The organism is Adlercreutzia mucosicola DSM 19490, from assembly GCF_000422625.1.
GTDB lineage: Bacteria > Actinomycetota > Coriobacteriia > Coriobacteriales > Eggerthellaceae > Adlercreutzia > Adlercreutzia mucosicola.
Map to the genome: position 1 here is coordinate 1 of NZ_AUGK01000011.1, position 115343 is coordinate 115343.

The following is a 115343-nucleotide window of genomic DNA, read 5'->3' on the forward strand; positions in this document are numbered from 1 at the left end:
TCTCCACTCCGACCAAGGCTGGCAGTACCAGCAGCTTGCCTATCAGAGGCGTCTTGAGGAGATGGGCATCACGCAGAGCATGTCGAGAAAGGCGACCTGCCTGGACAACGCCTGCATGGAAGGGTTCTTCGGGCACTTGAAAGACGAGTTCTACCGCGGCCGGGAGTTCGATTCCTTCGACTCCTTCAAAGACCAGCTAAACGACTACATCGTCTATTGGAACACGCGACGCTACCAAGCCCGATTGAAAGGAATGGCCCCGGTGCAGTACCGGAGCCATTCGATGAGGGCCGCTTGAGAGCTTTATTTAACCGTCCCACTTTTGGGGTCTAGTTCACGCAGCAGGCCCCTTTGCTTCCGAGTTGAAATCGCGGGTACGATTTAGATGGTCCAGAGGTAATCCGGATCCTCGGCAGCCTTGGCGTACTCCTTGAGGATGCCACGGCCGGAGATGTGCACCATGATCTCCACGGTACCGCCGCCGATCTGGAAGCCACGGCAGTCGAGCATGAGGCGGGACACGCGGGTCTCGTCGGTGAAGCCGAGGCCGCCCATGAGCTGCAGGGCGCGAGAGCACACGTCGGTGAGCGCCGGGGCGCCGTAGCGCTTCAGCATGGCGGCGTCGTTGTTCACCGGAATGCCGTTGTCCATCTTCCAGCAGGTGCGGTACAGGAAGTTACGGGTGTTGGTCAGAGCGATCTGCATCTCAACGATGTGCTCCTGCACGAGCTGGAAGGTCTTGATGCCCTTGCCGAACTGCTGACGCTCGTTAACCCACGCGCAGGCGTCGTCCATGGCGGCCTGGGCCTCGCCGAGGAGCTCGGCCAGAAGCACGCAGCGCTCCCACTCGAAGTTCTTCATCAGCTGCAGGAAGCCCTTGCCCTTGATGCCGAGCAGCGCGCTCTCCTCCACCACCACGTCGTCGAAGATGATCTTCGAGAAGGGCATGATCTGCATGCCGATCTTGTTCAGCGGCTCGATGGTGACGCCCTTGGCGTTGGCGGGCACCAGGTACATGGACATCTCCTTGTTCTCAGCGGAGGGGTCCTCGTCCTTGCACACCACGATGAAGCCGTCGGAGTTCTCGCCGGAGGTCACCCAGGTCTTGGTGCCGTTGATGTGGATCTTACCGTCGGCGTCCTTGGTGGCGGTGGTGGTCATCCACTGGTTGGCGGAGCCGGCCTCGGGCTCGGAGATGGCCAGGCAGTACGGCGGGTAGCCGTTCTCCTTGTAGTAGTCGATGGCGTACTGGATCTGCTCGGGGGTGCCGAACTCGACCATGTCGAACATGATGAGCAGGTTGGGAGCCATGGGGATGTTGCCGCCGCAGTGGTTCAGCTCCTCGATGATCATGGCCATGGTCTGGTGGTCAACGGGCTTTCCACCGTACTCCTCGGGCAGGCCGTACATTCCCCAACCGTCGTCAACCCAAGCCTTGGCCACCTCGGGGGCGATGCCGCGGTTCTTGTAGCCGGCGGCGATGACTTCCTCGGTCAGGTGCTTCTTGCCCCACTCGCGGATGCCGCGCTTGATCTCGAGCTGCTGCTGGGAATAGCTGAAATCCATTTCTTCCTCCTTAAAGGCTTTGACTTTATTCAAAACGCTGCTGCGTTTGAACCGAAATTGGAAAGCGGGGCGCCGCGCCGGCGAGGTGCGGCGCCCGGGTTATCGGGGTTAAGGCCCGATTTAGATGGCCATCGAGGCCTCGTAGCCGCCCTTGACGGCCTCGAGGGTGCGGTACACCTTGCCGTCGGGGGTGGTGGCATCGCCGATGAGCTTGGCATGCGGCCACACCTTCACGACCTCGTCGTAGAGCTTCGTGTTGGCCTCGACACCCACCGAGGTGAGCACGGTATCGCACTCGAGCAGCTGCTCCTCGCCGGTCTCCACGTTCTTCACCTTGGCGCCCTTCTTGGTCACCTCGATGAGCTCGGTGAGCGGCATGAGCTTCACGCCCTTCTTCTTGAGCAGGTTAATGGTGGGGTTCTTGTCGATGATGCCGATGCCGTTGCCCAGCTTCTTGGCGGGGTCGATAACGGTGATCTCGCGGTTGTCGCACATGGCCTCGGCCACTTCCAGACCGGCGAAGCCGCCGCCCACGACCACGACGCGCTTGCCCACGATAGCGGTGGGACCGGACGCCATGTTCAGGCCCATGCGCATGAACCCGACCGTGCCGCCCTGGGCCTTGATGGCGGCCACCGCGGCCTTCCACAGCATGCCCTTGCCCTCGGGCACCACGCCGTTGCACATGGCCTTGATGTCCTCGGACTTCACGACGTTCTTGCCGTCGATGCCGGGCACGTCGATGGGGATGATGCCGCCGCCGGGCGAGAGGATCACCTGGTCGGCATTGAGGGACTTCAGGTAGTCGACGTCGACGTCCTGCTTGAGCACCACCTTGATGTTGTCGTGCAGGCCGGACTCCTCCTGCCAGTAGCTCACCAGAGGCTCGATGTTGGCATTCAGCACCTGGGCCATGTTCAGCAGGCCGCCCACGCGATCGGAGTGGTCCACCACGGTCACCTTGTGGCCGCGGATGGCCGCGACGCGAGCCGCTTCCATGCCGCCGGGGCCGGCGCCCACGACGACCACGTGCTGCAGCTCGGTGGCCGGATGATCCTCGGGCAGACCCACTTCCACGCCCTGCCACACGTTCGCGTTCACGGAGCACTGGCACGGCTTGCCGATGAAGATGTTGTCCAGGCAGCGCGAGCACACGATGCAGGGACGCACCTGCTCGGGATGACCCGCGGCCACCTTGGCGGCCGTGGCCGGGTCGGCGATGAACTGACGGGCCATGCCCACCGCGTCGCCGTAGCCCTCGTTGACCACCTTGTCGCACATGTCCAGGGTGTTGATGCGGGTGCCGGGGAACACGGGCTTGCTCGTCACGGTCTTGCACTGCTTGGCCAGGTCGATGAACTCGCCCTCGGGGACGATCTGGTTGGCCACGGGGCGCGGAGCCTCGTGGAAGCCGGCCTGGATGGACCAGGCGTCAACGCCGTGGGCCTCGATGATCGGGATGAGCTCGAGGGTGTCCTCGATGCGGTTGCCGTCGGGCATGAGGTCGTCGGCGGAGATGCGCACCAGGATCGGCATGTCGTCGCCGCAGGTCTTGTGGATCTCGTCGATGATCTCGGTCAGCAGGCGGGCGCGGTTCTCCGGGCTTCCGCCGTACTCGTCGGTGCGGTGGTTGGAGTACTTCGACAGGAAGCGCATCACCATGTAGCCGATGCCGGCGTGGATCTCGACGATGTCGATGCCGGCGTCCTTGCAGCGACGGGCAGCCTCGCCGTACTGCTTCACGACCTGGGCGATCTCCTCTTTGGTGTACTCGCGCTCGGGCATGCCCACGAACGGGCCGGAGGGCACGTCGGCCGACGGCGCGTAGGACAGCAGCGGGTCATCGCCGGAGGCGCGCCACTCGTAGCACAGCTGCAGCTGAGCGGCAACCTTGGCGCCATGGGGGTGGCACACATCGGCGATGCGCTTGAAGCCCGGGATGAACTCGTCGTCCCAGCAGCCGCAGGCGCCGGTGGTCGTATGGTACTTGGGCTCGGTGCCGAAGCAGTCGCACACATAGCAGGAACCGATCTCGATCAGGCCCACGCCACCCTTGGCGCGCTGCTCGTAGAAGTCGACCAAATCGTCGGTGACGTGGTAGTTATCCACCTTCTCGATGGTCATCGGGAGCATGACGAAACGGTTCTTCAGCTCCACATTGCCGATCTTGAGCGGCTCCAGCAATTTCTGGTACTTTGCCACAGCGTAACTCCTTTCTTCCTTACTTCCCCGTAGAACGTAAAGGATATCGGGCAGTTTTACCGTCCTGCGTAGCCTGGACCCTCATGTTCGCGATCCTGTCCCACGCGATGGAACATTCGCCACCCAATGCGACCCGTCTTGACCGGTATTGCGAGCAACCCTGTCATCCCAAGTCTCCTCTTGCTCTTTATTCTACGGACTTCAGTCGTATTTACGATGGACAGATATCTATATTTGTGTATTCAAGTATCGGCAATTCTTTTCAGATCATAGGTAAATCATTGACAATTCCTTTCTTTTGACCCTCAAAACGCGCATATTTAGTGGTCTATTATCAAGATAATTTGCCCACTATCGGAAAAATGACCGCTTTTCGGCCCCAAAACCCTCTTATAATAGATGCATCGTTGAACGCCGGGGTCGTGCCCCGGCCAGGCTTACCGGTTACACGAGGAGGGGCCCGCATGAATGCCCTCAACACCATGCTCTTGATCTCGGACGCCTTCGTCGAGCTATGCGACGAGATGCCGCTGCGGAAAGTGTCCATCAGCGACATCGTGGCGAAGACGGGCAAGAACCGCAAGACGTTCTACTACCACTTTGAGAACAAGGACAAGCTCATCATCTGGATCTTCCGCTACGATCTGGGCCAGGTGCTCAAGCAGCACTTTTCTGAGTCGGTGCTGCTCTACGAGGAGCCGAGCGACGATCCCGTGTCGCGCTTCCCCTATTACATCACCCAGAAATCCGGCGTGCGCTCGCTCGACCACGCCGAGTTCTTCCAGTGCTTCGCTGAGGTGCTGCAGGGACGGCGCAACTTCTACCGCCAGGCGCTGGTGGACAATGGCCCCTACTCGCTGCGCAACTACCTGTACGCGCTGTACCTGGCCGCCATGAAGCGCGACATCGATATCATCCTGTCGAACCGCTACCTGCCCCGCGAGAACATCGACTTCCTCGCCGAGTTCTACACCTGCGCGTTCCTGTACTACTATATCCGCCGCTGCGACCAGAACGGCGTGGAGATGCTGGCCGCTGATTGCGGGCCTTTCGCCAACATCATCCACAGCTCGCTGGAAAACGAGATCAAGGAAGCCCAGATGCGCCGAAACCTGTAGCGTCGCGCGGCGATGAAGCCTGTTTCAGCGCCCGTCCTCCCGCTATAGTTTCTGTCTATTTGCCATTGAAAATTTGCGGACGGTTCCTATTGGACTTCCCGTTCGCGGCGCTGTCAAACTGGTCATCAGGGAATAGACGCGCATGCGCACGATCAGTTAGGAGGATTCATGGGTAAGCTTTCAGAGGAAGAGTTCCGCGAGTTCCTGAAGCAGGTCCGCGAGCTGGCCGAGGGCCCGTTCGAGGAGATGCAGAAGGAGGTGGAGGTCACCAATAAGTTCCCGCAGGAGTTTATTGACATGGCCATCGCCAACAACCTGTACCGCTACGCTCTGCCCGAGGAGTACGGCGGATGGGGCTTCAACGAGAAGCAGATTCTGCAGGTCCAGGAAGAGTTCTCTCGCGGCCCGGGCGGCATGCGCATGCACCTGCACTACGCTGCCGACCTGAACTGGCGCATCCTCGACGACTTCGGCTGCGACGAGCTGAAGGCCGAGTTCATGCCGCAGTTCGCCGACAAGTCCGTGTTCACCGTGTTCGCCCTGACCGAGCAGACCGGCGGTACCGGCGCCGACCTGCACACCACCGCCGTGAAGGATGAGAACGGCAACTGGATGCTCAACGGCGAGAAGTGGCTGATCTCCCACACCGACGTGGCCCAGTACGCCTACGTCATCGCCGTGACCGACCCCGAGAAGAGCGGCGACGAGCGCTTGTCCGCCTTCTGGGTGCCCATGGACGCCGAGGGCTTCGAGCTGGTGCCCATGCCCCACATGATGGGCTGCCGCGGTGCGGGTCACGCCGGCTTCAAGATGACCAACGTGACGCTGCCCCCGAAGTGCCTGCTCGGCGCCGAAGGCGAGGGCATGAAGGTGGCCATGCACTCTCTCGCCATCTCCCGCGTGCACATCGCTGACTCCAACCTTGGCATGTGCCAGCGCATGCTGGAGATCTCCATCGCCCGCGCCCGTGACCGCGTGACCTTCGGCAAGCCGATCATGCAGCGTCAGGCCATCAAGATGAAGCTCGCCAACATGGCCACCATGATCCACGCCCTGCGTTGCATGGTCATCGACTTCGCCGAGGAGTACGAGAAGGACCCCATGGGCGAGTACATCGCCGAGAAGGCCGCCATGTGCAAGCTGTTCTCCATCGACTGCACCCGCCTGGTGTCCGACGAGATGCTGGAGATCTTCGGCGGCGACGGCTACTTCGAGGATAGCCCCTACGGCCCGACCGAGCGCCTGTACCGCGACTGCCGCGCCATGTGGCTGGAGGAGGGCGCTCCCACCGTGCAGCGCATCACCATCGCCCGCGAGCTCGACAAGCACAACGGCGTGCTGGAGTACCCCGAATCCGACTGGATCGCCGGCACCAACCTGTAGCCTAGGCTGCTCGTTCCCTGTAGCTGAAGGACCCCGCCCGTGCGGGGTCCTTTTCTGTGCCCCGCGGCACAGTCCCGAGTGCAAGAACGCCCCGCGGCCACGCCGCGGGGCGTTCTTGTATGCGCAGCGTGGATGTTGCGAGGTGCCCCGTATGCGCGTCTTCTCACCGGGGCGGCTGAAGCCGCCCCCTACAGAGCCGTCGTCAACGAGTGCTCTCCCGTGGGGGCGTCGGCGCCCCCTACCCGAAGCGGTACTCCACGCCCATGGTGGGCTGGGGCATGTCCCACTTGGCGATGATGGTGTCGCCGCAGGCGATGCGGCAGGTGCCGCACTCCAGGCAGCCGGCGTAGTCGAAGGAGGTGTTGCCCTCCTCGTCGATCTTGTACAGGGCCGCCGGGCATACGCGCACGAGCTTCCTGAACTCCTCCATGTCGGGGTCCTCGACCAGCTCGATATGGGCGTTCTCCTCGTCGACCTCGTACTTGTTCGCGCTCAGGTACTCGTCGACGTTCACGGTAATGGTCGCGATCTCGCTCACAGTGCGCTCACCGCCTTCTTCATCTTCATGGCGGTCTTGATGAGGCCGCGCTTCTTCACGATGGGCATAATGCGCTTGCGCAGGGGCTGCTGGGGCTGCCCGTCCACGCTGAACATGGCGTTGAACACCTCTTTCACCATGACCGGGTAGTCGGTGAACATGGTGTCCCACTCCTCCATGACGTGGGGCCACTTGCTGAACGTGCGCAGGTCCTGGATGACGAAGGAGTCCTCCATGCGGCGCTGATAGCCCGCGAGGCCCGCGGCGCTGGTGTCGCCGGAATCCAGCGCCTCCACCGCCGCCTCGGCGGCCATGCGGCCCGAGGCCACGGCGAAGTCCATGCCGCGCACCATGTAGCCGAGGTTCATGCAGAGCATGGCGGCGTCGCCCGCCACCAGCGCCCCGTCGAAGGTGTAGGTGGGGATCATGTTGTAGCCGCCCTCGGACACCATGTGGCCGGAGTGCTCGACCATCTTGGCGCCGCGGATGATGGGGGCCACGGCCGGGTGGTTCTTGAAGTCCTCCAGCATCTGGTAGACCGGCACGGGGTTCGCGCCGTCGGCCGCCGTGGAGACGGTGGCCACCAGGCCCAGCGAGATGGAGTCCTTGTTGGTGTACAAAAAGCCGCCGCCGACCTGGCCCTTGGTGCAGTCGCCCACGAACAGCATCGCTGCGCCCTCGCCCTCGGGCACGAGGAACCGGTCCTCGATGCGGTCAGCGGGAAGCCCGAACACCTCCTTCACGCCCACGGCCATCTCGTGCGGCTTCGGGCGGGGGTTGCCGAGCGAGCGCTCGGACAGGAGGGCGTTGGCGCCCTCGGCCACAATGACCACCTCGGCGGTGATTTCGTCCTCGCCGGCGCGCACGCCGCACACCTTGCCCGCCCCGTCGCGGATCAGCTCCTCCACGGCGATGCCGCAGATGTACTCGGCGCCGGCGGCCTCGGCCTTCTCGGCGAGCCACTGGTCGAAGGGGCCGCGCAGGACGCTGTAGGAGTCCTTGCCCTCCTCGGCGAGCTCCGCGGAGGTGAAGTCGATGGTCATCTCCGAGTCGGGGCTCAGCATGGCGATGCGCTCGTGGGTGATCTTGCGCTCGAGCGGGGCTTCCTCCTCGAAGTTCGGGAAGACCTGCTTCAGCGCGTGCGAGTAGATGCGTCCGCCGGTCATGTTCTTCGCCCCGGCGTAGTTGCCGCGCTCCACCACGAGCACGCTCTTGCCGGCCTCGGCCGCCACGTAGGCCGCCACGGCGCCGGCGCAACCCGACCCGACGACGATGATGTCGAAATCTGCGTCAGACACTCTTCTCTCCTTTCACATTTCGGTTCGGCGGCGAGGGCCGCGAGGGCGCGACGACCATGGCATGCGCCGCGCCCTCGCGGCCTCTCCCCCTCGAACAGGCTTACAGGGCCGCTGCCACCGCAGGCAGCACGTCCTTCAGATCGCCCACCAGCCCGAAGTCGCACTGCTTGAAGATGGGGGCGTTCTTGTCCTTGTTGATAGCAAATACCATGCCAGAACGATTGCAGCCGACCATGTGCTGCATCTGGCCGGAGATGCCGCAGGCCACGTAGGCCTTGGGGGCGAGCGCGAGACCGGAAACGCCCACGTAGGTGCCCGACGGCATCCAGTCCACGCCCTCGGTCAGCGGACGAGAGCAGGCCAGGCCGCCGTCGATCTTCTCGCACAGGGCCCGGGCCAAATCCAGCTCGCTCTCCTCGGCGAAGCCGCGGCCGGCGGCTACCACGGCGTTGGCCTTGAACAGGTCGGCGCCGCCCTTCTCGCGCTCGCGGGAAGACTTCAGGGTCAGCGGCACGGCGGGAGCCACCCACGCGACCTCTTCCACCACGCCGGCGCCGGAGGGCACGGCGCCCTCGAAGGTGCCGGGGGCCACGGTGTAGAAGGCCACGCCGCCGGCGGCCTTGCGCACGCGCTCGCCCACGCCGCCGAAGTACAGGCTCTTCGCGCCCGCATCGCCCATCTCCACCACGTCGGTGATGACCGAGGCGCCCGCGGCGGTGGCCAGGCGACCAGCCACGCTCTTCACATGGCGGCGCGGCTCAGCGAGCACCACCGATGGGGCCTCGGCGTCGTAAATGGCCTGCACGGTGGCGTAGGCGTCGTCAGCCACGGCGCCGGCGGGCACATTCACCACGATAGTCTTGTCGGATACGCCCTCGGGAGTCTGCCCGAAGGTGACGAGGACGACCTCGTCGGCCAGGGTGCGGGCGCCGGCGGAAAGCTCGCGGGCGGCGTCGGCGGTCTCGGCAATGACCAGTGCTTTCATGAAATGTTCTCCTTTACTCGAAGAAGTCGGTGAAATTCGGGAAAGGCCGGGGCTACAGGGCGGCCTTCAGAGCGGCGGCGAACTGCTCGATGGCGCCGTCGGCCGAGGCCTCCGCCACGTGGCAGGCGCGCTCGGCGGCCTCGGGCGCGGCACAGGACACCACGTCGATGGTGGCAGCGGGAACGCACGGGGCGGCCTTCACGTCCATGGGCTTCTTGCCGGCGGCCAGGATGTCCTTCATGCCGGGGATGCGCGGCACAGCCACATCGGGCGACACGGCCACCACGGCGGGCAGCGGCACGGCCACCTCTTCCACCACGTCCTCCAGCGTGCGCTCCACGACAAGCCCATCGCCTTCCACGGCCAGCTTGGTCACGGCGCTCACGGAGGGCAGCCCCAGGCGGGCGGCCAGCTGCACGTCCACCTGCTGGGCGTAATCGTCAGCCGAGCCGTCGCCGCACAGGACGACGTCGTAGCCACCGTCAGCCAGCATTGCGGCCAGCACCTCGGCGGTAGCGGCGGCATCCATGCCGGCCAGCGCGTCATCGGCCGCCATGATCAGATCGTCGACGCCGCGAGCGAGCACGTTCTTCTTCAGCTTGGAATCGTCGATAGAGGCGGGGCCGGCGGTCACGGCGGTCACCGTGGAGCCCGGATGGGCGGCGGCCAGCTGGGCCGCGGCCTCGATGGCGTTCAGATCGTAGGCGGACACAATGCCCTTGGCCTTCGAGAAGTCCAGCGACCGATCCCCCGCGATCTGAATATCCTGATCGTCGGGAACCACCTTGAATGCAACGACAATGTTCACTTCAGCACACTCCCTTCTTATGAGCAATCCTCGTGCTTGGGCCTTCCGCGGCACGCGCTCCTTTTATGTTGAGCGCCCCGCTTCGATGAGCCGCATTATTCGCGTTTCCGACGGCGCCCCGCATCGCTTAAACCCCGTGAAAGCATCGTTACTCAAAAGTTAGCGATAGGCCATATTCGGGGTATTCCCCATATACCGAGCCCCTTGCGATGCGCCGCCTCGGCCGCGCGGCCTACCATCGTCCATGGATGCGCAAGGCATCCGACACCTTACATTCCAACTTGAGGAGGAACCCATGGCAGACTACTTTGGCACCGACACCGTCGTCTCCGAGCTGCGCGAGGACGGCCTGCTGATCATCCGCATCAACCGCCCCGAGGTGGCCAATGCCCTGAATGGCGTCACATCGGCCGCCATGGAGAACATCATGAACCACGCGGAAACCGACAAGAGCGTGCGCGCCATCGTGGTCACCGGCACCGGCAAGGTGTTCTGCGCCGGCGAGGACCTCTCGGAGCTGTCCGAGGGCGGCGAATGCCAGACGGTCACCGAGCACGGCTTCGGCGGCCTGACCGCGCGCCTGTGCTCCAAGCCCGTCATCTGCGCCTGCAACGGCTCGGCCGCTGGCGGCGGCATGGAGATCGCCCTGTCCTGCGACATGGTGGTGGCCGCCGAGAACGCCAAGTTCGGCTGCACCGAGGTGGGCCTGGGCATCATCGCCTCCACCGGCGGCATCGTGCGCCTGGCCCGCGACATCAACCGCAAGGATTGTATGGAGCTGCTGCTCACCGGCAAGAAAATCAAGGCCCCCGAGGCCCGTGCCCTCGGCCTCATCAACTACGTGGTACCCGCCGAGGAGGTGCTCGACCGCGCCATCGAGCTGGCCGAAGAGTGCCTGAAAAACGCTCCGCTGGCCCTGAAGTGGACGAAGTACATCGTGCATGCCGCCGACCAGATGTCCGAAGAGGACGCCATGCGCTTCTCCGATGCCGCCTACCGCTTCCTTGAGAAGACCGAGGATGGCATCGAGGGGCCGGCGGCCTTCGTCGAGAAGCGTGCGCCCCAGTGGATCGGCCGCTAACCCCGCTTCTCTCCTCGTAACCGGAATGCTGCCTCGCATCCCAGCGAACTTTCCCCACGAGCCCGCCCCTCCGGCGGGCTCTTTCTCCTTAGTGAGGCGCCGCGCGATGTTCGATCTTTCCCGTTACGCGCAGATGCCGCAGCACGACCAGGGCCTCCAGCATGAAGTAGTAGCGCGCCATGGGCCTCGTCGCGTACCAGGACGTTGTCGAAAGGCCTGCGAGGGCACAGCGGGCCACCTCCTCGCCGTTCGCTCCTCTCCGATCGCACAGAAACGCGCGCACCGCCTTGGCGCGGGACTGTTTGCGGGCGATGAGGGTATCGACGCGACGAGCCAGAGCCGCACCGTCGCGTTCGGGATCGCCATGGCCGAACAGCCCAAGGCGAACAGGCAGGTCGCGCACGCGACGCAGATGGCGCAGATACAGACCGAAGCCGTCGACGCCATCGGGATGGGCGTCCACCGCAGGTGTCGCAGCGGGCAACACGTGGTCGCCCGCGAACAGAATGCCGCGATCGGGTTCGTACCAGCAGAGGTGATCGGGGGTATGGCCGGGCGTCTCCAGCACGCGAAACCGACAGCGTCCCACCGACACCTCATCGCCCTCGGCGACAAAACGGTAAGAGAAGCGCCCCAGAGGAAACGCGACGGTCTCGGCATTGCAGGCGCCGTAGGTGCACGCGTCTTCGAAGGAAGCGCCCAGAGCCCGCATCTCCCGCCGAAACTCCCCTTGGATGTGCCCGAGCCGGGCAGGCTCGCGGGCAACTACGGCGACGCGGCTCAGGCAAAGGGGCACCGATGCCGGCGATATCGAGGAAAGCACCCCCGCATGGTCGAAATGCCCATGGGTGAGCAGTACCTGGCACGCGCTGAAATCGACGCTCAGATCGCGCAGCGCCGTTTGCAATCGGCGCGCATTGCCCAGACCAGCCGCACCGGCATCCACGATCAACCATTGGCCGTCGTCGTGCAGCACATGGCAATTCGCCTCCCCCGCACCCAAGTTGGCAAAGGGAAGGCGAATACGGTAGATCGCGGGATCGTCGCACACCTGCTCAACCACGGGCGCTCTCCCGTCGTCAGCAGCGCGGGCGCACCGCGGGCACGCCTTCGATCTCCTGCAGCGCGCTCGTCTCGGCCAGCGACTTGCCACGCGTTTCCGGCGCCATAACAAAGGAAGTCGCCAACCCGCACAACACGAGCGCGGCCGCGGCCAACATCACCGGCCCCACGCCGCAGGAGCCGAGCAGCAGCGGAGTGGCGTAGGTGGCGGCGATGGTGCCGATGCGCGAGAAGGCGATGGCGATGCCCACAGCCGTAGCGCGCACCTCGGTGGGAAACAACTCGTTGGGATACAGCCACTGCAAGATGCCCGGGCCGCCGCTGAAGAAAGCGTACAGCCCGAAGGCGGCGATAACCACCGCGATGGGCGCCGTCGGCCACAGGCCCAGCACCAGCAAGCCGACGGCCATAAGCGCCAAGCTGACCAGCAGCAACGGTCGGCGCCCCATGGAGTTCAGCCAAAACATAGCGGGAATGCTGCCCACGAGGAAAAACAGGCTCACGGCGCTCTCGCCCAGAATGGCCTCATGACCCTCTCCCAGGCCGAAAGCCGCCATGATCTCGGGACCGAATGTGTAGATGGCGTACATAGGCACCACCTGGCACAGAATGAACACGCCCAAGAAGAACATGCGCTTCAGGTATCCGCCCCTAAGCAGCGTAGCCAGCGAGGTTTTCCGGGGAACCTCCTCGGGTTCCAACTCCACATCGGGACCGAACACGCGGGCTACCACGGCCGCCGCCTCGTCGGTGCGGCCCTTGCTCGCCAGCCACAAGGGCGACTCGGGAATATCGTGGCGCCCGATGAGCAATATCGCGCAGGGCACGACAGCGCTGCCGAGCATCCATTTCCAACCGTCCTCGACACCGTAGAGGGCATAGCCCACCACAGCGGCCACGGTGGCACCGAGATACCACGCCGCCGACACCAGGCCCATGGACACAGCTCGATGCTTCTTGGGCGTGAACTCGGCGATGAGCGAGGTGGCGATAGGATAGTCGGCGCCCACGAACACGCCGATGAGGAAGCGGGCCGCCACCAGCTGCCACGCCGTGGTAGCGAATACGCTTGCCAGCGAGAACACTGCGATGGCAATAATGTCGATAGTGAACATCTTCTTGCGCCCGACGATATCGGTGAGATAGCCCCCGAAAATGGTGCCGAAGAAGATGCCGAGCATGACCGATGCGCCGATAGCCGCGCTCTCGGCGGCCGTCAGGCTCATCATGGGCACGATCTGGGTGAGCGCCACCCCGATCAGCGAGAGCACATAGCCGTCGAGGAACGACCCGCCGCTAGAGAACAACGACACCTTGCGCAGAAACGGCGTCATCTGCACGTCGTCGATGCCCTTCTTGGCCGTGCGCCTCGTCTTGGCCGGAAGCTCGCGTAGCACCCGGCCCACCGAGCCGGCAGACCGCCTCAGCTGCTCTTCCCGGTAGGCGCGCTGAGAGCGCACATCGGGATTCACGTGCACGCACCGCACAGCGGCAGCCGGCGTCGCGAAACGCGCAGCAGGGGGACTCGTCACCTGGGTCTTGCCCTTAACCTCGCTCATCACAGCCCCTTTCCACCCTTAGTCCCACTCCAGCAGACAGGCGTTCAGAAACGGCTTGTCTGCGGGCGCATCGGCGTTCACCATGCGGAAACGCGCCTCGGTACCGGACACCTTCCACACCTGGGTGGCCAAACGCGTTCCGGGCAGCACCGGAGCCGTGAACCGGCATTTGAAGCGTCGCAGGCGCTCGGGCTGCCCCGGGAACAGCAGCACGATGGCATGGCGCATGGCGATGCCGGCCGTGCACACCCCGTGGTTGATGGGACGCGCAAGCCCGGTCTGCTCGGTGTAGCCCCAGTCGATATGCTGCTGGTGCCAATCTCCCATAAGCCGGTAGATCAGGGGCCACTGGTAACCGCACACCTCCTCGTACACCAAGTCGGGCGCGCGATCCGGGTAGTCCACCGCATCGGCCGGTGGCCGCTCGCCGCCGAAGCCGCCGTCGTAGATGCAGCAGTCGTAAGTCTCAACGGTGCACAGATGGGTGCCGTCCGCGGAGTAGGACTTCCCCACCTGCTTGGAAAGGGATCCGCGCCCCTCGCCGCGATCCCACAGAGCCTCTTGGGTCACATAGGTCTCTACATGGTCGCTCATCTTGAACGGCGCATGGAAGAAGGCGTCGATGCCGTAGTGCAGCGACCCCTCGTAGTTGAAGCCGTAGTCGAGCGTCGTGGTCATCTCCTCGTTCACCGTCAACGGCACGCCGAAGATGGGCAGTACCTTCAGTTGGGGCGCGGCCGCATCGTGCTCGTTCACATACTCCAGATCCGTCCTGCCATCCCATCCCGCCCCACAGCCGAGCGCGCAGATCTCCAAATCGCGGAACGTGTAATCGCGCACGAAGGGGCCGAAGGTGCGCCCGACGATCTCAGTGCTCACGGTCATGAGTCTCTCCTTTGAACAGATGCCCGGCCCCTCAGCCGAGCCGTTTCTTCTCCACCTTGCCCACGCTGGTATGGGGCAGGCTGTCCACTATCTCGACGATGGTGGGAACTTTGAAATCGGCCAAGCGACAAGAGCAGTAGGCCGTTATCTCCTCGACGGGTACCTCGCACCCTGTGATCGGCACCACGAAGGCCTTCACCGCCATATCGCGCACCGGATCGGGCACGCCGACGACGGCGGCTTCGGCCACTGCCGGATGGTCGGCCAGCACCTCCTCCACCTCGGAGGCCGAGATGTTCTCGCCGGCGCGTTTGATCATGTTGCCCTTGCGGTCCACGAAGTAGAACCAGCCGTCGCCGTCGCAATACCCCTTGTCGCCGGGGAGGTGCCAGCCCCCGTCGTCGAGAGCCGCGGCCGTGGCGGCCTCGTCGCGGTAGTAGCCCTTCATAAGGGATACGCCGGGAATACCGCGCACGGCGATATCCCCCACCTCGCCCGCCGCGGCGCGCTGTCCCTCCTCGTTCAGGATGGTCACCTCGTAACTGGGACCGGGCCGACCCACGCTGGGCCAGCGCCGCGGGCCGTTCACGCGGTCGGTCAGCACCCAGCACACCGTTTCGGTGGAGCCGTAGCAATTCTGCAGGCGCACGCCGAACCGCCTCTCGAAGGCCTCCTTCTCGCTATCGGCCATGGGCAGGTAGTACTGCACCGACCGCACGCAGTGGTCGCGGTCGGCCGGATCGGACGGCTGCATCATCATGGTGCGCGCCATCATGGCGACCAGCTGAATGGCCGTCGCGCGGTAGGCGCGTACCTGGGACCAGTACCGCCGCGCGCTGTACTTTTCAAGCATGACGAGGGTGGCGCCGGCGGTAAGCACGGGCATGAGCGCCGCGGTCTGGAAGTTGGAATGGAAGGCCGGCATCGTGGTGAGCAGGCGGTCGGTCGACACAAGACCGCACTGCCACTCACCGTAGCGGCCGGCGAAGATCAGGTTGGCATGGGTCAGCTCCACCCCCTTCGGGCACGAGGTGGTACCCGAGGTGAAGATGATCATGGCCGTGTCGAGGGGATCGAGCGAACGCGTCTCGCCCAGCTGATCGGAACAGGCCGCCACAGCGGCGTCGAAGTCGACGGCCTGGCCGAACAGCGGCGCACCCGACCCATGGGCGATGAGCACATGCTCCATGGCATAAGGCCGCACGCCCTCGCAAGAGCCCGCGCAGCTGCCCTCGGGCCGCGGCGCGTCGGCGCAGTAGCAGCACTGGCAATCGGGTTCGGCCACCACGGTGCGGATGTCGCATTTTTCGAACACGAAAGCCGTCTCTTCCAGTTTGTGCTGCATGTTGATGGGTACCGCCACCGCCCCTATCTTGGCCAGGGCGAAGGTGACGCTCACATACTCGGGCGAGTTGTACAACTGAATGGCCACGTTCTCGCCTTTGCGGATGCCCAAGGCCAGAAAGTAGTTCGCCGTCTGGTTGACGAGACGGTCGAATGCCTCGTAAGTGAACGTGCGCTCGGCGCCGAAACGGTCCTGGCTCACCAGGAAGAGACGATCGCCGCGACTGGCGGAAAGTTCGTTCCACAAGTCGCGGAGATTCTCGTTACCCCCGATAGCCATTGCCTGATCCTCCTTCGCATGCGCGCTTATCCTGGAGAGGAACCCGCCCAGGTGCGGGTTCCTCGCTGTCGTTTCCTTGAGGTCCGGGGCCCGCACCTAGTTCTCGCCGCGGCGAATGGCGCCTTCCTCCTCCAGAGCCGCCATTTGCTCCTCGGTGTAGCCGAGCTTGGAAAGCACGTCGGCCGTGTCGCCGCCCTTGGCAGGCATGGGACGCCAAATGCGACCGGGCGTCTGCTCGAAGCGGGGCATGGGCGACAGGCCCTTGAAGGTCTCGCCGTCGGCGGTTTCCCACTCCACGAAGTTGCCGCGGGCGGCCATGTGCGCATCGGCCACCATGTCCTCGAACTCGTAGACGCTCTGGGCGGCGATGGCCTGCTCGGCCAGGATGTCCTCGAGCTCCAGCTTGGTGCGCTCCTTCAGCCACGCCTCCAAACGACGTTCGAACTCCTCGGCGATGGGCATCGACAGCCACAGCGACGCGGTGTCGTCGGGCAGCTCGGGCGTACCCCAGGCCTCGCCCAAGCCCAGCGTCTCCAGCATCCACTTGTTTTGGCGGATGCCGAACAGGTTCAGCGCGATGAAGCCGTCGGCGCACTCGTAGACGCCGATGCCGCAGAGATTCTGGTTGCGGGCGCCCGCGCGAGGCCACTTAATGCCGTCGTTCAAGTAGTCCACCAGGTAGTACTGGCTCATGTACATAATGCCCTCGTACATGGCCCAGTCGATGGACTCGCCCTCACCCGTGCGCTCGGCCTTGCGCAGGGCCGCCAGCGATGCGGCGATCAGCAGGTAGGAATTGATGTAGTCACCGGAATAGGGCATGGTGATCATGGGCTGCTCGGGCGTGCCGTTCTGACAGGTGAAGCCAGCATACGGACCCACGGTGCCGTCGTAGGCCGGGCGCTTCACGCGATCCGGGTCGCCGAACTTGCCGTAGCCGGAGCAGTGCACGATGACGAGCTTCGGGTTCACGGCCCACATGTCCTCGTCGGTAAATCCCTTGCGCTCCCACGTGCCGCCCTTGGACGATTCGAAGAAGATGTCGGTGTCGCGCAGCATGTCCAGCAGCACCTGCTTGCCGCCGGGGGTGAACTGGTTCAGCTGCACCGAGCGGCAGTTGCGGCGCTCGGCCTGGGCAGCGTTCTTCGCATCGCGCACGGTGTCGCCGTAGCCGATGTTCTCCAGCCAGATAACATCGGCGCCCCAGTCGGCCATGATGTTGCAAGCACGCGGGATGGCCTCCTCCATGGCGGCGAAGACGATCCTCACGTCGTCCAGAACGCCGAAGGACGGTTTCTCGGTGGGAATGGCAGCCATTTCTCTCTCCTTTGCAAAAAGTAATCTGGTAATGTCCTCATGTCAGAGGTTCGCCCAAGGAAGCCCAAGGCGCTTTACTTACTGGCGGTACTTGATGGAAGCGCCCTTAGATGTGGCCAGGATCATCATCTCGTCGGTGCCGCCAGAGACGCGGTCCACGCGCAGGTCGCGCCAGATGCGGTTGATGCGGTGCTCGGATGCCACGGCGATGCCGCCCATCACCTGCATGGCGTCGTCGGTCACCTCGAACGAGGCGTTGGCGCAGTAGTACTTGCACATGGCCGCCATGGCCGGATCGAAGTCGCCGCCGTTGTTGTCGGCCATCCAGGCAGCCTCGTACAGCATGTTGCGCATGTTGGTCAGCTTGATGCACATCTCGGTGATCTTCAGCTGGTTCAGCTGGAAGCGGCTGATGGGCTTGCCGAAGGCCGTGCGGGTGTTGGCATGCTTCATGGCATCCTCGAAGGCGCAGATGGCCGTGCCGTAGTCGCAGGCGCCCACGAGCCAGCGCTCGAAGTTGAAGTCGGACACGCCGCGCATGAAGCCGTTGCCCTCCTTGCCGAAGATATCCGATTCCTCCAGCTCCACGTTGTCCAGGTACACCTCGCAGCAACTGTCCATGCGCAGGCCCAGCTTCGGCAGGGGCGACAGCTTCACGCCGGGCTTGGACATATCCACGAAGAACTCGGTGAATACCGACTCGTCATCGGCGTTCTTGGCCATGATGACCAGATACTTCACACCCGCCGACGAGGTGATGAAGGTCTTAGTGCCGTTCAGGTAGATCTTTCCGTTCTCGCGCTTGTAGGTGGTGGCCAGCGCGCTCACATCGCTGCCGGCGCCCGGCTCGGTGCAGGCGGAGTTCCAAATCTGCTCGCCGGAGCCCAGCGTGCTCATGACGGCGTCGATCTGCTCGGGCGTGCCCTCGCGGATGATGGTCTCGAAGCCGGGCAGCTGGTAGAGCACGTAGGTGGGCGCGCCGTAACGGCCGAGCACCTCGTAGACGGCCATCAGCGTCACGCAGGGCTGCTCAAGCCCTAAGCCGCCGTGGGACTCGGGCAGCATGATCTGGTCGAAGCCGAGCTCGCACAGGCCGGCCACCCAGCGCAGGGGGTACTCGTGCTTCTCGTCGCACTCGTGAAAGTAGGTCTCCCAGTTCTCGCTTTCCATGTATTCGCGGTAGCTGTCGACGATCAGCTCCTGCTCGTCGGTGAGTTTGAAGTCCATGGCTTTCGTTTCTCCTTTCGAAATGGTGGGCATGACGGGGCCTAGAGCCCGAGCGTCTCGCGGTAGAACGTGGCCGCATGTTCCAAGGCGTCGTTCGCCGCATCCAGCATCTTGGTGTAGTGCAGGAAGGCGTGGATGACGCCTTCGAACATCTCGTAACGGCACGGAATGCCGTACTGCTCGCAGATGGCCGCCAGGCAGGCCGAGTCGTCGCGCAGCGGATCGAACTCGGCGGCCGCGATGTAGCAGGCGGGCATATCGCGGGTCAAATCGTTGATGAATAGGTTCGCATAGGGCTCCCGCGCCAGCGTTTCCGGATCCTCGGCATACAGCCCCATATAGAACTGCCAGTCCTCCTCGGCCAGGCCGTCCCACGGGCCGCCCAGAAGCCGCATGGAGGCGGAATCGGTCAGCCCGAACCAGCCGTAGAACAACAGCAGGCACCGCACGAAACCGGCTCCGCCGCACTCCTCGCGCAGATACAGCGTGGCAGCCAGCCCCAAGTGTGCGCCACCCGAGTCGCCGGCGAAGGCCAGACGGCCGCCGTCGATGCCCCAACCTGCCCCCTCCCGGTGCAGGAAGGAGGCCACGGCAGCCGTCTCGCGCACGGCGCTGGGGTAGCGCGCCTCGGGCGAGAGCCGGTAGTCCGCGGCCACCACGGGCACGCCCGTCCGCTCGGCCAGGATGCGGCAGATGCGGTCATGGGTGTCCAGGTTGCCCAGCACAAACCCTCCGCCGTGCACGTACACAATGGCCGGCGACAGCTCCCCCGCCGCCAGCGGACGCGGATAGTAGCGGCGCACGGCAATGATGCCCGAGGGTCCCTCCACTGCATCGTCGACCACCTGAGCCAGCTTCGGCGCCCCCTCGTTCCACCAGGCCCGCCCGGCCACGTAGTTCTCGCGCATCTGAGCGAAGCCGGCGCTCGTGTCGTTCGCATCCCCCGCCAGGGCGTCCTCCTGGGCCAGCACGGCGCTCATCTGGGGGCTGATGCGGGACAGCACATCGATCTTATTCGGCATGGCGCGCTTCCTTTCCTAGAGCGGACGGGTGCTATACCGTGGCCTCGCCGCCGGCGATCTGCTGGGCCTCGGCTTCCTCGGCGGCGTCCACCGTCTCGGCACCGAAGTGCTTCTTGATGGAGCGCAGCAGCATGATCAGGCAGAGGCAGCCGATGACGCCGAACATGATCTCGAAACCGAAGATGCTGTTGTAGGCCGCGATACCCTGGGCGTCGATCAGGCCGCCGTACCAGGTGTGGATGAACACGTCGGGCAGAAAGCCGATGACGGAGAGCAGACCGGCGGCAGTGCCGAAGATGCGCATGGGGATCTTGATCTCCGAGAGCGGCGAGGAGCCGATGGAGAAGGCGCCGTAGGTGGTGAAGCCGAACACCACGACCAGCACGGCGGCCACCAGGGAGCTGCCCGGATCATGCGGGAACAGGATGAAGCCCACCAGCACGGCCATGGACAGGATGAAGGCGCCCAGGATGACCTTGGAGGGGCTCTTCAGCTTCGTGGCCAAAAAGCCCACCACCGGGCCGGCGATAAGGCCGATGCCGTAGGTGCGGATAAGACCCACCACATTCACCAGGTTGCCGTCGGCGTCGAAGCACTGGGTGAGGTAGGGCGTGGTGTAGGTGGCACCCTGGTACACAGCGTACACGCAGAAGTAGGCGACGCAGGCCCAGATGACGCCCGGGTGCTTGATGGCCTCTAAAGCCTCCTTCACGCTGAACAGCTTGGCATCCTTGTTGATCTCGCCCGCAAAATCGGGAATGAGAAAGATGGAGGCCACGCCGAGCACGGCGATCATCACGGCCAGGAAGACGAGCATCACCTGAACGCCGGCCACCACGTTGGAGATGGCGGCGATGATGCCAGCGTTGATGAGACCAATCACCAGGCCGGTCACGCCGTAGATGGAATAGCTGATACCGATCTTGGAGGCATACTCGTCCTCCTCGCAGCACAGGCGAATCACCTTGAAGCGGGTGCCCCACCACACGAGAATGGAGGTAACGCCCATGAGCACGAACAACACGAGGCAGATCTGCACCGAGGGCAGCAGGGCGTACACGCCCACGAGCACAGCCGTGGCGAGGAAACCGCCCACGGCCAGGGTGCGCATGCGGAACTTATCGGCCACGATACCCGAGGGCAGGTAGCAGATCATGGCTGCGATGCCGTAGGCCGACACCATCAGGCCCAAATCGGCGTTGCTGCACCCCAGGGCCTGCATCAGCGGATCGTAGAACACGTTCTTCAGGTACATGGGCGCGTAGATGATAGACGAGCCCATGGAGATGAGCACGACGAGTGCCCACTTGTGAAGCGACGTCAGATCCTTGTACGTCACTTCCCCCTTGCTCTTTGCAAGCAACGACATGGTGGTGCTTCCTTTCTCTTGCGTCAGGCCCGGCACCCCCGCCGAGCGGCCCCACAGGACCCCGCGAATCCTTTTCGCGTACCTGACCGATCTGCTGAGCATTGTGGAATCGCAACCGCGTCACGCCATCGCTCGAAGACCATGAAAGCGTCGTTACCTAGTTTTTTGCGAGGCGCGCGAAAAGATCGCAAAGTCGGCTTTTCCATCGCAAAACCCCGATGAGATAGGGAATACTCAAAATGTAGTGATGCCCTTCCGCGATGGTGATTCATATACTCAAAAGCCGACGCAGCAGGTTTGAGAGAGTACCCAGGGAGCCGATGCGGAAACACGCTGTGCTATAGTGGGACAGCGCCGCGCGACCCTCGACGAGACGAGACAGGAAGGCCCGCCCATGGATGCCACGCGCCCCGAAACCGACTCAAACGCGGAAAAGCACCGCCAGGCGATCGCCGTTTTCCTTGATCGCCCCCTTATGAAATATGTCGGCTTCGCGCTTCTGCTCGTATGGCATTACACCCTGTGGTTCATTCCCGATTTCTTCTTCGACGTGCAGCTGCTGGACGATCGCGTTACCGTCAGTTGGATTGTCAGCCTTTTGGGTTCCTCGCTGTTCTTGTTTCTCATAGCGGCCCTGCTGGGACGCAAGCGCCGTCTCAGCGATTGCCGCATGGCACTGCCCGTCGCCACCGCTGTTGCCGTTGCCGGAACCCTGGCCCTTGGCTTTCTCCCCTTCCAGCTCGCGGCGGCGCCTGCCTACTTCGCCATCGCCCTCGTGATCAGCGCAGCCGAGGCCGTGCTGTGGATCCTCTGGGGCGAGCGGTATGCCTGCATCGATGCGAGTTTCACCATCAACCGCATCGGCACAGTGTTCGGCCTCACGCTGTTCTTCTGTGTTCTTATCGCCTATCTGCTGCCCTCGCTGCTCACTGCCCCCTTTGCCGCCCTGCTGCCCCTTGTTTCCGGCCTCGCTCTCGGCGTCACCCGCACCGACGGTCGCGACACGTTCCCCGCGCTGCTGCCACGCAGCGCCACCAAGAGCGGTTTCAAGAACATGCTCGGCGTCAGCTTCGTCACCCTGTTCGCGTGCGCCGCCTGCTACTTTCTCAGCTGCATCATCCCCTGGGAGCAGCTGCCCACCTCCGATGACTCGTTCTCCTTCGGCATCCTGGGCGGCGCCCTGTTCATCCTGGTCATCGTTGGCATCTACACCTTGTCGCGCAACCACCTGAACATCTTCAAGATATATCCGGCCCTGCTGGTTGCGCTCATGGTGGGATTCGCGCTGTTCCTCTCGACACCCCTGTTGTGGCTTGCCGCGTTCGTCATCGGCATCGGCATCCAAGCATTGTTCGAGGTGCTGCTCATCATGTACTTCGGCATTCTGACCACCAAAGGCTACGCCACCCCGGCTCTCACCTTCGCCATGGCCGGAGGCTTTGTACGCCTCGGCTTGGCGGCGGGAAATTCGCTGGCACTGTGGTACGAGAGCATGCCGCTTGCCACAAGCAACCTCATCACTCCCCCCACCTGTCTTGGCTTCATGTGCTTGCTGGCCATCGTGCTCATACCTCTCGTGCGCATGGAGTTCAGCATCGTGGCGCTCACTGCCGCCCCTCCAACGAAAAACGAGGTGGAGGAAATCTGTGCCGAGGTGGCCGCCGAGTTCGCCCTGTCGGCCCGCGAAAGCGAGATATTGCTGCTCATCGCCCGCGGCCACACCACCAGCTCCATGGCCGACAAGCTGGTCATCTCCCCCTACACCGTGAACACCCACATCCGCCACATCTACGACAAGATGCAGATCCACAAGCGCAGCGAGCTTTTGAACTACCTGAATATGCAGCGCTCCGACTTCTAGGACAGCCGGCGCGCGAAGGTACGCGCCCCTCAGCTGAGACTTCGCATCGAATGACGTGCGCTCCCCGCATCCGTACTGTGCGACAAGAGCGACCGCATGGCTTGTCGCTCTGTTGCAACCCTTGGAACCGTGCTGGTATTTCCGAGAGAGCGGCACAACTCGCTCGGGCGGCTCACGCGGTGCAACAAACAGGAGCTGATAGACCTGGTGAGAGCAACTGCCGAGACCATCCCCGACCCCGAACCCGCCTGTGACAATTTTCGCGATTTTCAGAACCGCGAGCACAACAGAGAGGGCATTTTGTTCTGATAACCGTCATTTCAGTGCTTGTTTTGCCTCTTTTTGCTGCTGCGAGTTCTGATAATCGCAAAAAAATGCCAGCGCCCCCGTCTCCTCTGTGCGAGCAATTTCCGTAGGGGCGGACTTCGGCCCGATTGTCGGCCTTAGTTGATTGGGCGGGGCAAGCGCTGCCCCTACGGAGGCAATCCCCCGACACCCCCCAACATCAAGCGAGGGGCACCGGCTTTGCTGCGGGCGCCCCTCGTCGGCTTTCTGGATGGCACTACCCTACTGGCCGGACTTCACCAGCTCCTCTGCCATTTCGCGCAGCTTGAACTTCTGCACCTTCATGGAAGGGGTCATGGGGAAATCGTCCACGAAGAACACGCGCTTGGGCACCTTGTAGCGGGCGATGCGCGGGATGGCGTACTCGCGCACATCGTCTTCGGTCATGGCCTCGAAACCGGGGCGCACGCGAATGAAGGCGCCGACGATCTCGCCGAGACGTGCATCGGGGATGCCCACCACCTGGGCATCCAGCACGCCGGGCATGGTGAGCAGGAAGTTCTCCACCTCAAGGGGGTAGATGTTCTCTCCGCCGCGGATGATCATGTCCTTGATGCGGCCCGTGACGCGGAAATACCCGTCCGCATCCACCGTGCCCATGTCGCCGGAGTGCAGAAAGCCGTTCGCATCGATGGCCTTGGCCGTCTCCTCGGGCATCTTGTAGTAGCCCTTCATGACGTTGTAGCCCTTGCAGCACAGCTCGCCGTGCTCGCCGGGGGCGCAGATGTGCCCATCGTTCACGTCGAGCACGCGTACCTCCACCGGCGGGTGCGCCCGGCCCACGGTCTCGCACTTGTGGGGAATGTCGTCGTCCACCGAGGTCTGGGTGAACACGGGACTCGTCTCGGTGAGGCCGTAGCAGATGGTCACATCCCGCATGTTCATGCGCTCCATCACCTCGCGCATGGTCTCGGGCGGACAGGGGCTGCCGGCCATGATGCCCGTGCGCAGATGGGACAGGTCGAAGGAGTCGAAATCCGGGTGGTTCAGCTCGGCGATGAACATGGTGGGCACGCCGTAGACCGCCGTGGCGCGCTCCTTGTGCAGGGCCTGCAGCACCAGCTCGGCGTTGAAGTCCTCCACGATGATCATGGTGCAGCGGTGGGTGAGCGAGGCCATGACCCCGAGCACGCAGCCGAAGCAGTGGAAGAAGGGCACCGGCAGGCACACGCGGTCGCACGCACCCAGCTTCTGTCCCTCGCCGATGTAGAAGCCGTTGTTTAGGATGTTGCGGTGGGTGAGCATGACGCCCTTGGGGAAGCCCGTGGTGCCGCTCGTGTACTGCATCATGACCACGTCGTTGTTGTCGAACTGGCCCTGGGCCCACTCCAGGGAGCTGTCGGGCTTGTGCTGGCCGAGCAGCAGAAGCTCCGGCACGCTGTAGAAGCCGCGGTGCTTCTCGGGTCCCATGTAGATGAGGTTCTCCAGGAAGGGATACTCCTCCGAGCGCAGGAATCCGCGCTGCACACCCAGCGATTCGGGCACCAGATCGCGGATGATCTTCAGGTAGTCCACGTCGCGATAGGCGTCGATGACGCACAGCGCCTTCATGTCCGACTGCTTCAGCACGTAGTCCAGCTCGTGGGACTTGTACACCGGGTTCACCGTCACCATGACCACGCCGATCTTGGCGGAAGCGTACATGAAGGTGAGCCAGTCGGGGATGTTGCGCGCCCACACGCCCAAGTGATCGCCCGGCTTCATGCCGATGGCCAAAAGACCCTTGGCCAGGTTGTCGGTGCGCTCGTCGAAGTCGCGGTAGGTCCAGCGCAGGTCGCGGTCGGGATACACCACGAACTCGTGGTCGGGGTCTTTCGCCACCTGCTCTTTCAGGTAGGCGCCAAGGGTCAGCTCCGAGTGCAGCGGGTAATCCGGAGACCCGGGCACCGGCGCGGCGTCAATCTTATTCTCTTCCGTCATCGCGCCTCCTAAAAGGGGGTATATACACAAGCAAGGAACTTCGCGTTCTGGCCCGCGTGGGCGCGCACCTGGTGGGGCACGATGGAGTCGTAGTAGATGGACTCGCCGGGGCCGAGCACGTAGGTCTCGCTGCCGTACTCGATCTCGATGGAGCCCTCCATGCCGTAGAGCCACTCCTCCCCCTCATGGGAGTCCAGCTTGTGCGTGGCCTCGCCGGTGGGGGTCACCGTGATGATGAAGGGGTCCATATGGCGGGACGGACGGCCCGCGGCCAAGCTGAAATAGGCCAGGTCGCCGGCATCCTTGGCAGTCTGGAGCGATTTCACGCGCTCCACCTCGGCCATGGCCTCGGCGCTGATATAGGCCGGCCCGAAGTCCTCGTCGTCATCCATCAGGGTACCCAGGCGCACCCCGAGGGCGCGAGTCAGCTTGATGAGGGGCGCGAGCGACGCGGGCACTTCCCCGCCTTCCAGCTGCTCGATGAGTGCCACGTCGCAGCCGCAGCGATCGGCCAGATCCTGGGCCGACAGGTGGTGCGCCTCGCGCAGGGTCGTGATCTTGCGCCCGAGCTTGTTGTCCTCAGCCATAGCCTCTCCTTCTCCTAGGGTATCGGCGTATCATACACGAAAACACCTGGGAAAAGAAGAAGCCGACGGACGGGCCGTCGGCTTCGCGGAGCCAAGGGGCGCGCTTTCCGGCGCGCGACCGCGCAGCGCCCTAGCGCTTCTCGGCAAGCAGGCGGTTGAGCGCGTTCAGATAGGCCTTGGCCGAGGACACGATGATGTCCCCGTCGGCACCGCGGCCCACGTACACCTCGCCGCCGGCGGCCTTCACGCGCACGGTCACCTCGCCGAGCGCGTCGATGCCGCGGGTAACCGCCGTCACCGCGAACTCGGACAGGTCGTTGTCCACCTGCACGATCTGGGCGATGGCCTTGTACACCGCATCGATGGGGCCGGTGCCCCAGTCGCATACGGTACGCTCGTCGCCCTCGGGCCCGCGCAGGGTGACGGTGGCCGTGGGCTTCAACGGGAAGCCGCAGCTCACCTGCACGCCCTCCAGGGTGTAGAGCGCCGTCAGCTCGCGGTCGCTCTCGTTGACGAGGGCTTCCAGATCCTCGTCGTAGACTTCCTTCTTCTTGTCGGCCACATCCAAAAAGGCGGTGTAGATGCGGTCGAGCTCATCGCCCTCGTAGACATAGCCCAGCTCCTCCAGGCGGTGCTTCAAGGCCGCGTGCCCGCTGCGGGCCGTCAGCACGATCTGGCTGGCCCCCACGCCCACCTCGGCCGGGTCGATGATCTCGTAGGTGTCGCGCTTCTTCAGCACGCCGTCCTGGTGGATGCCCGAGGAGTGCGCGAAGGCGTTGGCTCCCACGATGGCCTTGTTGGCCTGCACGTTCATGCCCGTGATGGAGCTGACCAGACGGCTCGCCTTGATGAACTCGCGAGCGTTGATATCGGTGTGGGCGTCCAGCTCGGCACCGTGCATGCGCATGGCCATGACCACTTCCTCCATGGCCGTGTTGCCCGCGCGCTCGCCCAGGCCGTTGATGGTGCACTCGATCTGCGTGGCGCCGTTGCGCACGCCCGCGAGCGACAGCGCCGTGGCCATGCCCAGGTCGTTGTGGCAGTGCACCGACACCGTGACGTCCTCGATGCCCTTCACGTGATCCATGAGGTACTTGATGCGCGCGCCAAAGTCCTCAGGCAGCGAGTAACCCGTGGTGTCGGGGATGTTCACCACCGTGGCGCCGGCGGCGATGACCGCCTCGATGACCCGCGCCAGGAAGGCGAAGTCGGAACGACCCGCGTCCTCGGCGTAGAACTGCACGTCCTCGACGAACTTCTTCGCGTAGCTCACGCACTTCACGGCGCGCTCGACGCACTCGTCCTCGGTGATGCGCAGCTTGTCGCGCATGTGCGAGGGCGACACGCCGATGCCCGTGTGGATGCGGGGGCGCTTGGCGTAGCGCAGCGCGTCGGCGGCCGAGTCGATGTCCTTCTCCACCGCACGAGTGAGGGCGCACACCGTGGCGGCGTCACCTGCCAGCTCGGCGATGCGGCGCACGCTCTCGAAATCGCCCGGGCTGGAAATAGGGAAGCCAGCCTCGATGATATCCACATTCAGGCGAAGGAGCTCACGCGCGATGACCAGCTTCTCCTCGGTGTTCATGGAAGCACCGGGCGACTGCTCGCCGTCGCGCAACGTGGTGTCGAAGATGTCGATCTTGCGTGTCATGCCGTTCCTTCTTTCCTTCCGTGGTCCCGCGTCGCGCGGCGCGGGCAAAACTGACCGAGAGCATCATAGCAAAACGAGCAGCGCCACCTCGCGATGGCGCCATTAAAACGCTGTTAAAACTTCCTATAGCACGATATCGCGCTCGGCGATGGCGCCTCACCTATAGCACGAGGCGCCAAAGATTGCGCAGCTCGATGGTGGAGAACAGAGCGGAGAGCACCTCGTCGTCCACAGGTCGGTCAACGTTCATGTAGACCAGCGCGCAGTCCTCAGAGGGCTTCGTGCCGATCTGCATGGTGGTGATGTTCACACCCACCTTGCCCAGGATGGTGCCGATGGTGCCGATGCGGCCGGGACCGTCCACGTACTCGAAGACGAGCGACTGCTTGGCCGGAGCGATGTCGATCTTGTAGTCGAGCAGCGAGATGATACGCGGGATGTGCTCGGTGCCGTACAGCGTGGCCGCCACCTCGATGCCGTCGGCGCTGAGACGCACATAGGAGGCGTACTCCTGGGCATCGGGGATGCGGGCCGTGCTGACGGCGATGCCGTGGCTGGCCGCGATGGCCTCGGCGTTGGCCGCCGTGAACGAGCCGATACGGCGATAGGACAGACCGCCGTCGAGCACTGCCGCCAGAAGAGGGGCCGGATCGGCGTCGCGAATGGCGCCCGCCAGCTCCAGCTTCACCTGGCGGGGCGTATGGCCGAGAATCTGAGAGGCCAGAGACCCCATCATCTTGCAAGCGGGCACATAGGGACCCACCGCATCGATCACCTCGGGGGGCAGCGGCGCCAGGTTCACCGCCGTGGCCACCATGCCGCCCTCCAGGCCCGTGGCGACGGCCTCGGCTATCTGAGTGCTCGCCCGCCGCTGGGCCTCGTGGGTCATGGGCGAGAGATGCGGCGTGAGCACGGCTGCGGAGAACCCGTGCAGGGGCGAGTCCGTGCAGGGCTCCTCATCGAAGGAGTCCAGGCCCACGCCGAAGATCTTGCCAGCGGCCACGAAGTCGGCCAGGGCATCCACGTCGAAGATGCCACCGCGTGCGGCGTTCACCAGCACCACGCCGTCCTTCATAGCGGCGAACTCGTCGGCGCCGAACATGCCAAGGGTGTTCACCGTGCGGGGCAGGTGCACCGTGATGAAATCGGCCTGGGCTAGCACCGGGGCCATATCTTCGTACAGCTTGACCCCCAAGTGCAGAGCGCGCTCGGCCGAGCAGTAAGGGTCATGCCCGATAAGACTCATGCCGAAGGCGGCGGCCCGCTCGGCCACCAGGCCGCCCACGCGACCCAAGCCGAAGATGGCCAGCGTCTTGCCGTACAGCTCGCAGCCCATGAAGTCGGCCCGGCGCCACTGGCCGGCATGCATCGAGGCCGAGGCCTCGGGAATGTGGCGGGCCGCGGCCAGCAGCAGGGCCATGGTGTGCTCAGCGGCCGAGATCACATTGGAGTTCGGGGCGTTACACACGATGATGCCGCGCTCGGTGGCCGCATCAATGTCGATGTTGTCCACAGTGACGCCGGCCCGACCGATGATCTTCAGGTTCTCGGCCGCATCCAGCAGCGCGGTGGTCACCTGGGTATTCGGATGCACGATGAGCCCGTCGTAGGGCGCGATGGCCCCGATGAGCGCCTCGGGCGTGGGCTCGATGAGCACGTCCACCTGAAAGCCGCGCTCGGTCAGCGACTCGATACCCTCGGCCACCAAGTCTTCCGTCACCAGGATCTTCTTCGTCATGGCGCGTCCTTTCGCCTCGGGTCTCGCCTAGCCGTTGTTGCGCTCGAACTCGGCCATGAAGGCCACGAGCGCCTCCACGCCAGCCTTCGGCATGGCGTTGTAGATGCTCGCGCGCATGCCGCCCACCGAACGATGGCCCTTGATGGACTCGATGCCGTGGGACTTCGCCTCGGCCACGAACAAGGCGTCCAGCTCGGCCGAGCCGGTCACGAAGGGCACGTTCATAAGAGAGCGATCCTCCTTGCGGGCGGTGCCGCGGAAGAGCTTGCTCTGATCGAGGTAATCGTAGAGGATGGCGGCCTTCTCGCGGTTGCGCTCGGCCATGACGGCCAAGCCGCCCATCTCCTTCAGCCACTTGAACACGAGCCCGCAGATGTAGATGCCGTAGGCCGGCGGGGTGTTGGACAGCGACTTGGCCTCCACCTGGGTGGTGTAGCGCATGATGGAGGGGGTGAAAGGCAGCACGTCCTCGCGCACCAGATCGTCGCGGACGATGACGATGGTCACGCCGGCCGGACCGATGTTCTTCTGCACGCCGCCGTAGATGAGGCCGAACTTCGACACGTCCATGGGCTCGGAGAGGAACATGGAGCTGACATCGGTCACGAGCGGGATAGCGCCGGTATCGGGCAGCGCCGGGTAGGTGGTGCCGTAGATGGTCTCGTTCTGGCAGATGTAGACGTAGTCGGCCTGGGGGTCGAACTGAAGGCCCGCCACGTCGGGCACGTAGGAGAAGTTCTCGTCCTCGGAGGAGGCCACACAGCGCGCCTCGCCGTAGAGCTGGGCTTCCTTGAAGGCCTTCTTCGACCAGGAGCCGGACACGATGTAGTCGGCTTTCTTGTTCCTCATGAGATTCATCGGGATGGCCGCGAACTGCTGGGTGGCACCGCCCTGCAGGAAGAGCACCTGGTAGTTGTCGGGAATGGCCATAAGCTCGCGCAAATCGGCCTCGGCGGTCTCGATGATCTCGGCGAAGGGTTTGGAGCGGTGGCTCATCTCCATGACGGACATGCCGGTGCCGTTGTAGTCGAGCATCTCGGCGGCCGCCTGGCGCAGCACCTCCTCGGGCAGCACGGCGGGACCGGCGGAAAAGTTGTAGACCCTACCCATGTTCTCGTTCTCCTTCGTCGTAGGCCCGCATCGCCGCGCGGGCGCATGACCCGGGCTACCTGTTGCTTGCCCGGCCATTGTACCCCCAACGGTGAGCGGAAAGCCCCACGTAAGGGCCGAGCGGCACCTTCACCATGCGCCAACCGCTGGCCCGCGCCGTTCCCTTTAGCACCGGCGAGCACATTGAGATTTTGTGGACAAGAAGCCGTCGAGTGAGCTCGCCATTCCCCTCGGAAAAGGAAAAGCGACGGTTACGCTTTGTTTAAGGCCGAAAAACCCGTCTTTTCACCCGCAAAACGACCTTTAGAATGCAGGTTGACCGCCTTGACAGCTCACTCGACGGCTTTTTGTCCACAAAACCCGAAAGTGCTCCCCTCTCCGAGCGGAAACCGAGACCGCCAAACGAAAGGAACCCGCAATGTATCTGGACAATATGGTTCTGTACTACAAGCCTACCTGCCCCTTCTGCCAGAAGGTGCTCGCCTTCATGGAAGAGGAGGACATCGCCCTGCCCATGCGCAACACCTTGGAGCCGGGTGTGGGGGACGACCTCGCGCGCATCGCCGGCAAGATCCAGGTGCCCTGCCTGGTGGTCGACGGCGAGCCGATGTTCGAGTCCGACGACATCATCCGCTTCCTGGGCGATCTGCTAATCGAGCGAGAAGAGGGATAGCATCGGTAAAATCGGGAATCTCGAACCCGTTGACTCCCTGTTAGGGATACACTGTACCCGCGCATAAGCGATCTGTGTTTCCGCAACGACAAGGAGCCATCTATGACCAAATTCGAGAATGTCATCGTTCGCCGGCCCGGCAAGTCGCTCTGCGACGGCATCACCAGCGCGCCCGAGCTGGGGCAGCCCATCTACGAGCGCGCCATCGAGGAGCACGACGACTACATCGAGGCACTCAAGAAGTGCGGCGTGGCCGTCACGGTGCTGCCCGCGCTGGAGGAGTTCCCCGACTCTTGCTTTGTGGAGGATCCGGCGGTCATCACCCGCTGCGGCGCTATCATCACCAACCCCGGCGCCGATTCCCGCAACGGCGAGAAGGACGCCATCGAGCCGACCATCCGCCTGTTCTTCGACGACGACAAGGTAAAGCACATCGTGGCCCCGGGCACCCTCGACGGCGGCGACGTCATGATGGTGGGCGACCACTTCTTCGTGGGCCGTTCGGCCCGCACCAACGAGGAGGGCATCCGCCAGTTCATCGAGATCCTGGAAGGCTGGGGCCTGTCCGGCTCCGAGGTGCCGCTGGAGGAGGTGCTGCACCTGAAGACCGGCGTGAACTACCTGGAGGACGGCAACATGCTCGTGTCCGGCGAGTTCATCGACAAGCCCGACTTCGCCGAGTACAACAAGGTGATCGTGCCCGAGGACGAGGCCTACGGCGCCAACTGCATCTGGGTGAACGGCACCGTCATCGTGCCCGAGGGCTATCCCACCGTGCTGAAAGCGGTGCAGGACCTCGGCTACAAGACGCTTGTGGTGGACACCTCCGAGTACCGCAAGGTCGACGGCGGCCTGAGCTGTCTGTCCCTGCGCTTCTAAATTCGCGTCGCTGGCGAAGCACGAGGAGCCCCCAGTGGGGCTCCTCTTTTTTTGTCTCCTGGCGGTTGAACGGAACGACGCGCGGGAGCGGCCGGGCAGCAGGGCGCGGTCGCTCCCGCGCTGGCGCGGCCAGCGGCACTGCCCCCGCGCCCGCAACACCGGGGCCGCCTGTTCGCTCTATTCCACGGTGCCGTAGACCTGACCCCAGGCGTGGCCGGCGATGGCGCTGTTCAGCTGGGTGCACAGACGAGCGCGGGTATAGTCGCCGGGCGGCAGCAGAGTGACGATGCGCAGAAGCTCTTCGGGCAGATCGGCGGCCTCGGCGGCCACCACCACATCGAGGCGGCGCACGGTGGCGCCGATGGCCTCGGCGATGGCAGGGTCCAGATCGCCGAAGGGCGCGTAGAGCGCGTTCACGATATCTTGGAGCGCGCCGTAGTACTCGCTGCGCTCGCGGTTGGTTCCCTGGTGCTCTCGGGTCACGAGACCGCCTCCTTCTGCTTGGCCTGGATGAGCGCCTCCAACTGCGGCAGGTCGCTCGCCTCGAAATGATAGGGCACGATCTGGGGATCGCGGGGATTGTCGGCCGATTGGTGCTCGATGCGCAGAAAATGCGCATCCACCGACGTGTAGCCGGCCCGCATGAGGGCATAGGCGTAGCAGCTGGCCTGGAGACGGTGCTTCCCGTCGAGCGCCTCGGGGGTCTCATCGGGCGTGCCGCCGGTCTTGTAGTCGATGAGCAGGGCTGCCCCGTCGCCGTTGTCGGCCAAGCCGTCGATCTCCCCTTCCAGGAAGAACCCCTCTGGGGCGGCCGCTGTGTCTGCTGCGCTTGCTGCGCCTGCTTCGACCGCGGCGGCCGGGTCTGCTGCGGCGGCGGATGGGGCCGGCACCGCGACGATGAAGGGCACCTCGGCGCCACGATGGGCGAAGTCGGAGAAGCGAGCGGCCTCGTCGCTGGCGAGCCAGCGGGCCAGGGCCGTGCGCAGGCGCTGCTGCTGGGACGCCGACAGGGCCTCTTTCTGGATCTGCGCCGTGATGGCCGCCTCGTCAGGGCAGAAGAGCGCACCTCGATCGCTGCGCTCGATGGCCTGCTGAGCCAGACGGTGGAAGGCGGTGCCAAGAGCCGTAGCCGATTCGGCGGGATTCGCGCCCGACAAATCCGAGCCCGCAACGTCAAGCGAGAACGCGGCGGCAATTGCCTCCGCCGCGGATGCGGCCGCCGCGGGAGACGCGCCCGACGGGCCCAAGGCCGCGCGAGGGACGCCCGCTTCCTCGGAGCCGCTCTCCGCGACGGTTCCGAGCGGCGAGGCCGCCCCGGCGCCTTCCTCACCGCCCATGACATCGGGCAGCAGCGGCGCGATCGGCCCGTCGGCCGCCACGGGCTCGTCGCTGTCGGCGTGGGCGCCCGACAGCGACGTGTAGGAGTACAGCCCCGCCCGGGCGAAGTTGAAGGGCACAGCCGGCGGCAACGGAGGCACGGCCCGCTCGGGCACGACAAACGGCCGGAGCGCTTCTGTCGCGCCCCCCTCATCTTCCGCACGCTTCACGGCAGGCGACGAAGCGCCGGCGCCGCAGGGAGCCGACTCATCCGACGGGGCACCGTCGGCGTCGGGAGCGCTCGGTTCCCCCGGTGCGCTCTCTCCCGCCGGCGCTTCGTCGCCCTCGGCCTCATCGGCAGCCGGGCGCAGCATCTGGAAGACGATGCGCGCCGGAGCGCTGCCGCCGTAGGCGGCCTCGGTCACCGAACGCTCGCCCTCGCAGCTCCATTCTAAGGCACGGTAGAGGTCTTCGAAGATGCCCGTGCCCTCGTAGCCCTTGGCGGGATCGCGGCGGAACACCAGCGACAGGAACAGCGACTTGCTCGCCCGGGTCAGGGCCACGTACAGCAGCCGCCGTGCCTCGGCCAGGGCCTGGGCCCGCGCGTAGGCGCCCAGCACCCGATAGCGACCGCCGAGGGTCAAGCACCCCAGCGCCTCGACGGGATCGTCGGCCTCGGTCAAGAGGGCCTCGGGCTCTTCGTCGGCATCCACCCCCAGCTTCCGCGCCAGATCATCGAACTTTCGCGCCGCGTCCTGCCAGGGAACAAGGGGCATGAAGCTGGCGGCGGCAAAGCTGGCCGAACCCACGTTCTCCACCACCAGCCGGCCGGCGCCTTCGATGCCGTCCTTCAGGTCGGCCACGGCCACATGGGGAAACTCCAGGCCCTTCGAGGCGTGCACCGTCATGATGCGCACGAAGTCGCCCTCGGCCGTGGCCAGGGCCCCCGGCGCTTCCTTGGCGCAGGCCAAGTGGGCGTCGAAGGCCTGCGCGAGAGAGGCGATGCCTGTCGCGTCCTCGGCCAGATCGCCCACGATGCGCAGGGCCTTGGCGAAGTTCGCAGCCTGGGCAAGGCCGTCGACCCCGGCCGCTTGCAGGCGATCGAGCAGGCCCGAGGCCACGAGCAACTGGCGCAGGGCACGCACGGGCCGCCCCTCCCTCGCCATGCGGGCGAAGGCTGCCAGCAGGGTTCGGACGCTGCCCAGGGCCTCCCGGTCGTTCTCGGACAGGCCCAGCTCGACGGCCCACTCCCCCAAATGCGGCCCCAGAAGGCCCGAGGAGAGGCGGCACGAGCGCATCGAGCCGTCCTCGACCCTGGCCGAGGCGAGAGCCAACAGGGCATCGTCGGAGACGGCGAACAGCGGGGAGGCGATCACTGCGTAGAGCGCCTCGTCGTCGGCCACATTCGTCGCCCAGCGCAGCAGGGCGGCCACCAGCTGCGGCTCGGCCATGGAGGAGAACACCGAGCCGCCGGCGATCATGGAGGCCAGGCCCACTTCCCGCAACGCCTCAGCGTAGCGATGGGCGTGGCCCATCTTCCCCAGCAAGATGACCATGTCGCCCGGCCGCGCCCCGGCGGCAGCCAGGTCAGCGAAGTGCTCGGCCACGGCCCGTGCCGCCGCGCCACGCGCCTCGGCCGAGGGCAGCCCGCGAAACGGATAGTGGGTCACTGCGGCGCTCACCCGCGGCCGACCCGTGCCGTCGAACAGGGCGTCAGGCTTACCGTTGACGGGCCCCTTGGCGGCCAGGCGCAGAAAGTCGTCGCCGAACACCTCGGACTGGGAGAACACGGACTCTACGAAGGCCAGCACGTCGCCGTGGCTGCGGAAGTTCCAGTCCAGCTCGACAAGGGCGCCCCCGCCGGCCCGGCCGCACAGATCGGCCTGGTATTCCGTGAACACGTTCACGTCGGCGCCGCGGAAACGGTAGATGGACTGCTGGGCGTCGCCCACGGTGCACACGTTGGCGAAGCCGGGCCGGGCGATGCGGCCGATGATGTCTACCTGCAAACGGTCGGTGTCCTGGAACTCGTCCACCATGATGATCTTGAAACGGCGGCGCAGGGCATCGGCGATGGAGGGATGCTCGGCCAGGGCCCGGGCGCACGTGGTGAGCAGGTCGTTGTTATCCAGGCGCGAGGGGCCCTTCAAGGCGGCGAACTGATCGTCGATCTCGCGGGCCAGAGCGACCACCGCCGCCTGCCAGCGCTGGGCCAGGGCGGCGCGCACCTCGCGCTCCAGGGCGATCATGGCCGTCTGCCAGGCCTCGAAGGCTCCGACATCCTCTTTGGCGATGCGAGCGCCCGTGGACAGGGGCAGCCCGTAGAAGGCGGCGCAGAAGCCCTCCGCATCGAAGTCCTCATCGGCGAAAGCACCTCCTGTGCTTTCGGCCAACCACGCCTCGGCCGCCTGGGCGGCCTCGTGCAGACGGTCGCGGAAGGCGGCCTTCTTCGCCGAGGGCTTCATCCAGGTATCGGCCACGGCTCGCATCTCGCCGGCGGCTTCCACGGCGCCGCGCATCAGGGCCGAGGGGCTGACCACCGCGCCGGCGGTGTCCAAACCCGCAAAGCCCGCGGGCATGGCGCTGACGCGCTCGCGCACCGCGGCGGCATATTCCACGACGCCCTTGTCGTTGAAGGACGACCCCCGCAGCTTCTCGCGGGCCAAAAGGTCGCGCACGAGCCCCGAGGGCGCCTCCTCGGCCCGAGCCACCACTTCCTCGATGGCCTCGGCCAGAAGCTCGTCGGCCTCCACTTCCCCGATCACCTCGAAAGCCGGATCGAGGCCCACCTCCAAGGCATGCTCGCGCAGAATGCGGGCGGCCATGCCGTGAATGGTGGACACCCAGGCGTCGTCCACCGACAGGGCCTCCTCTTCCAGCCCCTCTTCGATGAGCAGTCCCTTGATGCGGCCCTTCAACTCGGCAGCGGCCTTCGTGGTGAAGGTAATAGCCAGAAGCTCGCCCACCGAAGCGAGATAGGGCGCCTCCCCCTCTCCGGGGGCCAGCGCGTAGGCCACGCGCTGAGTGAGGGTGAAGGTCTTGCCCGAGCCGGCGCCGGCCGACACCATGAGCGGCTCATCGAGGGTGGTCACGACCTGGCGCTGGCCCGTGGTGCAGCGTTCGAGATTCACGACAGCCTCCTTTCGCAGTTCGGAACGGGGCAGTGCTCGCACACCCAGGCTCCGCGCGGAGCGGGGGCGATCTCGCCACGGTAGAGCCCCTCCAGGGCCGCGGCGATCTGAGATTCCACCGTATCCAGGTAGGCCTCGAAGTTCATGGGCACCAGGGAGGCACCCTTCACGAAGGGATCGTCCTCGAACACCGCGCCGTCGGCGGCCCCGGCCACCAGGTCCTTGTCGGTACGGGCGCGATAGCCCAGGTACAGGGCACCGGCGCAGTGCAGCCCCTCCAAGGCAGGGCGCAGAGCCTGAGCGTACACGAGCGCCTGCACCCGCCCGGGCACCGGCGGCACGACGGCGTCTTCGTCCATGGCCGCGGCGTAGGGAGCGCCCACGGCCCCCTTGTAATCCACCACGGTGAATCGTCCCGCGTCCCTGTCCACATCGATGCGATCCACACGACCGTTCACCCGCACGCCAGCGTAATCCACGGCATCCTCCACCGCAATGGGGCGCTCGTGGCCGTGCACGGCATAGGAGGGGGCGAAGCGGCTCTGGCGGCGCAGGCTCTCGGCGATCTGGTCGCGCAGGCGCTCCACTTCCAGCCGCTCGGCACGGCTCAAGGGCAGCAGGCGCCCCTCCCCCGCCTCCAGCGTGCGCTGGCGGCCGAGCTCGGCATCCACCACCTCGGCCAGCACCGTCTCGCAATGGGCCCACTGCTCGGGCACGACCCGCACGATGCCCTCATCGGCCAGGCGATCGTAGAAGCGGGCGAACACCCCATGGACGAAGCTGCCCTTCTCCAGAGGGCCGAAGGCCTCGTCGGGGGCACTCGGGCGCAGGCGACGTTGAACGAACCAGGCATAGGGACAGCCCAGATAGAGCTCCAAAGCCGAGGGGGACAGCACCACCAGCCTGCGGCCTTCCTCGCGCACCGTGCGCAGGAAGTCCACCAGGGCGAGGCGATCCAGGCACCCGCGCACGGGATTCGCAAGCGCGAGGCCGCCCGTCACTGGGGCGTACGTTTCGCCAAGACCGGCCACTAGATCGTCCTCGCCGCGGCAGATCGCATCGGCAGCCAGCGGCACGGGTAGGTCGAACAGGTCTCGGTCGGTCTCGCTCCAAGCCCGCGCCGCTGCCCCGTCGCCGTCGGCCAAGGCCCGGGCGCGTCCCGCCTCGGCAAGGCGCGCGGCGTACTCCTTCAGCACGAAAGCGGGGTAGGCCTCCTCGCCCGAGGCCTGGCGCTGGGGCACCACGCAGGCGAAGCGGGCCCGGGCCGCGCCCATGGCGGCGGCGAAGCGGCGGCGCTGCTCGTCGAGAGCAGCGCCGCGCTCGGGCAGGCCCAGCTTCTCCGCCAGCTCGTCGAGGGCCGTCGCGCGGCTCGCCGCGGGGAAGGCAGCGTCAGTCAGATCGGCCAGGATCACCGCATCGTAGCTGTCGGGCACGAGCGACCCCAGGCGAGCGAGGGCCGCGAACTCCACCGAGGGCGCGCCCGGGACCGACGGCGACAGAGCGCTCACGGGCACCGTCGCCTGGCGGGCGAGGCCAAGCGCCGACGCGGGGGCGCACCCGAGTGCCGCGGCGGCATCCAGGGCCGTCGCCAGGGCGGCCACGGCGGCCGACTCGCAGGAACGCGCCACAACGGACAGCCCGGTCGCCCCGCGCAGATGCGCCCCGATGGCATCCAAAGCCCTCGCGCGCTCCTGGAAGCCGGCATCGCTCCCGGCCGCAAGGGTCGCGAAGGAAGCGAACGTCGGCGACAAGTCGCTCAGGCGCTCGGCCATGGCGGCCCCGTCGATGAGACGATCGGCCCGCAACGCGCCGTTAAGGCGCCGTGCGTCCCGCGCCCCCACGGCAGCCAGCGGGTTGTAGGCGAAGTCGGTCGCGGCGGCCACGGGGCGCGCCTGGGACGCGACGCGCTCCACGGCAGCCAGGGCCCGACCGAACCACGTCCGGTCGAAGGCCACCGGACAGCGCAGGGCGCAAGCGACCCCGTCGGCGGCGAGGGCGGGGGCCAGAGCGTCATAGAGCGGCCGTGGATCGGGAGCGACCACGAGCACAGCGTGCTCGCCGGCCTCCAGGGCGGTCCCAATCTCGTCGTGCACGAGAGCAGCCGCGGCCGTCGGCCCCGCGGGCACGAGAAAGCGCGGGCAGACCCCCGCCGGCAGCGACGGCAGGACGCTGGGGGCCGAGCCCGCGGCCCGGGCCCCCTCGCCGCAGCCGAAGCATCGCAGCAGCGCCGCAAGGCCCGGACCCGCGTCCACGGGATCGACCGCGCTCACCGCCAGGCAGGGCACCGCCCCCGCAGCCACGGCCCCGGCCAGCAGGAACGCCGCCTCGTCAGACTCCACGAGCCCGGCCTCGGCCAGCCGCGCCTCGTAGCGGCGCCCGAGCTCCAGAACGGCCCGCTCGCGATCGGTCAGTGGGACAGCGTCCTGACACGCGCGCTTCAAAGCGCTTCCGTAGCGGGCGAAGAACCGGGACAGCAGATCCACGGTGCCCGGCGAGGCCACGAGCGTGTTTTGGCCATCCATCAGCTCTGCCACGATCAGCGAGCGCTGGGCGCCCTCCACCAGCACGCGCCCATCGCCCCACAGCTCCCACAACTCCGCCGTCAACGCCGCCGCCGTCGTTCGCCGGCAGCCCAGCGAGCTCGGACCGGCGATGCTCGCGGCGCCGTCGCGCGCGTTGCGGCGCGCGACGGCATTCGCTTTCTCGATGGTGCGGTACAACTCAACCGTGCTCTGGAACAAAACGCATCCTCCTCGTGAAAAAGCCAGGGGTTCATTCTACCCCGACCACCCGGCCCCCAACGGTTGCACGAGGCTTTTTCAGTAGCACCCCGCAATCTCCTGGGCCATGCGTGCCACCCCGCGCCGGGCCTCCAGCCGTTCGCGCTTGAAGTGCCACTGGCCCTGGTCGAACGCGGCCCCCAGGGCGCAGGCGGCCAGACGGTACCAGCTGCGGGCCCGCCGAAAGCTCTGCTCTCCCCCGCGTCCGCACTCATAGGCCCGCGCCAGGCGCAGCGCCGCGTTGCCCGTGCTGGCCCGATCCTCGTCGAGACGGCCGCTTTCCACGTGAAAGGCGCGGCGGTACAGATCGAGAGCCCGCGCCTCGTTGGCCGCGCACCCCCGCCCCGCGGCCACCAGATCGCCCAAACGCCAGCAGCACTCGCCGTGGCCGTGCAGGGCCCCGTAGGAGAAGTGCAGGTAGGCCCGCTCGTCGCACGGGGTGTCGGCGCTGTGCAGCGCGCGCGACTCCAACAGCCCGCGCCAGTACTCGCCCTCGCACAGATCGCCCTCGTAGATGATGCCCAGACGACAGTGGGCCGCCGCGCAGCCGCGCTGGGCCGCATGGAGCAGCAGGATCTCCGCCGCCCGATAGCAATCGATGCGGCGCCGGCGATGCTCTTCCCCGACCAAGCCCAGCGCCTCGGCCACGTAGATCTCGGCTAGCTCGAAGGCACGCCAACCACCGCGGTCGGGACCGGAAGGGTACGAGGCCACGAAGGCGCGCCCAGCACCGTCGGGATCGGCGATGGCCTCGCTCACCCAGATGCGGGGCAAGCGCTCGGCGGTCTCTGCCCCCTTGCGATCCACGGCGAACACGCCGTTGCACTCGCGGCGCCGCTGCCAGGCGGCACCGCGCAGCACGCGGGGCGTGAAGCTGGCATCGGCACCGCCGTTGGCACGGCGCACGCTCGGCGAGCCGAACACGGCGTTGGCGGCGCGCTGGGCGAACGTGACCGCGTTGCTGCGATGGGACAGGACGGCGCTAGTCATTGAGATGCACCTCCATCACCAAGCGGCACCACGAGCCCACCTGCTCGCGGGCAACCAGGCGTCCGTCCACCGACTTGCCGCCGTCGATGAGGCGGCCCACGAACTCATTGCACTCGCAGGACACGTACCCGACGCGACGGTTGCCGCTGTCGCGCACCTCCACGGCCCAGGGATCGAAGCGGTTGCCCGCGTCGCGCACCAGCGCGAAGCGATCGCCGGGCCGGTAGTTCTCGGCCATCTCGGCCATGCCCGCCACGTGGCGCGTGCCGGCCACCGTAGTGTTTTCCACGACGCAGATTGATTGAGTTGCGTTCGCCATGGCATCCTCCATCTCGTTGAATATGATGAAGACATCATAAGGGCGGCGCTTCTTCTCTGTGTCCCCTTTTAAGGACACAGAGAAGAAGTTCGGTCATCGCGTGTGCAGATTGTTAGCCATAGTTGATCCCCTTTAGAGCCCATGGTAGACTGCCGCGAAAACACCCTTCCCTGAAACGAGGACGCCATGGCGAGCAAGAAGTCGAAGAAGGCTAAGAAAGACAAGAAGCAGCAGAAGGCCCTGGCCGACAAGAAGACTGACAAGCTCAAACGCAAGAAAAAGCAGACCGGCTGCAAGGGCGAGAAGAGCGCTCGGGGATGCAAGGGCTGCGAGAAGGCCCGCACCGCCCTGAAGATCGAGCGCTGCACCTGCTGCAAGAAGCACTGCCCGCTTTCCAAGCCCAAGTGCGGCAAGGGTCGCCGTCTGGCCGCCGCCCTGAAGCTGCGCCAGGGGTAGCGCCCGCCAGCTCCTACTCGTCCTCGACGATCTCTGCCTCCACCTCGGGAATCGCCTTGTCCGCCTCATCGGCCCCGCTGCGGGAGTCGTCGGCAGCGCGCACCTCTCGCGCCTCATCGAACAGAGCCCGCATAGTGGGATTCTTGCGCGTGAGCTTCTTCACCGTGAGGTCCTCGGCCTTATCGTTGGCAAGACGCAGCTGGTTCTCGCTGCCGATGAGGTTGTCCTTGATCTTCTGCAAATGATCGATGGACTTGTCGATCTCCTCGATGGCCTTGCGGAACTTGTCGGAAGCGATGCGGTAGTTGCGACCGAACTTGTCCTTAAAGTCGGCCAGCTGGTCCTCGAAGTTCGTCACGTCGATATTCTGCTGGCGCACCAGAGCCAGTTCGCGGCGGTACTCCAGCGACGAGAGCGCCGCGTTGCGCAGAAGCGTGATGAGCGGGATGAAGAACTGCGGGCGGATGACGTACATCTTATCGTAGCGGTAGGACACATCGGTGATGCCGGCGTTGTACAGCTCGTTTTCCGGCTCCAGCAGCGACACGAGCACGGCGTACTCGCAGCCCTTCTTCGTGCGGTCGCCGTCGAGCTTCTTGAAGTGGGACTCGTTGGTCTTCTTGTGGGTGGAGTCGTCGGCCTCGTTCTTCATCTCAAACATGATGGAGACGATCTCGTTGCCCTCCTCGTCGAAGTCGCGGAAGACGAAGTCGCCCTTGGTGCCCTCAACTACCTCGTTGTCCTTCTCGAAATAGGCGCGCGGGAAGGCCGTGGGGCGCAGGCGGTTGAACTCGATCTCGCAGTGCTGCTCCAACGTCTCGCCGAGCATCTTCGTGGACAGGCGCGCCTTCATGTCCTGGATGCGCTCGATCTCGCGCTCGCGATCGGCGATGAGCTCGTCTTTCATCTTCAGGCGCTCGGCCAGCTCCACCTTGTGCTCGGCCGCGGCCCGCACCAGAGCATCCTGCTCGCGAGCCACCTGGGCCCGCAGCTCGTCGCGCTCGCGCTCCACGGCCACCCGGGCGTCCTTGGCCGCTGCCTCGGCGCGCTGCACGGCCAACTGCATCTCCATGGACGCCTGCTGACGGGCGGCCGCAAGCTTCTGGGCCAGCTCGTCCCGCTCGCGCACGAGGGCCGCCTGGCTGTTCTCCGCAGCAAGGCGCAAGGTCTGCTCCTGGGCCGCCATCTGGGCCTTCAGCGCCTCCAGCTGCTGCTCGAGCGCAGCCTTCTCGCCCTGGGCCGTCAGCTGGAAATCCTTGGCCTGAACCTTGAAGCGCTCGGTCTGGGCGGCCAGCTCGCCTTCCCGTTCGGCGAGTTGAGCCCGCAGCGCCTCCTCGGCCCGAGCAACGGCAAGGGCCGTCTCCTGGCGATGGGCCTCCTCGGCGAGACGGCCGCGCTCGGCCAGTTCCCGCTGGAATTCCTGATCGCGCACTTGGTTCAGCAGGGCCGCGTATCCGCTCTCGTCTACCGTGAACACCTCGCCGCAGCGGGGGCACCGAATCTCGCTCATATCGCTCGCTTTCGCCGCTCGTTGATCTCGCGAGGTCTATCCTACTACAACTCCAGCGCGGCGATGGGCTCGCCATCCTGAAGTCCGAAGCTCTCGATGGAGCCGTCGGTGGCCACATAGAGCACGTCAGCTATGCGCAGGCCGCGCACCGGGGCTCCAGGATCGTTGGTCACCGGAACGCGTAGATTTTCGGCGAATCCCGTCTCGTCATCGTAGCCGAACAGGTAATAGCGCTCGACGTCGCTATAGTACGCCGACTCGCCCCCATCCCCGGGATCTTCCGTCGCCTCCAACCCGCGAGCGGAAAAGCCGATCAGATTGCGGTCGGGCTCCACGAGCACGGCGCGGTAGTCGTACAGCGCCTCAATGTCCCAAATCCCTTCCAACACCAGTGTGCCCGCCTCGGTCACGTTCGCGGGATCGGAGGTGTCGAACATGGTGAGCTTGGCGCTACCCGTGCCCCCGTCTGTGGCATCCCAGCCGATACCGAGCAGACGGCCCTCCCCGTAGGGGTGCAGGTAGGCCGAGAAGCCCGGAATCTTCAACTCGCCGACGATCCGGGGCGCTGCGGGATCCGACAGATCCACCGTGAACAGCGGATCCACCTGACGGAACGTGACGAAATAGCCCACATCGCCCATGAAGCGGGCCGACTGCACCGTCTCCCCCTCGGCGAGCCCCACGATGGAGCCCGCCTCGTTCATGGCCCCATCTAAAACGAATAGGGCGTTGGTTGTCTGCCCCGCCTCCCCGTAGATGGTGGTGACCACGCGCAGGTACCCCTCGTGTTCGTCGATGCTGAAGCTGTCGTTCACCGTTCCGCGCACAGTGCACTGGCCGGCGGCGCTCACCTTCCCCTCCTCGTAGGTCAAACGCACGATGTCGGTGGCACTGTTCTTGCCGCGATAGTTGTCTTCGTAGATATAGATGGCCTCGGAGCCCACATACAGCTCGCCTGAGCAATGGAGAAGGCCCTTTTGAGCTGTGACGCCCGCGGGATCGTCGGCCGGCACGGCCGTGACCACCAAGTAGCCGTTGGCCTCGCCGTCGGCGGGCAGGAAGATGTCGTCCCATCCGAGGGGCCGTCCGTCCACCAGCGGTGCCGCGGCAGCAGGATCCCCGTCGCGCGGGGCTTCGTAGAAGGAGAGGAAGCTGAACACGTAGAGATAGCCGTCGGTGAAGCGCGAGGTGCGGTAGGCGCCGCTCTGGGTAACCGAGCCCACCTCGGCCGGCTGCGACGGATCGGACACATCGAAGGTGACCACCTGGGTGCCGACCTCCTCGATGTCGGCCTCGTACCATGCGGTGGTCGTCAGCACGAACAAGCGACCGCCATCCAGATAGAACTCCACGATGGAGCGCCCCGAGGGCACCTCGATGGAGCCCACCGATTCCAGAGAGCCCCCGTCGGCGCGCACGATGGCGATGCGGCTGCCGTCATCGGTCAGCACATAGAGGCACGAGCCGTCGGTCTTCACCACATCGGCCTCGTCGACCCCCGCGGTGCGCAGGTTCGTGGTAGAGAAATCGCCGCTCGCAGCCGCGGCAGAAGCCGATGACGCGCCTGTGTCGCCCCCCGCGACGGCCATATCCTCGACCACATCGCCGGCATCCTTTGCCGTACCGTCACCGAACAGGCCGAAGAACCCCTCGTCCGCACCACCGCGCTCCGAAGCGATGCGGTCCTGGTAAGCCGCGAAGCAGGCGGCTACCTCGTCGTAGCTGGAGGCCGTGCGCACCGCCGTGGCTTCGCCGAAGACCAACGGGGCCGAGCGGACGGCCTCGTGAGGCGCGCTGCCGAGCAGACTCGCACCCCAAGCGGCGCCCAAGCCAGCCACAGCCACGAGCAGCACGGCCGCGGCCGCCAACCAGCGGCGATGTCGGGGGCGGCGCGGGGCCACTGGCGACTCGGCTCCCAGGCGCTCCATCATGGCATCGGGCTTAAGGGACGGCGGAACGGGCACGGCCTCGGCCGCGCGGCGCAGCGCGCCCACGGTGCGTTTCTCATCCTGGTTCATTGCACACCACCTTCCAAGATCGAGGCCATCTGCTCCAGGGCGCGCTTGCGCCGGCTGCGAACGGTACTCGGGTTCATCTGCATCATCGCGCCGATCTCGCGGCTGTTGTAGCCACCGAAGACGGAAAGCCCCACCACCAGGCGATCGGACTCCCCCAAAGCGGCGAAGGCGCCGCGCACGGCCAGCACGTCGGCCCCGTCCAGGGCAGCCGGCACGGGAGCGTTGAGCCCTTCGGGGTCGGCGGCCGCGCAACGCTTGCCTACGGCCAAGCGCCGACGGCAGCGGTTGGCCACGATCTGAAACAGCCACGACTTGAACGCCTCGGCGCGGCGCAGCTGACCTCGATGCTCGTAGGCGGCGAGCACCCCTTCGGCTACGGCGTCCTCGGCATCGTGGGCGTTGCCCGTTACGCAGAGGGCGAAACGGTAGAGGTCCCCGTACAGCAGTCGATAGCGTTCAGCAAAAGCCTGCGCATCCACGGCACCCCTCCTCTCTTCTCAAGACGTCTCGCCCATAAGATTCCCCGGCACCCGTCAGTGTTGCAAGAAATTTCGAAACTCCCCCAATTCACCATGAAACCGCGGCGCTCGGCTCGCACCCTACCCATCGGCGCCCAATGGCTCGAGGGCGCAGATGTCGGCAAAGGGGATGCGCATGCGCACGATCCACAGATCGCGGTAGACGAGGTCGACCTGGCTCACGACGCCCTCGCAGCTATGGTAGGCCCCGTCGCAGTAGAACGTGCAGCGCACGGATCGTCCGCGCCGCAGGGCGGCAACGGCCTCGTCGAGCTGGGCAGACTCCTCCTCGGTGAGGGGCCGGCGGCGCTCGGGCACCGCCTCTTTGGCGTGCACCAGCTCGTAGTAGCCGCGCAGGGCGGCGAAGGGCGAGAACTGACGCGCCCTGTCGGGATGGGGACGCCCGAGCCCCTCCGGCACCGGTCGCGCCAGCCGATCGTCGACCGACTCGCACTCGGCCGCCGCGCGGGCCTTGGCACCCGGCGACAACGACGCATCGTCCCGCGCACCGCCCCCCGATGCCACAACCTCGCCGTCGGCGCCCACCTCTTCCCAGACGAGATCGGTGAACAGATCGTCACGCTCATCCACGGTGGCCACCCACCAACAGATTCCGCTCACGCCCCATGGCGTGCTCCTTCAGGCTGGTGCCCTTGATGAGGGCGTTCTTCCCGAACTTTCCCTTTACCGCCAATACCGCCTCCTGACGGCGCCGCTCGCGAGCCTCGGCCTCCACGTCGGCGAACAGATCGAGCGTGGCGAAGTCCTCGTCGACTAGGTTGCCGAAGCCGATGTTGATCTTGCGGATGAGCCGCGTCGGATCCACGGTTTCGCGATAGAGCGCCTCTACCAGTGGGAACAGCTTAGCAAAGGAGTTCGTGCGCTCGGCGATGCGGCGCCCACCGCCGCCATGGCCGCTCCCACTGCCGCCATGGCCGCTCCCACTGCCGCCGACGCGACGCAGGCCGTGGCCGTTCTCGAACCACTCTCCGCCCTCGGCAGCCGCCGCCTCCTCACCCGGGACGCCCGATGCTGCCACCCGTTCGCGCTGGTACATGACCTGCAACGAGATATGGTCGGTGACCAGGTGCTTTTCCACGAGATCGAGCACAGTGTCATCGCACATCTCGCGCAGCACCATGAGACCGTCATCGAAGCTGTAGCCGCAGGGCAGCACCTGGCCGTTCATGAGCGAAGTGGACGAGGGCCTATAGGCCTTGATCTCGGCGATGGTGCAGGGCTCCAGTCCCCAGGCGTGATCGATCAGGTACTCGGCATTCACCCCGAACTCCCGATAGAGCACCGCGGGGCTCATCTCGGTGATGCCGCCCAAATCGTACACGCGATAAGATGCGAGCCTCCGCGCGATACCCGGGCCGATGTTCCAGATGTCGGTGATGGGCCGATGGGGCCAGATCTGCTCGCGGAAGCGGCGTTCGTCCAACTCGCCGATGCCGTCATCGGCATGCTTCGCGGAGATATCGAGGGCCACCTTCGCAAGGAAGAGGTTCGGTCCGATGCCCACCGTGGCGGGGATGTCCGTCTCGGCGCGCACCGCATCGCGCAGGGCGCTGGCGAACTCGCGGGCCGTCATATCGTAGAGGCCGAGATAGGCCGTGGCGTCGATGAAGCACTCGTCGATGGAGTACGGATGAATGTCGTCGGGGCTCACATAGCGCAGATAGACCCCGTAGATATCCGCCGATGCCTGCATGTAGGCGCGCATGCGCGGCTTCGCCACGATGAAGTCGATGGTCTCGGGGACTTCGAACAGCCGGCAGCGGTTGCGCACCCCGAGGGCCTTCAGCGCCGGGCTCACCGCCAGACAGATGGTGGTGACCGTGCGGTCGGGATCGGCCACCACAAGCCGGGCCACCATGGGGTCAAGCCCACGGGCCACGCATTCCACCGAGGCGTAGAAGCTCTTCAAATCGATGCAAACGTATGTGCGCTCTTGTTCCATGGCGTCAGTATATCATGGAACATCGGTTCGCTTCTTATATTCTCGGGCATTTCGGCGCGGCGCAAGCGGGAGCAGAAGCTCGTCCACTCAAGAGAGCCGCCGCCTCAGGGCGCGCAGATGCTCCTTCTGCTCGGAGGCGATGCGGCGGCTCTCCACGGCCTTCTGGATGGCCTTGTTGTGCGTCCATACGTCGAGCGCTCCCGAGGCGATAACCTCCTCGGCGGCGACAGGCTGCTTCGCCAGCGCCTCGGCGAAGTACCAGGCGCGCATCATGTTCACATAGTACTCGGGACGTGAGATGCCGACGACCCACCCGAAGTACTCCGGCCGAAACCGCTCCTCCAGGAACAGCTGCATGAGCACACCGATGGCGAAGCGCACCGTGTACTCGTGGTCGCTTTCCAGCCACGCCCGCGCCTTCGCCAGCGCCGCCGTCGGGTCGGCGGCGAGCCCGCGACAGGAGAGCTGATCGCAGGTGGCCCAGTTGTCCACGAAGGGCAGGAAGTTCTCGATGGCCCCGACAAGCCGGTCGAAATCGCGCTCCCGTGCGATGACGAACGAGTGCAGCTGGTTCTCTTCGAAGGTGCCGTGGGGCAGCGCCGCCAGAAACTCCCCCGCATCCCCGCGCCGGGCAAGCCCCTTCGCGAACTTCCGCAGATCCGGCGTGCGCACGCCCACAATAGTGGCCGCATCAATATTCGGGATGAGCTTCGCCTGGAACGCGCGGTACCCCTCATCGGCATGGGAGGTGAGAAACGCCTCGATGTCTTCCTGAATCGCCATCGTGCCCCCTCTTCCGTAAACAAAACCCATTCTAGCACGCAAAAAAAGAACCCCAGCTCGCACCGGGGTTCTTTGCGCAACTCACAGGTCGTTCGTAAAGTCAGCGAGCGGCTCTGACACGTTTCGCATTGGCCCGCCTTTGGGTCAAGTTGGCTTCGCCAACGCCGTGCCCAAAACAAGGGGCAAGGCGAAATGCGCCAGAGCCGCGCAGCGTCGGCGGGTCCGTTCGTCCCGCCAGGGCGAACGGAACTCCCTTACACGATGCCCTGGGCCATCATGGCGTTGGCGACCTTCTCGAAGCCGGCGATGTTGGCGCCCATGACGTAGTTGCCCTCGTGGCCGTAACGGCGGGCCGCATCGTCGATGGCGTGGTAGATGGACACCATGATGCCGTTGAGCTTCGCGTCCACTTCCTCGAAGGTCCAGGACAGGCGCTCGGAGTTCTGGGACATCTCCAGACCCGAAGTGGCCACACCACCGGCGTTGGCGGCCTTGCCGGGGAAGAACACGACGCCGTTATCCAGAAGGTACTCGGTGGCGTCCAGGGTGGTGGGCATGTTCGCGCCCTCGGCGAGGATCTGGCAACCGTTGGCCACGAGCGCCTTCACGTCGTCGATCATGACCTCGTTCTGGGTGGCGCAGGGCAGCGCGATGTCGCAGGGGGTGACCCACACGCCGCGGCCCTCATGGTAGGTGACGCCCTCGCGGCGGGCGGCGTACTCGGAGATGCGGCCGCGCTCCACTTCCTTGATCTGCTTCACCAGCTCCACATCGATGCCCGCCGGGTCGTAGATCCAGCCGGTGGAATCGGACAGGGTAACCACCGTGGCGCCGAGCTGCTGGGCCTTACTTGTCGCGTAGATGGCCACGTTGCCAGAGCCGGAGATGCAGACGGTCTTGCCCTCGAAGCTGTCGCCGGTGCACTTCAAGTGCTCCTGCACCAGGTACACCAGGCCGTAGCCGGTGGCCTCGGTGCGGGCCAGCGAGCCGCCGAAGGAGAGGCCCTTGCCGGTGAGCACGCCCTCGAAGACGTCCTTCATGCGCTTGTACTGGCCGAACATGTAGCCGATCTCGCGGGCGCCCGTGCCGATATCGCCGGCCGGCACGTCGGTGTCGGCGCCGATGTGGCGGGCCAGCTCGGTCATGAAGGACTGGCAGAAGCGCATGACCTCCATGTCGGACTTGCCCTTCGGATCGAAGTCGCAGCCGCCCTTGCCGCCGCCCATGGGCAGGGTGGTCAGGCTGTTCTTGAAGATCTGCTCGAAGCCGAGGAACTTGATGATGCCCAGGTTCACCGACGGGTGCAGGCGAAGTCCCCCCTTGTAGGGGCCGATGGCGCTGTTGAACTGCACGCGGAAGCCGCGGTTGACCTGCACCTTTCCGTTATCGTCCACCCAGGGCACGCGGAACATGACCACGCGCTCGGGCTCCACGATGCGCTCGAGGAGGGAGGCCTGCTCGTATTCCGGATGGGCCTCGATGACCGGCTCCAGGGACTGGAGCACCTCGGTGACGGCCTGGATGAACTCGGGCTGCTCGGCGTTCTTCGCCTTCACCTGCTCGATGACGTTCTCGACGTAACTCAATGCGGACCTCCTTGACGTGAACGGGTGCGCGGGCCGCAGGGCGCGACCGTGCTTCTGGCCGCATTATAGGGCGGTGGGTTCGCGAACGTTGACTTATTAACTGACCGGAAACAAAGAACGCGCCCCGTTAACATTCTGGAAATGACGAGCGGTCTGAGAGGGCGGGAACAGCGCGCGACGGGCCCGGGCGGCCTCTCCCCCCCTACAGGGCGGCGTACACCTTCGACGAGGGAACGTTCAGGGAGGTGAGCAGCACGACGCCCACGGCCTCGCGCTCGGGGGCGTACACGATATGGGCGCCCTCGGTGCCCTCGCCGCGGCCGGGCTCGGCTTGGGAATCGTCGGTGACGATGACGGCTTGGAAGCCGTCGGTCGTGGCCAGGCACGACAGGCGCGGCACGAGGCACACGAGCGACTGGGCGCCCGCGTCCAGCAGCTCCTGGCGCAGTTTCTGCAGCTGCTTCTTGGTGGCATAGTAGTCGATGGCCACCACGCCGATCTTGCGGTCGCCAGCGTTCAGCACCGTGGGCGTGGTGTAACGGGACAAATCGGCGATGTTCAGGGTGATGACGCCAGCGCCCTTGTCCTCGTACAGGTCGCGCACGTCCGAGGAGTACACGGGGCGCTCGCGCATGGACAGCGGCAGCTTCGACAGCTCGGCGGCCACCATGGCGCCGATGCTCTTGGGCTGTTCTGTCAGGCCGCCCTCCTGGGCGGGGGCCATGGCGGGGCGCAGGGCATCCAGCGGGTCGTAGGTGCCGTCGTAGACGATGGCGGTGTAGCCCTGCATCTGGCCGAAGGCGTCGTCGACCACCGAGGCGGCCACGTTCCAGGAGCGGCCCGTTTCGAAATAGCGCAAAAGCACGCTGCCGCCGAGAATGACGAGCAGCGCGAACACCAAGAGAGCCACTTTTTCCCGCGTGCGTTTCTTCATAGCCCTTAATTATAGCGAACCCCCGCCAGGGCGAACCCGACGGGGGCCGATGTCCACGAGATGGGCGCGGCAGCCCTAGGCCACGGGAGGCCTCTTCGCCTCTTCCAGCATGCGCTTGACGAAGCGGCCGGTGTAGGAGCCCTCCACCTCGGCCACTTGCTCGGGCGTGCCCGTGGCGATGATGGTGCCGCCGCGGTCGCCGCCCTCGGGGCCCAGATCCACGATGTGGTCGGCGCACTTGATGACGTCCAGGTTGTGCTCGATGACAAGCACCGTGTTGCCGGCGTCCACCAGGCGCTGCAGCACCTCCAACAGCTGGCGCACGTCCTCGAAATGCAGGCCCGTGGTAGGCTCGTCCAGGATGTAGAAGGTCTTGCCGCTCTGGCGCTTCTGCAGCTCGCTGGCGAGCTTCACGCGCTGGGCCTCGCCGCCCGAGAGCGTGGTGGCCGGCTGGCCCAGGCGAATGTAGCCGAGGCCCACATCGAACAGCGTCTGCAGCTTGCGCTTGATACCGGGGATGTTCTCGAAGAAGTGCAGCGCGTCTTCCACGGTCATGTCGAGCACTTCCGAGATGTTCTTGCCGCGGTAGGTCACCTGCAGCGTCTCGCGGTTGTAGCGCTCGCCGTTGCACACCTCGCAGGGCACGTACACATCGGGCAAAAAGTGCATCTCGATCTTGATCTGACCGTCGCCCTTGCAGGCCTCGCAGCGGCCGCCGCTCACGTTGAAGGAGAAGCGCCCGGGCGCATAGCCGCGGGCCTTGGCCTCCTGCGTGCTGGCGAACAGGGCGCGGATGTCGTCCCACAGCCCGATATAGGTGGCCGGGTTCGAGCGCGGGGTGCGCCCGATGGGGCTCTGGTCGATGTTGATGACCTTGTCGAGCTTGTCCAGCCCGGTGATTTTGCGGTAGGGCCCCGTGCGGCGATGGGCGTGGTTCAGGCGATTCGCCAGGGCCGGGGCCAGGGTGTCGGTGATAAGGGAGCTCTTGCCGGAGCCGGACACGCCGGTGATGACCGTCAGCGTGCCGATGGGCACCTCCAGCGTGACGTTGTTCAGGTTGTTCTCCGTGGCGCCGGTCATCTTCACCGAACCGCGCTTGGGGCGGCGCCGCTCGGCAGGCACCTCGATGCGGCGGCGACCCGCCAGGTAGTCGGCGGTGATGGAGCCTTCCGTGGCCATGACCTCGGCCGGGGTGCCCGCGGCGATGACCACGCCGCCGTGCTCGCCGGCGCCCGGCCCCATGTCCACCACGAAGTCGGCGGCGCGGATGGTGTCCTCGTCGTGCTCCACCACGACCACAGTGTTCCCCAGGTCGCGCAGGCGCTCCAAGGTGGCGATGAGCCGCTCGTTGTCGCGCTGGTGCAGACCGATAGAGGGCTCGTCCAAGATGTAGAGCACGCCCATGAGCCCGGCGCCGATCTGGGTGGCGAGCCGGATGCGCTGGGCCTCGCCGCCCGAGAGCGTGGCCGTGGCCCGCTCCAGGGTGAGGTAGTCGAGCCCCACGTCCACGAGGAAGCGCAGACGCTCGCGGATCTCCTTCACGATGGGCAGGGCGATGACCGCCGCCTGGCCGGTGAAGTGCAGGCCCTCGAAAAAGGCCAGCGACTCGGCCGCCGACATCTCGGTGACATCGTGGATGGACCGGTCGTTCACCGTGACGGCCAGAATCTCCGGCTTCAGGCGCTGGCCGCCGCAGGTCTCGCAGGGCACCGTGGCGAAGTAGGCGGCCAGCTTCTCGCGCTGGGCATCGGACTGGGACTCGGTGTAGCGGCGCTTCACGGCGCCCAGCACGCCCTCCCACTCGATGTACCAGTAGGTGTCGCGGCCGTCCACGGTGCGGTAGTCCACGCGCACCTTCTCGTCACCCAGGCCGTGCAGGATGGCCTTCTGGGCCTTCTTGGGCATGTCCTCCCAGGGGGTGTCGGCATCGGTGCCCACGTGCTCGGCCACGGCGCGCAGCACCTGGGGATAGTAGTTGCCGCTCTTGAAGGGAGCGATGACCCCCTCGTTCAGGGTAAGGGACGGATCGGGCACCACAAGCGACGCGTCCACCTCGTCGCGGCTGCCGATGCCGAGGCAGTCGGGACAGGCGCCGTAGGGGGCGTTGAAGGAGAAGTCGCGGGGCTGCAGCTCGTCCATGGAGTGGCCGTGCTCCGGGCACGCCAGCGCCAGCGAGAACAGGTGCTCCCCTTCCCCGAGCCCGCCCGTGGCCCCCGAGGAGGTGCCGCCGGCCTCGCCGAGCGGTGCGCCGTCGGGCCCGAGCACCTGCACGAGCACGCGCCCGCTCGCCAGCTTGCAGGCCAGCTCCACGCCCTCGGCGATACGGCTTGTGGCCGACTCCTTCAACGTAACGCGATCCACGACGACATCGATGAAGTGCTTGATCTTCTTGTTCAGCGTGATGGGCTCGCCGGTCATCTTCACGATCTCGCCGTCGATGCGCACGCGGGAGAAGCCCTCCTTCTGCAGATCGGCGAAGAGCTTGGTGAACTCGCCCTTGCGGCCGGCCACCACCGGCGCCATGAGGATGGCCTTCGTGGCCTCGCCCTGGGCCCCGTCGCCCAGGCGCAGAATCTCGTCGGTCACCTGGTCGGTGGTCTGCTTCTTGATCTCGCGGCCGCACTCGGGGCAGTGGGGCACGCCCACCCGCGCGAACAGCAGGCGCAGGTAGTCGTAGATCTCGGTGGTGGTGCCCACGGTAGAGCGAGGGTTCTTCGAAGTGGTCTTCTGGTCGATGGACACGGCCGGGGAAAGCCCGTCGATGGAGTCCACATCGGGCTTAGACATCTGGCCTAGGAACATACGGGCGTAGCTGGAGAGGCTCTCCACGTAGCGGCGCTGGCCCTCGGCGTACATGGTGTCGAAGGCGAGGCTCGACTTGCCCGAGCCGGACAGGCCCGTGATGACCACGAGCTCGTCGCGGGGTATGGTGAGATCGACGTCCTTCAGATTGTGCTCGCGGGCGCCTTTGATCACGATTTCATTTGCCATAGATCGCTTCGTTTCCTTCGCGGACGTGACGCAGCGGGCGCCCTCGTCGGCGGCCCGCTGCCAGTTTCTTCGATTCGTCGGCCTATTGTAGTGGGGAACGGGCGGCGATGCCAGCCCTAAAGGGAACTTTTGTTCGCCTTCATGGAATCTTCGCAGGGGTCAGCCCGGAACAGGCCGATGGCCGGCGCGGACGGGGCCAGAGAAGCGGAAACCCCTAGCCGATGGCCGGAGCGGCGTCCTCCCCCGCTGCCGCGGACGTCTCATCAACGGGGACGAGGGCCGGGTTGCGCTTCTTGTGGAAGGCGCGCAGGGTCAGCCGTGCGGTCTTGCGACGCGGACGGGGCGCGCGCACCGTGGCCACGACGAAGGCGCAGGACGCGGCCAGGATCACGGCCATGACGGCGAACACCACGGGGAAGGACGTCGCCCCCAGAAGCGCGCCGGCAACCAGCCCCGTCACAGCCGAGCCAGCATAGGCCACCAGGTTGATGGAGGCGAGAATGGCCGATACCTGCAGCACGTTCACTTCCAGAAGCAGCATGCGCAGGGCCGTGGCCAAACAGGCGCCCATGGAGAAGCTGAACACCGCGCAGGCCGCCATGAAGGCCAGCTCGGCTCCCGTAGCCACGAACAGGGCGAGGGCCGCCGTAGAGGCCACCACCACGGCGAAGGACACCGCCAGGGCCTTCTTCGGATGGAACTTCTGCACCGCCGGGCCGCCGAGGACGCTGGGGGCCATGGCCAGAGCCAGGATGATCGAGCCCGCGAAGGGCGAGGCGGCTCCGAAGCAGGTGTAGGCGATGGGAGCCGAGAACGACTGAAAGAAGCAGCCCACCATCCATGTGGCCAGATACACCACGGCCACGGCCACGAACAGGCGGCGGCCGTCGCGGGGCACGAAGACGCGCGGGCGAATGGAGGCTCGCAGCGACACCGTGCGGTCGAGGGGCTCGTGAATGAGCGGCATGAGGAACAGGCAGATCGCCAGGATGGCGATCATGAGGCCGTAGATGACCGTGAGGTTCTCCACCACATCGTAGAGCACGCCCACGCCGATGGAGCCGATCATGATGCCGAACATGGCCCCGCAGCTGGCCACGGTGGAGCCCCAGCCGAGGTGCCTCTCCCCCACGCAGTCGATGACCAGCGATGACACGGCACTCATGCCGAAGCCGGCCGAGAGCCCCTGGACGAAACGGGCCGCGAGCACATCGGCGCCGCTGGCCGCGCGCAGGAACATGATGCAGCCGAAGATGGCGAGCATGACCGTGAGACAGGCGATGGGCACGCGCCCGAAGGAGTCGGAGATGCGGCCGGCGAACAGCAGGGTCAGCGTGACGCCGACAAGATAGGTGAACATGGTGTTCGAGATGTCGGCCGTGGTCAGACCGATGGTGGCCTGGTAGTCGGCGTACAGCGGAATGGGCACCGCCGTGGCGGCGAAGATGGCCAGAAACGCGGCGGTCGCGAGGGCGAATCCGCGCAGCGATTGGGCGTCGGTGAGCTCTGCCTTGTGCATCCTTTTCTCCGTGTGCGTTCGAGTTTGCCAGCCGTGCCCTCCGCCGCGGCATCGATGGGGCCGTTGCGGGAAGGTGCGAGCAGTATGAACCTCGCACGCGGGGAATTCAAGGGGAAATGCCAAGTTCGCCGCTTAGCGATGAAACGGCCCCACTAGGCGCTCGGAGCCGACGGGGCGACGCCCGTGCGAAGCCGTATCGGGGCCGCTTGCCGCGAGTGCTCCCAGCCGGCGCGGCGACGGGCGCTCTGGCAGCCTGCGAGATGGTCGGCGACCCGGTTGCCGCCGCCGTCCCGCCAGTCGATGGTCGCGGCGAGAACCTACATTACCACGTGGGAGGCGGATTGCATGAGATAGGGGATGTAGGCGAGGACGACGAGGGCGGCCCAGAAGAGCATCTTGGCTTTCTTGCGACTCATGGTTCCTCCCTTCGGCGGCGACGATCGCCCCGGCGGGGCAACCGTCTCTGTAACCTAGGGCGATTCTCCCACAGGGCGCCCCGGGCCCTGACCGCGCAGGTTAACCGTAGCGCCCGCGCAACGAGCCTGAAAATACCGCGGAACACCTCCGTTGGGGAATTGTTGATTGGAAGAGGCGACGGGCTGGCCTGAGGGCAGACCCGCGCCCGTGCGGGCGGCCTGAAGCCCGCCCTCCCGGGGCCACCTCCCCCTTTTTTTCCGACTAGGCTCGGGGATGGGCAAGCTTGTGTATGTCCTTCAGGCGGTCAGGGCTCACGTGGGTGTAGATCTGGGTGGTGGACAGGCTCGCGTGGCCCAGCATGTCCTGAACGCTGCGCAGATCGGCACCGCCCTCCAAAAGGTCGGTGGCGAAGGAGTGGCGCATGGCGTGGGGCGACAGGCCCTCGTCGAGGCCGGCCAGGCGCAGGGCGCGCTTGAACATCTTGCGGATGGCATCGGGACTGACTCCGTTGCCGCGATTGGACACGAAGAAGTAGTCGCTCTCGCGCTCCCCCAGCAGCTGCGGCCGTGCCTCGCGCTGGTAGCGCTCCATAATGCGGGCCGCCGTGCGCGAGAGCGGCACGATGCGCTCCTTGGCACGCTTGCCGAACACCTTCACCTCGAGGGCGGAAAAGTTCACCCATGCCTCGAGCAAGCCCGATGCCTCCGATACACGGGCTCCGCAAGAGAAGAGGAACTCCAGAATGGCCTGATCGCGCATGTCCGCCGGCGTCTGCTCACGGGGCTCGCCGAAGGCATCCTCGTCTCCGAACACCCCGAGCAGCGTGACCATATCGGCATTGGTGATGACCTTGGGCAGGCGGCGCTCCCCCTTCGGCGCCTGGGCCACGCAGGCCGGGTCGTTCATCGTGCGCCCGGTGCGGTTCATCCATCGATAGAACGACCGCAGCGCCGAGAGGTGCCGCTTGATGGTAGTGCGAGCATAGCGCGCCTGGTCGAGCTCGGCCAGGTAGCGCCGCAGCTGGCGATAGGTCACTTCGCGGGGGTGGACGTTCGCCCGCCGCGCCCAGCGCAAATACCCCAGCACGTCGTCGCGGTAGGCCCGCACCGTATGGGGCGAGGCGCCGCGTTCCACGGCGAGGGCGGCGCAGAAGGCCTCCACGTCCTCGAAGCCTGGCAGCGACGCGTCCTCAGCCGACAGTTCCATGCGCTGCGCCCTATCGGAGGCGCGCCCCTCCCCCGCAGCCGCCGTCATCGCGGCATCAGGCCTACAGCGTCCAGGGCCTCGCGGTAGGAGGCCAGGGCCGCCTCGGCGCGGGCCGCATAGGCGCCGTAGCGCTCGCGCTTGTTGCGCACGGGCGGCTCCAAGGGCCGCATCAGACCGAAGTTCACGTGCATCGGCTGGTAGTCCGTCGTGGCCTCATCGGTCGCGTAGGCCAGCAGCGCGCCGTACACCGTCTCGGGGGGCAGCGGCGGCAGGGCCACGCCCCGCAGGTCGGCCGCCACCGCCAAGGCCCCGTGCAGCCCCGATCGGATGGCCTCGCAGTAGCCCTCGGTGCCGGCGAGCTGGCCCACCACGTACACGGGCACGCCCACGGCGCGGGCGGCCTCGGTGCCCAGGCGGCCATGATCGTCCAGCAAATGCGGCGCATCGATGAAGGTGTTGCGGTGCATCACGCCGTAACGGGCGAACTCGGCGTTCTCCAGCCCCGGAATCATGCGAAACACCCGGCGCTGCTCGGGGAAGGTCAGGTTGGTCTGGAAGCCGACGAGGTTGTAGCTCTGCCCGCAGGCGTCCTCGGCCCGCAGCTGCAGGGCGGCCCAGGGACGCCGTCCCGTACGGGGATCGGTCAGCCCCACGGGCTTCAGCGTGCCGAAGCGCGGCGCGTCGCGACCCGCGCGGGCGATCTCCTCGATGGGCTGGCAGGCCTGGAACAGGTCCCGGCTCTCGAAGTCTTTCGCGATAACCCGCTCGGCCGCCAGCAGCTCGTCGACGAACCGCTCGTACTCGTCGCGCTCGAAGGGCGCGTTCAGATAGTCGCCGCCCTGGTCGGCGTCCTCGTAGCGGCTCTGGCGGAAGACGCGCTCCCGATCGATGGAGTCCGCCATGATCACCGGCGCCGCCGCATCGTAGAAGGCCAGCGCGTCGCTGCCCGTGAGATCGCGCAGCGATGCCGACAGGGCGTCGGAGGTGAGCGGGCCGGAGGCCAGCACGATGGCATCGGCGCCCGCCACCAGGGCCGCCACGTCGGTCGCCTCCTGACGGCACAGCTCGATCAGAGGGTGATCCTGCACCTGCGCGGTGATCATCTGCGAGAACAGCACGCGGTCCACGGCCAGGGCTCCGCCCGCCGCCACCGCCGTGCGCTGGGCCGCCTCCAGCAGCGGCGAGCCCAGCAGGGCCAGTTCGCGCTTCAACAGCCCCGCCGCGCTGTCGGGCTTCGTGCTCTTGAGCGAGTTGGAGCAGACGAGCTCCGCCAAGCCGTCGGTATGGTGGACGGGGGTGGGGCACATCGGGCGCATCTCGATGAGACGCACCGCTATGCCGCGGTTCGCCAGATCGAGCGCCGCCTCGCTGCCCGCGAGACCGCCGCCTACTATGGTCACATGGTATGTCATAGCCCAACAGGATACCAAATAACGGCACCGAGATGCCGGTCATTTGGGGCGGAGCGCCCCAGGGCGCGGAAATCGCACGACTCATCGACGCCCCCGTCCCGCCCCCACGCGCGGCCCGTAGCGGCCATCCGGGTACTGGGCGATCAGCCCATCGCGCTGGGCCGTGGCCAGCCACACCACGAGCCAGGTGAGCGCGTCGCCCCGCGGGTGATGGCTCTGGGCGAGGCTGCGCAGCGCCTCCATGCCGAGGGGCTCGGCGCGCAGGGCGTCGAGCAGCGCCTCCTCAGCCGTGGGCGTCCCCCCAGGCGCGGCTGCCCCGTCCGCTGCGGGAGGCGTCGGTTCCTTCAAACAGCCGTAGGCGGAGAACAGGGCGTCAGCAAAGGACTCGTCGTCGATGATGGGCAGCGCGCCCTGGTACAGCAGCCGGTTGGCGCCCCGCGAGTTCTCGGACGTGATGGCCCCCGGCACCACCCACACCTCGCGGCCGGCGGCCAGGGCCTCGTCGGCCGTGGAGAAGGTGCCCGAGGGAAGCCCCGCCTCCACGATGAGCGTGGCGCGGGCCAGCCCCGCTATGAGCCGGTTGCGCTCGCGAAACGTATAGGGCAGGGGCATGAAGTCCCAAGGCTGCTCGGACACCACGGCACCGCCGCCATCGACGATGCGCTGGAAGAGCCCGGCATTCTCGGCGGGATAAAGCTGGTTGCAGCCGCCCCCGAGGAAGGCCACTGTGGGGCAGCCCGCGGCCAGGGCGGCCTCGTGGGCCACGGCATCGCAGCCCCGCGCTCCACCGGACACGATGACGATGCCCCGCTCGGCCGCCATCGAGGCGAAGCGCTTCGCCGCCGAGCGCCCATAGGGCGTCGCTCGGCGCGCGCCCACCACAGCCAGCCCCGGGCGCAGGGCATCGGACGCACCCACGCCGTACAGGTGCTCGGGCGGTTTGGGAATGGCCCGCAGCAAGGCGGGGAACTGGTCGTCCTGCGGGGTCAACTCGAAGCGCTCCCCCGTCAGCTTCAGCGTCTTCACGGGCATCTCAGCATCCTCCTATTCCATCGCGGACGCGATAGCTCACCGCCTCGGCGAGGTGATCGCAGTCCACCGTCTCCGATTCGTCCATGTCGGCAATGGTGCGCGCTACCCCCACCACGCGGGCGATGGCCCGGCCGCTCATGGCATGCAGCTCGGCCACCGACACGAGGAACGCCTGGGCCTCGTCGGTCACTCGATGCCGCTCGGCAAGGCTCCCCTCGCTCCCGGACGTCTTCCGACGGCGCCGTCGAGCGAAGGCCCGGGCGCGCATCACCCCTTCTCGCAAGGTTGCCGAGTCGGCCCCCTTCTGGGAGGACAGCACCTCGGCCGGCGGCGTACGGCGCACGTCCAGGTGCAAGTCGATGCGGTCAATGAGCGGGCCGCCTATGCGGTTCTGGTAGGTGCGGATCTGCGGGACCGTGCAGGTACAGTCGTGATCGGGGTCGCCGTAGTAGCCGCAGGGACAGGGATTGGCCGCCGCGACCAGCATGAAGCGCGCGGGAAAGACCACGTTCCCGTCGGCCCGCGTCAGCGTGACCGTTCCCGACTCCAGCGGTTGGCGAATGCCCTGCAGCACCGACGATCGGAACTCCGGGAGCTCATCTAAGAAGAGGACGCCCTGGTGGGCCAGGGATATCTCCCCCGGGCGGATGGGACTGCCTCCGCCCACAAGGCCAGCGAGCGACGCGCTGTGATGGGGGCTGCGGAAAGGCCGCACACCCGCGATGACCGATTCGATAGACTCGCCGGCCACCGAGTGCACCACCGCCGCCTCCAGCGCCTCGTCGGCCGACAGGGGCGGCAAGATAGAGGGCATCCGCGAGGCGAGCATGGTCTTGCCCGAGCCGGGCGGCCCCATCATGAGCAGTCCATGGCCTCCGGCCGCGGCCACCTGGAAGGCGCGCTTGGCCACGTCATGGCCCGACACCTCGCCGTAGTCGGGGCCACCCGCGCGAGAGCTGACGCGCCGCGGGCAGTGGCGCTCCTCGAGACAGGCCGCCGCACCACCCTCGCGGCTCGCAGCCTCGATATGGTCCATGGCGAATACGCGCAGATCACTCAGGGGAAGCGGATCGCCCTCGGCGGCGCACACGAAATCGAGACCGAGGGAACGGGCGCAGATAGCGCAGGCCAGAGTGCCGCGCACGGCGCGGACCCGGCCGTCCAGGGCCAGCTCGCCCACATAGAGCGTATCGCGCACCCAAGCCGGATCAATCTGCTGGCTGGCTGCCAGAATGCCCAGGGCGATGGGCAGATCGAAGCCCGATCCCGTCTTCTTCAAACTGCTGGGGGCCAAATTGACCACGATCTTCTCGTCGGGCATGGTGAATCCCCCGGCCCGCAGGGCCGCCCGCACGCGCTCGCGGGCCTCTTGGATAGCCGCATCGGGCATCCCCACGATGGAGATGCCGGGCAGGCCGCCCGACACCACCACCTCGACCGTCACAGGAACCACGTCCACACCGCGCACTGTCGCGCTCATCACCGCGCACTGTCCGAACTTCATGGCGCTAGTTCCCCGTGAACGCGGCGATGTGGTGGCGGATGAAGGCGCGGTCCTCCGGCAGCACCACGATGGACACGATGTCGAAGCGCACCGTCGTCTCGCCGGGAACATGGTCCTGGAGATAGGCCAGGGCGACGCGCTCGTACCGCTCGCGCTTGGATGCGCTCACCGCCTCGGCGGGAAAGCCCTTCTGGTTCCCGCGCCTCGTCTTGACCTCGATAAAGGCCAGTATCCCGCCGCGTACGGCGATGATATCGGCCTCTCCGGCGAAGCAAGTCCAGTTGCGCTCCAGAATGGTATAGCCCCGCTGTTCGAGAAAGTGGGCCGCCGCCTCCTCGCCGCGAGCTCCCAAGGCCCGATTCCGCTTCCCTTGGCCCTCGCGCCGCCCTCCGCCGGACCGACGGCCGCGCCGCCGATCCCCGCCGGGCTTCCGATCGCCCGAGGCCGCCTTGCGCTTGGGCTTGGGCTTCTTCTCGGCCACGGCCGAGCCGCCGCCCTTCGGCGCCGCGCCCTTGTCTGTTTGATTGCGCTCGTCCATCACCGCTGCTCCTTTCTTCGGATAGGAGCAGCCTACACGGCCGCAACCGCAGTATCGTCTCGGGAATGACCGCCCAAGCGCCGTCCCCGCCTCGCCCGAAAGTCGCCGCGCAACCGTCGCAGAACCGTACCATCGCACCCCCGAAAGCCGTCCGTCGGCCGTCGGCGCGCCGCACTATCCCGCTAGAACAGGCTTTCCTGCGTGAATGTCGTGCAAAAGCTGCGACGATGGATGGGCGTGAGCCCCAGGGTGCGGATGGCCTCGCCATGGCCCTCCGAGCCGTAGCCCTTGTTCGAGGCGAACCCGTAACCGGGGTACTGGGCGTCGTATTCTTCCATCAAGTGGTCGCGAGCCACCTTGGCCACGATCGATGCCGCAGCGATGGAGGCGCACTTCCCATCGCCCTTCACCACGTTCACCTCCCGCGGGTCAAGACGCAGCGGGTTGCCGTCCAGCAGCACCACGTCCACCGCGACCCCCGCTTCCTCGATGGCGCGTATGGCCCGCCCGAACGCCGAGCGCAGCGCCGCCGTCATGCCCACGCGATCGATCTCGTCGGCCTCCACGTACTGCACCGTCCAGGCCCGGGCGCTCACGCGCACCGTTTCCGCGATCTGCTCGCGCACCTCGGGCGCCACCTGCTTCGAGTCGTTCAGCCCCGCGATGGGCTCCTCGCCCAGCACCACGCCGCCCACGGCCAAGGGACCGGCCAAGGGCCCGCGCCCCACCTCGTCCAGACCGAGCACCACCTGCCCGCCTCGCTCGGCGGCCAGGGCCTGCTCGAAGGCGTACATGGCCGCCAGTCGAGCGGCCTCGGCCGCCTCGGCCTCGAGGCGGCGGCGCGCCACTTCCACGGCCTGGCGCACACCCTTGCGCGTGTCGGCCACCAGCGAGCGCTCCAGCACGGCGAACTCATCGGCCGTGGCCGCTTGCAGCTTGCATCGAATTTCAGGGACCGTCAGGTCAATCACCGCGCTCTCCTCTCGCCCTTGACGGCGGCGCCCCGCCATCCAGGCCAGGGCGCATTCAAGAAAAAGGGCCCCCGAAGGAGCCCTTTGCAATACATGGAAGATAAGGCCTAGCGGAACGCCTTCTCCTTGATCTTGGCGGCCTTGCCCACCTTGTTGCGCAGGTAGTACAGCTTGGCGCGACGCACGTCGCCGCGACGAGTCACCTCGATCTTCTCGATCTTCGGGGAATGCACCGGGAAGGTACGCTCGACGCCGATGGAGAAGCTGATCTTGCGCACGGTGAAGGTCTCGCGGACCGACGCGCCCTGGCGGCGGATGACGTCGCCCTGGAACACCTGGATACGCTCACGGTTACCCTCGGTGATGCGGTAGTGGACCTTAACGTTGTCGCCCACGTTGAACTCGGGGAGGTCCTGCTTGATCTGCTGCTGTTCGATAGCGCGAATGATATCCATTGCCATTTCCTACTCTATACTTCCAGTGGTCTTGCGATTCATCTTGTTATGGACGCGATTTGACAGTATATCGCCCCGACCGTCCCCGCGCAAGGAAAAATTCCGCTCCGCTCCGTGAAAATTCACGAGAGCGACCGGAAACCCCCGCGCGCCGTGCGGACCATACCGTTTAGGCGCGCTCGGCCGCCGTTTCCTCCACGATGACGAACTCGTCGTCGCCTTCCGTCTCCTGGGCCACGAGCATCTGCTCGAACATGGATGCGGTCTGGGAGAAGTCGCTCGGCAGCACCACGGTGGACTGGCGGCCGTTGCGGGCGAACTCGCTCATCATGTCGGTCCACTGGGTGAAGATGAACAGCTGGTTGGCCTCGGCCGCCGACACGCCCGAGCTCTTGATGACCGCGAGCGATTCGGAGATGCCGTCGGCGATGGCCTTGCGCTGGGCGGCGATGCCGCGGCCGGCCTGCTCCATGGCCTCGGCGCGGGCCCGGGCCTCGGTGACCACCTTGATGCGCTCGGCCTCGGCCAGCGACTGGGCCGCCTCCTTCTCGCGCTGGGCGGAGTTGATGCGGTTCATGGACTGCTCCACGTCGGCGGGCAGATCAATGGCGGTGATCAGCGTGCTCACCACGTCGTAACCGTAGGCCACCATGAGCCCCGACACCGTCTGGTTCACATCGGTGGCGATGGAGTCCTTCTTGTCGAACACCTCGTCGAGGGTGTACTGCGGCACGCTGGAGCGCAAAGCGTCGATGAGGTAGGAGCGCATCTGGGCCGTGGGGTTGGCCAGCATGTAGTAGCTGCGCCACACGCCCGAGGGCTGTCCCTGGGCGGCCGGCTGGGCGCTCACGCGGTACTGGGCGGCGATGGCCATGGTCACCGTCACGTTGTCGCGGGTCTTCGCGTCGATGGTGAACTGCTCCTGGCGCGTGCGCATGTCCACCTTGGCGGCGATGGTCTCGAAGAACGGGATCTTGATGTTCAGGCCCGCGCCCACGGTGCGGTTGAACTTGCCGAGCCGCTCGATGATGTAGACGTTCTGCTGCGGCACGATGAAGAAGATCTGCGGCGCCAGCAGCACGAGCAGCACGATGACGATGCCGAGGACGATCATGGGGATTCCCTTTCTCTCAGTTGCGCGGTGAGGATATTGGTGGCAGTATACCACTGCGAGTATCAGGAGAAGGAGTTCCCATGACCGACGCCGCCCGCACCGCGCTGATCCTCATCGACATGCAGCTGGGATTCATCGACCCCGCCTCGCCTCTGTGCATAGCCGGTGCCGCCGCCACGGTCTCCGCCTGCGAGCGCGCGCTTGCCGCCGCACGGAACCACGGGCTGGCCGTCTACCATGTGCGCCGGGAGTACGCCGCCGACGGCAGCGACGTGGAAGCGGTGCGCCACAGGGTGCGGGCGGAAGGCGGCCGACCGCTGTCGGCCGCGTGGCCCGAGAGCCTCGCCTGCCCGCCGGAGCTGGCGCCGCGCGAGGGCGAGCCCGTCATCGTGAAGCCGAGCTGGTCGGCCTTCTTCGGCACCGATCTGCACGAGCGCTTGCAGGCGCGTGGCATCGGCACCATCGTGCTCGCGGGCACCACGACGCCCAACTGCGTGCGCTCGACGGCCTACGACGGGATGGCGCTCGGCTACAACGTGGCCGTGCTCGCCGACGCCACCTCGTCGCGCACACCGGAGGTGCAGCAGGCGAACCTGGAAGATATGGCCTACGTCGGGGTGCAGATTCTGACCGCCGACGAACTGGCAGCCACGGGAACGGCGAGCCTTGAGGACATCGAAGGCACCGCAAGCGCCTCTTCCCCCGCCCGGCAGACCGCGACCGCGGCCGGCGTTGCGTCCGAAGGCGCAGCCGAGTCCCGCGAGGCCCTCCCCTCCTTCCCCGCCACACCGACCCCCGAGCTCGCCTCCGTCGAGACCGTGTCCACGGGATGGATCAACAAGTACCACCTGCACTACACCATGCCCGACGGGCGCCCCTACGCCTACGAGGGCGTCTCGCGCAAGGGGCCCGAGGCCTATCGCGCGGCGCTCGACGCTCTCGGTGTCGGCGAGCCTCCCACGCCCGACGCCGTCTGCATCGTGCCGATCCTGGCCGACGGCTCGGTACTTCTGGAACGCGAGTTCCGCTATCCGCTGAACAGCTGGTGCATCTCGCTTCCCGCGGGATTGGTGGATGCCGGCGAATCGCTGGAGGAGGCCGTGGCCCGCGAGCTCTACGAGGAGACCGGCTACCGCCTGCGCGGTGACGTGGACGCGCCAGTGTGCCCGCTTCCCCAGCCGGGATTCTCGTCCACCGGTCTCGCCGAGGAGAATGTGCATGTCGTATTCGCCCAGGTGGAACCGGGCGGAGCAGCCTCGCCCGAAGCCGCCGAGCTCATCGAGCCCTTCGTGCTCCCCCGCCACCAGATCCGCGCCTTCCTGGACGCCAACACCACCCCCATCGGCACCCGCTGCCAACTCATCTTAGAGCTGCTGGCCCGCGCCTGACCCCCCTCTCGTCAAGAGGCCCGGGCATTTACGCGCCCAGGCCCCCAATGCGCTGAACCGTAGGAAATAGGCTATCCCGCGAACAGCGGGGTGCAGAAGTAGCGCTCGCCGGTATCGGGAGCCAGCGTGACCACCGTCTTGTCCGGACCAAGCTGGGCCGCCAGGCGCAGAGCCGCCGCCACATTGGTACCCGAGGAGATGCCGCAGAACAGGCCCTCTTCCCGGGCGAGGCGCCGAGCACACTCCAAAGCCTCATCGTCGGTCACCACGACAATCTCGTCGATAAGCGACGTGTCCATGATGGCGGGCATTATGCCGTCGCCGATGCCCATCTGCACGTGGATGCCGATGGCCCCGCCCGACAGCAGCGCCGCATGCTCGGGCTCGGCCGCCCAGATCTGCACCTCGGGGAACGCGCGGCGCAGCTCGCCGCCCACACCCGTGATGGTGCCGCCTGTGCCGAAGCCGGAGCAAAAGCCGTCCACTGCGATGCCTGCAGCCTGCACATCGGCCAGAATCTCCGCGGCCGCGCCCTGAACATGGGCCACCAAGTTATCGCGGTTCTCGATCTGCTGGGGCACGAACACGCGCGGATCGTCGGCGGCCATGGAGGCAGCAAGAGCGATGCATTCCTGAATGCAGGCGCCGATACCGCCCGCATCGTGCACGAGCACCACCTCGGCCCCGTAGTGTTCCATGATGCGACGGCGCTCCTCGGAACACGAGTCCGGCATGATGATGCGGGCCGCATAGCCCTTCACCGCCGCCACGAGCGCAAGGCCCACACCCTGGTTGCCGCTCGTCGGCTCCACGATAATGGAATCGGGCGCGAGCTCGCCACGCTCCTCGGCGCGCTCGATCATCTTCAGCGCCGTGCGCGTCTTCACCGACCCGCCCACATTCACGCCCTCGAACTTCACGAGCACCTGGGCATCCTCGGGCCCGGTCATGCGCTGCAGGCGCACCAGCGGCATCCCGCCCACCGCTTCCAGAACGTTCTCGCAGATCATCGCTTCCCCTTACCTTCGGGGTCATCATCTCTCGAAGCGCATTCTAGCAAACAAAATTCACCGCCCCAGACGAAACGGCGCCTTGGCCCAAAATGGCGGGATGGGCGAGATGCGCCCCGCAGCCCCGGCCTCATCGCGTTCAACGAGCACCTGAGCTTCACGCCTCGATACATCAGCGATCTGATACGACTCAGCGTCAACTCTTGATGACACTGATACCATTTATGACAAGGAACTCCCAAGAAAAAATTGCCGGAGGGTAAGCCCCCGGCGCTTGGAGGCAGCCTATTCAGCCATCATGATGTTTATAATATGGACTGACCAATCTTTCAAGCACGAAAGCCAAGTCCAAATGCACTCCAAGTTTAAGCAATTGCATCATGCACTATGCGTTTACTCTACTCAGACGTGACTGCATTGCTGCGAAGATATCCATGTAATTGTCCGATCAGATAATTACGCATCTTTGAATCTACATCGACTTGCGAAAGGATTTCTGCGAGCTCTTTGTTCCACTGTTTCACTTGTTCTCTGCTCCCGGCTTCTGCCTGAATGCCTTCATTGTTCATTCGAACGATAGCATTCAAGAGCTCTTGAATTGAACCAACATTGGCGACCTTAATAACCTCCCCGAATTCGTCAGGGCTAATTGTCGTAAGTCCAATCGGATCCGAACCAAACCAAACATTAGCATTTTGCGCTATTCGTAGACCAGCTTCCTCGTTAGTTTCGTCTACTCCGGCCATCATGCGTGAATATGCTTCATTCTTAAATTGCTGAAGGGCCGCTTCGCGCAAGCTATCTATCTCATCAAGCCGATTGACGTCATTGACATGGCTTACTTGCCAATCAACTCGATCTTCGTTTATAGCACTTCTTGAGAAAGAGCTATTTTTCATTAATAGGCGTTCAGATACCCGAACAGCATGCTCATAATCTGTCAGCGATGCAATTCCGATTACTCTCAAGAAATTAATCACGTGTAAAACGCTAGGGATATTTGAGATATCCATTTCTTCAGAATCAAGCGCATCGAGAATCGTCTTTAGATGTTGTTCGCCATCTTCATCCTCGAATGCACGGCCGCGAATCGAATTGATTGCAGCTAGAGCCACCTGCTCTTTTTGAGATTGGGGGTGATACTTTTCAGCAAATCGAACAAGGTTCTTGTTTAATCCATCAATACTAGGTTTTACGCCTTCGGCAAAGAATAGTTTGAAGCATTTTAAGGTGTTAAGCTTTGATTGATGCCGTTCGGATTCTTCCTCTGCGAGCCAATTAGCGTCATCTTCCGACTTTTTATTTTCGCCATCTGACGCTCGTAAGGCTATATACAGGACATCCTTCAAGGTATCGATTTGTATTGCGGTGTCTATCTCGTTGTCTTTGAAAAAGTCGCACTGTGCCATCAATTCAAGCATAGGTTTGATACGAATCAAACGTCTTGCGTTGCATTTTCCAGTAAGGCTTTGGGCTGAAATGATTTGTTCCTCAATTTTTAGACCTTGAGGAAATACCTTGATTTCTTCTGAAAGAATACGGTCAACTAACTCAGCAGAGTCTGGCTTAAACTCAAGCCTATCCCAAACCAATTTTTCCATGATATCTGCAGGTATCGCATCCCTACTATTCGCAATAAGCAAAACCTTATGACCATGCTCTTCCACCAATCGGCACAAAGCGGAAAACAGAGCGTCATCAAATTCTTCATAGTCTGCATCTGGATCGTTGTTGTGCGATAAGGAAAAAGCCCTGCGCTCCAAGTCATCAATGATAATGAGGGTTCTTTTCGGAAGCATTAAAGAGAGAAAAGCGCTATCGCTTAACGACGGTAAAGCTCCTGATGCTTTACCTACTTTCTTCGCTAGTTTCTTCAAGAAACCCAGACCGGATTTCCTTGCCTCGTTTAGAAGCTTTCTCTTTTTGGAGTTATCTGGCAGTTCTTCGATACTCGCCAACTCATTGATATAGGCAGACGCTATTCGCTCCATTAACTCATCAGGATCAGTAAAGCCTGCGGCAGTCGTATAAATCACCGCTATCGAATCTTCGCGTCCTTCGAGATAAGTCTTAAGATCATTGCGCACGAAGAAGCTTTTTCCTGAGCCCCATTCTCCATAGAGAACCATTGCATGATGGGACTTACCTGACTCAAGATATTCGTCTATATGGTTTTTAATCTCATCGGCGTTTGCCATATGTCTAATTCTCCAAATAATGTGTTGAGAGTTCGTTCTACAACGCTCTTCGCAAGATTAACTCAGCCCTTTGAACCGCTCTAAGAATGCCTTAAGCCGAGCAATAACGCGATTCTTAAGATCAGAGTATTGCCCATCAGGCGCGAAACGGCTTGGCTTGTAGTTCATGAGATTCGTGATGTTCGTTCCGCTTGCCTCGATCTCGCCATCGGCGAAGGCCCTCCTAACGAAGGCTTCGGTAGCGACCTCATCCAAGTTTTCTTCCTCAACGATTGCAGAGAGCTCACGTTTCTTCGCTTCAGCGATATAACGTTCCCAGTCAGCTGTCACATCATCGCTTGATTCCAAACCATCTATGAAAGCATCGATAAGATCCTTCTTGTTGCGAAGCTCGTAGCTCGACTTAATGGCACGCTCGATATCTGCGATAAGAACCTTATTCTGACAGTGACCATCATGGTACTTCTGTACAAGCATCAAAATGTAGTCGATGTTAACATCCACCTGCTTGAGCAGCTCGATCTCGAACACCAGGTCATCGTTGATGATGGTGGATTCTTCTCCCTGCGGACGCCACTTATTGTGCAGATCCTGATAGATGCTCCTGTAATCCTGCTCATCACGTGGTGATAGCGTATCGTCAGCAGCGAAGTCGTCGAACGAGGTAAGAATGTTTCTCAGGCGCAGAATCACGCCGAACAAGCGGATGAAATCCTTTTCGGCTTGCTCGCCCAAAATCACCTCGCCAAGCGGGAAATTCTCGTATAGCTGCACAAGCCGCTCTTGGTATTCAGCAAGATACTCGCCGTAGGGCTTCAGCAAGACGATACCCCCGGCGTCCTTGTCGCCGAACAAGCTTATGGCATGATTCACGTTGTCTTCAAGGTTCCTGAAGCAGACTATGTTGCCGTAGGTCTTCACCGAGTTGAGGATACGATTCGTGCGGCTGAACGCCTGGATCAACCCGTGGTCTTTGAGATCCTTGTCCACCCAAAGTGTGTTGAGCGTGGTGGCATCAAAGCCCGTCAGGAACATGTTCACCACGATGACCATATCCAGCTCGCGGTTCTTCAAGCGCTCTGAGACATCCTTATAGTAGTTCTGAAAGCCAAGTGAAGAGGTATCGAAGCTCGTCGAGAACATCTCGTTGTAATCATCGATAGCTGCATCCAAGAAGTCGCGGCTCGGCGTATCAAGGCTTTCCATATCGAAACTCTCATCAGGCAAGCCGGTGCCATCATCAGATTCATTGGGTCCAAAGCTATAGATAAGCGCGATCTTGAGCTTCTCGCCGCCGCGCTCCTCTTGCAATCGCTTGAAGGCTGAGTAATAGACCTTTGCCATGGGAATGGAAGCGGTGGCAAAAATGGAGTTGAAGCCCATCACGCGCTGGTCTTTGAGAAGATAGTTTCTATCGCGCTTCGTCTTCTGCGCGTAATGGTCCAGGATGTAGTTGACGATCAGGCCTACGCGCTCGGCCGCTTGATAGGCTCCTTGCCGATGAATGTCGTAGACCTTCTCGTCCGGGTACTCGTCACGCTTCTTGATAGTCTTGATGTAATCGATGCGGAAGGGCAGCACGTTCTCATCGCGAATAGCATCTACGATGGTGTAGGTATGCAGCTTGTCGCCAAATGCTTGTTCTGTAGTGCGTAGCCGGGGATTGCCGCCCGAGCGCGCGTTCTCGGCGAAGATGGGCGTTCCCGTGAAGCCGAACAGATGATAATTCTTGAAATGCTTGGTGATGTCCTTGTGCATGTCGCCGAACTGGCTTCTGTGGCACTCGTCGAAGATGATGGTGCAATGCCGGTCGTAGACCTCATGCTTCTTATTCTTCTTGATGAAGTTCGAGAGCTTTTGGATGGTGGTAACCAGAATGCGACAGTTGGGGTCGGCGAGCTGGCGTGTCAAAACGGCAGTGGATTCGCTTCCGTCAACCGCTCCTTTCTCAAACCGGTCATACTCCTTCATGGTCTGGTAGTCCAGATCCTTTCGGTCGACTACGAACATCACCTTGTCGATGCCGTCCATGGCGCTCGCTAGTTGCGCCGTCTTGAAGCTTGTGAGCGTCTTGCCTGACCCCGTCGTATGCCAGATATATCCTCCGGCTTTCAAGGTGCCGAGCATCTTCTTGTCGTTTTCACTTACCAAGATCCTGTTGAGGATGCGCTCGGTGGCCACGATTTGATAAGGACGCATGACCAGCAAGTGCTCGTCAACGTCGAACACACAGTACTTCGTCAGGATGCTCAAAAGCGCATGCTTAGCGAAAAAGGTCGAAGTAAACGGCACCAAGTCGTATATAGGCACATTGTCTGCCGCAGCCCACCAGCTGGTGAACTTGAAGCTGTTGGAGGTCTTCTTGCCCTTGCGCTTGGAACCCTTAGCCTCCTCGATGGCGGAAAAGCGTGTGGTGTTAGAGTAGTACTTCGTATGCGTGCCATTGCTAATGACGAATAGCTGCACATATTCAAAAAGACCTGAGGCCGACCAGAAGCTGTCTCGTTGATAGCGCTCGATTTGGTTGAAGGCCTCTTCAATCGCGATGCCGCGACGCTTGAGCTCGACATGCACGAGAGGGAGTCCATTGACGAGAATGGTTACATCATAACGATTCTCATGGTTGCCCGTTTGGGTGTATTGGTTCATCACCTGAAGGCGATTATTGTAGACGTTTCGCTTATCCAGAAGCTGGATGTTTTTGACCGTTCCATCATCGCGACGCAGTGGGTACACGTGATCTTGCTGGATGCGACGCGTCTTCTCGACGATTCCCTCGTTATCGGAAGCTATCCACCCATTGAACATTCGCTCCCATTCCTTATCTGAGAACGTGACCTTGTTGAGCAGCTCAAGCTGCTTGCGTAGGTTCGCGATCAGCTCTTCTTCTGAGTTAACAGCGAGATACCCATATCCCTGGCTGCGCAGCTGCTTGATGAACGCATCTTCCAGCCGGGCTTCACTTTGGTAGGAGGAAGAACGCTTGGTGTCCTTCGGCGCGCTGGAACATACGGTTGATTGGCCTCCGAATGCCATCACATCGAAAGTGACATCACCTGATAGATTGTCTACGAGCGACTCTTCGGGAATCTCTATCGATGTCGAAACAACCGCGTATTCTACCCCGCTCCCACTTTCATCGTGTTCAATCTTTTCGGTCATATCTATGCAGCCTTTTCTTTAAAGGTGAGCAGCTTATCGCGATAGTACTCGTACTGCTTCCTACGAGCTTCGATCTCAGCTGGTAAGCCTTGGGAGATGTTATTTACGAGCGTGTCGAACTTGTCGAGAATGGATACGATATGTTCTTGTTCTTCGAGAGAAGGAACAGGGATTTGTACCCGTTTGAGCCTTTTTACAGAAAGCCCTGGTTGCGCTCCCGATGTTTTGTATTGGGAAAGATCGGCAAATGCTAAAGCATGATAAAGATATCTCAAGTTCATTTCACCTTTAGGCCTTATCACAACAGCGTGTTCAGTCGCATAGAACGGCGCAACCGCAAACTGCACATTTCCACATAAAGCACCTTGACGACCGACCAGAACAGCATCAGTCTCTTGATTTGCATTCGAAACATATCCTCTTATTCCATTACCGCCATAGCACGATACAGCTTGCGTCTCTGTTAATAGGTCAGAGATATTGCCTGCAGAAATACTGGCTCCAGCTTTCATGAAGAGGACATCACCTAATGGCATCAGAGGCACCCCCCCCCCGCGAACTAAAATCGAGGAGTTTGTCGCGATAGTAGGCATATTGCGCCTTCCGCGCCTCCAGCTCTGCCTCCAGCTCCGCCTCTAGCTCCGCGAAGGAGTCTAGCACGCGCACGATTTCTTCCTGGATTTCCATGGGTGGGACAGGGATTCTAAACTGGGAATACATTCCTATCCAGTGACGCTTATGATCTTCGGGTTCGTAATTAATGCACTGCATGGCATAAAAGGCATATCTTAAATTGATAGAGTCTTCGCGTTCAGCAGCAGTAAGCATTTTCATTGCAGAAGACTTAGCTTTAAACGGAAAATCTACCCATTTAAATGCCGTCGTAAAGTCATCAAATATAATCACAGGGCAATCTTCACTTGCTTGATATATACCTTCAACTTCGTCGGTATAACCAAGAATGAACGTTTGGCCTGCTGTAAGAACAGGAGTTTGAAAGAGATCATTGTAGCTTGTGCTACTTACTAAATACTTAGTTGGCTGTTCATATTTTATGTATTCGCCAAGTGCCTTATATTCCACCCCATCAGGGCAAAGGCACTTAATCATCTCATCGATCTTGTTCATTGAAGCTCGCCTTCCAGGTCTGCCACAATCGCATCAATCTTGCTTCGCAATTCATTTTCTCGTGCCACGATCTGTGCAATCTCAGCATTCAATGCAACGATGTCTATCTCCTCGCGCTCGTCCTTCTTATCCACGTAGGAACTAACGGATAGGTTCGCATCATTGTTGAGAACATCGTCGCTGGAGACGAGCTTGGAGAAATGTTCCTCCTCGCTTCGATGCAACACCGTGTCAACGATACGATCGATATTATCGGGCATGAGCTTGTTCTTGGAGTCGGATCGCTTGAACTCCTCGCTCGCATCGATGAACAAGATGTCGCTCGTCACCTTATTCTTCTTCAGAACCAGAATGCAAGTAGCTATGGTCACGCCAAAGAACAAATCAGCTGGCAGCTGGATGACCGCATCAACGAAGTTGTTCTTGATAAGATACTCGCGGACCTTCTTCTCAGTTCCCCCGCGATAGAGCACGCCAGGGAACTCGACGATGGCAGCCGTACCATCGGTTGAAAGCCAGCTGAGCATGTGCATGGTAAAGGCAAGGTCGGCCTTGCTAACGGGTGCAAGAACCCCAGCAGGGCTAAAGCGCGGATCGTTGATGTTAAGTGGATTATTTTTGCCCTCCCATTTGGTGGAATAGGGAGGATTCGACACGATCGCATCAAAGGGCTCGTCATCCCAATGCTTGGGGTCAGTCAAAGTATCAGCATAGGCGATATTAAATCGATTGAAGCTAATGTCATGCAGGAACATGTTTATGCGAGCCAGGTTGTAGGTGGTCAGGTTCTTCTCCTGGCCATAGAAGCCATTTTTCACGTTGTCCTTGCCGAGGATCTTCGCGAATTTCAGCAACAAACCACCTGATCCGCAGCAAGGGTCATACACCTTGTTGACTGAGTCCTTATCAGCGATGACTATGCGAGCAAGCAACTCGCCGACCTCTTGCGGCGTGAAGAACTCGCCACCCGACTTGCCTCCGTTGGAAGCATACATGGTCATGAGGAATTCGTAGGCGTCGCCGAAGGCATCAATGGTGTTGTCCTGAAACGCGCCGCCAAAATCGAGACTACCAACCTTCTCGATGAGTTTTCTAAGCTTCTTATTGCGTTCGATGACCGAACCGCCGAGCTTTGCGGAATTCACATCCATGTCGTCAAAAAGGCCTTTGAGATCATCTTCGCTCTCCGTGCCGACGGCTGAGCCTTCGATATTCTTAAATACTCGCTCAAGCAGCTCGTTAAGATCCTTACCATTTTCGGTATTGCTCATGCCATCTTTGTCGACCGTATCAAGGATATTGCAGAAGAGCTCGCTTGGCAGAATGAAGAAGCCCTTCTCGTCGACCGTCGCTTTGCGGCCATATTCCGCCTGCTCGTCGGACATCTGCGAGTAGTCGAAATCGGGATCATTCTCCAGCTCGGCAAGATAGCTGCTCAGGTTCTCGCTAATGAAGCGATAGAAGAGGGTGTTCAGGACATACTGCTTGAAGTCCCAGCCATCGATGCTGCCGCGCATATCTTCTGCAATAGCCCATATCGTTTTATGAAGTTCAGCCCTTTGCCGCTCTTTGGTGGATGCCATGCTACTTTTCTTCCTTTACGAGCTCGTCAATCATGCACATGCGCGCAAAGGCACTAAAGCTCAAACCTTTGAGATTGGCAGCTTCGACAACAGCCTCTCTCAAATTACTTGGTATACGAATTGTAATGGCCGTCTGTTCGCCATCGACCAAATACTCGTGTTGCTTGGTTTTATTCGCTCCTGAATCAACAAGCTCAGTAAACTTCATGGTTCCTCCCAGAAGATTCGTTTTGCAATACAAACGATTATAAGCAAAAGATTGCTTGCCCGTTGTTGTCACGAGACATAAGCGGTTCCGGCACGGCCCGAATCGACTTTTTGGTTTCCGTCGATAGATATCAAGATAGAAATTCCGACCTTCCACAATCGCCTCTGAGTCTTACTTAAGTTTTGAGAGCCCTTTGTTCACCTCATCGATGCTTCCCGTTGTCCTTTCTATCAGTTTTAGCATTTCAGCACCCAACCCTGCAGCATGCCTAATCTTGTAAGCGATGATACTGGGCGCATGAGTGGCGTGGCTGAGCAGGATGCTTTGCTTTCGCATACGATAACCCATGATCCCCTGAGCTCGTGGATCGATAATGACGAACGAATCAGGGCCATCGCCAACTTTGCAGTCAATGGGCAGCCGCGCGAGTGGCTCGATGCAGTCACGGGTATTGAGCTCCATTGCAGCCGTTTCCGATTTCAACTTCTGAAAGTCCGACTAGTCGAGAGGCCATATGATTGCATGAGCCTTCTCGCCCGTCGTTTTCTCCTTATTTTGCGAAGGACCCCACCGAGAACGAAGCCGAAAGCACTCACCGGCGGCAACCCACAGCCGTTACCTCGCCGATGTGACCACCTTGTCTAAGAGGACGATTCGCTTGACATCCATGCTGCCAAACAGCCGTCATCTCTTACCCCCATCAGGAGACTGCTGTATGTAAATCGCGCTGGCGAGGTTATCAAAATCAAGTAGCTGTACTACCATACGTGCAAGCAAAGCGCCCGATTGGTGAGCATTTCACATATATCTGGCGCTTTGCTATTGCCAGAGCGTCCGATCGGTGGACATTTATAGCGAAACCCGTCACTCGGCTAGAACGTCTCAAGCAGCTCGGCTGGGTAGAGACGTTCGAGGTTGGCGAGCAGATCGTCGAAGACGGCAATGTATGAGCCGATGATATCGTCCACGAGGCGCCGTGCGAGCGCCGCGTCGTAGACATGCTCGGCCGCGTTGCGGTCGTCGAGCATGCGCAGCCAGATACCCTCGCCGATAAAGTCGTACGCATCATAGGCCGCCTTGATGATCCCCCGCGGAGACCCCGTGGCTGCATCCAGCCTACCCTCGTACTCGAGAGTCTTGCGCAGCAGCTTCCAGGAAAGCTCGAATTGCATCGCAAACTTATCGATGATGCCGCTGAGGACGAACTCGTTTTGCAGATCCTGCTCGGGAGCTTGCCGCAGCACGCTCAAGTTCGCCTTATAGTTCGCATACTTCATAGAGAACGACTCCCTCCTGCGCGATGCGGTTCCGCAGCCCCTCGCTCACCTCTTGGGACATGTCGATGAAATCGAAGGTCAGCAAGGTCGGACAGCCTTCTTCCAAGAGCCCGACGTAGCGATCGAAAGATGCGCCGTACACAGCGAGATCGATATCGCTCTTCTCGGAGAAGCGGCCGCATGCGCGAGAGCCGAAGAGGACGACCTTCGCAAGTCCGCACTCCCTCGCCTGCTCGACGATGAATGCGGTCACTTCTTCTCTCAAGCCGTATGCGTCCATGCTTATCCTTAGCAAAAAAGGCCAGTATCGCTACTGGCCTTTCAGTTCAAATGGCGGGATGTACGAGACTCGAACTCGCGACCTCCGACGTGACAGGCCGGCGCTCTAACCAACTGAGCTAACACCCCGTGGTGTCGCGCTTGAGAAAAAATGGCGGGATGTACGAGACTCGAACTCGCGACCTCCGACGTGACAGGCCGGCGCTCTAACCAACTGAGCTAACACCCCGTCTCAAGCAGCCCGTATAGTATACGCGCAACGATCATTGTGCGCAAGTCCAAATTCAAGAAATTTTTCCCGAATCCGAACTCGGGCGGAACGAGGGCGCCGAGCGTCCCGCCCCGCCTTACCTTCCTTAGGCCAAATCGCCCGCAGCGCGGGCCTTGACGCGATTGGTGTGACCCGGGTAATAGGCCAGGGGCACATCCTCCACGTCCACCACGGCCACGGTCTCGGGCACCGCTCCGGCGGCCACGGCGGCCTCGATGGCGGCAGCGCGGGCAGCGGCGAGGGCCTCGTCGCGGGGCACGGCATCGTAGTCCACCAGCTCCTCGTAGGTGCCGCTCACCTTCGACAGGGCCGAGCCGATGGCATTGGCGCAGCCGGCGTGCTCGGGAGCGAGCACCTGGCGGGTGCCGGCCAGATCCTGGGGCAGCACGATGGCACCGCCACCCACGAGTACCACGTCGATGGGATCGCTCGATACCTTCATCACGTCGATGGCATCCTCCACCATGGCGCGGATGGTCTCCATGGCGGCCTCGGCATGAGCCAGGGGCAGCCCGGCCACAAGCGACGCATCACCCACCTCGGCCATCCCCAGGCGCACCGCCACGTCGGTGGCCGTGCACGTATCGCCGCCGAACACGAGCGCCCGCTCGGCGATCCGATAACCCACCGAATCGGGGCCCACCGTGGCGCTCACGGTGCCGTCGGCGCTCTCGCTCACGCGCACCACCGAACCGCCGCCGAGCCCGATGGACAGCACGTCGGGCATGCGGAAGTTCGTGCGCACGCCGCCGATGTTCACCGCCACCCCGCTCTCGCGCGGAAAACCGTTCGACAGGATGCCCAAATCGGTGGTGGTGCCGCCCACGTCGATGACGATGGCGTCGTCCACCCCGGTCAGGTAGCTCGCCCCGCGGATGGAATTGGTGGGCCCGCAGGCGATGGTGAGGATGGGATAGCGCCGCGCGTGCTCCATGGTCATGAGGGTGCCGTCGTTCTGGGACAGGTACACCTCGGCCTCGGTGATGCCCTTGGCGGCCAGGCTCTCGGCGAAGCCCTCGGTAAACCGACGCGACACCTCGTTCAACGCCGCGTTCAGAATCGTCGCGTTCTCGCGCTCCACCAGGCCCATGGAACCTATCTCGCTGGACACCGAAAGGTGCACCTTATCGCCCAACACCTCGCGGGCCACCTCGGCGGCGCGACGCTCGTCATCATCGCGCACCGTGGAGAACACGCAGGACAGGGCCACGGCGTCCACCTTGCCGCGCACTCCCTCGAAGAAGGCCCGGCAGGCCCCCTCGTCGAAGGCGGCCAGGCGACGGCCGTCGTACTCGAAGCCGCCCTCGATGATGGCCGAGCCCCGGCTCACCGCGGCCAGGTCGTCGGCCCAGTCCACCATGGGCGGGATGCCCACCGAGGCCGGCGCGCCCACGCGTAGCACGGCCACACTCGCCAGGTTGCGGCGCTCCACGATGGCGTTGGTGCACTGGGTGGTGCCGAGCATGGCCCGGCCGATGAGGGCGCGGTCGGCCCCGCTGGCCTCCAGCACCGCATCCACCGCGTCCATGATGCCCGTGTAGATATCGTCGGATGTGGGCCGCTTCACCGCGGCCACCACCGCATCCTGCTCGTCGATGAGCACGGCGTCGGTGTTGGTGCCGCCCACGTCGATGCCGAGTTTGTACATGGCCCTATTCCCCCTTCTGCCCGCAGAGCTCTTCCACGGGCACGTAATCCACGTCGATGCCGAAATAGCGCGGCCCCACCAGATCGAGTCCGCGCGGAGTGCGCCACATATCGAAGCAGGTCAGCCCCACGGCCAGCACCCGCTTGCCGTACTTGAGCGCATCAGTGGGCACGGGAATGAACGTCTCCGGGTCCACCAGGCAGATGAGGTCGGGCACCGTGGCGCGCACCTCGCCGTCCACCACACACTGCAAGTTCTCGTTCTGGAAGTCGACGAAGGCGCGGCTGCCGCGGTACTCGCCGATGCCCTCGAGCACAGCTCGGCCGAAGTTGAAGGCCCCCCGCGTCTCGCGCAGCACATCGGCGATCTTGCCCTTGAACAGCTTGAACCCGCCGGTGAAGTGCAGGAAGTACTCCTCGGGGGTCATGCCGGCCGCCGCGGCGCCCTCTTTGGCGGTGCGGATGGCGTGCCCCAGCTTCTGGGACCGCGTCACGATGCCGTGGACGCCGTAGGCCTTCACCGTGGGGGCGTCCATGCAGTACAGGGCGATGGTCAGCGTGCCGCCGCAGGTGGTGGTGGCGGCCCGCGCGATGTCCTCGGTCCACTTGTTCGTCACCGTGGACAGCACCCCGGCGTTGCCCTTCTCGTCGATGAAGGCCATGGGGCTCGCGCTGGCCCCGCCGATGGCGAAGGTGGCCATCTGCAGCTCGGGGAAGGCGCGGCCCATGCCGTCGGCGTCCACCATGGGGATGCCGAGGCGCGCGGCGCAGGCGATGGGCAGCATGGAGTTCACGCCGCCGGCCTCGGCGGGCATGGTGGCGTAGACCGGGCGGTTGAAGAACATGCCCACCATGTCGAAGAGACGATGGAACTCGTGGGCCCCCACGCCCTTCTCGGTGAGGATGGTGGGCGCCCCCATGGATGCACTCGGCACCACGAAGGCGTCGTCGGGCAGCTCGTCGGCGCCGATAAGCCGCACCGGTCCGCACTCGCGCACGGCGGCCATGGCCGTCAGCTTGCCGATGTAGGGGTCGCCGCCCCCGCCGGCGCCCAGCAGCGTGGCGCCCAGGGCGATGTCCTCGATGTCGTTCAGACCGATCTCTCTCATAAAGCCTCTCTCTCAGGTTCGAAGTCCGCAACGGTATCGCAGGCCGCGGCACGCTCGGCGCCGCGGGCCGTAGAGGTATCGGAGGTGCGCCAGCGCACCGGCCCCGTGAAGCGGCGCCGGCCCGTGGCGTAGTAGACCAGGGTATAGGAAAGTATCGAGGCTGCAAGCGCGTTCACCGGCCCCAGGAAGAAGGGCAAGCTGAGAAAGGCCAGCCCCGGCACTCCGGCGAAGGCGCCGCCCGTGACCAGACCCACGATCACACCCGCCCCGAGGGCCGCCGCACCGGGCACCGAGAAGCCTTCGACGAGCTCCACATTCTCGGGCCGCGCGCGGCGCACGATCCAGTAGTCGGCCACCACCGCGCCGGCCAGGGCCGGGGCCGTAGCCGACAGAAACGACAGGAACATCTCGAACTGCCCCAAGATGCCGCCTAAGGCCAGCGCGATGCCGGCGATGCCCGCCACGAGCGTCGTCACCTTGCTGCCGCTCTCGTCGCGGCCGAGCATGACGGCGAAGCCGAGACCGGCGGAGTACACGTTGCTCGCGTTCACCGTCCAGGCCGACAGCACCAGGGCCAGAAGTCCCACCGCGGGAAGGCCGATGGAGTTCATGAGCACCGCCACGTCCCCCTCGCCGGTCACGATGGCCAAAGCCGCTGCGCAGGCGAGCGCCACCAGGGCCGCGGGCAGCACTCCCACCACGCAGGACAGCACCGCGTCGCGGCGCGTGCGGGCGAAGCGCGCGATGTCGCCGGCGGTGAACCCCGCGAAGGCGAACAGCCCGATGGCCAGGTTCACCCCGGTCAGAAAGCCGATGGCGTCGGCGGGCGCAGGGGCAAAAGCAACCAGGGGCCCCGCCCCGCCCTCACCAGCCAAAGATGCGGCCACCCCGTAGAGGCAGACTGCCATGAGAAAGGGCGCCGCCACGGTGGACAGCCAGCGCAGCCCCGAGAAGCCGATCACCGCCGTGACCAGCATGAGCAGCCCCAGCCCCAAAGCGCAGGCCCATTCGGGAGCCGCGACAGTGAAGGTGGCCGCCAGCATAAGCGACAGCGACGCGCCACACACGGCCGTCTGCACACCGAACCAGCCCACGGTCACCACGCCCACGATGAGCGACACGACCCAGCGCGCCCCGCCGACACCGAGGGCCGGGGCCGCCAGCAGCGCCGTCGGCGCGCCGGTGTCCGACGCCTGCATCGAGACGAAGCACATATATATGACGATGAAGCCGAAGCCCGCCAAGGTGGCCAAAGCCGAGCCGCCCAGGCCCAGGCCCAGCCCCAAGGCCGCTCCCACCATCAGCGTCGGGGCGCTGAACATGCCCCCGGCGCGGATGATGGCGATGGCCTTCCAATCCTTGCGGTCCGCCTCGTCGACGTACAGATCGGCGCCGAGTCCCTTCGATTCCATGGCGGGCGCATCCCCTTTCCAATCTCTCGCGCACCGTCCCCACGGCGCGAATCAAACTCTGCCAGCATACCATCGCGGCGCGGAAACCACCGTTTAGCGACGGGTGGAACCAGGCAGACGGATTCCTTTCCCATTGGAAACACAAATGAAAAGCAAGCAAGATATAATTTCTCCATTCTGCATTCAGCAGAAGCACATGTATCGGCAGCGCCGGTCCGATGGGGAAAGACGCCGCGCCGCCGCTTTTGAGAGAGAAGGATTGCCTATGACAACTGAAAAGCAATTCGAAGAGGCCGCCGAGGCCGAGAACCGCGACATCGATTACTCGCTGTCGCGCGTTCCCGCCAGCGCCAAGCAGCCGTTCTGGCGCATCCTCTTCATCCGTATCGGCGCCATCTGCTGCGTGTCCCAGCTGATGCTGGGCGCCGCCCTCGGCTACGGTATGACGTTCTTCGACGCCTTCGTCTGCACTATGCTCGGCTCGGTGCTGCTGCAGGTCGTCAGCTGGGCGCTCGGTACCGCCGCGGCTCGCGAGGGCCTGTCCACCAGCCTTCTTTCCCGCTGGTGCGGTCTGGGCAAGGGCGGAAGCGCCCTGTTCGGCGGCGTGGTCGCCATCTCCATGGTCGGCTGGTTCGGCGTGCAGAACTCGGTGTTCGGCCAGGGCATGGCCTCCATCGTGCCCTTCACCGACTTCCTCGGCACCGAGGAGATCATTCCCGGCGTGACCGGCGAGTACATCCTGTGGGCCATCATCACGGGCCTGTCCATCACCCTGCTCGTGGTGTTCGGTATCAAGGCCATCGCTAACTTCGCCACCATCTTCGTGCCGCTGTTCGTCATCGTGGTCATCGTGGCCGCCGCCATCGTGCTGCAGGGCCACTCCATCGGCGAGCTCATCGCCGCGGCTCCTCCGGGACCGGCTTTGTCGATCGGCGCTGGCACGACCATGGTCGCCGGCGGATTTATCGCCGGTGCCATCTGCACCCCCGACTACGCCCGCTTCCTGAAGAACGGCAACCAGGTGTTCTGGATGACGCTCATCGGCACCTTCCTGGGCGAGCTGGGTATGAACCTCTTGGCCGTGCTTCTGGCCAACGCCATGGGCACCGAGAACGTCGTCGACATCATGATGGGCACCTCCGGCATCATCGGCGTGATTATCGTGGTCGCCTCTACCGTGAAGCTGAACGACATCAACCTGTACTCGTCCAGCCTCGGCCTGGCCACCATGATCAACGCCCTGTTCAACAAGGTGTTCAGCCGCAACGCCCTGGTGTGGGCCCTCGGCATCGTGGGCACTGTGCTGTCGGTGGTGGGCATCATCAACTACTTCACGAGCTTCCTCACCCTGCTCGGCGTGGCCATTCCGCCCGTGGCCGGCATCATGGTGGTGGACTACTTCTTCCTGCGCCGCAGCCGCGCCGCCCTGGAGGAGACCCGCGAGGCGGGCACGCTGCCCCGCCGCGTGGAGAACTGGAATCCCATCACCATCATCTGCTGGCTCGTGGGCTTCGGCATCGGCGAGGTGTCCAGCATCTACGCCATTGGTATCCCGGGCCTGAACTCGCTCATCCTGGCGGGCCTGCTGTACTGGGTCGTCATGGTGGTGGCCGCCCGCGTCAAGGGCGTGCAGAACATCACCTTCAAGGAGACCGACGAGGTGCTGTAAGCCGCAGCGCACCGCACGCGCAAAAAGGGCGCCGGAAGCATTTCCGGCGCCCTTTCTTTATGGGATGGGGCAGAAAAACGAGCCGGCCGCCTAGGGCAGCAGCACGTCGTCGTAGAGCTCGGGGCGACGGTCGCGCAGGTAGGGCGGGTAGCGGCCGTCCATGCGGCCCGCAGCCACATCCGCCAGGTCGATGTCGGCGACAAGGACGCCCTCGGCCTCCCCCTCCAGCTCGGCGACGATGTGGCCGCGCGGATTGCTCACATAGGAATGGCCCGGCATCACCAGATCGTCCTCTACGCCGTAGCGGTTCACGCAAGCCGCATACACCGTGTTCTCCAAAGCACGGGAGGGACCGTTAAGATACCAGCCGTCCATGTCCTCCTTGCACCAAGCGGCCAGGCACAGCACCAGATCGCACCCTTTCAGAGCCAGCATGCGGGCCGTCTCCGGGAAACCCATGTCGTAGCAGATCATGACGCCCACACGTCCGAAGTCGGTGTCGAACACGCCGCCGCCGTTGCCGCCGCGGAAGTAGAAGCGCTCGAGCGCCCACAGGTGCTGCTTGTCGTAGGTGCCCAGCAGGTTGCCCTCCCGATCGATGAACACCGAGCTGTTGTAGGGCACGGCGGTCAGCTCGCGGGTGAGGGCCACGCCGGCGGCAACGTAGCACCCGCCGGACCGGGCCGCCTCCTGCAGCGCGCGCACCGTAGGGCCGTCCACCGGCTCCACCAGGTCACCCAGGATGGGGCCGATGGCGTTCAGCTGGTAACCCGTGGAGAACAGCTCGGGCAGCAGCACCAAATCGGCGCCGGCCTCGGCGGCCTCGGCGATCATCTGGCAGGCGCGCTCGGTGTTCTTGGCGGGGTTGCCCAGCTCGGCCTCGAACTGGATGAGGGCGAGTCGCACCGGACGAGATTCAGTCATGGGGCCTCCTCACAGCATCAAATCGCCCACGGCCTTCACGCGGATGCACAGGGCATCGCCGAGGTAGGCCATGGGGATATCCTCGACTTCGATCACTTCCACCGTGGCCGGATCGGCGCCGGCGGCGATAGCCTCGTCGCAAGCGCGGCGCTTCGACTCCTCGATGGCCTGGGCGCGGGGCGTCTCGGACAGCGAGAATACCTTGGCGATCTGGCCCGACACCTGGGCGATGGCGCTGCCGATGGCGTTGGCCACGCCGAAGTGCGGCGGGCGCAGCACCGCGCTCGCCCCTTCCAGGGCCTCGGGCGCCAGGATGGAACCGCCGCCCACGAGCACCACCTTCACGTCGCCGGCCGAGGTCTTCATGGCGTCCACGGCATCCTCGATGATGCGGACGATCTCGGCATAGCCGCGCTCCACCAGGTCGGCGTCGAGCGAAGATACGAGCGACGCGTCACCCACCTCGGGCGCCAACCCCCGGGCCGCCACGATGTCGGTGGCCGTGACCACATCACCCCCGAACACGAGCGCGTCGCGGGTCACGCGAAAGCCCACGGAATCGGGGCCCACGGTGACCGAGCCGTCCTCGGCGCGGCGCACGATGGAGCCGCCGCCGAGCCCGACGCTCACCAGGTCGGGCATGCGGAAGTTCGTGCGCACATCGCCGATCTCCACGGCCACCATGGACTCGCGGGGAAAACCGTGGGACAGCACGCCCACATCCGTGGTGGTGCCGCCGATGTCCACGACGATGGCGTCCTTCTCCTGGGTGAGGAACGACGCTCCGCGGATGGAGTTGGTGGGACCGCAGGCGATGGTGAAGATGGGATAGCGCTTGGCGTAGTCCACCGACATGAGAGTGCCGTCGTTCTGACCGAGGTACACGGCCACATCCACGATACCCTCGGCGGCCAGCGCCTCCTCGAAGCTGTCGGCCGTGGTGCGGGCCACGTCCACCAGCGCGGCGTTCAGGATGGAGGCGTTCTCGCGCTCCAGAAAGCCGAGCGAGCCGATCTCGGAGGACACCGAGATGGGGAACTCCTCGCCGAGCTCGGCGCGCAGCACCTCCACGGCACGGCGCTCGTGGGCATCGGACACCGGCGAGAACACGCTCGTGACCGCCACGGACTCGAAGCCCTCCTCGCGCACCACGCGGGCCACCTCGCGGATCTCGTCCTCGATAAGCGCGTTGATCTCGCGGCCATCGAACTCGTGGCCGCCGTGCACCAGAAAGTCGCGCACGCGCATGGCGCTCTTCAGCTCCTCGGGCCAGTCGGCCATGCAGCTGATGGCCGTTGTGGCCGGGGCCCCGATGCGCAGGGCGGCCACCTTGTTCAGGCGGCGGCGCTCCACGATGGCGTTGGTGCAGTGGGTGGTGCCCAGCATGGCAAATCCGATGTTCGCCGCGGCCTCGAGGCCGATCTGGGAAACCACCTCGTGCATGGCGGCCTTGATGCCGCCCATGACGTCCTCGGTGGTGGGGCTCTTGGTAGAGGCGACCAGGTTCAGGTCGCCGTCGATGATCACGGCGTCGGTGTTGGTACCGCCCACATCGATGCCCAAGCGCCAGGTGCGCTTCTCCTCTGCCATTATCGGCCTCCTTCCGTCGCCGCCAGTTCCTCGACGGGCACGTAGTCCAAGTCATAGCCGAAGGCGCGCGGCCCCACGACCGCCAGGCCCTCGGGGGTGCGCCACTGATCGTCGCAGGGCATGCCCACCACCACGATGCGGGCGCCGTACTTCAGGCCCTCGGTGGTCACCGGCGTGCCGGATTCCATATCCAGCGACATGATGAGGTCCGGCGAGGTGCACAGGGCCCGGCCGTCGGCCCGGGCGATGATGTTCTCGTTCTGGAACTCTATGACCAGCTCGCGGCCCTTGTCGTCGTCCAGGCCGGCCACCACGGCCCGCCCGCGCACGAACATGCCGTCGGTGTTGCGCTCAACATCGACCACCTTGCCCTTGAACAGACGGTGCCCGCGGGTGACCTCGAGCACGGCGGCGATGGGGTCGGCGTGCATCTCACGGGCCTCGCGCAGGGTGCGGCCGATCTTCTCGCACAGCGTGGGCGTGCCGGGAATGGCGAAGTCCTTCAGCTGGCGGCCGGTGCACATGTAGGAGGCCAGGATGGTGTAACCGCCCATGACCGAGGTGGCCTGGCGGGCGATGCGCTCGAGCCAGCGATCGTCGATGGCGCGCACGGTGACGGTGTTGCCCTTCTCGTCGGCGAGCACCGCCGGCTGGCCCTTCACGCCGTTGATGCCCAGCGTGGTCATCTGCAGCTCGGGGAAGGCACGGCCCATCAGATCGCAGTCCACCACGGGGATGCGGCGGGTGGCGCCGAGAATGAACGGGATGGTGGAGTTCACGCCGCCGGCCTCCACGGCGTAGATGGCGTAGGGCTCCACGCCCAGCTCCTTCACCATCTCGTCGTAAGTGGCCATGGGCTCCAGGCCGCTGCAGATCTTCTCCACCATGATGGTGGGGGCGCCCATCATCTGGGACACCACCACGACAGCATCGTCGGGCACCTCGTCCGGCGTGATCAGTTCCACGTCGCCGTACTTGCGAATGGCCTCGATGGCCATGAGCTTGCCCACATACGGGTCTCCCCCGCCGCCGGCGCCCAGCACCGTGGCGCCCAGGGCCATATCCTCGATTTCGTCGACTCCGATAAAGCGTCTCATAATGGCACGTCCCCTTCGGTCGTTACATACTTGAGTGAGATTGTAGTCGAAAAGCGCTGACCCGACGTTACCTTCTCGGCCGCGCAGCGTTAAAATGACGTACACGGTCATAACAGAAAGGGTTTCCCATGATTCTCAAGCAACTGATCGAGCTGTACGACCTGCTGGACTCCCCCGCCGCCAGCGGCGAGGCGGCCCTGGCCTATCTGCGCTCCATCGATCCGGACTGCGACGCCGAGACCTACCCGCTCGCCGGCGCCAAGGGCTCCACCGATATGATCCGCATCCGCATCCCCGGCACGAACGGTCGCGCCGTCGGCGGCGATGCCCCCACCATCGGCCTTCTGGGCCGCCTGGGCGGCCTGGGCGCGCGCCCGGAGCGCATCGGGTTCGTGTCCGACGGCGATGGGGCGCTCGTGGCCCTGGCCTGCGCGGCGAAGCTCTTGTCCATGCGCGTTCGCGGGGATATGCTCCCCGGCGACGTGTTCGTGTCCACCCACATCTGCCCCCATGCCCCCACCGCGCCCCACGAGCCGGTGCCCTTCATGGGCTCGCCGGTGTCCATGGCCGAGGTGAACCGCGAGGAGGTAGGCGACGGCGCCGCCGAGACGGGCGCATGGCCCCTGGACGCCGTGCTGTCGGTGGACACCACCAAGGGCAACCGCATCATGAACGAGCGCGGCTTCATGATCTCACCCACGGTGAAAGAGGGCTGCATCCTGCCCGTGAGCGACGACTTGGTGACCCTGGCCGAGATGGCCTCGGGCCGCCGCGCGCGCACCTACCCCCTGTCCATGAACGACATCACGCCCTACGGCAACGGGCTGTACCACCTGAACTCCATCTTGCAGCCCGCCACCGCCACCGCCGCGCCCGTGGTGGGCGTGGCGGTCACCACCGAGGTGCCGGTGCCCGGCTGCGCCACGGGGGCCACGCACCTGACCGACCTGGACGAGACCGGCAGCTTCATGATCGAGGTGGCCAAGGCCTTCGGCGCGGGCAGCTGCGCCTTCTACGATCCGGCCGAGCTTAAGCGCTTCCATGCCCGCTACGGATCCATGGCCCATCTGCAGACCATGGGCAACCTCCCCGCGGAGAACGAACATGCCTAGGACCGGCGTGCTCGGGGCGAGCGAGGAACTGAGGGAGCGGGCCCGGGCCATCCTGACCCGCAACGCCAGCCTGACCGCGAAGGAGAGCCTGACCGTGGTCACCGATGATGCGACCCGCGAGGTGGGCGAGCTGTTCTACGCCGCCGGCTGCGAGCTGGGCGCCACCACGGCCCTGCTGGTGATGCCCGAGGGCCGTGTGGCCGGGGAGGAGCCGCCCTCGGCCGTGGCCGCGGCCATGGCGTCGGCCGATGTGGCCCTGTGCGCCACGGCCAAGTCGCTCACCCACACCCGGGCCCGCATCAACGCCGCCGCGGGGGGCACCCGCGTAGTCACCATGCCGGGCATCACCCTCGCCATGCTCCAGGCCGGGGCCTGCTGCGCCGACTACGAGCGCGTGGAAGCGCTCACCGCCGCGATGACCGCCCGCCTGGACGCGGCCCGAACGGCCCGCATCGAGAAGGACGGCCACACCCTGGCCTTGAACCTGGACGGGCGCCCCGGCGTGCCGAGCCCGGGCGTGTTCCGCACACCGGGGGCCAGCGGGAACTTCCCGTCGGGCGAGGCCTACATCGCGCCCGTGGAGGACGCGGGAAGCGGCACCATGGTCATCGACGGCAGCATGGTGGGCATCGGGCGCTTGAGCGAAGCCGCCCCGATGACCGTGCACCTGGAGAACGGCCGCCTTGTGGCCATCGAGGGCGGCGATGAGACCGGCCCCTACGCCGAGCGCCTGGCCGTGCTGTTCGAGCGCCCCGAGAACGGCACCATCGCCGAGCTGGGCATCGGCACCAACGAGTGCGCCCTGCTGACGGGCAACATCCTCGAGGACGAGAAGATCTACGGCACCGTGCACATCGCCTTCGGCACCAACGCCTCCTTCGGGGGCGCCACCACGGCCGACTGCCACCTGGACGGCATCATCGTGAACCCCACGCTGTACCTGGACGACGAGCTGGTCATCGATCGCGGAACCTTCGTGGCCTGAGGCTGCGGGGCTGCGGGCGGGACTGCGGCACCGGCCCGCGCCGAGGCCGCGCAACCTGCCCCGAACCGCAAGCGGGGCGCCTGCAGGCGCCCCGCTTTTCTTATCGCTGCCACACAAAGGCCGCTTCCGCCCCGCGGCGCGCCCGCTCCCCTTCTAGGCCTCGCGCAGGCTTCCCTCGAAGGTGAAGCGGCCCATCTTGGTACCGCCGAGCACGTGCACGTGCAGGTGCCCCACGGTGGCGGCGGAGTCGGGACCGGTGTTCACCACGGTGCGGTAGCCGCTCTCGCCGACGCCTTTCAAGCGCGCGACCTCGGGCACGACGCTCATCATATGGCCGATGACCTCGGCCGGCACCCCGTCGGCCAAGTTGTCGTAGTGCACCTTCGGCACAATGAGAGTGTGCACCGGCGCCTCGGGCTCGATGTCGTCGAAGGCGTAGCAGATATCGTCCTCGTACACCTTGGCCGACGGGATGTCGCCGGCGACGATCTTGCAGAACAGGCAATCGTCCATGGGAGTTCCTTTCTCTCTCACAGCGCCATCATAGCGCTCTTACCCTCGCTGAGCCACACGCAGGAAGCTGACGGGACGCAGTCCCTCGGCAGCATACCCCTCCGCCACGGTGGCGGCCACAAGTTCGCGGACGAAGGCGTCGGCCCGCAGGCTGCCCGTGGGCTTCGACACCAGGGTGAAGGTCACGCGGGCGCCCTCCTGAGTCACCGAACCCGCCAGGTAGTCGGCCACCACGAGGGTCTTCTCCTTCTTCTTGCGCACCACGGTCACCGTCTCGGGCACCACCAGCGCCCGCGGCGCCTCGGAGAGCTCCACCTCATAGGTGCTCACGGGACAGGCCACAGAAGCCGCCGGGTCCCTGGGCTCGATATAGCGGGTCGCCGTGGGGTACAGATCGGCGGGACTCGCCTCCTGGAGGGCCGCCAGGGCCTTGTCCGGAGCCACGTAGTCGGTTAGGAACAGGTCGAAGAACTCGGATGTGCCCCCTACCCCTACGGGCAGGGCCGCGCCGAAGGCGATGCGCATGTGGGGTGAGAAGCCCTGGCTCACGGCGTAGGGCAGCCCCGCGCGGCGCACGGACCGCTCTAGGGCCCGGGCCACTTCCAGATGGGACAGCAGGGCGAGACGGCCCGTCTCGCGGAAGGTCACGCGCAGGCGGAACAAACGGGGATCGGCCATTACGCCATCGCCTCCTCTTCGGAAGATCCTTCGCCTTCGCCCCGCGGGCCGCGCTCGGGGTCGCGCGGGGCCCCGACGCCCCCGGCCGCCGCTTCCGAGGCGGAACGCACCTCGGTCGTCGCCGAGCCCGCGGCCCTCACGGTGCGGTAGGGATTCGCCCCGGCCGGCTCCACGGCCCCCGCGCCCGTCTTTCCCGCGCGCTCTTCCATAAGCTGGATGTCGGCGCCGAGCGTGGGACAGGCGCCGCAGGCGGAGCAGTTCTCGAAGGTGCAGTCCGGCGTGGTGATGCCCTCGGCGGCTCGGGCGCGCTCGCGGGCCAGGAAACGGGGCGATACGGCGGCGGTGATGTGGTTCCAGGGCAGCACGTAGTCGGTGGCGAAGTCGGCCTGGGCCACGGCCGCCGGATCGATGCCCAGCGCCTCGGCCGCGCCCGTCCACGCCTCGCCGTTAAAATGCTCGGTCCAGGCGTCGAAGCGAGCGCCGCGGCGCCACGCCTCCTCCACCCAAGCGGCCACCTCGCGGCCGCCGCGGCTCATGACCGCCTCCACGAACGAAGTCGCGGGGTCGTGGTAGTGCACGTCCACGGCCTTGTACTTCACCGAGCGCTTCAAAAGTCCCACGCGGCGCAGCGTCTCCTCTGGGGATATCTGCCCGTCCCATTGGAAGGGGGTCTGGGCCTTGGGCACGAACACGGCGCACGACACGCTCATGCGCACGCTGCCCCGCTGCTCGGGGGGCACGGCGGCCTTGGCGCGGTCGTAGGCCCGCTGGGCCAAGCTCGCGATGCCCTTGATGTCGTCGTCGGTCTCGGTGGGCAGGCCCACCATGAAGTACAGCTTGCAGCGACGCCACCCGGCGGCAAAGGCCGCGTCGATGGCGCTGAACAGGTCGTCCTCGGTCACGTTCTTATTGATGACGTCGCGCAGCCGCTGGGTACCGGCCTCGGGCGCGAAGGTGAGGCCGCCCTTCTTCTGGCCCGCCACCAGCTCGGCCATCTCCACCCCGAAGGCGTCGAGGCGCTGGGAGGGCACGCTCACGCGCACACCGGTGCCGGCGCAGGCCCCGTTCACCCGGGTGAGGATCTCGGCGATCTGGGAGTGGTCCGTGGAGGACAGCGAGGTGAGGCTCACCTCGTCGTAGCCGGTGTCGGCCAGCCCGCGCACCACGGCGCTCACGATGTTGTCGGCCGACCGCTCGCGCACGGGGCGGTACATCATGCCGGCCTGGCAGAAGCGGCAGCCGCGGGCGCACCCGCGCAGCACCTCCACGTTCAGGCGGTCGTGCACCACCTCGGTGTAGGGCACCACCATGGGCTCGTAGGCGTCAGAGGTGGCGAAGCCCGTAAACACCCGCTTGTCCACCACCGGCGGCACGTCGTCGAACAGGGGCTCCACCCAGCTGCCGGCCGCCTGGGCCTCGGCCTCGTCGCGCCAGCGGTACAGACTCGGCACGTAGGCGCCGCCCACCTCCCGGGCCAGGGCCCGCAAGATGTCAGCCCGCGGGGCGCCCTCGCCCCGCAGACGCCGGATGAGGGACAGCGCCTCGGGCAACTGCTCCTCCCCCTCGCCCACCAGAATCACGTCGAAGAAGGGGGCATAGGGCTCGGGGTTGTAGGCGCACGGACCGCCGGCCAGCACGACGGGATCGCCCTCGGCCCGCTCGTCGCTGTGCAGCGGGATGCCGGCCAGATCAAGCGTCTCCAGGATGTTGGTGGCCGCCAGCTCGTGGGGCAGCGTGATGCCCACCGCATCGAACTCGGCCACCGGGGCGCAGCTCTCCAGGGAGAACAGCGGCACGCCCGCATCGCGCATGAGGTCGGCCATGTCCACGGCCGGCAGGAAGGCCCGCTCGGCCCCCATGCCCTCGGTGGCGTTCACCGCGTTCACCAAAATGCGCACGGCCTGGTTCGCCTGGCCCAGCTCGTAGGTGTCCGGATAGATCATGCAGAATTGGAAGGGGGCGTCATCCTTCACGACGCAGCCCCACTCGTGGTTCAGATAGCGGGCCGGCCGCTCGACGCGAGCAAGCAGCGGCTCCACTTGCGGCCAGAGGTTAGTGCTTGGCATGGACTCCCTTTCCGTTCTTCCCGCGCAGGCCGCGCCACGTAGCGCGCCCCGCGTCCTTGGCGGCATCGACCACCTTGCGGCCCGCCGGCGTGGAGGCAGCCTTCCCTGCCGCCTCCACGGCCTCGTCGCGGGCCTTCTGCACTACGTTGGCCACGCCCACGATGTCGCCGCCGGCCTCGAAGTACTCGATGGCGGCCCGGCCCATGGCCTCGGTGCCGGCAAATCCCACGGCCCCCTTGATGGCCCAGCCGAGCACCGGCACCACGCCCACGGCGGTACGCGCGATGTTGCGGAACAGGAAGGCGCCCCCCACCACGGCGGCCAGCTCCTTGATGCGCTCGGCCGACAGGGGCTGGCCGTAGGCCGCGGCGATCTGCAGCAGCATCTTCGCCTGGTTCAGGGTCATGATGGGCATATCGGCCCCGGGGATGAACACCACCACGCCCACACCGGCGTTCTGGATAGCCGTGGCCCGCACCGCATCCAGCGACAGCGGCCGACGCACGAAGGGAAAGGCCAGGGCGAAGGCGAGCTTCTTGTCGCGGCAGGCCGCGATGATCCACTCCCCCATGCGGCGGTCCAACGTCGCGGCGGCCTCCTCGTCCAGAACGATGGGCTCGTCGGCGGCCGGATCCTCCTCCACGGGCGCGGGATGCTCGAGCAGGGCCAGCTCGGCGGCCGTCTCGGGCGCGGCGGCCGGCTCGGCGCCCGCGCCGCGGACGGCCGTCACCCGGCGCGCCAGGGTGGCGGCCGCATCGGCCAGGGGCGCAGGATCGGTCATATGGGGCGCCACCAGGTCTCCCTCGGGAATGGCGCAGCCCGCCGCCGCGGCCGCAGCGGCAACACCGTGGGGCTGGGTGGTCACCACCATGACGGGGATGCCCACCGCGCGGATATGGGCCGCAGCCTCGCCGATGAAGGGCGCGCTGCCGGCCACGATCACGGCCATGTCGTCGGCCTGGTAGGGCGCAGGAGCCCCGTCGTCCAGATAGCCCAAGGTCACCCGCGTACGGGCCCCGGCGCTCGCAAACGCGCTGCGCACGTGGCCCACCACGTCGCCGGGCGCCGTCTCATCCAGATAGACCGACACGGCCAGCGGCGTGGTGCGGGCGGCGTCGATATCGGTGGCCGCGCTCAGCAGCGCGGGGATGTCGATGGGAAGATTCATGATACGGCCTTCCTTCCTTGTACCGTGTGGTGGGACCACACCGAGCCAATGAGTCCGAGCAGGGCGAAGTTCACGACCATGAACGACGAGCCGTAGCTCATAAACGGCAGCGGGATGCCCGTGATGGGCATCAGCCCCACGTCCATGCCGATGTTCTCCAGAATCTGGAACAGCCACATGCCGATCACGCCCATCACGATGAGCATGCCGAACAGGTCGTCGGCGCCCCGGGCGATGGACAGGCACAACACGATGAGGGCGGCGTACAGGGCGATGAGCACCACCACGCCGGCAAAGCCCATCTCCTCGGCCAGCACGCAGAAGATGAAGTCGGTGGGAGCCTCGGGCAGAAAGCCGTGGGTGGACTGGGTGGCGTTCAAGAGCCCCTTGCCGAACAGGCCGCCCGAGCCGATGGCGATCTTGGCCTGGGCCAGGTTGTAGCCGTCGCCGGACAGGTCGCCCTCAGGGTTCAGGAACACGAGCAGTCGGCTGCGCTGGTAGTTCTTCAGCAGGCGGTACTCCCAACTTCCATCTTCCAGCTGGTATTTCAGCAGCTCGTCAACGGCGAACACCGCGACGATGGCCAGAATGCCCGCCGCCAGCGTGATCAACAGGTAGCGCGCCTTCGCTCCGCCCATCACCATGATAGTGGCACAGATGGCCAGATATACCAGGCCCGTGCCCAGGTCGGGCTGGGTCATGATGCAGGCGAAGGGCACCAGCGCCAAGCCGAGCACCTTGCAGTACTCGCGCCGGTCGTCCAGCATGCCCTGGTAGCGGGCCAGCAGACTGGCCGCGAACAGCACCACGGTCACCTTGGCGAACTCGCCGGGCTGCACCTGCATGCCGATGTTGATCCACGACTGGGCGCCCTTGGCGTTCACGCCGATCACGGGCAGATGGGGCGATAGGATGAGCACGACGTTGATAACGAGCAGGGCCGTGGTCATGTTGGCCAGACGGCGGTAGTCGAAGTGCCACAGCAGCACCATGAGCACCACGCCCACCCCCACGCCGGCCAGCTGGCGGTTGAAGCTGTACTTCTCGTCACCGTAGACCGCCGACCAGCAGACCAGAAGGCCGTAACCCACCAAGAGGGCCACCACCAACACAAACGGCCAGTTGACCAGGGAGAGCAGGGCCGGCCGCTCGGGACGCTGCGGGGCGGGCGCGCCCATGGCGCCGCGCTGGGATGCGTGAACGGAATGTATCTGGGGAAGCTGGGCCACCTTCGCTCCTAATCGGTTCGGCTCTCGGACTCAACAGGGATCTCGACGGACTGTCCCGTGGAGCCGGCGATACGGCCTACCTGCACGTCGGAGGCGCCCTCCTGGGACTTCACGAGCGCGCCCATCACCTCGGCCACCAGCGGCGCCGCGGTCGTCGAACCGCCGCCGCCCTGTTCGACGACCGCGGCCACCACGTACTTCGGATCGTCGTAGGGCGCATAGGCCACGAACCACGCCGTGTCGTTCTGACCGGCCTTCTCGCCGGTACCCGACTTGCCCGCCGCGTCGATGCCCTGCTCGGCGAAAAGGGCCGCCACGCCGGGCGACTGCAGCACCATATCGTGCAGCGACTGGCGCACGTAGCTCAAATGGGCCGCGTTCACCTCGGGGGTGCGCGCCACCTCGGGCTGGAAGGACACCACGGTCTCGCCCTCGCCGTTGCGCACCTCGCGCAGCACATGGGGCTTCATGATCTGGCCCGTGGCCACCCCGCCGTAGGCCGCCGCGATCTGCAGCGGCGTGACGAGCACGTCGCCCTGGCCGATGATCATGTTGGTGTAGTCGCCGCCGCGCCAGGTGGCCTCGGCCGGTCGGTTGCGGAAGGTCTCCTGTTTCCAGGCGGGCGTGGGCAGCTGACCGCCCGACTCGCCGCCAAGATCGATCCCGGTGCGCTCGCCGAAACCGAACTCCTCCAGGTACTGCTGCAAAGCCGTCTCGGACAGCTCGCCGGAGCCGGCCGGCCCGCGATCGTAGAAGCCCTTGGCGATCTCGTAGAAGACCACGTCGCAGGAGTTCACGATGCCGCCGTGCAGGTCCAAGGTGCCGTGGCCGTCGTGGTTCCAGCACTTCTGCACATCGCCGCTGCCGAAACCGTCCCACTCGCCGGTGCAAGTCCAGCTGCTGCCCTCGTTGGCCAGGCCGTATTCCAGACCGGCCAGAGAGGTGAAGGCCTTGAACGTGGAGGCAGCCGGATACTGGCCCGAGATCGCGCGGTTGTTCAGGGGCTGGTAGGCCTTGTTCTCCTTTTTGTCGTTGTAGATGTCCATGATCTCCGTGGAGATGGCCCCGGTGAAGTTCGTAGGGTCGAAGGTAGGATAGCTGGCCATGACGAGCACCGAGCCGTCCCGCACGTCCAGGGCCACCACGGCCCCCGAGCTGCCGATGCCCTTGCCGATCACGCCCGAGGGCGCGATGAGTTTGGCCAGGGCGGCGTCGGCCACGTACTGGGCCTTGGCGTCGATGGTGAGGTAGACATCGGACCCCTTGGCGTCCTGCACGTCGCTCATCACCGAGATGCGGCGGCCGGAGGCGTCCACCATCACTTTGCTCTCACCGTGCTCGCCGGCGAGCACGGCATCGTAGGAGGCCTCCACGCCGGCCTTGCCCACGGTGTCGATGGACAGGATCTGGCGCCCCTCGATTGACGCCTTCAGGTCGTCCTCGGAAGGCGCGCCGGTGTAGCCGAGCACATGGGCAGCCAGGGCGCCGTAGGGATAGCTGCGGCTCGCCCGCTCCTCCACGCTGATACCCGGGAAGGCGTCGGCGTGCTCGGCGATGAAGGCCACGTCCCGCAGGCGCACGTCGGAGGCCACCACGCGCAGGCTCTGGGCACCGGCCGAGGAATCTTTGATGCGCTGGGACACCACGTTCACCGGCAGGCCCAGCACCGTGGCCAGACGGCGCACCACATCGCGGTTGTCGGCCACATCAGGGTCGGCCAGCACTGTCTGGCTCATGCGGTTCACCACAAGCGGGGTGCCGAACATGTCGTAGATGAACCCGCGGGGCGCCGGCGTGTTCACGGTGGTGTACAAGTTCTGCTCGGCGGCGTCGGCGTATTCCGAATTGCCGAGGATCTGCATCGTCCACAGCTTCGCCGTCAGGATGCCGAAGATGGCCGCGGCGGCGGCTCCCAGCGCGGCGAAGCGGCCGGCGAGCCCGTCGGAGGGCTTCTGGGCCGCGGCGCTCTCCGAAGTGGAGACCGTCACCTCTCCCTCGCGGGCCGCCTTCGCGGCGCTCGTGGACTCGAAGGGCGAGGTGCCCACGCCGACGGTATCCAGCTGTCGCACGCTTTTCGTCTTGCCCACCGAGGGCGTGGAGGTGCGGGCGCGCAGCATGAACACCACGGCAATGGCCACGATGGCGATGAGGGCGGCCGCGAGGGCCGCGATAAGGGCGACGATCATCGCTACCCCCTTCTTAGCGCAGTTGCGGCGTTCCCGGCTGACCCAGAGGACGGCTGACGAGAACGCGAATCGCGATCGGATAGAACAGCAGGCCGATAACGCAGTCGTACAGCATGCAGGGCAGCACGCGGTACAGGAAGGCCTCGCCGAAGGAGACCCCGGCACCGCAGGCTACCACGATAATGCCGTAGAGCACCTCGACCAGCATGGTCGAGGCGAGCAGGATGGCCGCGGGCATGAACAGGGTATCGTTGTTGAGCACCAGATAGGCCCGGGAGGCGAGAAATGTTACCAGCACGAGCACAAGGGCCATGGCCCCCACCGGGCCGCCGCCCACCAAGTCGAAGACAAGCCCCAAGATGAAGGGCAGAAGCAGCCCCGCGTGATCGGGGCAGGCCACGGCCCGCACCACGCAGAACACCACGATGAAGTTGGGCACGGCCGCCGCCAGAGCGATGGAGGGGGCCAGGGCGATCTGGAGCAGGACGGCCACCGCGCCGCCGATGATGCCGGCGACGGTCTCGCGGGTGACCTCCATCAGTTGCCCTCCCCCTCATCGGAGGCGCCGTCGCCTCGACCGGAAGCGGCGCCGGATCCTTCCCCAGAGGAGCCGTTGCCCTGGGCGCTGTCGCCCTCGCCGTCCTCGCCGCCCTCGCCGCCTTCGCTGTCCCCGTCCTGGCCGTCCTCCACGACCACCACGGGCACGCTGCGGTCCACGGCGTCGGAAGCGGCGCTGAACACCACCGTGGCCTCTTCCAGAAGAGACACCTGGCCGTTGGGGGCCACCACGATGCGGCGGGAATCGTTGCCGGCGCTGCCCTCCACGCGGGCCACGGTGCCGATGAGCAGACCCGGGGTATAGCTGCCGCCCAGACCGCTCGTGAGCACCACATCGCCCACCTGGATGTTCACGTCGGCGCCGATGTTCTCAAGGTAGAGCAGGCCGTCCAAGGAGCCGCGGACAATGCCCTCGGCGCGGCTCGACTGCACGATGGCCGCCGCCCCGGACTGGGGATCGGACAGAAGGCGCACGCGGCAGCTGTTGGGAGACACCGAGATCACCTGGCCGATGACGCCCGCGGCGCCCATGACCGTCAGGCCCGACTCCACGCCCTGGTTCGAGCCCACGTCCAAGGTGATGTCCTGGTTCCAGGCGTCAGTGGACCGCCCGATGACACGGCCCACGGGGCCCTCGATCTCGTACACGTCGCGCATGCCCAGCAAGGCCTCGAGGCGCTGGGCGGCCAGGCGGTACTCCTCGCCCTGGACCGCCAGCTGGGTCAGCTGGGCGTTCTGCTCCTTCAGGGCGCTCAGGGTCTCTTCGGCAGCTCCGTTGTCGGCGACCGCCTCGGCCGCGCCCTCGGTGGCCTGGCCCACCGGCGTGCCGAGGGACTGCACGGGCGCCGCGATGCCGGCCACGGCCGCCTGCACCTTGTGCAGCGGGCCGTCGGGCCCCTCGGCAGCGTAGATGCCCACAAGGCCCAGGGCCACCACCAGGGCAATGATGAGGGACACCCGGCCGACCGGCGCGGGGCTGTTGTTCTGGAAGTTGAGAGCCATGGGGTCTGCGATCGCCCTTATTTGGAGCGCATGAGGGTCTGCTTGAGGGCTGTGGGCGTCTCAAGCACCTTCAGGCAGCCGGACACCACGTTGGTGAGCGCCGTCTCGGACACCCACACGGGAATCTCCAGCTTGTCGGTGAGATAGCGGTCAAGACCCGACAGAAGGCCGCCGCCGCCCGTGAGCAGGATACCGTTCTGGATGATATCGCTGGCCAGGTCGGGGTTGGTCTTCTTGAAGGTGTCCTTGATATGCAGCACCATCTCCTCGATGGGGGCCTGCAGCGCCGCGCGCACGTCCTCGGACTGGATGGTCACTTCCTTGGGCTGCTCGGTGTAGACGTCCTGGCCCGAGATGATCATGTCGCGCTCGCGGCCGTCCTCGAAGGGCAGGATGGAGCCGATCTTGATCTTGATGACCTCGGCCGTGCGCTCGCCGATCTTGATGCCCAAAAGGTCGCGCAGGTGCATGGCGATGGCCTCGTCGAGGCGGTTGCCCGCAAGGCGCAGGCTGGAGGAGGTCACGATGCCGCCGAGCGAGATGACGGCCACTTCCGTAGTGCCGCCGCCGATGTCCACCACCATGGAGCCGGTGGGCTCGGTCACGGGCAGATCGGCGCCCATGGCCGCTGCCATGGGCTCCTCGATGAGGTAGGCCTGACGGGCGCCGGCCTGGATGGCGGCCTCGAACACGGCGCGCTTCTCCACCGAGGTGGCGCCGCAGGGGATGCAGATGACGATGCGGGGCTTGGGCTGCCAGGGGTACTTCCGCTCGGAGGCCTTGTTGATGAAGGCCGACAGCATAGCCTCGGTCACGTCGTAGTCGGCGATGACGCCGTCCTTCAGGGGATGCTCGGCCGAGAAGGCGTCCGGCGTGTGGTTGATCATGTTCTTGGCCTCATGACCGACGGCGAGCACGCGGTGGGTGGACTTCTCTATGGCGACGACCGAGGGCTCGTTGATGACGATGCCCTCGCCGGTAATGGCAACAAGGGTATTGGCAGTCCCCAGGTCGATGGCCATGTCCGCGGACATCTGGCCCGTCAGGCTGGAGAACATATCAAGGAATGACATACAGGCAAACCCTTCGAGTACGTATAGGTTACAGTCAGCCTTAGATTTTAGCACACCCCCAGCGTAGGCGTAGAAACTCCATAGGTGGGGGACACGGGACGCTGCCGCAGGGGCGGCCCTCAGCCCGCCCGCTTCCCGACCGCTAATGCACGCTGCAGGACAGGCAGGGATCGTAGGCGCGGACAAGCTTCTCGATCTCGAGACGGATCATGTCGCCGTCGAAGCCGGCGGCCACCATCTTCTCGGCCAGCTGGCGCATGTCCGCTTCCAGATTCGCGATGTTCTGGGCCGTGGGCGTCATGATGGAGGCGCGCGTCACGCGGCCTTCCCCGTTCAACTCCAGCAGGTGGAACAGCGCCCCGCGCGGGGCCTCGGTGAAGCCCACGCCGCGGCCGGCGCGCACGGTGAAGGGCACTGGCGCGCTCGCCCCCGAAAACTCGTCGGCAGCCAGGCGGCGGCACAGGGCGGCACAGCGGTCGAGCACGTCCACCAGCTCCACGGCCTGGGCGATGTTGTTGGCGAAGGGATTGCGCTCGGGCGGCCGCAGGCCCGCCTTGGCGGCGACATAGCGCGCATCCTTGCACAGCGCGTCCCAGCTGGCGTTCACCCGGGCCAGGGCCGCGGTCATATAGGGCCGCCCCGTGCGTCGGGCCCGGGCCAGGAAGGCGCCGGAATGGCCCACAGCGTACTCCTCGATCTCTTCCTCCACGGCCTGGGCGGAAAACTCGTAGCCCCCCTCCACGAAGCGGGCGGTATCGGAGGTGCACACCGGATAGGCGCCCGGGGCCACCATGGCCAGAAGGTCTCCCTCGGTCTGGATGTCCAAGGTGTCGAAGTCGCGGAACAGATCCACACTGGCCAGGGCGAAGTCGCGCGCGGCGTCCATGGCCTCGGCGAGACGGCGGTACTCACCGGCATCGATCTCGTGGGTGAAGCCGCCCACCACGGCCGTGATGGGATGGATGGACCGGCCGCCCACCAGCGTGCACAGCTCGTTGCCCAGAGCCTTCAGCCCCAAGGCCCGCTCAAGCAGCTCGGGATTGGCGTCGGCCAGGGGGAACACCGATTTGTGGCCGAGGAAGTCGGGGGCGGCGAACACGAACAGGTGCGTGGCGTGGTTCTGCAGGTAGGAGCCGTAGACCAGAAGCTCGCGCAGGGCTTCGGTGCGGTCGGTCACCCCAACGCCGAAGACGCGCTCGATGGCCCGCAGGTCGGTGACGACGTGGCTCGCCGAGCAGATGCCGCAGACCCGCGAGGCGATATAGGGCACCTCCCCGAAGGAGCGCCCGAGCACCATGGACTCGAACAGGCGAGCCGGCTCCACCACGGCCATCTCGCAGGTGGTCACGGCTCCGTCCTCGATGACGACGCGGATGTCGCCGTGGCCCTCCACACGGGCCACGTGGTCCACGGAAATGCGGGTCGCGCTCATCGGTTCCCCCCTTCCTCGTCCGCGGCCGCCAGGGCCACGGCGTTGAACATGGCCAGGGCCTCATCGAAGCGGCGCACCTCCATGCCGCTGCGGGCCGCGACGAAGCGGGCGGCGCGCACGTTCCCGTCGGGAGAGAGGCCCGCGCAGCCGTTGCAGGGACGGCCCAGCGCCGGGCATTTCGCCCCGCAGCCGCTGCGGGTCACGAGCCCCAAACACAGTGTGCCGTCCTGGAAGAAGCAGCCGCGCTCGTTGCGCTTGCACTCGCCGCACAGCACCGAGGTGGCCTCCAGGCGGTTGCTGCCGTAGAGGGCCGCGTCCAGCACGCGCACGAACTGGAAGGGGTCGATGGGGCAGCACGGCACCGTGAAGTCCACATCCACCACTGCCGACACGGGCACCGGCGCCCGCATGGCGCCGCAGGCCCTCGGCGCCGCGTCCCCGTAGACGCGGGCGCTGTGGGCGGCGAGGTCGTCGGCGGCCATGCCCGGGATGCCGCCGGTGGCGGCGCAGGCCCCGATGGCGATGACGCAGCGGGCGCGCTCGCGAGCGGCGCGCACGGTGGCGGCGGCCTCTTCCGTGGTCACGGCCCCCTCGATCACCGCCACGTCGAAGGCGTCGGGCATGGGATCCGACGAGGTGAGCTGCCAGTAGGCCATGTCGATCTGGCCGAGCACTTCCAGCAGGTGCGCCTCGATGTTGGTGATGTTGATCTGGCAGCCGAAGCAGCTGGCCAGGCCGATGAGCACCACGCGCGGCGCGGTGCCCTCGGACGGTCGGCGAATCTTATTCATGCTACATCGACTCCTGAATGTTCTTGGCCTCCCAGTAGTTGAACACCGGACCATCGATACAGCAGTACTGATGGCCGATCTGGCAGTGGCCGCACTTGCCCACGCCGCACTTCATGTGGCGCTCGAAGCTCATGTAGATGCGGTCGTAACTGATATGTTTCTTGCGCATCTCCTCCACCACGAACCGGTACATCACCGGCGGCCCGCACAGGGCGCCGAAGGTGTTGTCGGCGTCGATCTGCAGATTGGCGAAGGGCCGCGTGACGAGGCCCACCTCGCCGTCCCAGCTGTCGTCGGCGTGGTCCACCGTGAGGTACAGATCGAAGTCCTTGCGGTGGCGCCACATTTCGAACTGATGGCGGAACATCACCTCGGAGGGGTTGCGCGATCCGTAGATGATGGTCACCTTCCCGAAGTCGGACCGTTCGTCGTGGATGTTGTTGATGAGCGAGCGCAGAGGCGCGATGCCCAGGCCGCCGGCCACCAGCAGCACATCGTGGCCGCGCATGGCTTCCAGCGGAAAGCCGCGGCCGAAGGGCCCGCGGATGCCCACGATCTCGCCGCACTGCATCTGGTGGAGCCGCTCGGTGAAGCGGCCGGCGCGGCGCACGCACAGCTCGATGAAGCCCTCTTTGGTGGGCGACGACGAGATGGAGATGGGCGCCTCCCCCACCCCGAACAGCGACAATTCCACGAATTGGCCCGGCTCGTGATGGAAGGCCTCGCGGATGCAATCGTCGATGAAGCGGAACTCGAAGAGCGTCTCGGTGGCCGTGAGCTCGGTGATGGAGGTGATGCGGGCCGGCCAGGGGCGATAGGGGTTGGCGTGCATCATCTCCGCGCCGGTGAGGGCGCGGCCCGATTCGCGGAAGGGATGGATGGACACGGTCGTGGCGCTAGCAGGCATCATCGGCCCCCTTTCTCTCGAAGAACCGCAGCACCTCGATGGGGCTGATGTCCACCTTGCAGGCCGCAGCGCAGCGCCCGCAGCCCACGCACAGGCTGCGGTCGTGGGTGGCCAGAAAGCCGTTCAGCTTGTGGTACATGCGGTGGCGCACTCGCTCGGTGGCCGTGGGACGGAAATTGTGGCCGCCGGCCACCATGGCGAACTGCGGCGAGGTGCAGGCGTCCCACACCCGTTCGCGCCGCCCGCTCACTCCGCCGGGATCCAGCGTGTCGCGGATATCGAAGCAGTAGCAGGTGGGACACACGCTGGCGCAGGCATTGCACGACAGGCAGCGCTCGCCCAGCTCGCCCCAGAACGCGTCCTCGTGGAAGGCATCCATGAGCATGGGGATCTCCTGGATGTCGGGGATGGCGGGGTTGAAGGCCTCCTGGCGGGCTCGGGTCGCAGCACGGAAGGCGATACGGTCGCCGTCGGTGGCCTCCCGCACATCGCAGGCCCCCTCCAAGATGTTGGCGCCCACGACCGAGCCGATGGACACCAGGTAGCGCTCGCCGATGGCCGTGAGGAACAGATCGTAGCCCGGGCGCGCCTCTTCCGAATCCATCAGGTTGCAGAAGCAGTGCTCGGAGGGCATGCAGCCCACGCCCACGATGAGGGTGGCGCCGCGATGGGCCTGGAAGTAGGGATCGGGATAGCGCGGGTCGGCGAACACGCTGCCCAGGTTCATGAGACCGTTAATGTCGCAGGCGTGTACGCCGAACAGCACCCGGGGCCGTACTTCCTCGGTGTAATCGGTCACGGCGTTTTCCACGGCATCGAACTCAAAGAGCGTCTCGGTGGGCGGCAGGAGGTACTTCTTCGGCGAGGCGATGGTCGAGGGATAGTCGATGCAGATCTCGTCGAAGGACCCGACGGGCGAGAACACGTAGCCCGCCCCGCGCTTGACCGGGGCGATCACTTCGTAGCGCTCCATGAAGGCCGCGACGAGCGAGGGCAAATCGTCACGGTCGATGACACGGTACAACATAGGCGGTCGGTTCCTTTGTCGCTCGCGGCTTCTAGTCGCCCTTTATGGTAACGGTTGGGCAACTCCGCGCCCAGCCCCCATCGATTGGCGGCCGAAAAACCAGATGAAAACGATCTTGTCTCCGAAAAGGTCGAATATTGGCAACAAACTCCAGTAGATAGACATTCCTCGCTCCGCGAAAGGCCTCCAGCGCCCCATTTTTTGCCGAATGCGCCGTCATATTATCGATATTCGATAATATGAAGCCCCCGCAAAACTCACCGATGTCTACCTATTGGCGTTTGTTGCACAAAACGCGGCGATTCGCCAACCGGGACCCGATTTGAAACCCCATCCGCGAAAAAGGGGCCCGCAGGCCCCTTTTCACTGTCGGGCCTCAAGGCCCGCAAAACGATCCCCAGCGTCGTCTTAGTTGAAGAAGATCGCAATCTCGCGCTCGGCAGACTCAGGGCTGTCGGAGCCGTGGATCACGTTCTCGTCCATGATGAGGCCGAAATCGCCGCGGATGGTGCCCGGGGCCGCCTCGGCCGGGTTGGTGGCGCCCATGAGCGAGCGGCACTTGGCCACGGCGCCCTCGCCGGAGATGACCATCTTCACCACGGGGCCGGAGGTGATGTAGGCGATGAGGCCCTCGTAGAAGGGCTTGCCCTCGTGCTCCTTGTAGTTGGCAGCGGCCTGCTCGGGGGTGACCATGCCGAGCTCCATGCGCTCGACGACAAGGCCGGCGCGCTCGAAGCGGTTGATAATCTCGCCGATGTGGCCGTTGCGCACGCCGTCGGGCTTGATCATGGAGTAGGTCTTCTGAATAGCCATGGGTGTCCTTTCGAAATGGGGTTCAGATCATGCAAACGGCCCGCGCAGAAGGCGGGCCGGTTATGCCGTAGGGGCCAAAGCCTAGCTCTGGCTGGGGAAGTACAGCTCGATGTTCGCGACCTTCCAGCCGATGCCGTCGCGCAGCATGGAGATCTTGTAGGTGACGGTGCCGCCGTTGCCCGTGGCCGCGGTGGCGTACACAACGGAGTCGGCCATGGAGCGGTTCATGCCGTCTACGGTGACGTTCGGATCGGTGACGACCGGATCGAGCATGGAGGTGATGTTCGACTCCTGGATGTCGGGCATGAACACCTTGTCCTTGGCGGCGGCCGGATCGGCGAACAGCTCCTTCACCACCGACTCCTGGGTGGGCCAGCCGTAGCCCTGGGTGTAGGCGAACACGCCCGCAGCCGCGGCCAACACAACGACGACCACGAAGAACAGCAGGATCTTCAGACCCACGTTGCGGCGCTTGCGGTCCTGCTTGGCAAGGCCCCGGCTCCACTGCTCCAACTCGGCATCGGTGGCGGTGAAGAAGCGATCGTTGTCGACGTTCTCGTAGGCGCCCACATAGCCGGGGAAGTTCTGGGGATCGGCCTCGTAGGGCTCGTCGTAGTAGAACGGGTCGGCGGCGCCTTCGTCGTAGACCTCCATGTCGTAGACGCTGGAGCCGTCGGCGGCCACATCGAGGCCGGACATATCGGCCAGCTGCAGCACCTGGGTGGCCTGGTTCTGCTCGGACGTGCCCTGGGCCACCGCGCCCACGGCGCGCTGGTAGTCCACGCTGGCGGAATCGGACAGGAAGTAGGTCTTGTCGGCGATGGCCTCCTCGAAGGCGTGCACGGCCTTCTCCATCTGGCCGCAGGCCACGTAGGCCTGGCCGAGGGAGGCCTGCAGCTTGTTGCGGGTGGAGGACAGCATGTCGAACTGCATGGCGCTCTCGTAGGAGGCCACGGCATCGGCCGGGCGGTTCAGGGCCATGAAGCACACGCCCAAGTTCAGCAGGGCCTTGGTGGGATCGGGGTTGGCCTCGTCCAGGGCCGCCTCGCGGAAGGCCACACCGGCCTCGGCGGACTTGCCCAGCTTCATGAGGGCGTTGCCCATGCCCATGTAGGACTTGTAGGGCGTGGGGTTGCTGTCGTCGCCCACCGACTGCTCGAAGTAGCGGATGGCGTTGTCGTAGTCGCGCAGCGAGGCGTAGGCCATGCCCAAGTTGCACTCCACGGTGCCGAGCGCCCCGTAGGCGGGATCGGCCGTGGCCTGGCTGTAAGCCTGGATGGCCTCGCGGGGGTTCTTCAGCTTCACCAGGCAGTTGCCGATCTGGTGGTACAGAAGGCCCATCTCGCCCGGCGCCAAGGGAGACTGGGCGTCTTGCAAGCATTCCGTGAACGTGAGCAGCGCCCCGCGGAAATCACGCAGGCGGTAGCGCTCGTTTGCTCGATCGAATAACTCGTTGTTCATAGACTTCCTTCACTTGGTCCTACGGGCGGCAAGACGCGAGGCGCATCTGCGCGAGAGCCGCGCCCGCACGGCGCGGCGACGGGGTGCGCTAGGCGTTCTCGATGGTGATCGACTCGATGACGTCGCCGGCGCGCAGCTGTCCGATGACGTCCTTGCCCTCGATGGTCTGGCCGAACACCGTGTAGCCGGAATCCAGGTTGTGCTGGGGGCCCAGGCACAGGTAGAACTGGGAGCCGGCGGAATTGGGATCCATGGAGCGGGCCATGGCCAGGGCACCGTCCTCGTGGGAGTTGTGCGGGTTGGTGGTGAACTCCTCTTTGATGGAGTAGCCCGGGTTGCCGGTGCCGAAGGGGGCGAAGCCGGCGGCGCGGCCCGCGGCCACCTGCTCGGGCGTGGCCTCGCGGGTGTTCGGGCAGCCGCCCTGGATCACGAAGCCGGGCACGTAGCGGTGGAACTTCAGGCCGTCGTAGAAGCCCTTCTGGGCCAGTTCCACGAAGTTGCCCACGTGAATGGGGGCATCGGCACCGGCCAGCTGCACGCGGACGGTGCCCTTGGAGGTGTTGATAACGGCGATCTCGCTGCCGGTGGGCTGGTATTCGGGGGTATACAGAGCCATGGTCGGCACTCCTTTTCCCTGGGGTCTCGCGCTGGACGGCCCTCGGCACGCTCGCGCGAAGCATTTCTTTGCATACGGTGACTGATTCTAGCAGGTTAGGAACGTTCGCGCGTGAAAATGCTAACCACTTCCACATGGTAGGTCTGAGGAAAGAGGTCGACGGGCGTCGCGACGGCCAGACGGTAGCCCGCCGCCTCGAACAGCGCCACGTCCCGGGCCCAGGTCTGGGGGTCGCAGCTGACGTAGGCCACCCGCGCCGGGGCCGCCCGGGCGATGGAGTCAACCACGCCGGGGGCCAGACCTGCCCGCGGAGGATCCACCACGAGCGCGTCCAGCTCGCCCAGATCGGGCAGCTCGCGGGCCGCATCTCCCCCGATGACCTCGATGTCCACCCCGGCCCGCTCGGCGTTGCGGCGCAGGTCGCGCACCGAGGAGCCGGCCGACTCCACGGCCACCACGTCGGCCCCGGCCGCGGCCAGGGGCACCGAGAAGGTGCCGCCCCCGGCGTAGAGGTCGGCCACATAGGCGCCCTCCTCCAGCCCAAGGCCCTCCCGCACGAGGGCCACCAACTGCTCGGCCTGGGCGGTGTTCACCTGGAAGAACGACGGGGCGCTTGTGAGGAAGCGGACGCCGGCCAGCTCCTCTTCCCAGCAGCCCTTGCCGGCGATGGCCTCCACCTTTTTCACCTTGCGGGCGCGACCCGGCTCGGCGATGACGCGCACGAGCGAGGTGTTCTTGCAGGCCGATCCCAGGGTCTTGGCCGCCGCAGCCCGCGGGAAGGGGCCCGGCGTCGTCCACAGGGCCACCTCCACGTCCTTGGTGCGCAGGCTGCCGCGCACCCCCACGCGGAAGATGCCCAGATCCTCGTTGCCGGCTAGAAAGCGCAGTGCCCCGCGAAGGGCCTTGGGGGCCTTTTCGATGAGGCGGTTGGCGAGCGGGCAGGCGTCCAGGGCGACCAGCTCGCCGCCGCCCTCGGGGCGCATCCCCAAAACGAGGCGGCCGGCGCTATCGGTGCCGCAGGCCAGCTCCAGCTTGTTGCGGTAGCCCCACTCGCGCTTCGAGCCCACGCAGGGCGCCACCAGCGCCTCGGCCCGCTCGGCCGGCAGATGGGCCGTGCGCACAAGGGCGCTCACGACGCCATCGCGCTTGGCGGCACGCTGGGCCCCGTAGCTCAGATGCGACCAGGGGCACCCCCCGCAGCCCGCCGCGCAGGGCGGCGCCACGCGATCGGGCGAGGGCTCCAGAACGGACGTCACGCGGCCGCGGGCGAAGCGGGGCTTCTCCTCGCACAGCTGCACCTCTGCCACATCGCCCGGCACGGCGCCTTCCACGAACACCGTCTTGCCGTCGGACAGGCGGCCCACGGCCGCCGGCCCGTAGCTCATGCGCTCGATGCGAACGGTCTCGGTCATGGGAACTCCTTCGGTCGGATGGCAAAACGGGCGCGACGGGCTGCGGGGGCTGTCGCGGGCGGCCGCTTCGCGACGGGCTGCGGGCGATCGGGCGGCGGCCGCAGCGGAACGCGAAGCACCGCGAGCGGTGCGGCAATGAAAAAGGGCGAGCCTGCGGCCCGCCCTGGTCGGTTGTGGTGCCCTCGACAGGATTCGAACCTGCGGCACCTTGCTCCGGAGGCAAGTGCTCTATCCCCTGAGCTACGAGGGCGCTTAAGGGTGCCCGCTTTCGGGCGCAGGCTATTATAGTGCAAATGGAGCCGGCGCGCCGCAAAACCTCAAAATCCCCCACGGACGGCACAGCGGGAGGCCGGCGCTGGGCCGAGAAGCCCGCCGACGCGGCCGCGCGGCCCCTACTTCCCCACGATAACCGTGAGGGCGCGCGGGATGCAGTCGATCTCGAAGTGGGTGCCCTCGATCTTCTCGCCGTCTATCTGGCCGGGAGGCTCCTCGGCGAAGTCCAGCACGAGGCGGCTCGCCCGATCGAGGTGGATGTGGCGGTTGCCCGTATGGCGGCCGCCCTTGGCCGCCAGCAGCACCGCCAGGGCCTTCCACGGGCCGAGATGCGGCGTGGCGTAGCAGAGATCGAGCAGCCCGTCGTCCAGCTCGGCCCCCGGGCAGATGCGGAAGTGGCCTCCGTAGGTGGGGCCGATCTGCACGGCCAGCAGATAGGCCGCTGCGCTCACCGTGCGCGCAGCCGCAGCGTCGCCACCCGTAAGGCGCGCGGTGAAGTCGTAGATGCTCAGATGACGGAACAGCTGGTCTACGGCGGATTCCAAATACAGGCGCGTGCCCGTGCGCCCCGTGCGCACGCGGCGCTCCACCGTATCCAGGGCGATGGCCGCGTCCAGGCCGAAGGAAAGCGTCTCTACAAAATAGCGCCCGTTCACCCGGCCCACGTCGACCACGGTGGTGAGACCGGCGAGCACGCAGTCGATGGCCCGACCGATGGAGGTGGGCACACCCAGGCTGGCGGCGTAGTCGTTGCCCGAGCCCACGGGGATCACGCCGAGGGCCGGCCGCTCATCGACGGGGCGCTCCATGAGGCCGGCGGCCACCTCGCTGATGAGGCCGTCGCCGCCGAGGGCCACCACGGTGCCCACCGACGGATCCAGGGAGGCGGCCAGCGCCGTGGCGTGGCGCGGGCGCTCCGTCAGCAGCAGCTGGAAGCCCTCGTCGCCCACGCGGGCGCGCAGCAGGCTGGCGGCCTCCACGGCCGCCCAGGCCCCGCGCCCGTTCTGGGCGGCCGGGTTCGCGATGAGCGCGATGTGCCCGCAGGATGGGTCAAGGGCCATGGTCTCGCTCTTTCTCTTGATCTAGGGGCGCGCGTCCGTCGGCACGACGGCCCCGTCATCGCTGCCGGCAAACGCGGCGGGAGCCGCCGGGCCGGCGTCGAGGAACTTCTTGCGCGTTACGAAATTGAACACCATCACAATGACCGTGGCCCCGATCTTCGTGATGAGGTAGCTGATGCCGAACAGCGACGTGCCCACCCACATGAGGCCGTCGTTGATGCCCAGGCCGATGGCGGACAGCACCACGAAGATGACGAACTCGCGGCGGCGCGACAGGCCCTCCTTGTGCGTGAATACGTATCGCATGGAGGCCAGGTAGTTGAACACCACCGACACGATGAACGAGATGGTGGCGCTGATAAGGTACTCGATGCCCGCCAGCTCGGTCAGGGCCACCATGAGGCCGTAGTCGATGATAAAGGCGATGACGCCCACCACGCCGAACTTCATGAACTGTTGGAACAGGTACTTCATAGGCCCTTCCGTCGCTTGGCCGCCGATCCGTTTGATGCCAACATATCATTCTCTGCCCCGTCCCTCCGTTGCGCAAGGCGCGTGGGCAAGTTGATAAAAAATTCTCAAATGGTCCCTTGCAAAGGTTTCGAAGGTCTGCCATACTATATAAGCTATTTTGCACGTCCCCATAGTCTAGAGGTCAGGACGCGGCCCTTTCAAGGCTGAGACACGGGTTCGATTCCCGTTGGGGGCACCACGAATGATCGAGGCGAGCCGTCGGGTTCGCCTTTTTTGTTGCCTGTGCGGGAGACGAAGTCGACACGGAGTGGCGGGCAGCGCGCCCCTCCCCTCTCCGTTCGCCCTCCCCCGCCTTTCCCCTAAAGAAAAGCGGTCCCGCAGGCCCGCTCGTTCTCTTTCGATCGGTCGCGCCGACGCTCTTTTGCGGGACGGCGCGCCCTAGCGGCCGTTGTCCTCCATCACCTGGTACACGGAAAGCTCCCACTGGCGGCGGTGGGACTTGGCCACGGTGTCCAGGATGAGGCCGGCCGTGGCCGACAGCGCCCCGCACAGCACGAGCGCGATGGCGAGCACCGCCGAGGGCAGCCGGGGCACCAGGCCGGTCTCCAGCCAGTCGCCCACCACGGGCAGGCCGGCCAGAAGCCCCAGGGCCACGAGCACGAGCGAGAGCCACCCGAAGAAGGCCATGGGGCGGTAGTCGCGGAACAGGCTCGCGATGGCCGCCAGCACGAGCATCCCGTCGCCGACAGTGGACAGCTTCGACACGCTGCCCTCGGGCCGGTCGCGGTAGTCCACCGGCACGTCGGCCACGCGCCAGCGGCGGTCCACCGCCCAGATGGAGATCTCGGTCTCCACCTGGAAGCCGGCGCTCATGACGGGCATGGTCTTCACGAAGGCCCGAGAGAAGGCGCGGTAGCCGGTCATCACGTCGTCGAAGGAGTAGCCGTAGATGAGGCGTATGAGCCAGCGCACCAGGTCGTTGCCGAAGCCGTGGAAGGGCCGGTCGTTCTCCTTGCCGTAGGAGCCGTTGGAGAGCCTATCGCCCACGGTCATGTCGGCCTCGTCGGCCGCGATGGGGGCCACCAGCTCGCCCGCCGCCGACGCCGGGTAGGTGTCGTCGCCGTCCACCATGAGGTAGACCTCGGCGTCGACGTCGCGGAACATCGAGCGCACCACGTTGCCCTTGCCCTGCCGGGACTCCCGGCGCACCACCGCGCCGGCCGCGGCGGCCAGCTCGGCGGTGCCGTCCGTGGAGTTGTTGTCGTAGACGTACACCGTCGCCTCGGGCAGGGCCTCGCGGAAGTCGCGCACCACCTTGGCGATGGTGACGGCCTCGTTGTAGCAGGGCACGAGCACGGCCACGCCCGCCCCGCGGCGGGCCGCGGCGACGCGCGCCTCGGTGGCGGCGGGGTTCGATGCGGTGGCAATATCGGTCATGGCACAGGCTCCTCATCGGCCGGCCGCAACCCTTCAGCGACGGGCGCGGCACATCTTCAAGATCGGCGGTTCTCTGATTGGAAAGATTATCGTACCGTAAAACGCCGCCGCGGGCCACAAGTCCAAAATCTTTGCGAATCCCCCGTTACCTGCAGCCTCCCCCTGCAACCGAACGCCACCCTGCGCAAGGTTGGCCCCGCAGGGGCGGCCTTCGGACCGCCCGCGACCCGGTGCACCATCCCCCGCTTATGCGTCAAGTCTGCGTCGAAAAGCGCGCCCGGCGGTCGCGGGTCGGGAAATGCGCTATGATGGACCCTATGAAATTACCTGACTTGCCCGAGACCGCCGAGCCGGCCTCCCTCGATCCCGCTCCCGCCGCCGACGCCCTTGCCGTTTCGCAAGGCGCCGAGCTGGCCGTATCCTCTGCCCTCGACAACGACGAGCGTCGCCTGACCAGTGCCTCCGATGCGGGCGACCCCGTCATTCTCGTGGTGCACGCCTCCGTGGGGAGTGGGCACCGCAGCGCCGCCTACGCCATCGCTGAGGCCGTGGAAGACCTGCGCGCCGAGGCCCGCGCCGAGGAGGGCGCCGATGCAGCGGGCGGGCCGAAGCCCTCCCCTACGGATGGCGCGGCCGCCGCGTCCGCGGCGACCGCGAACGCGGCGGCCCAGGGCGGCCCCGATGCTGCCGCAAAGGCGCTGGCCGCGGGGCTCGATCCGGCCCTGGTGGCCCGGGCGCGAGTGGAGGTGCTCGATATCCTGGATTTCGGGCGCATCGTCTTCGACGGCGACGCCACGGCCTCCATGTTCACGGGCTGGACGCGGCCCTTCTACGACATCACCTGGCGCTACGTGCTCACAGGGCGCCTCTTGTGGGGCGGGGGCACCATCTGGGCCCACCTGATGTACCCCCGCTTCGTGGAATTCGTGCGCCGGGTGCGCCCCGCGGCCATCGTGGCCACCCACATCACGGCGGCCAACGTGGCCGTGAGCGCCCGTATGCTCACGGGCCAGGCCTTCCCCATCCTGTGCGTGCCCACCGACTACGAGGCCGAGGGGCTGTGGCCCCACCTGCACACCGACCTGTTCTGCGTGGCCAACGAGGCCATGGCCGAGACCCTGCGTCCGCGGCGCGTGCCCGAGGACCGCATCCTCATCACGGGCATCCCCGCGAGTCCGGCGTTCTCCCGCAGCTACGAGAAGAGCGCGGCCCGCGAGCGGCTGGGCCTGCCCGCCGACAAGCTCGTCGTGCTCGCCCTGGCCGGCGCGAAGCTGCCGCGGCCCTACGTGCACTTCCGCGAGGCCTTGGACGAGATCCTGCCCTTCATGCACACGCTGCCCGCCATGCAGCTGGTCATCGTGGCCGGCGCCGACGAGGAATACGAGCGCCGCGTGCGCCGCGAGGTGGCCGACTACGGCCTGGACAACGTGACCGTGCTCGGATACGTCGACACCATGGCCGAGCTGATGGAAGCCTCCGACGTGGTCATCTGCAAGCCCGGCGGCCTCACGGTCACCGAGTGCCTGTGCGCGCGGGCGCCGATGATCCTGCTGGGCCGCGCCTACGGCCAGGAGAAGGCCAACGTGCGCATGCTCACCGGCGCCGGCGCCGCCATGGCCGCCACCACGCCCCGCGAGCTTCTGGACACCCTGCGCCACATCAGCGAGCAGCCGGCCTCGGCCGAGGCCATGCTCATCAACGCGTCGCTTTTGCGCCGGCCTCGGGCGGCCATGGACATCGCCCGGGCCACCTTCCGCCTCATAGCGAAGGAGCCGGTGCGCGACGGGAAGCTGCGGGCGCGCCACTTCATGCACTTCTACTGGGGACGCAAGCCCGCTCACACCCGCTAGCCTCCCGCATCCACCCGAACGTCTGCGCGGAAGAGCCGCGCTGCCGATACCAGCCCTTGAAAGGAACCCCATGACCACCTTTGCCGACCTCGGCCTGTCCGACTCCGTACTGGCCGCCGTGGACAAGCTCGGCTACACCGAGCCCACGCCCGTCCAGGCCCAATCCATCCCGCTCGCCCTAGAGGGCCGCGACATGATCGCCGCCGCCAAGACCGGCACGGGCAAGACCGCCGCCTTCTCGCTGCCCTCGCTCGACCGCCTGCAGCGCGCCGACCGCAAGAAGGCGCCGGCCATGCTCGTGATCACCCCCACCCGCGAGCTGGCCATGCAGATCCAGGAGGTCTGCGGCGTCATCGCGAAGAGCCGCGGCCTGCGCGTGGCCAACGTGGTGGGCGGCGTGAAGATCGAGCCCCAGATCGATCGTTTGGCCCGCGGCGTGGACGTGCTCATCGCCACGCCGGGGCGCCTCATCGACCTCATGAACCAGAAGGCCGTGGACCTCTCCCAGGTGCAGATCCTCGTGTTGGACGAGGCCGACCGCATGCTGGACATGGGCTTTCTGCCCTCGGTGCGCCGCATCGTGGAGGCCACGCCGGCCACGCGCCAGACCCTGCTGTTCTCGGCCACCATCGACAAGAGCGTGCTGTCCCAGGTGGACGCCATGCTGAACGACCCGGCCATCGTGCAGATCGCCGCCAAGGGCGAGACCGCCGACACCGTTGACCAGTACATCGCCCGGGTGCCCCACACCTTGAAGCCCGACCTGCTGGCGGCCCTTCTGAAGGAGCGCGGCGCCAAGCGCGTCATTGTGTTCGCCCGCACGCGCCATCGCGCCGACGCGGCCTGCCGTAAGCTGAAGCGCGCCGGCTACCACGCTGAGGCCATCCACTCCGACCGCTCCCAGAACCAGCGCAAGCGGGCCCTGGACAACTTCGCCGCCGGCACCACCGATATCCTCGTGGCCACCGACGTGCTCGCCCGCGGCATCGACGTGGACGAGGTGTCCTACGTGGTGAACTACGACGTGCCGGTGCAGGCCGAGGACTACGTGCACCGCATCGGGCGGACGGGCCGCGCCGGGGCCGAGGGCTTCGCCGTCACCTTCGTGGCCCCCGAGAACAAAGACGAGCTGGCCGCCATCGAGAAGCTGATCAAGCGGCCCATCCCCGAGATCGAGGTGCCGGGCTTCAACCTAGAGGAAGCCGCCGAGGCCGCTGCGGCCCGGGCCACCCGCGCCAACGCCAAGCACGACCCCGAGCTGGCCGCAGCCGCCCGCGAGCACGCCAAGAAAGAGAAGCACCGCGCCAAGGAGAAGGCCCGCGCCGAGGAAGACGCGACCGAGGAGCGCCAGCGCAGCACCCGCAAGAAGAAAGCCGCCAAGAACAGCGGAGGCGCCCCCACCGCCGGTCGCGCCGGATCGCGCGCGGGCGCGGGCAACCGCCCCGCAGCGAAGGGCGCGCCCAGAAGCGGCGCCGGCCGGTCGAAGAAGGCCCACGGCGCCGGCAACGCAGGCGGCGGCCGCAAAGGTCCCGACCTGCGTCCCGGCCGCGCCCACCGCGCCGCCGTCGCCGCCAAGCGCGGCGGCTGCAAGGGCTAGCGCAAGCCATCTTCCCGCTTTCGGCGAGGCGGCCTTCGGGCCGCCTTTCTTGTCGCAGCCGCGCCGCTTCCCTTCTGCGGCCTTCAAGGGCTCGTCCCTCGCCTGCCCTTTTCCCTCCACTGGCCGTACTCCACATCGAGCGGCGACGGGTTCGGGTATCGTATGGTTGTTAAACGGGGAAGGGAATGTGTGCATGAAAATCGCTGTTGCGTGCGACGGCCTGCTGGTCGCCCCACTGACGAGCCGATGCGAGAGCTTCACCTGCTACGCGGTGGAGCACGGCATTATCGCCGGATGTTGCAACGTGCCCAACATGGGAGTCACCATCCAGGAGAGCATCGATATCCTCAAGAAGATGGATGCGGACGTGCTGATCGCGCGGTCCTTCGGCACCGAGCTGGACGCGGCCCTGGAAGCCGCCGGCATCGACCGCGTCACCCTGGACGAGGAATCGCCGCGCCTGGCCGCCGAGAGCTACCTGCACGCCACGCTCATGGGCGAGACGGGCCTGACCGGCGCCTGCGAGGCCTCCGAGCCCCTCGACGAGCTGGACGACGCCTTCGCCCGCATCGAGTACCGACTCGTCGCCCGCAGCGCCTAGCCTTCGGGGGCTTTCCCGCAAAAACAATTGCCGTGAAAATGGCGCTCAAGTGCGAAAAGTATACGCGAAGCCGCACTTTTCGCACTTGAGCGCCATAACTTTTCCGCACGCCACGGCAAAATGTCTGGTCATAGCATAGCGCTTCAGAACTGATCGGCCCAGACCGCCCCAAGGCGTTTACTTTTCGCACTTGAGCGCCACTTTCAAGCCCATCGACGCAACATCGCATGAGAACGGCCGCTGCCCCCATCACCGCCACAGGGACGGCCCTCAGCCCGCCCAAGCCGCGTCGCCCTCCGCCCACAAAAAAGGGACCCTTACGGGTCCCTTCTCGTTGCAGGCTATGTTGGAACAGCGCTTAGGCGACGGCCTTCTTGGCGATCTCCACCAGAGCGGCGAAGGCGGGCGCGTCGTTGACGGCCATGTCGGCGAGCACCTTGCGGTCGAGCACCACACCGGCCTTCTTCAGGCCGTTCATGAACACCGAGTAGGACAGGCCGTTGATGCGGGCCGCGGCGTTGATGCGGGTGATCCACAGGCGACGGATCTCGCGCTTCTTGTTGCGACGGTCGCGGTACATGTACTGAAGCGAATGCTGCACCTGCTCCTTCGCGGCACGGTAGGAACGGGACTTCGCGCCATAGTAGCCCTTCGCACGGGCGAGGACGGTACGACGCTTCTTGCGGGCATGAACGGAACGCTTTACACGAGGCATATCTTAATCACTCCTAAGGAATCTGAAGAACTAGCGAAGGCCAAGCTGGCGCTTGACGACCTTGGTGTCGGCCGGGGCAATCTCGGTCTCGTGGCGGAAGTTACGCTTGCGCTTCTGGCTCTTCTTCGTGAGGATGTGGCTCTTGAAAGCCTTGGCGCGCATGAGCTTGCCGGAACCGGTCACGCGGACGCGCTTGGCGGTACCGCGATGGGTCTTCATCTTGGGCATTAGTTGTCCTTTCCTTCGTCAGTCTTAGCTTCCTTTTTCTTCTTGGCCGTTGCAGGCAGAGGGGCGATGAGCATGTGCATGTTGCGGCCCTCCATCTTCGGCTGGTTCTCGATGACCGCCACATCCTTCAGGTCGTCGGCCAAACGCTCCAGAATGGAGAGACCCTGCTCGGGATGAGCCATCTCGCGACCGCGGAACATGATCGTGATCTTCACCTTGTTGCCGCCGTCGAGGAAGCGCAGCACGTGCTTCTTCTTGGTGGTGTAGTCCCCCACGTCGATCTTCGGGCGGAACTTCATCTCCTTGATCTCGATCTTGTTCTGGTTCTTACGCGCCTGCTTGGCCTTGATGGCCTGGTCGTACTTGAACTTCCCGTAGTCCATGATGCGACAGACGGGCGGATCGGCATTCGGAGCGATCTCCACCAGGTCGAGATTCATGTCGTCGGCGATGCGCTGGGCCTGGGCCGTGGGGTACACGCCCATCTGGTTCCCATCGAAATCGATCAGACGGCACTCGCGCGTGGTGATCTCGTCGTTGAGCCGCGGCTCTTGAGCAGCTATCGCGCTCACCTCCCTTTCGTGTTCTCACACATAAAAACCCGCCGGCTCCAACGGGCGCGGCGGGTTCCATTCGCAAAGATGTTCTGCGGAAGACCCATCAGCTACCCGGAGGCGCCGAACCAGGTGGAGGGCAAAACCCTCGCTTGATTAACAGCTTGCCTAGTATAGCGTCAGCGCGTCTTCCGCGCAAGGGGCTTTTTAGGCATTCACATAAATGAAGATGGTGCGCACGGTATCGGCCAGGTTGCCGGAGGCATTGGCCATGGAGTAGTCGTAGGACAGCACCGCCGA

96 protein-coding genes and 4 tRNA genes are annotated in these 115343 nt (G+C 65.2%); 16 read left to right on the forward strand and 84 right to left on the reverse strand.

Annotated features, from left to right (window positions below):
• The coding region (locus tag G503_RS0107245) for an IS3 family transposase (protein ID WP_028025967.1) at positions 1–298 on the forward strand (298 nt) is incomplete at its 5' end.
• 83 nt (positions 299–381) lie between these two features.
• Here the strand turns inward: G503_RS0107245 and G503_RS0107250 are convergent.
• On the reverse strand, positions 382–1566 hold the full coding sequence (locus G503_RS0107250) for an acyl-CoA dehydrogenase family protein (protein WP_028027054.1): 1185 nt from the start codon (positions 1564–1566) through the stop codon (positions 382–384).
• Between the two features lie 120 nt (positions 1567–1686).
• Positions 1687–3768 (reverse strand): oxidoreductase, encoded by a 2082-nt coding sequence (locus G503_RS0107255; protein WP_028027055.1) that lies wholly within the window; start codon positions 3766–3768, stop codon positions 1687–1689.
• Positions 3769–4232: 464 nt separating this feature from the next.
• Between G503_RS0107255 and G503_RS0107260 the strand changes: the two genes are divergently transcribed.
• Positions 4233–4886 carry a TetR/AcrR family transcriptional regulator gene (locus tag G503_RS0107260; RefSeq protein WP_028027056.1) on the forward strand — a complete coding sequence of 218 codons (654 nt, stop codon included), beginning with the start codon at positions 4233–4235 and terminating at the stop codon, positions 4884–4886.
• 168 nt (positions 4887–5054) lie between these two features.
• Positions 5055–6269 carry an acyl-CoA dehydrogenase family protein gene (locus G503_RS0107265; protein WP_028027057.1) on the forward strand — a complete coding sequence of 405 codons (1215 nt, stop codon included), beginning with the start codon at positions 5055–5057 and terminating at the stop codon, positions 6267–6269.
• 238 nt (positions 6270–6507) lie between these two features.
• On the opposite strand, the gene G503_RS0107270 is transcribed toward G503_RS0107265, so the two are convergent.
• The 4 genes from G503_RS0107270 to G503_RS0107285 all read right to left on the reverse strand — a co-directional run bounded on the left by G503_RS0107270 (position 6508) and on the right by G503_RS0107285 (position 9898).
• A complete protein-coding gene (locus tag G503_RS0107270; protein WP_028027058.1) occupies positions 6508–6807 on the reverse strand; it encodes a 4Fe-4S dicluster domain-containing protein in 300 nt (99 codons plus the stop codon).
• Complete coding sequence (locus G503_RS0107275; protein ID WP_028027059.1) at positions 6804–8105, reverse strand: FAD-dependent oxidoreductase; 1302 nt, start codon at positions 8103–8105, stop codon at positions 6804–6806. The genes G503_RS0107270 and G503_RS0107275 overlap by 4 nt, the downstream gene beginning before the upstream one ends.
• A gap of 100 nt (positions 8106–8205) precedes the next feature.
• On the reverse strand, positions 8206–9090 hold the full coding sequence (locus G503_RS0107280) for an electron transfer flavoprotein subunit alpha/FixB family protein (RefSeq protein WP_028027060.1): 885 nt from the start codon (positions 9088–9090) through the stop codon (positions 8206–8208).
• A gap of 52 nt (positions 9091–9142) precedes the next feature.
• Positions 9143–9898: an adenine nucleotide alpha hydrolase family protein gene (locus tag G503_RS0107285; protein WP_028027061.1), complete on the reverse strand. Its 756-nt coding sequence runs from the start codon at positions 9896–9898 to the stop codon at positions 9143–9145.
• A gap of 295 nt (positions 9899–10193) precedes the next feature.
• On the opposite strand from G503_RS0107285, the gene G503_RS0107290 reads away from it, so the two are divergent.
• A complete protein-coding gene (locus G503_RS0107290) occupies positions 10194–10979 on the forward strand; it encodes an enoyl-CoA hydratase/isomerase family protein (RefSeq protein WP_028027062.1) in 786 nt (261 codons plus the stop codon).
• A gap of 88 nt (positions 10980–11067) precedes the next feature.
• Here G503_RS0107290 and G503_RS0107295 read toward each other — a convergent pair whose 3' ends face one another.
• The 8 genes from G503_RS0107295 to G503_RS0107330 form a co-directional block, all read right to left on the reverse strand.
• A complete protein-coding gene (locus G503_RS0107295) occupies positions 11068–12042 on the reverse strand; it encodes an MBL fold metallo-hydrolase (protein WP_028027063.1) in 975 nt (324 codons plus the stop codon).
• Between the two features lie 16 nt (positions 12043–12058).
• Complete coding sequence (locus tag G503_RS0107300) at positions 12059–13600, reverse strand: MFS transporter (protein WP_028027064.1); 1542 nt, start codon at positions 13598–13600, stop codon at positions 12059–12061.
• Between the two features lie 18 nt (positions 13601–13618).
• Positions 13619–14485 (reverse strand): MaoC/PaaZ C-terminal domain-containing protein, encoded by an 867-nt coding sequence (locus G503_RS0107305; RefSeq protein ID WP_028027065.1) that lies wholly within the window; start codon positions 14483–14485, stop codon positions 13619–13621.
• A gap of 31 nt (positions 14486–14516) precedes the next feature.
• Positions 14517–16109, reverse strand: a complete 1593-nt coding sequence (gene caiC, locus G503_RS0107310; protein WP_028027066.1) for a crotonobetaine/carnitine-CoA ligase — start codon at positions 16107–16109, stop codon at positions 14517–14519.
• A gap of 96 nt (positions 16110–16205) precedes the next feature.
• Positions 16206–17426: an L-carnitine CoA-transferase gene (gene caiB / locus G503_RS0107315; protein ID WP_035022338.1), complete on the reverse strand. Its 1221-nt coding sequence runs from the start codon at positions 17424–17426 to the stop codon at positions 16206–16208.
• 78 nt (positions 17427–17504) lie between these two features.
• The gene (gene caiA, locus G503_RS0107320) at positions 17505–18653 is read right to left on the reverse strand and encodes a crotonobetainyl-CoA dehydrogenase (protein ID WP_028027068.1); all 1149 of its coding nucleotides are present in this window, start codon (positions 18651–18653) and stop codon (positions 17505–17507) included.
• A gap of 41 nt (positions 18654–18694) precedes the next feature.
• Positions 18695–19675, reverse strand: coding sequence for an acetyl esterase (gene aes, locus G503_RS0107325; RefSeq protein WP_028027069.1), 981 nt, complete (start codon positions 19673–19675; stop codon positions 18695–18697).
• 31 nt (positions 19676–19706) lie between these two features.
• Positions 19707–21044 carry an MFS transporter gene (locus G503_RS0107330; protein WP_028027070.1) on the reverse strand — a complete coding sequence of 446 codons (1338 nt, stop codon included), beginning with the start codon at positions 21042–21044 and terminating at the stop codon, positions 19707–19709.
• Positions 21045–21438: 394 nt separating this feature from the next.
• On the opposite strand from G503_RS0107330, the gene G503_RS14290 reads away from it, so the two are divergent.
• A complete protein-coding gene (locus G503_RS14290) occupies positions 21439–22905 on the forward strand; it encodes a response regulator transcription factor (protein ID WP_051191035.1) in 1467 nt (488 codons plus the stop codon).
• Positions 22906–23472: 567 nt separating this feature from the next.
• Here the strand turns inward: G503_RS14290 and G503_RS0107340 are convergent.
• The 5 genes from G503_RS0107340 to serC form a co-directional block, all read right to left on the reverse strand.
• The gene (locus tag G503_RS0107340) at positions 23473–25170 is read right to left on the reverse strand and encodes an AMP-binding protein (RefSeq protein WP_028027071.1); all 1698 of its coding nucleotides are present in this window, start codon (positions 25168–25170) and stop codon (positions 23473–23475) included.
• An 8-nt stretch (positions 25171–25178) separates the two neighbouring features.
• Positions 25179–25757, reverse strand: a complete 579-nt coding sequence (locus G503_RS0107345) for a helix-turn-helix domain-containing protein (RefSeq protein ID WP_016308678.1) — start codon at positions 25755–25757, stop codon at positions 25179–25181.
• Positions 25758–25887: 130 nt separating this feature from the next.
• A complete protein-coding gene (locus tag G503_RS0107350; protein ID WP_028027072.1) occupies positions 25888–27408 on the reverse strand; it encodes a 2-isopropylmalate synthase in 1521 nt (506 codons plus the stop codon).
• A 160-nt stretch (positions 27409–27568) separates the two neighbouring features.
• A complete protein-coding gene (gene serA, locus G503_RS0107355; RefSeq protein WP_028027073.1) occupies positions 27569–29146 on the reverse strand; it encodes a phosphoglycerate dehydrogenase in 1578 nt (525 codons plus the stop codon).
• A gap of 27 nt (positions 29147–29173) precedes the next feature.
• Positions 29174–30256 carry a 3-phosphoserine/phosphohydroxythreonine transaminase gene (gene serC, locus G503_RS0107360; RefSeq protein ID WP_028027074.1) on the reverse strand — a complete coding sequence of 361 codons (1083 nt, stop codon included), beginning with the start codon at positions 30254–30256 and terminating at the stop codon, positions 29174–29176.
• A gap of 418 nt (positions 30257–30674) precedes the next feature.
• Between serC and G503_RS0107365 the strand changes: the two genes are divergently transcribed.
• Positions 30675–30929: a glutaredoxin family protein gene (locus tag G503_RS0107365; protein ID WP_028027075.1), complete on the forward strand. Its 255-nt coding sequence runs from the start codon at positions 30675–30677 to the stop codon at positions 30927–30929.
• Between the two features lie 102 nt (positions 30930–31031).
• On the forward strand, positions 31032–31808 hold the full coding sequence (locus G503_RS0107370; protein WP_028027076.1) for a dimethylarginine dimethylaminohydrolase family protein: 777 nt from the start codon (positions 31032–31034) through the stop codon (positions 31806–31808).
• A 177-nt stretch (positions 31809–31985) separates the two neighbouring features.
• Here G503_RS0107370 and G503_RS0107375 read toward each other — a convergent pair whose 3' ends face one another.
• From G503_RS0107375 to G503_RS0107395, 5 genes are all read right to left on the reverse strand, one after another.
• The gene (locus tag G503_RS0107375) at positions 31986–32291 is read right to left on the reverse strand and encodes an F-box domain-containing protein (RefSeq protein WP_028027077.1); all 306 of its coding nucleotides are present in this window, start codon (positions 32289–32291) and stop codon (positions 31986–31988) included.
• Positions 32288–36256 (reverse strand): UvrD-helicase domain-containing protein, encoded by a 3969-nt coding sequence (locus tag G503_RS14295; RefSeq protein ID WP_051191036.1) that lies wholly within the window; start codon positions 36254–36256, stop codon positions 32288–32290. Before G503_RS14295 ends, G503_RS0107375 begins: the two co-directional genes overlap by 4 nt.
• Positions 36253–38997, reverse strand: coding sequence for a PD-(D/E)XK nuclease family protein (locus G503_RS0107385; protein ID WP_028027078.1), 2745 nt, complete (start codon positions 38995–38997; stop codon positions 36253–36255). Before G503_RS0107385 ends, G503_RS14295 begins: the two co-directional genes overlap by 4 nt.
• A 78-nt stretch (positions 38998–39075) precedes the next feature.
• Positions 39076–40026, reverse strand: coding sequence for a tetratricopeptide repeat protein (locus G503_RS15645; protein ID WP_051191037.1), 951 nt, complete (start codon positions 40024–40026; stop codon positions 39076–39078).
• Positions 40019–40345, reverse strand: coding sequence for an HIRAN domain-containing protein (locus G503_RS0107395; RefSeq protein ID WP_169628153.1), 327 nt, complete (start codon positions 40343–40345; stop codon positions 40019–40021). Before G503_RS0107395 ends, G503_RS15645 begins: the two co-directional genes overlap by 8 nt.
• 186 nt (positions 40346–40531) lie before the next feature.
• Between G503_RS0107395 and G503_RS0107400 the strand changes: the two genes are divergently transcribed.
• Positions 40532–40801: a hypothetical protein gene (locus tag G503_RS0107400; RefSeq protein ID WP_028027080.1), complete on the forward strand. Its 270-nt coding sequence runs from the start codon at positions 40532–40534 to the stop codon at positions 40799–40801.
• Between the two features lie 13 nt (positions 40802–40814).
• Here G503_RS0107400 and G503_RS14305 read toward each other — a convergent pair whose 3' ends face one another.
• From G503_RS14305 to G503_RS0107495, 18 genes are all read right to left on the reverse strand, one after another.
• On the reverse strand, positions 40815–42311 hold the full coding sequence (locus tag G503_RS14305; protein WP_084636395.1) for a DUF2130 domain-containing protein: 1497 nt from the start codon (positions 42309–42311) through the stop codon (positions 40815–40817).
• A 44-nt stretch (positions 42312–42355) separates the two neighbouring features.
• A complete protein-coding gene (locus tag G503_RS14310) occupies positions 42356–44329 on the reverse strand; it encodes a beta-propeller domain-containing protein (RefSeq protein ID WP_051191038.1) in 1974 nt (657 codons plus the stop codon).
• Entirely contained in the window at positions 44326–44808 is a 483-nt protein-coding gene (locus G503_RS0107415; RefSeq protein ID WP_028027081.1) for an RNA polymerase sigma factor, read from the reverse strand. The genes G503_RS14310 and G503_RS0107415 overlap by 4 nt, the downstream gene beginning before the upstream one ends.
• Before the next feature lie 120 nt (positions 44809–44928).
• The gene (locus G503_RS0107420) at positions 44929–45468 is read right to left on the reverse strand and encodes a hypothetical protein (protein WP_156891962.1); all 540 of its coding nucleotides are present in this window, start codon (positions 45466–45468) and stop codon (positions 44929–44931) included.
• Positions 45431–46810: a Y-family DNA polymerase gene (locus G503_RS0107425; protein WP_028027083.1), complete on the reverse strand. Its 1380-nt coding sequence runs from the start codon at positions 46808–46810 to the stop codon at positions 45431–45433. Before G503_RS0107425 ends, G503_RS0107420 begins: the two co-directional genes overlap by 38 nt.
• Before the next feature lie 87 nt (positions 46811–46897).
• Entirely contained in the window at positions 46898–47593 is a 696-nt protein-coding gene (locus G503_RS0107430) for a DNA alkylation repair protein (protein ID WP_028027084.1), read from the reverse strand.
• A 254-nt stretch (positions 47594–47847) separates the two neighbouring features.
• The gene (gene gdhA / locus G503_RS0107435; RefSeq protein WP_028027085.1) at positions 47848–49179 is read right to left on the reverse strand and encodes an NADP-specific glutamate dehydrogenase; all 1332 of its coding nucleotides are present in this window, start codon (positions 49177–49179) and stop codon (positions 47848–47850) included.
• Between the two features lie 202 nt (positions 49180–49381).
• On the reverse strand, positions 49382–50113 hold the full coding sequence (locus tag G503_RS0107440) for a hypothetical protein (RefSeq protein ID WP_156891963.1): 732 nt from the start codon (positions 50111–50113) through the stop codon (positions 49382–49384).
• Between the two features lie 75 nt (positions 50114–50188).
• The gene (gene uvrA / locus G503_RS0107445) at positions 50189–53104 is read right to left on the reverse strand and encodes an excinuclease ABC subunit UvrA (RefSeq protein ID WP_028027087.1); all 2916 of its coding nucleotides are present in this window, start codon (positions 53102–53104) and stop codon (positions 50189–50191) included.
• A 214-nt stretch (positions 53105–53318) separates the two neighbouring features.
• Complete coding sequence (locus tag G503_RS14315) at positions 53319–54623, reverse strand: MFS transporter (protein WP_051191041.1); 1305 nt, start codon at positions 54621–54623, stop codon at positions 53319–53321.
• A 678-nt stretch (positions 54624–55301) separates the two neighbouring features.
• Complete coding sequence (locus G503_RS0107460; RefSeq protein ID WP_235715518.1) at positions 55302–56246, reverse strand: tyrosine recombinase; 945 nt, start codon at positions 56244–56246, stop codon at positions 55302–55304.
• A 44-nt stretch (positions 56247–56290) separates the two neighbouring features.
• Positions 56291–57646, reverse strand: a complete 1356-nt coding sequence (trmFO, locus tag G503_RS0107465) for a methylenetetrahydrofolate--tRNA-(uracil(54)-C(5))-methyltransferase (FADH(2)-oxidizing) TrmFO (protein WP_235715519.1) — start codon at positions 57644–57646, stop codon at positions 56291–56293.
• 93 nt (positions 57647–57739) lie between these two features.
• Positions 57740–58690, reverse strand: coding sequence for a DNA-processing protein DprA (gene dprA, locus G503_RS0107470; RefSeq protein ID WP_028027090.1), 951 nt, complete (start codon positions 58688–58690; stop codon positions 57740–57742).
• A gap of 1 nt (position 58691) precedes the next feature.
• Entirely contained in the window at positions 58692–60194 is a 1503-nt protein-coding gene (locus G503_RS0107475; protein WP_028027091.1) for a YifB family Mg chelatase-like AAA ATPase, read from the reverse strand.
• Positions 60195–60198: 4 nt separating this feature from the next.
• Positions 60199–60732 (reverse strand): YraN family protein, encoded by a 534-nt coding sequence (locus G503_RS0107480; protein WP_084636397.1) that lies wholly within the window; start codon positions 60730–60732, stop codon positions 60199–60201.
• Between the two features lie 182 nt (positions 60733–60914).
• Entirely contained in the window at positions 60915–61700 is a 786-nt protein-coding gene (locus G503_RS0107485; RefSeq protein ID WP_028027093.1) for a ribonuclease HII, read from the reverse strand.
• A 110-nt stretch (positions 61701–61810) separates the two neighbouring features.
• Complete coding sequence (gene rplS / locus G503_RS0107490) at positions 61811–62158, reverse strand: 50S ribosomal protein L19 (RefSeq protein ID WP_028027094.1); 348 nt, start codon at positions 62156–62158, stop codon at positions 61811–61813.
• 169 nt (positions 62159–62327) lie between these two features.
• Positions 62328–63272 (reverse strand): SPFH domain-containing protein, encoded by a 945-nt coding sequence (locus G503_RS0107495; protein ID WP_028027095.1) that lies wholly within the window; start codon positions 63270–63272, stop codon positions 62328–62330.
• An 80-nt stretch (positions 63273–63352) separates the two neighbouring features.
• Between G503_RS0107495 and G503_RS16750 the strand changes: the two genes are divergently transcribed.
• Positions 63353–64660, forward strand: coding sequence for an isochorismatase family protein (locus tag G503_RS16750; RefSeq protein ID WP_235715520.1), 1308 nt, complete (start codon positions 63353–63355; stop codon positions 64658–64660).
• A 71-nt stretch (positions 64661–64731) separates the two neighbouring features.
• On the opposite strand, the gene G503_RS0107510 is transcribed toward G503_RS16750, so the two are convergent.
• The 15 genes from G503_RS0107510 to G503_RS14335 all read right to left on the reverse strand — a co-directional run bounded on the left by G503_RS0107510 (position 64732) and on the right by G503_RS14335 (position 79944).
• Positions 64732–65670: a PLP-dependent cysteine synthase family protein gene (locus G503_RS0107510; protein ID WP_028027096.1), complete on the reverse strand. Its 939-nt coding sequence runs from the start codon at positions 65668–65670 to the stop codon at positions 64732–64734.
• A gap of 398 nt (positions 65671–66068) precedes the next feature.
• Entirely contained in the window at positions 66069–67868 is a 1800-nt protein-coding gene (locus tag G503_RS16360) for a P-loop NTPase fold protein (protein WP_156891964.1), read from the reverse strand.
• A gap of 57 nt (positions 67869–67925) precedes the next feature.
• Positions 67926–71030 (reverse strand): type I restriction endonuclease subunit R, encoded by a 3105-nt coding sequence (locus G503_RS0107520; RefSeq protein ID WP_202805171.1) that lies wholly within the window; start codon positions 71028–71030, stop codon positions 67926–67928.
• A 2-nt stretch (positions 71031–71032) separates the two neighbouring features.
• Positions 71033–71623 carry a restriction endonuclease subunit S gene (locus tag G503_RS16020; protein ID WP_084636398.1) on the reverse strand — a complete coding sequence of 197 codons (591 nt, stop codon included), beginning with the start codon at positions 71621–71623 and terminating at the stop codon, positions 71033–71035.
• The gene (locus G503_RS14330; RefSeq protein ID WP_051191042.1) at positions 71553–72158 is read right to left on the reverse strand and encodes a restriction endonuclease subunit S; all 606 of its coding nucleotides are present in this window, start codon (positions 72156–72158) and stop codon (positions 71553–71555) included. Before G503_RS14330 ends, G503_RS16020 begins: the two co-directional genes overlap by 71 nt.
• A complete protein-coding gene (locus G503_RS0107530; RefSeq protein ID WP_028027098.1) occupies positions 72155–73741 on the reverse strand; it encodes a type I restriction-modification system subunit M in 1587 nt (528 codons plus the stop codon). Before G503_RS0107530 ends, G503_RS14330 begins: the two co-directional genes overlap by 4 nt.
• A 1-nt stretch (position 73742) precedes the next feature.
• Positions 73743–73949: a YlcI/YnfO family protein gene (locus G503_RS0107535; RefSeq protein WP_028027099.1), complete on the reverse strand. Its 207-nt coding sequence runs from the start codon at positions 73947–73949 to the stop codon at positions 73743–73745.
• A gap of 171 nt (positions 73950–74120) precedes the next feature.
• Entirely contained in the window at positions 74121–74411 is a 291-nt protein-coding gene (locus G503_RS0107540; RefSeq protein ID WP_028027100.1) for a hypothetical protein, read from the reverse strand.
• Positions 74412–74821: 410 nt separating this feature from the next.
• A complete protein-coding gene (locus G503_RS0107545) occupies positions 74822–75226 on the reverse strand; it encodes an HI0074 family nucleotidyltransferase substrate-binding subunit (RefSeq protein ID WP_028027101.1) in 405 nt (134 codons plus the stop codon).
• Positions 75207–75506, reverse strand: a complete 300-nt coding sequence (locus G503_RS0107550; protein WP_028027102.1) for a nucleotidyltransferase family protein — start codon at positions 75504–75506, stop codon at positions 75207–75209. Before G503_RS0107550 ends, G503_RS0107545 begins: the two co-directional genes overlap by 20 nt.
• A 51-nt stretch (positions 75507–75557) precedes the next feature.
• A tRNA-Asp gene (locus G503_RS0107555) sits at positions 75558–75634 on the reverse strand.
• Between the two features lie 23 nt (positions 75635–75657).
• Positions 75658–75734, reverse strand: a tRNA-Asp gene (locus G503_RS0107560).
• A gap of 127 nt (positions 75735–75861) precedes the next feature.
• A complete protein-coding gene (locus tag G503_RS0107565) occupies positions 75862–77424 on the reverse strand; it encodes a hydantoinase/oxoprolinase N-terminal domain-containing protein (RefSeq protein WP_028027103.1) in 1563 nt (520 codons plus the stop codon).
• Positions 77425–77428: 4 nt separating this feature from the next.
• Positions 77429–78532 (reverse strand): DUF917 domain-containing protein, encoded by a 1104-nt coding sequence (locus G503_RS0107570; protein ID WP_016308627.1) that lies wholly within the window; start codon positions 78530–78532, stop codon positions 77429–77431.
• Positions 78529–79944, reverse strand: a complete 1416-nt coding sequence (locus G503_RS14335) for a cytosine permease (RefSeq protein WP_051191043.1) — start codon at positions 79942–79944, stop codon at positions 78529–78531. Before G503_RS14335 ends, G503_RS0107570 begins: the two co-directional genes overlap by 4 nt.
• Positions 79945–80209: 265 nt before the next feature.
• On the opposite strand from G503_RS14335, the gene G503_RS0107580 reads away from it, so the two are divergent.
• Positions 80210–81613 carry a purine-cytosine permease family protein gene (locus G503_RS0107580; RefSeq protein WP_051191044.1) on the forward strand — a complete coding sequence of 468 codons (1404 nt, stop codon included), beginning with the start codon at positions 80210–80212 and terminating at the stop codon, positions 81611–81613.
• A 90-nt stretch (positions 81614–81703) separates the two neighbouring features.
• Here the strand turns inward: G503_RS0107580 and G503_RS0107585 are convergent, their stop codons facing one another.
• Genes G503_RS0107585 through G503_RS0107595 form a run of 3 tightly spaced genes read right to left on the reverse strand, consistent with a single transcriptional unit; the run spans position 81704 to position 85224 of the window.
• Positions 81704–82537, reverse strand: coding sequence for a nitrilase-related carbon-nitrogen hydrolase (locus G503_RS0107585; protein ID WP_028027105.1), 834 nt, complete (start codon positions 82535–82537; stop codon positions 81704–81706).
• A gap of 9 nt (positions 82538–82546) precedes the next feature.
• The gene (locus tag G503_RS0107590) at positions 82547–84127 is read right to left on the reverse strand and encodes a hydantoinase/oxoprolinase N-terminal domain-containing protein (RefSeq protein WP_028027106.1); all 1581 of its coding nucleotides are present in this window, start codon (positions 84125–84127) and stop codon (positions 82547–82549) included.
• Positions 84127–85224: a DUF917 domain-containing protein gene (locus G503_RS0107595; protein ID WP_028027107.1), complete on the reverse strand. Its 1098-nt coding sequence runs from the start codon at positions 85222–85224 to the stop codon at positions 84127–84129. Before G503_RS0107595 ends, G503_RS0107590 begins: the two co-directional genes overlap by 1 nt.
• Positions 85225–85352: 128 nt before the next feature.
• On the opposite strand from G503_RS0107595, the gene G503_RS0107600 reads away from it, so the two are divergent.
• Positions 85353–86336 carry a DUF1177 domain-containing protein gene (locus G503_RS0107600; protein WP_028027108.1) on the forward strand — a complete coding sequence of 328 codons (984 nt, stop codon included), beginning with the start codon at positions 85353–85355 and terminating at the stop codon, positions 86334–86336.
• Complete coding sequence (locus G503_RS0107605; RefSeq protein ID WP_035022345.1) at positions 86329–87321, forward strand: aminopeptidase; 993 nt, start codon at positions 86329–86331, stop codon at positions 87319–87321. The genes G503_RS0107600 and G503_RS0107605 overlap by 8 nt, the downstream gene beginning before the upstream one ends.
• 153 nt (positions 87322–87474) lie before the next feature.
• Here G503_RS0107605 and G503_RS0107610 read toward each other — a convergent pair whose 3' ends face one another.
• The 20 genes from G503_RS0107610 to G503_RS14360 all read right to left on the reverse strand — a co-directional run bounded on the left by G503_RS0107610 (position 87475) and on the right by G503_RS14360 (position 108061).
• Entirely contained in the window at positions 87475–87834 is a 360-nt protein-coding gene (locus tag G503_RS0107610; RefSeq protein WP_028027110.1) for a histidine triad nucleotide-binding protein, read from the reverse strand.
• Between the two features lie 39 nt (positions 87835–87873).
• The gene (locus G503_RS0107615; RefSeq protein WP_028027111.1) at positions 87874–88512 is read right to left on the reverse strand and encodes a TIGR03936 family radical SAM-associated protein; all 639 of its coding nucleotides are present in this window, start codon (positions 88510–88512) and stop codon (positions 87874–87876) included.
• On the reverse strand, positions 88512–90578 hold the full coding sequence (locus tag G503_RS14340; RefSeq protein ID WP_084636400.1) for a TIGR03960 family B12-binding radical SAM protein: 2067 nt from the start codon (positions 90576–90578) through the stop codon (positions 88512–88514). The genes G503_RS0107615 and G503_RS14340 overlap by 1 nt, the downstream gene beginning before the upstream one ends.
• A complete protein-coding gene (locus G503_RS14345) occupies positions 90565–91746 on the reverse strand; it encodes a YcjF family protein (protein ID WP_051191045.1) in 1182 nt (393 codons plus the stop codon). The genes G503_RS14340 and G503_RS14345 overlap by 14 nt, the downstream gene beginning before the upstream one ends.
• Positions 91743–92975, reverse strand: coding sequence for a rod shape-determining protein RodA (gene rodA, locus G503_RS14350; protein ID WP_035022348.1), 1233 nt, complete (start codon positions 92973–92975; stop codon positions 91743–91745). The genes G503_RS14345 and rodA overlap by 4 nt, the downstream gene beginning before the upstream one ends.
• A gap of 8 nt (positions 92976–92983) precedes the next feature.
• Entirely contained in the window at positions 92984–95161 is a 2178-nt protein-coding gene (mrdA, locus tag G503_RS0107635; protein ID WP_028027112.1) for a penicillin-binding protein 2, read from the reverse strand.
• Between the two features lie 13 nt (positions 95162–95174).
• Complete coding sequence (gene mreD / locus G503_RS0107640) at positions 95175–95699, reverse strand: rod shape-determining protein MreD (protein WP_028027113.1); 525 nt, start codon at positions 95697–95699, stop codon at positions 95175–95177.
• Positions 95699–96721, reverse strand: a complete 1023-nt coding sequence (mreC, locus tag G503_RS14355; RefSeq protein ID WP_084636402.1) for a rod shape-determining protein MreC — start codon at positions 96719–96721, stop codon at positions 95699–95701. Before mreC ends, mreD begins: the two co-directional genes overlap by 1 nt.
• Positions 96722–96738: 17 nt before the next feature.
• On the reverse strand, positions 96739–97794 hold the full coding sequence (gene mreB, locus G503_RS0107650; protein ID WP_016308611.1) for a rod shape-determining protein: 1056 nt from the start codon (positions 97792–97794) through the stop codon (positions 96739–96741).
• A gap of 142 nt (positions 97795–97936) precedes the next feature.
• Positions 97937–99226 carry a Ni/Fe hydrogenase subunit alpha gene (locus tag G503_RS0107655; protein WP_028027114.1) on the reverse strand — a complete coding sequence of 430 codons (1290 nt, stop codon included), beginning with the start codon at positions 99224–99226 and terminating at the stop codon, positions 97937–97939.
• A complete protein-coding gene (locus G503_RS0107660) occupies positions 99223–100017 on the reverse strand; it encodes an NADH-quinone oxidoreductase subunit B family protein (RefSeq protein WP_051191046.1) in 795 nt (264 codons plus the stop codon). Before G503_RS0107660 ends, G503_RS0107655 begins: the two co-directional genes overlap by 4 nt.
• Before the next feature lies 1 nt (position 100018).
• Complete coding sequence (locus tag G503_RS0107665) at positions 100019–100927, reverse strand: FAD/NAD(P)-binding protein (protein WP_235715521.1); 909 nt, start codon at positions 100925–100927, stop codon at positions 100019–100021.
• Positions 100914–101951: a 4Fe-4S dicluster domain-containing protein gene (locus tag G503_RS0107670; RefSeq protein ID WP_028027117.1), complete on the reverse strand. Its 1038-nt coding sequence runs from the start codon at positions 101949–101951 to the stop codon at positions 100914–100916. The genes G503_RS0107665 and G503_RS0107670 overlap by 14 nt, the downstream gene beginning before the upstream one ends.
• A gap of 408 nt (positions 101952–102359) precedes the next feature.
• Positions 102360–102764: a nucleoside-diphosphate kinase gene (ndk, locus tag G503_RS0107675; RefSeq protein ID WP_028027118.1), complete on the reverse strand. Its 405-nt coding sequence runs from the start codon at positions 102762–102764 to the stop codon at positions 102360–102362.
• 81 nt (positions 102765–102845) lie between these two features.
• Positions 102846–104225: a tetratricopeptide repeat protein gene (locus G503_RS0107680; RefSeq protein WP_028027119.1), complete on the reverse strand. Its 1380-nt coding sequence runs from the start codon at positions 104223–104225 to the stop codon at positions 102846–102848.
• An 88-nt stretch (positions 104226–104313) separates the two neighbouring features.
• Positions 104314–104841: a peptidylprolyl isomerase gene (locus G503_RS0107685; protein ID WP_028027120.1), complete on the reverse strand. Its 528-nt coding sequence runs from the start codon at positions 104839–104841 to the stop codon at positions 104314–104316.
• Between the two features lie 95 nt (positions 104842–104936).
• On the reverse strand, positions 104937–106253 hold the full coding sequence (gene rlmD / locus G503_RS0107690; protein ID WP_028027121.1) for a 23S rRNA (uracil(1939)-C(5))-methyltransferase RlmD: 1317 nt from the start codon (positions 106251–106253) through the stop codon (positions 104937–104939).
• Positions 106254–106427: 174 nt separating this feature from the next.
• Positions 106428–106503, reverse strand: a tRNA-Arg gene (locus G503_RS0107695).
• A gap of 142 nt (positions 106504–106645) precedes the next feature.
• Positions 106646–107587, reverse strand: a complete 942-nt coding sequence (locus tag G503_RS0107700; RefSeq protein ID WP_028027122.1) for a diacylglycerol/lipid kinase family protein — start codon at positions 107585–107587, stop codon at positions 106646–106648.
• A 21-nt stretch (positions 107588–107608) separates the two neighbouring features.
• Positions 107609–108061, reverse strand: coding sequence for a GtrA family protein (locus G503_RS14360; RefSeq protein WP_051191047.1), 453 nt, complete (start codon positions 108059–108061; stop codon positions 107609–107611).
• A gap of 163 nt (positions 108062–108224) precedes the next feature.
• On the opposite strand from G503_RS14360, the gene G503_RS0107710 reads away from it, so the two are divergent.
• A tRNA-Glu gene (locus tag G503_RS0107710) sits at positions 108225–108299 on the forward strand.
• A gap of 200 nt (positions 108300–108499) precedes the next feature.
• Here the strand turns inward: G503_RS0107710 and G503_RS0107715 are convergent.
• Entirely contained in the window at positions 108500–109498 is a 999-nt protein-coding gene (locus G503_RS0107715; RefSeq protein WP_035022351.1) for a glycosyltransferase family 2 protein, read from the reverse strand.
• A 317-nt stretch (positions 109499–109815) separates the two neighbouring features.
• Here G503_RS0107715 and G503_RS0107720 point away from each other — a divergent pair, with 317 nt between their 5' ends.
• From G503_RS0107720 to G503_RS14365, 3 genes are all read left to right on the forward strand, one after another.
• A complete protein-coding gene (locus G503_RS0107720; RefSeq protein ID WP_235715522.1) occupies positions 109816–111348 on the forward strand; it encodes a glycosyltransferase in 1533 nt (510 codons plus the stop codon).
• 70 nt (positions 111349–111418) lie between these two features.
• On the forward strand, positions 111419–112945 hold the full coding sequence (locus G503_RS0107725) for a DEAD/DEAH box helicase (RefSeq protein ID WP_028027125.1): 1527 nt from the start codon (positions 111419–111421) through the stop codon (positions 112943–112945).
• A 193-nt stretch (positions 112946–113138) separates the two neighbouring features.
• Positions 113139–113546 carry a NifB/NifX family molybdenum-iron cluster-binding protein gene (locus G503_RS14365; protein WP_051191048.1) on the forward strand — a complete coding sequence of 136 codons (408 nt, stop codon included), beginning with the start codon at positions 113139–113141 and terminating at the stop codon, positions 113544–113546.
• Positions 113547–113904: 358 nt separating this feature from the next.
• Here the strand turns inward: G503_RS14365 and rplT are convergent, their stop codons facing one another.
• Genes rplT through infC form a run of 3 tightly spaced genes read right to left on the reverse strand, consistent with a single transcriptional unit; the run spans position 113905 to position 115061 of the window.
• Positions 113905–114261, reverse strand: a complete 357-nt coding sequence (gene rplT, locus G503_RS0107735; protein WP_028027126.1) for a 50S ribosomal protein L20 — start codon at positions 114259–114261, stop codon at positions 113905–113907.
• 30 nt (positions 114262–114291) lie between these two features.
• Entirely contained in the window at positions 114292–114489 is a 198-nt protein-coding gene (gene rpmI, locus G503_RS0107740; protein ID WP_028027127.1) for a 50S ribosomal protein L35, read from the reverse strand.
• Positions 114489–115061 carry a translation initiation factor IF-3 gene (gene infC, locus G503_RS0107745; protein ID WP_028027128.1) on the reverse strand — a complete coding sequence of 191 codons (573 nt, stop codon included), beginning with the start codon at positions 115059–115061 and terminating at the stop codon, positions 114489–114491. Before infC ends, rpmI begins: the two co-directional genes overlap by 1 nt.
• Positions 115062–115343: the final 282 nt, after the last annotated feature.

Coding starts and splice junctions, on each gene's coding strand:
- G503_RS0107250 (WP_028027054.1), bottom strand. CDS start 1,566: ATGGATTTCAGCTATTCCCAGCAGCAGCTCGAGATCAAGCGCGGCATC.
- G503_RS0107260 (WP_028027056.1), top strand. CDS start 4,233: ATGAATGCCCTCAACACCATGCTCTTGATCTCGGACGCCTTCGTCGAG.
- G503_RS0107265 (WP_028027057.1), top strand. CDS start 5,055: ATGGGTAAGCTTTCAGAGGAAGAGTTCCGCGAGTTCCTGAAGCAGGTC.
- G503_RS0107280 (WP_028027060.1), bottom strand. CDS start 9,090: ATGAAAGCACTGGTCATTGCCGAGACCGCCGACGCCGCCCGCGAGCTT.
- G503_RS0107290 (WP_028027062.1), top strand. CDS start 10,194: ATGGCAGACTACTTTGGCACCGACACCGTCGTCTCCGAGCTGCGCGAG.
- G503_RS0107300 (WP_028027064.1), bottom strand. CDS start 13,600: ATGAGCGAGGTTAAGGGCAAGACCCAGGTGACGAGTCCCCCTGCTGCG.
- G503_RS0107305 (WP_028027065.1), bottom strand. CDS start 14,485: ATGACCGTGAGCACTGAGATCGTCGGGCGCACCTTCGGCCCCTTCGTG.
- caiC (WP_028027066.1), bottom strand. CDS start 16,109: ATGGCTATCGGGGGTAACGAGAATCTCCGCGACTTGTGGAACGAACTT.
- caiB (WP_035022338.1), bottom strand. CDS start 17,426: ATGGCTGCCATTCCCACCGAGAAACCGTCCTTCGGCGTTCTGGACGAC.
- caiA (WP_028027068.1), bottom strand. CDS start 18,653: ATGGACTTCAAACTCACCGACGAGCAGGAGCTGATCGTCGACAGCTAC.
- aes (WP_028027069.1), bottom strand. CDS start 19,675: ATGCCGAATAAGATCGATGTGCTGTCCCGCATCAGCCCCCAGATGAGC.
- G503_RS0107330 (WP_028027070.1), bottom strand. CDS start 21,044: ATGTCGTTGCTTGCAAAGAGCAAGGGGGAAGTGACGTACAAGGATCTG.
- G503_RS14290 (WP_051191035.1), top strand. CDS start 21,439: ATGGATGCCACGCGCCCCGAAACCGACTCAAACGCGGAAAAGCACCGC.
- G503_RS0107340 (WP_028027071.1), bottom strand. CDS start 25,170: ATGACGGAAGAGAATAAGATTGACGCCGCGCCGGTGCCCGGGTCTCCG.
- G503_RS0107345 (WP_016308678.1), bottom strand. CDS start 25,757: ATGGCTGAGGACAACAAGCTCGGGCGCAAGATCACGACCCTGCGCGAG.
- G503_RS0107350 (WP_028027072.1), bottom strand. CDS start 27,408: ATGACACGCAAGATCGACATCTTCGACACCACGTTGCGCGACGGCGAG.
- serA (WP_028027073.1), bottom strand. CDS start 29,146: ATGACGAAGAAGATCCTGGTGACGGAAGACTTGGTGGCCGAGGGTATC.
- serC (WP_028027074.1), bottom strand. CDS start 30,256: ATGGGTAGGGTCTACAACTTTTCCGCCGGTCCCGCCGTGCTGCCCGAG.
- G503_RS0107365 (WP_028027075.1), top strand. CDS start 30,675: ATGTATCTGGACAATATGGTTCTGTACTACAAGCCTACCTGCCCCTTC.
- G503_RS0107370 (WP_028027076.1), top strand. CDS start 31,032: ATGACCAAATTCGAGAATGTCATCGTTCGCCGGCCCGGCAAGTCGCTC.
- G503_RS15645 (WP_051191037.1), bottom strand. CDS start 40,026: ATGACTAGCGCCGTCCTGTCCCATCGCAGCAACGCGGTCACGTTCGCC.
- G503_RS0107395 (WP_169628153.1), bottom strand. CDS start 40,345: ATGGCGAACGCAACTCAATCAATCTGCGTCGTGGAAAACACTACGGTG.
- G503_RS0107400 (WP_028027080.1), top strand. CDS start 40,532: ATGGCGAGCAAGAAGTCGAAGAAGGCTAAGAAAGACAAGAAGCAGCAG.
- G503_RS14305 (WP_084636395.1), bottom strand. CDS start 42,311: ATGAGCGAGATTCGGTGCCCCCGCTGCGGCGAGGTGTTCACGGTAGAC.
- G503_RS14310 (WP_051191038.1), bottom strand. CDS start 44,329: ATGAACCAGGATGAGAAACGCACCGTGGGCGCGCTGCGCCGCGCGGCC.
- G503_RS0107425 (WP_028027083.1), bottom strand. CDS start 46,810: ATGGAACAAGAGCGCACATACGTTTGCATCGATTTGAAGAGCTTCTAC.
- G503_RS0107430 (WP_028027084.1), bottom strand. CDS start 47,593: ATGGCGATTCAGGAAGACATCGAGGCGTTTCTCACCTCCCATGCCGAT.
- G503_RS0107440 (WP_156891963.1), bottom strand. CDS start 50,113: ATGAAGAAACGCACGCGGGAAAAAGTGGCTCTCTTGGTGTTCGCGCTG.
- uvrA (WP_028027087.1), bottom strand. CDS start 53,104: ATGGCAAATGAAATCGTGATCAAAGGCGCCCGCGAGCACAATCTGAAG.
- G503_RS14315 (WP_051191041.1), bottom strand. CDS start 54,623: ATGCACAAGGCAGAGCTCACCGACGCCCAATCGCTGCGCGGATTCGCC.
- G503_RS0107460 (WP_235715518.1), bottom strand. CDS start 56,246: ATGGAACTGTCGGCTGAGGACGCGTCGCTGCCAGGCTTCGAGGACGTG.
- dprA (WP_028027090.1), bottom strand. CDS start 58,690: ATGCCCGTGAAGACGCTGAAGCTGACGGGGGAGCGCTTCGAGTTGACC.
- G503_RS0107475 (WP_028027091.1), bottom strand. CDS start 60,194: ATGAAGTTCGGACAGTGCGCGGTGATGAGCGCGACAGTGCGCGGTGTG.
- G503_RS0107480 (WP_084636397.1), bottom strand. CDS start 60,732: ATGGACGAGCGCAATCAAACAGACAAGGGCGCGGCGCCGAAGGGCGGC.
- rplS (WP_028027094.1), bottom strand. CDS start 62,158: ATGGATATCATTCGCGCTATCGAACAGCAGCAGATCAAGCAGGACCTC.
- G503_RS0107495 (WP_028027095.1), bottom strand. CDS start 63,272: ATGATCGTCCTCGGCATCGTCATCGTGCTGCTCGTGCTGCTGGCGCCG.
- G503_RS16750 (WP_235715520.1), top strand. CDS start 63,353: ATGACCGACGCCGCCCGCACCGCGCTGATCCTCATCGACATGCAGCTG.
- G503_RS0107510 (WP_028027096.1), bottom strand. CDS start 65,670: ATGATCTGCGAGAACGTTCTGGAAGCGGTGGGCGGGATGCCGCTGGTG.
- G503_RS16360 (WP_156891964.1), bottom strand. CDS start 67,868: ATGGCAAACGCCGATGAGATTAAAAACCATATAGACGAATATCTTGAG.
- G503_RS0107520 (WP_202805171.1), bottom strand. CDS start 71,030: ATGACCGAAAAGATTGAACACGATGAAAGTGGGAGCGGGGTAGAATAC.
- G503_RS16020 (WP_084636398.1), bottom strand. CDS start 71,623: ATGCCTACTATCGCGACAAACTCCTCGATTTTAGTTCGCGGGGGGGGG.
- G503_RS14330 (WP_051191042.1), bottom strand. CDS start 72,158: ATGAACAAGATCGATGAGATGATTAAGTGCCTTTGCCCTGATGGGGTG.
- G503_RS0107530 (WP_028027098.1), bottom strand. CDS start 73,741: ATGGCATCCACCAAAGAGCGGCAAAGGGCTGAACTTCATAAAACGATA.
- G503_RS0107535 (WP_028027099.1), bottom strand. CDS start 73,949: ATGAAGTTTACTGAGCTTGTTGATTCAGGAGCGAATAAAACCAAGCAA.
- G503_RS0107540 (WP_028027100.1), bottom strand. CDS start 74,411: ATGGAGCTCAATACCCGTGACTGCATCGAGCCACTCGCGCGGCTGCCC.
- G503_RS0107545 (WP_028027101.1), bottom strand. CDS start 75,226: ATGAAGTATGCGAACTATAAGGCGAACTTGAGCGTGCTGCGGCAAGCT.
- G503_RS0107550 (WP_028027102.1), bottom strand. CDS start 75,506: ATGGACGCATACGGCTTGAGAGAAGAAGTGACCGCATTCATCGTCGAG.
- G503_RS0107565 (WP_028027103.1), bottom strand. CDS start 77,424: ATGTACAAACTCGGCATCGACGTGGGCGGCACCAACACCGACGCCGTG.
- G503_RS0107570 (WP_016308627.1), bottom strand. CDS start 78,532: ATGAGAGAGATCGGTCTGAACGACATCGAGGACATCGCCCTGGGCGCC.
- G503_RS14335 (WP_051191043.1), bottom strand. CDS start 79,944: ATGGAATCGAAGGGACTCGGCGCCGATCTGTACGTCGACGAGGCGGAC.
- G503_RS0107580 (WP_051191044.1), top strand. CDS start 80,210: ATGACAACTGAAAAGCAATTCGAAGAGGCCGCCGAGGCCGAGAACCGC.
- G503_RS0107585 (WP_028027105.1), bottom strand. CDS start 82,537: ATGACTGAATCTCGTCCGGTGCGACTCGCCCTCATCCAGTTCGAGGCC.
- G503_RS0107590 (WP_028027106.1), bottom strand. CDS start 84,127: ATGGCAGAGGAGAAGCGCACCTGGCGCTTGGGCATCGATGTGGGCGGT.
- G503_RS0107595 (WP_028027107.1), bottom strand. CDS start 85,224: ATGAGACGCTTTATCGGAGTCGACGAAATCGAGGATATGGCCCTGGGC.
- G503_RS0107600 (WP_028027108.1), top strand. CDS start 85,353: ATGATTCTCAAGCAACTGATCGAGCTGTACGACCTGCTGGACTCCCCC.
- G503_RS0107605 (WP_035022345.1), top strand. CDS start 86,329: ATGCCTAGGACCGGCGTGCTCGGGGCGAGCGAGGAACTGAGGGAGCGG.
- G503_RS0107610 (WP_028027110.1), bottom strand. CDS start 87,834: ATGGACGATTGCCTGTTCTGCAAGATCGTCGCCGGCGACATCCCGTCG.
- G503_RS0107615 (WP_028027111.1), bottom strand. CDS start 88,512: ATGGCCGATCCCCGTTTGTTCCGCCTGCGCGTGACCTTCCGCGAGACG.
- G503_RS14340 (WP_084636400.1), bottom strand. CDS start 90,578: ATGCCAAGCACTAACCTCTGGCCGCAAGTGGAGCCGCTGCTTGCTCGC.
- G503_RS14345 (WP_051191045.1), bottom strand. CDS start 91,746: ATGAATCTTCCCATCGACATCCCCGCGCTGCTGAGCGCGGCCACCGAT.
- mrdA (WP_028027112.1), bottom strand. CDS start 95,161: ATGATCGTCGCCCTTATCGCGGCCCTCGCGGCCGCCCTCATCGCCATC.
- mreD (WP_028027113.1), bottom strand. CDS start 95,699: ATGGAGGTCACCCGCGAGACCGTCGCCGGCATCATCGGCGGCGCGGTG.
- mreC (WP_084636402.1), bottom strand. CDS start 96,721: ATGGCTCTCAACTTCCAGAACAACAGCCCCGCGCCGGTCGGCCGGGTG.
- mreB (WP_016308611.1), bottom strand. CDS start 97,794: ATGTCATTCCTTGATATGTTCTCCAGCCTGACGGGCCAGATGTCCGCG.
- G503_RS0107655 (WP_028027114.1), bottom strand. CDS start 99,226: ATGAGCGCGACCCGCATTTCCGTGGACCACGTGGCCCGTGTGGAGGGC.
- G503_RS0107660 (WP_051191046.1), bottom strand. CDS start 100,017: ATGAATAAGATTCGCCGACCGTCCGAGGGCACCGCGCCGCGCGTGGTG.
- G503_RS0107665 (WP_235715521.1), bottom strand. CDS start 100,927: ATGATGCCTGCTAGCGCCACGACCGTGTCCATCCATCCCTTCCGCGAA.
- G503_RS0107670 (WP_028027117.1), bottom strand. CDS start 101,951: ATGTTGTACCGTGTCATCGACCGTGACGATTTGCCCTCGCTCGTCGCG.
- ndk (WP_028027118.1), bottom strand. CDS start 102,764: ATGGCTATTCAGAAGACCTACTCCATGATCAAGCCCGACGGCGTGCGC.
- G503_RS0107680 (WP_028027119.1), bottom strand. CDS start 104,225: ATGAACAACGAGTTATTCGATCGAGCAAACGAGCGCTACCGCCTGCGT.
- G503_RS0107685 (WP_028027120.1), bottom strand. CDS start 104,841: ATGGCTCTGTATACCCCCGAATACCAGCCCACCGGCAGCGAGATCGCC.
- rlmD (WP_028027121.1), bottom strand. CDS start 106,253: ATGACCGAGACCGTTCGCATCGAGCGCATGAGCTACGGGCCGGCGGCC.
- G503_RS0107700 (WP_028027122.1), bottom strand. CDS start 107,587: ATGGCCCTTGACCCATCCTGCGGGCACATCGCGCTCATCGCGAACCCG.
- G503_RS14360 (WP_051191047.1), bottom strand. CDS start 108,061: ATGAAGTACCTGTTCCAACAGTTCATGAAGTTCGGCGTGGTGGGCGTC.
- G503_RS0107715 (WP_035022351.1), bottom strand. CDS start 109,498: ATGACCGATATTGCCACCGCATCGAACCCCGCCGCCACCGAGGCGCGC.
- G503_RS0107720 (WP_235715522.1), top strand. CDS start 109,816: ATGAAATTACCTGACTTGCCCGAGACCGCCGAGCCGGCCTCCCTCGAT.
- G503_RS0107725 (WP_028027125.1), top strand. CDS start 111,419: ATGACCACCTTTGCCGACCTCGGCCTGTCCGACTCCGTACTGGCCGCC.
- G503_RS14365 (WP_051191048.1), top strand. CDS start 113,139: ATGAAAATCGCTGTTGCGTGCGACGGCCTGCTGGTCGCCCCACTGACG.
- rplT (WP_028027126.1), bottom strand. CDS start 114,261: ATGCCTCGTGTAAAGCGTTCCGTTCATGCCCGCAAGAAGCGTCGTACC.
- rpmI (WP_028027127.1), bottom strand. CDS start 114,489: ATGCCCAAGATGAAGACCCATCGCGGTACCGCCAAGCGCGTCCGCGTG.